110 protein-coding genes, 1 pseudogene, 2 riboswitches and 1 other annotated feature (2 of these 114 only partly in view) are annotated in these 115343 nt (G+C 45.8%); of the genes and pseudogenes, 37 read left to right on the top strand and 74 right to left on the bottom strand.

The genetic code is table 11. The annotated features are described in order from the left end of the window. From CN378_RS19685 to CN378_RS19660, 6 genes are all read right to left on the bottom strand, one after another. Positions 1-494, bottom strand: the 5' portion of a protein-coding gene (locus CN378_RS19685) for a DMT family transporter (protein ID WP_306471890.1). Its footprint begins 430 nt before the window's first position; 494 of the gene's 924 nt are visible here — the first part of the coding sequence; its start codon is at positions 492-494; the stop codon falls past the left edge of the window. Between the two features lie 559 nt (positions 495-1053). Next, entirely contained in the window at positions 1054-2391 is a 1338-nt protein-coding gene (locus tag CN378_RS19680; protein ID WP_098354174.1) for a 6-phospho-beta-glucosidase, read from the bottom strand. A 17-nt stretch (positions 2392-2408) separates the two neighbouring features. Continuing rightward, positions 2409-2699: a hypothetical protein gene (locus tag CN378_RS19675; RefSeq protein WP_098354173.1), complete on the bottom strand. Its 291-nt coding sequence runs from the start codon at positions 2697-2699 to the stop codon at positions 2409-2411. A 317-nt stretch (positions 2700-3016) separates the two neighbouring features. Next, the gene (locus CN378_RS19670; protein WP_098354172.1) at positions 3017-4297 is read right to left on the bottom strand and encodes a PTS sugar transporter subunit IIC; all 1281 of its coding nucleotides are present in this window, start codon (positions 4295-4297) and stop codon (positions 3017-3019) included. 27 nt (positions 4298-4324) lie between these two features. Further along, positions 4325-4630 (bottom strand): PTS sugar transporter subunit IIB, encoded by a 306-nt coding sequence (locus CN378_RS19665; RefSeq protein WP_034762423.1) that lies wholly within the window; start codon positions 4628-4630, stop codon positions 4325-4327. Between the two features lie 2 nt (positions 4631-4632). Further along, positions 4633-5499, bottom strand: coding sequence for a MurR/RpiR family transcriptional regulator (locus CN378_RS19660; protein ID WP_098354171.1), 867 nt, complete (start codon positions 5497-5499; stop codon positions 4633-4635). 160 nt (positions 5500-5659) lie between these two features. On the opposite strand from CN378_RS19660, the gene CN378_RS19655 reads away from it, so the two are divergent. From CN378_RS19655 to CN378_RS19630, 6 genes are all read left to right on the top strand, one after another. Continuing rightward, positions 5660-5998 (top strand): PTS lactose/cellobiose transporter subunit IIA, encoded by a 339-nt coding sequence (locus CN378_RS19655; RefSeq protein WP_098354170.1) that lies wholly within the window; start codon positions 5660-5662, stop codon positions 5996-5998. A gap of 12 nt (positions 5999-6010) precedes the next feature. Then, positions 6011-7099 (top strand): DUF871 domain-containing protein, encoded by a 1089-nt coding sequence (locus tag CN378_RS19650; RefSeq protein WP_098354169.1) that lies wholly within the window; start codon positions 6011-6013, stop codon positions 7097-7099. 17 nt (positions 7100-7116) lie between these two features. Next, on the top strand, positions 7117-8031 hold the full coding sequence (locus tag CN378_RS19645; protein WP_098354168.1) for a BadF/BadG/BcrA/BcrD ATPase family protein: 915 nt from the start codon (positions 7117-7119) through the stop codon (positions 8029-8031). Next, entirely contained in the window at positions 8024-9190 is a 1167-nt protein-coding gene (gene anmK / locus CN378_RS19640; RefSeq protein WP_098354167.1) for an anhydro-N-acetylmuramic acid kinase AnmK, read from the top strand. The genes CN378_RS19645 and anmK overlap by 8 nt, the downstream gene beginning before the upstream one ends. 101 nt (positions 9191-9291) lie before the next feature. Next, complete coding sequence (gene glcD, locus CN378_RS19635) at positions 9292-10704, top strand: glycolate oxidase subunit GlcD (protein WP_098354166.1); 1413 nt, start codon at positions 9292-9294, stop codon at positions 10702-10704. Next, a complete protein-coding gene (locus tag CN378_RS19630; protein WP_098354165.1) occupies positions 10701-12020 on the top strand; it encodes a (Fe-S)-binding protein in 1320 nt (439 codons plus the stop codon). The genes glcD and CN378_RS19630 overlap by 4 nt, the downstream gene beginning before the upstream one ends. A gap of 72 nt (positions 12021-12092) precedes the next feature. Here CN378_RS19630 and CN378_RS22755 read toward each other — a convergent pair whose 3' ends face one another. From CN378_RS22755 to CN378_RS19600, 7 genes are all read right to left on the bottom strand, one after another. After that, positions 12093-12254, bottom strand: a complete 162-nt coding sequence (locus CN378_RS22755) for a hypothetical protein (RefSeq protein WP_179884995.1) — start codon at positions 12252-12254, stop codon at positions 12093-12095. 212 nt (positions 12255-12466) lie between these two features. Beyond that, positions 12467-13384, bottom strand: a complete 918-nt coding sequence (locus CN378_RS19625; RefSeq protein ID WP_098354164.1) for a ketopantoate reductase family protein — start codon at positions 13382-13384, stop codon at positions 12467-12469. 75 nt (positions 13385-13459) lie between these two features. Next, the gene (locus CN378_RS19620) at positions 13460-14068 is read right to left on the bottom strand and encodes a class I SAM-dependent methyltransferase (protein WP_098354163.1); all 609 of its coding nucleotides are present in this window, start codon (positions 14066-14068) and stop codon (positions 13460-13462) included. A gap of 113 nt (positions 14069-14181) precedes the next feature. After that, a complete protein-coding gene (locus tag CN378_RS19615) occupies positions 14182-15573 on the bottom strand; it encodes a nucleoside recognition domain-containing protein (RefSeq protein WP_098354302.1) in 1392 nt (463 codons plus the stop codon). Then, positions 15560-16285, bottom strand: a complete 726-nt coding sequence (locus CN378_RS19610; protein ID WP_098354162.1) for a FeoB small GTPase domain-containing protein — start codon at positions 16283-16285, stop codon at positions 15560-15562. The genes CN378_RS19615 and CN378_RS19610 overlap by 14 nt, the downstream gene beginning before the upstream one ends. Positions 16286-16287: 2 nt before the next feature. After that, entirely contained in the window at positions 16288-16539 is a 252-nt protein-coding gene (locus CN378_RS19605; protein WP_098354161.1) for a FeoA family protein, read from the bottom strand. A 214-nt stretch (positions 16540-16753) separates the two neighbouring features. Next, positions 16754-17293, bottom strand: coding sequence for a GNAT family N-acetyltransferase (locus CN378_RS19600; RefSeq protein WP_257141221.1), 540 nt, complete (start codon positions 17291-17293; stop codon positions 16754-16756). A gap of 270 nt (positions 17294-17563) precedes the next feature. Here CN378_RS19600 and CN378_RS19595 point away from each other — a divergent pair, with 270 nt between their 5' ends. After that, positions 17564-18238, top strand: coding sequence for an NAD(P)H-dependent oxidoreductase (locus tag CN378_RS19595; RefSeq protein ID WP_098354160.1), 675 nt, complete (start codon positions 17564-17566; stop codon positions 18236-18238). 44 nt (positions 18239-18282) lie between these two features. Here CN378_RS19595 and CN378_RS19590 read toward each other — a convergent pair whose 3' ends face one another. The 6 genes from CN378_RS19590 to CN378_RS19560 all read right to left on the bottom strand — a co-directional run bounded on the left by CN378_RS19590 (position 18283) and on the right by CN378_RS19560 (position 23518). Next, on the bottom strand, positions 18283-19530 hold the full coding sequence (locus CN378_RS19590; protein ID WP_098354159.1) for an ATP-binding protein: 1248 nt from the start codon (positions 19528-19530) through the stop codon (positions 18283-18285). Positions 19531-19547: 17 nt separating this feature from the next. Then, positions 19548-20132 carry a helix-turn-helix domain-containing protein gene (locus tag CN378_RS19585; RefSeq protein WP_483295101.1) on the bottom strand — a complete coding sequence of 195 codons (585 nt, stop codon included), beginning with the start codon at positions 20130-20132 and terminating at the stop codon, positions 19548-19550. A gap of 208 nt (positions 20133-20340) precedes the next feature. Continuing rightward, entirely contained in the window at positions 20341-21402 is a 1062-nt protein-coding gene (locus CN378_RS19580) for a C45 family autoproteolytic acyltransferase/hydrolase (protein WP_098354157.1), read from the bottom strand. A gap of 78 nt (positions 21403-21480) precedes the next feature. Continuing rightward, positions 21481-21999, bottom strand: a complete 519-nt coding sequence (locus CN378_RS19575) for a hypothetical protein (protein WP_098354156.1) — start codon at positions 21997-21999, stop codon at positions 21481-21483. Between the two features lie 224 nt (positions 22000-22223). Next, complete coding sequence (clpP, locus tag CN378_RS19565; RefSeq protein WP_098354154.1) at positions 22224-22805, bottom strand: ATP-dependent Clp endopeptidase proteolytic subunit ClpP; 582 nt, start codon at positions 22803-22805, stop codon at positions 22224-22226. 23 nt (positions 22806-22828) lie between these two features. Then, positions 22829-23518, bottom strand: a complete 690-nt coding sequence (locus CN378_RS19560; RefSeq protein ID WP_098354153.1) for a sigma factor-like helix-turn-helix DNA-binding protein — start codon at positions 23516-23518, stop codon at positions 22829-22831. Positions 23519-23707: 189 nt separating this feature from the next. Here CN378_RS19560 and CN378_RS19555 point away from each other — a divergent pair, with 189 nt between their 5' ends. The 4 genes from CN378_RS19555 to CN378_RS19540 all read left to right on the top strand — a co-directional run bounded on the left by CN378_RS19555 (position 23708) and on the right by CN378_RS19540 (position 27514). Beyond that, positions 23708-24379 (top strand): response regulator transcription factor, encoded by a 672-nt coding sequence (locus CN378_RS19555; RefSeq protein WP_098354152.1) that lies wholly within the window; start codon positions 23708-23710, stop codon positions 24377-24379. Beyond that, positions 24380-25750, top strand: coding sequence for a sensor histidine kinase (locus tag CN378_RS19550; protein WP_098354151.1), 1371 nt, complete (start codon positions 24380-24382; stop codon positions 25748-25750). A gap of 71 nt (positions 25751-25821) precedes the next feature. After that, positions 25822-26859, top strand: coding sequence for an ABC transporter permease (locus CN378_RS19545; RefSeq protein WP_179884993.1), 1038 nt, complete (start codon positions 25822-25824; stop codon positions 26857-26859). 1 nt (position 26860) lies between these two features. Beyond that, the gene (locus CN378_RS19540) at positions 26861-27514 is read left to right on the top strand and encodes an ABC transporter ATP-binding protein (RefSeq protein ID WP_098354149.1); all 654 of its coding nucleotides are present in this window, start codon (positions 26861-26863) and stop codon (positions 27512-27514) included. An 88-nt stretch (positions 27515-27602) separates the two neighbouring features. Here the strand turns inward: CN378_RS19540 and CN378_RS19535 are convergent, their stop codons facing one another. Together CN378_RS19535 and CN378_RS19530 are read right to left on the bottom strand one after the other, a co-directional pair. Further along, on the bottom strand, positions 27603-28469 hold the full coding sequence (locus CN378_RS19535) for a DMT family transporter (RefSeq protein WP_098354148.1): 867 nt from the start codon (positions 28467-28469) through the stop codon (positions 27603-27605). A 266-nt stretch (positions 28470-28735) separates the two neighbouring features. Continuing rightward, on the bottom strand, positions 28736-29593 hold the full coding sequence (locus tag CN378_RS19530; RefSeq protein ID WP_098354147.1) for an AraC family transcriptional regulator: 858 nt from the start codon (positions 29591-29593) through the stop codon (positions 28736-28738). 256 nt (positions 29594-29849) lie between these two features. Here CN378_RS19530 and CN378_RS19525 point away from each other — a divergent pair, with 256 nt between their 5' ends. The 4 genes from CN378_RS19525 (at position 29850) to CN378_RS19510 (ending at position 32818) form a co-directional block, all read left to right on the top strand. Next, positions 29850-30275 carry an SRPBCC family protein gene (locus CN378_RS19525; protein ID WP_098354146.1) on the top strand — a complete coding sequence of 142 codons (426 nt, stop codon included), beginning with the start codon at positions 29850-29852 and terminating at the stop codon, positions 30273-30275. Next, the gene (locus CN378_RS19520; RefSeq protein WP_098354145.1) at positions 30276-30599 is read left to right on the top strand and encodes an ArsR/SmtB family transcription factor; all 324 of its coding nucleotides are present in this window, start codon (positions 30276-30278) and stop codon (positions 30597-30599) included. A gap of 145 nt (positions 30600-30744) precedes the next feature. After that, positions 30745-32223 (top strand): flavin monoamine oxidase family protein, encoded by a 1479-nt coding sequence (locus CN378_RS19515; RefSeq protein WP_098354144.1) that lies wholly within the window; start codon positions 30745-30747, stop codon positions 32221-32223. 157 nt (positions 32224-32380) lie between these two features. Next, positions 32381-32818, top strand: a complete 438-nt coding sequence (locus CN378_RS19510) for a hypothetical protein (RefSeq protein WP_098354143.1) — start codon at positions 32381-32383, stop codon at positions 32816-32818. A gap of 77 nt (positions 32819-32895) precedes the next feature. Here the strand turns inward: CN378_RS19510 and CN378_RS19505 are convergent, their stop codons facing one another. Continuing rightward, positions 32896-33831 carry an NADP-dependent oxidoreductase gene (locus CN378_RS19505; RefSeq protein ID WP_098354142.1) on the bottom strand — a complete coding sequence of 312 codons (936 nt, stop codon included), beginning with the start codon at positions 33829-33831 and terminating at the stop codon, positions 32896-32898. 187 nt (positions 33832-34018) lie between these two features. On the opposite strand from CN378_RS19505, the gene CN378_RS19500 reads away from it, so the two are divergent. Continuing rightward, the gene (locus CN378_RS19500; protein WP_098354141.1) at positions 34019-35437 is read left to right on the top strand and encodes an NAD-dependent succinate-semialdehyde dehydrogenase; all 1419 of its coding nucleotides are present in this window, start codon (positions 34019-34021) and stop codon (positions 35435-35437) included. Positions 35438-35487: 50 nt separating this feature from the next. On the opposite strand, the gene CN378_RS19495 is transcribed toward CN378_RS19500, so the two are convergent. Next, positions 35488-36285 carry a Gmad2 immunoglobulin-like domain-containing protein gene (locus tag CN378_RS19495; protein ID WP_098354140.1) on the bottom strand — a complete coding sequence of 266 codons (798 nt, stop codon included), beginning with the start codon at positions 36283-36285 and terminating at the stop codon, positions 35488-35490. A 328-nt stretch (positions 36286-36613) separates the two neighbouring features. Beyond that, positions 36614-36867, top strand: a binding site (T-box leader). A 70-nt stretch (positions 36868-36937) separates the two neighbouring features. Between CN378_RS19495 and brnQ the strand changes: the two genes are divergently transcribed. Continuing rightward, on the top strand, positions 36938-38239 hold the full coding sequence (brnQ, locus tag CN378_RS19490; protein WP_098354139.1) for a branched-chain amino acid transport system II carrier protein: 1302 nt from the start codon (positions 36938-36940) through the stop codon (positions 38237-38239). Positions 38240-38302: 63 nt separating this feature from the next. On the opposite strand, the gene CN378_RS19485 is transcribed toward brnQ, so the two are convergent. Both CN378_RS19485 and CN378_RS19480 read right to left on the bottom strand, forming a co-directional pair. Continuing rightward, positions 38303-38761: a GNAT family N-acetyltransferase gene (locus tag CN378_RS19485; protein ID WP_098354138.1), complete on the bottom strand. Its 459-nt coding sequence runs from the start codon at positions 38759-38761 to the stop codon at positions 38303-38305. Positions 38762-38883: 122 nt separating this feature from the next. Next, positions 38884-39378, bottom strand: a complete 495-nt coding sequence (locus tag CN378_RS19480) for a lactoylglutathione lyase family protein (protein ID WP_098354137.1) — start codon at positions 39376-39378, stop codon at positions 38884-38886. Between the two features lie 131 nt (positions 39379-39509). Between CN378_RS19480 and CN378_RS19475 the strand changes: the two genes are divergently transcribed. Then, on the top strand, positions 39510-39842 hold the full coding sequence (locus CN378_RS19475) for a winged helix-turn-helix transcriptional regulator (protein WP_098354136.1): 333 nt from the start codon (positions 39510-39512) through the stop codon (positions 39840-39842). 74 nt (positions 39843-39916) lie between these two features. Here the strand turns inward: CN378_RS19475 and CN378_RS19470 are convergent, their stop codons facing one another. The 5 genes from CN378_RS19470 to CN378_RS19450 all read right to left on the bottom strand — a co-directional run bounded on the left by CN378_RS19470 (position 39917) and on the right by CN378_RS19450 (position 47034). Next, a complete protein-coding gene (locus CN378_RS19470) occupies positions 39917-40510 on the bottom strand; it encodes a LysE family translocator (RefSeq protein WP_098354135.1) in 594 nt (197 codons plus the stop codon). Positions 40511-40547: 37 nt separating this feature from the next. After that, a complete protein-coding gene (locus CN378_RS19465) occupies positions 40548-41165 on the bottom strand; it encodes a LysE family translocator (RefSeq protein ID WP_098354134.1) in 618 nt (205 codons plus the stop codon). 12 nt (positions 41166-41177) lie between these two features. Further along, positions 41178-41648: an Lrp/AsnC family transcriptional regulator gene (locus tag CN378_RS19460; RefSeq protein ID WP_098354133.1), complete on the bottom strand. Its 471-nt coding sequence runs from the start codon at positions 41646-41648 to the stop codon at positions 41178-41180. 149 nt (positions 41649-41797) lie between these two features. Continuing rightward, positions 41798-46345, bottom strand: coding sequence for an FtsX-like permease family protein (locus CN378_RS19455; RefSeq protein ID WP_098354132.1), 4548 nt, complete (start codon positions 46343-46345; stop codon positions 41798-41800). Continuing rightward, positions 46342-47034 (bottom strand): ABC transporter ATP-binding protein, encoded by a 693-nt coding sequence (locus CN378_RS19450; RefSeq protein WP_098354131.1) that lies wholly within the window; start codon positions 47032-47034, stop codon positions 46342-46344. The genes CN378_RS19455 and CN378_RS19450 overlap by 4 nt, the downstream gene beginning before the upstream one ends. A 208-nt stretch (positions 47035-47242) precedes the next feature. Between CN378_RS19450 and CN378_RS19445 the strand changes: the two genes are divergently transcribed. Further along, positions 47243-47599 (top strand): DUF488 domain-containing protein, encoded by a 357-nt coding sequence (locus tag CN378_RS19445; protein ID WP_098354130.1) that lies wholly within the window; start codon positions 47243-47245, stop codon positions 47597-47599. A gap of 50 nt (positions 47600-47649) precedes the next feature. On the opposite strand, the gene CN378_RS19440 is transcribed toward CN378_RS19445, so the two are convergent. Continuing rightward, entirely contained in the window at positions 47650-48348 is a 699-nt protein-coding gene (locus CN378_RS19440; RefSeq protein ID WP_098354300.1) for a sulfite exporter TauE/SafE family protein, read from the bottom strand. 17 nt (positions 48349-48365) lie between these two features. Beyond that, positions 48366-49403 carry a TDT family transporter gene (locus CN378_RS19435; protein WP_098354129.1) on the bottom strand — a complete coding sequence of 346 codons (1038 nt, stop codon included), beginning with the start codon at positions 49401-49403 and terminating at the stop codon, positions 48366-48368. Positions 49404-49812: 409 nt separating this feature from the next. On the opposite strand from CN378_RS19435, the gene CN378_RS19430 reads away from it, so the two are divergent. After that, positions 49813-50586: a halocin C8 precursor-like protein gene (locus tag CN378_RS19430; RefSeq protein ID WP_098354128.1), complete on the top strand. Its 774-nt coding sequence runs from the start codon at positions 49813-49815 to the stop codon at positions 50584-50586. Positions 50587-50744: 158 nt separating this feature from the next. Here CN378_RS19430 and CN378_RS19425 read toward each other — a convergent pair whose 3' ends face one another. Both CN378_RS19425 and CN378_RS19420 read right to left on the bottom strand, forming a co-directional pair. Next, positions 50745-52445, bottom strand: a complete 1701-nt coding sequence (locus CN378_RS19425) for a transglutaminase domain-containing protein (protein ID WP_098354127.1) — start codon at positions 52443-52445, stop codon at positions 50745-50747. 155 nt (positions 52446-52600) lie between these two features. Then, complete coding sequence (locus CN378_RS19420; RefSeq protein ID WP_098354299.1) at positions 52601-53107, bottom strand: GNAT family N-acetyltransferase; 507 nt, start codon at positions 53105-53107, stop codon at positions 52601-52603. Positions 53108-53293: 186 nt separating this feature from the next. On the opposite strand from CN378_RS19420, the gene CN378_RS19415 reads away from it, so the two are divergent. The 3 genes from CN378_RS19415 (at position 53294) to CN378_RS19405 (ending at position 56477) form a co-directional block, all read left to right on the top strand. Next, positions 53294-53677, top strand: coding sequence for a GntR family transcriptional regulator (locus CN378_RS19415; protein WP_098354126.1), 384 nt, complete (start codon positions 53294-53296; stop codon positions 53675-53677). 3 nt (positions 53678-53680) lie between these two features. Beyond that, positions 53681-54784, top strand: coding sequence for a DUF1648 domain-containing protein (locus CN378_RS19410; RefSeq protein WP_257141214.1), 1104 nt, complete (start codon positions 53681-53683; stop codon positions 54782-54784). 274 nt (positions 54785-55058) lie between these two features. Then, entirely contained in the window at positions 55059-56477 is a 1419-nt protein-coding gene (locus CN378_RS19405; RefSeq protein WP_098354125.1) for an alanine/glycine:cation symporter family protein, read from the top strand. Between the two features lie 38 nt (positions 56478-56515). Here CN378_RS19405 and CN378_RS19400 read toward each other — a convergent pair whose 3' ends face one another. Beyond that, a complete protein-coding gene (locus tag CN378_RS19400; protein WP_179884992.1) occupies positions 56516-57043 on the bottom strand; it encodes a GNAT family N-acetyltransferase in 528 nt (175 codons plus the stop codon). 239 nt (positions 57044-57282) lie between these two features. On the opposite strand from CN378_RS19400, the gene CN378_RS19395 reads away from it, so the two are divergent. Beyond that, positions 57283-58152 carry a DMT family transporter gene (locus CN378_RS19395; RefSeq protein WP_098354123.1) on the top strand — a complete coding sequence of 290 codons (870 nt, stop codon included), beginning with the start codon at positions 57283-57285 and terminating at the stop codon, positions 58150-58152. 96 nt (positions 58153-58248) lie between these two features. Here CN378_RS19395 and CN378_RS19390 read toward each other — a convergent pair whose 3' ends face one another. From CN378_RS19390 to CN378_RS19380, 3 genes are all read right to left on the bottom strand, one after another. Beyond that, the gene (locus tag CN378_RS19390) at positions 58249-59328 is read right to left on the bottom strand and encodes a PLL family lectin (protein ID WP_098354122.1); all 1080 of its coding nucleotides are present in this window, start codon (positions 59326-59328) and stop codon (positions 58249-58251) included. Positions 59329-59438: 110 nt separating this feature from the next. After that, positions 59439-60698 carry a GTPase HflX gene (gene hflX, locus CN378_RS19385; RefSeq protein WP_098354297.1) on the bottom strand — a complete coding sequence of 420 codons (1260 nt, stop codon included), beginning with the start codon at positions 60696-60698 and terminating at the stop codon, positions 59439-59441. A 584-nt stretch (positions 60699-61282) separates the two neighbouring features. After that, entirely contained in the window at positions 61283-62107 is an 825-nt protein-coding gene (locus CN378_RS19380) for an SDR family oxidoreductase (RefSeq protein ID WP_098354121.1), read from the bottom strand. A 212-nt stretch (positions 62108-62319) separates the two neighbouring features. On the opposite strand from CN378_RS19380, the gene CN378_RS19375 reads away from it, so the two are divergent. Further along, positions 62320-63339, top strand: a complete 1020-nt coding sequence (locus CN378_RS19375) for a DUF3231 family protein (protein ID WP_098354120.1) — start codon at positions 62320-62322, stop codon at positions 63337-63339. Positions 63340-63458: 119 nt separating this feature from the next. Here the strand turns inward: CN378_RS19375 and CN378_RS23050 are convergent, their stop codons facing one another. Further along, positions 63459-63593 carry a hypothetical protein gene (locus CN378_RS23050; protein ID WP_257141213.1) on the bottom strand — a complete coding sequence of 45 codons (135 nt, stop codon included), beginning with the start codon at positions 63591-63593 and terminating at the stop codon, positions 63459-63461. A gap of 243 nt (positions 63594-63836) precedes the next feature. On the opposite strand from CN378_RS23050, the gene CN378_RS19370 reads away from it, so the two are divergent. After that, positions 63837-64412: a TetR/AcrR family transcriptional regulator gene (locus CN378_RS19370; RefSeq protein ID WP_098354119.1), complete on the top strand. Its 576-nt coding sequence runs from the start codon at positions 63837-63839 to the stop codon at positions 64410-64412. Positions 64413-64491: 79 nt separating this feature from the next. After that, positions 64492-67659: a bifunctional cytochrome P450/NADPH--P450 reductase gene (locus CN378_RS19365; protein ID WP_098354118.1), complete on the top strand. Its 3168-nt coding sequence runs from the start codon at positions 64492-64494 to the stop codon at positions 67657-67659. Between the two features lie 100 nt (positions 67660-67759). On the opposite strand, the pseudogene CN378_RS19360 reads toward CN378_RS19365, so the two are convergent. From CN378_RS19360 to CN378_RS19330, 7 genes and pseudogenes are all read right to left on the bottom strand, one after another. Continuing rightward, positions 67760-68589, bottom strand: a pseudogene (locus CN378_RS19360) (carbohydrate ABC transporter permease). A gap of 13 nt (positions 68590-68602) precedes the next feature. Beyond that, on the bottom strand, positions 68603-69502 hold the full coding sequence (locus CN378_RS19355; RefSeq protein ID WP_098354117.1) for a carbohydrate ABC transporter permease: 900 nt from the start codon (positions 69500-69502) through the stop codon (positions 68603-68605). 156 nt (positions 69503-69658) lie between these two features. Next, the gene (locus CN378_RS19350) at positions 69659-70906 is read right to left on the bottom strand and encodes an ABC transporter substrate-binding protein (RefSeq protein ID WP_098354116.1); all 1248 of its coding nucleotides are present in this window, start codon (positions 70904-70906) and stop codon (positions 69659-69661) included. Positions 70907-70964: 58 nt separating this feature from the next. Then, positions 70965-73073 (bottom strand): amylo-alpha-1,6-glucosidase, encoded by a 2109-nt coding sequence (locus CN378_RS19345; protein WP_098354115.1) that lies wholly within the window; start codon positions 73071-73073, stop codon positions 70965-70967. 136 nt (positions 73074-73209) lie between these two features. Continuing rightward, the gene (locus CN378_RS19340) at positions 73210-74226 is read right to left on the bottom strand and encodes a LacI family DNA-binding transcriptional regulator (RefSeq protein WP_098354114.1); all 1017 of its coding nucleotides are present in this window, start codon (positions 74224-74226) and stop codon (positions 73210-73212) included. A gap of 259 nt (positions 74227-74485) precedes the next feature. Further along, positions 74486-75931, bottom strand: a complete 1446-nt coding sequence (locus CN378_RS19335; RefSeq protein WP_098354113.1) for a DEAD/DEAH box helicase — start codon at positions 75929-75931, stop codon at positions 74486-74488. A gap of 511 nt (positions 75932-76442) precedes the next feature. Next, a complete protein-coding gene (locus CN378_RS19330; RefSeq protein ID WP_060671790.1) occupies positions 76443-76643 on the bottom strand; it encodes a cold-shock protein in 201 nt (66 codons plus the stop codon). Between the two features lie 246 nt (positions 76644-76889). Between CN378_RS19330 and CN378_RS19325 the strand changes: the two genes are divergently transcribed. Next, positions 76890-77102: a hypothetical protein gene (locus CN378_RS19325; RefSeq protein ID WP_098354112.1), complete on the top strand. Its 213-nt coding sequence runs from the start codon at positions 76890-76892 to the stop codon at positions 77100-77102. An 83-nt stretch (positions 77103-77185) separates the two neighbouring features. Here CN378_RS19325 and CN378_RS19320 read toward each other — a convergent pair whose 3' ends face one another. The 3 genes from CN378_RS19320 to CN378_RS19310 all read right to left on the bottom strand — a co-directional run bounded on the left by CN378_RS19320 (position 77186) and on the right by CN378_RS19310 (position 78622). Further along, the gene (locus CN378_RS19320) at positions 77186-77386 is read right to left on the bottom strand and encodes a cold-shock protein (RefSeq protein WP_060671790.1); all 201 of its coding nucleotides are present in this window, start codon (positions 77384-77386) and stop codon (positions 77186-77188) included. A gap of 227 nt (positions 77387-77613) precedes the next feature. Further along, on the bottom strand, positions 77614-77763 hold the full coding sequence (locus CN378_RS19315) for a DUF3934 family protein (RefSeq protein ID WP_098354111.1): 150 nt from the start codon (positions 77761-77763) through the stop codon (positions 77614-77616). A gap of 94 nt (positions 77764-77857) precedes the next feature. Continuing rightward, on the bottom strand, positions 77858-78622 hold the full coding sequence (locus tag CN378_RS19310) for a MerR family transcriptional regulator (protein ID WP_098354110.1): 765 nt from the start codon (positions 78620-78622) through the stop codon (positions 77858-77860). Positions 78623-78776: 154 nt separating this feature from the next. On the opposite strand from CN378_RS19310, the gene rluF reads away from it, so the two are divergent. Then, complete coding sequence (gene rluF, locus CN378_RS19305; protein WP_098354109.1) at positions 78777-79484, top strand: 23S rRNA pseudouridine(2604) synthase RluF; 708 nt, start codon at positions 78777-78779, stop codon at positions 79482-79484. Positions 79485-79538: 54 nt separating this feature from the next. Here rluF and CN378_RS19300 read toward each other — a convergent pair whose 3' ends face one another. The 3 genes from CN378_RS19300 to desA form a co-directional block, all read right to left on the bottom strand. Next, positions 79539-79910 (bottom strand): DUF2500 domain-containing protein, encoded by a 372-nt coding sequence (locus tag CN378_RS19300; RefSeq protein ID WP_218924833.1) that lies wholly within the window; start codon positions 79908-79910, stop codon positions 79539-79541. Between the two features lie 130 nt (positions 79911-80040). Beyond that, complete coding sequence (locus tag CN378_RS19295; RefSeq protein ID WP_098354107.1) at positions 80041-80514, bottom strand: response regulator; 474 nt, start codon at positions 80512-80514, stop codon at positions 80041-80043. A gap of 76 nt (positions 80515-80590) precedes the next feature. Continuing rightward, positions 80591-81622, bottom strand: coding sequence for a Delta(5) desaturase DesA (gene desA, locus CN378_RS19290; protein WP_098354106.1), 1032 nt, complete (start codon positions 81620-81622; stop codon positions 80591-80593). A gap of 312 nt (positions 81623-81934) precedes the next feature. On the opposite strand from desA, the gene CN378_RS19285 reads away from it, so the two are divergent. Next, positions 81935-82942 carry a DUF3231 family protein gene (locus CN378_RS19285; RefSeq protein ID WP_179884991.1) on the top strand — a complete coding sequence of 336 codons (1008 nt, stop codon included), beginning with the start codon at positions 81935-81937 and terminating at the stop codon, positions 82940-82942. A gap of 59 nt (positions 82943-83001) precedes the next feature. Here the strand turns inward: CN378_RS19285 and CN378_RS19280 are convergent, their stop codons facing one another. The 3 genes from CN378_RS19280 to CN378_RS19270 all read right to left on the bottom strand — a co-directional run bounded on the left by CN378_RS19280 (position 83002) and on the right by CN378_RS19270 (position 85786). Beyond that, positions 83002-83976: a TRM11 family SAM-dependent methyltransferase gene (locus CN378_RS19280; RefSeq protein ID WP_257141212.1), complete on the bottom strand. Its 975-nt coding sequence runs from the start codon at positions 83974-83976 to the stop codon at positions 83002-83004. A 50-nt stretch (positions 83977-84026) separates the two neighbouring features. Then, the gene (locus CN378_RS19275; protein WP_098354104.1) at positions 84027-84812 is read right to left on the bottom strand and encodes an SDR family oxidoreductase; all 786 of its coding nucleotides are present in this window, start codon (positions 84810-84812) and stop codon (positions 84027-84029) included. Between the two features lie 110 nt (positions 84813-84922). Beyond that, entirely contained in the window at positions 84923-85786 is an 864-nt protein-coding gene (locus tag CN378_RS19270; protein WP_098354103.1) for a 5'-methylthioadenosine/S-adenosylhomocysteine nucleosidase, read from the bottom strand. Between the two features lie 134 nt (positions 85787-85920). Further along, a riboswitch (purine riboswitch) is annotated at positions 85921-86024 on the bottom strand. A gap of 170 nt (positions 86025-86194) precedes the next feature. Here CN378_RS19270 and CN378_RS19265 point away from each other — a divergent pair. Next, positions 86195-87100 (top strand): Gfo/Idh/MocA family protein, encoded by a 906-nt coding sequence (locus CN378_RS19265; RefSeq protein WP_257141211.1) that lies wholly within the window; start codon positions 86195-86197, stop codon positions 87098-87100. Between the two features lie 155 nt (positions 87101-87255). Here CN378_RS19265 and mmuM read toward each other — a convergent pair whose 3' ends face one another. Continuing rightward, positions 87256-88206: a homocysteine S-methyltransferase gene (mmuM, locus tag CN378_RS19260; protein ID WP_098354101.1), complete on the bottom strand. Its 951-nt coding sequence runs from the start codon at positions 88204-88206 to the stop codon at positions 87256-87258. Then, the gene (gene mmuP / locus CN378_RS19255; protein WP_098354295.1) at positions 88175-89587 is read right to left on the bottom strand and encodes an S-methylmethionine permease; all 1413 of its coding nucleotides are present in this window, start codon (positions 89585-89587) and stop codon (positions 88175-88177) included. Before mmuP ends, mmuM begins: the two co-directional genes overlap by 32 nt. 92 nt (positions 89588-89679) lie before the next feature. Further along, a riboswitch (SAM riboswitch) is annotated at positions 89680-89786 on the bottom strand. Positions 89787-89924: 138 nt separating this feature from the next. Here mmuP and nei point away from each other — a divergent pair. Continuing rightward, positions 89925-90752 carry an endonuclease VIII gene (nei, locus tag CN378_RS19250; RefSeq protein WP_098354100.1) on the top strand — a complete coding sequence of 276 codons (828 nt, stop codon included), beginning with the start codon at positions 89925-89927 and terminating at the stop codon, positions 90750-90752. 60 nt (positions 90753-90812) lie between these two features. Here nei and CN378_RS19245 read toward each other — a convergent pair whose 3' ends face one another. The 7 genes from CN378_RS19245 to CN378_RS19215 form a co-directional block, all read right to left on the bottom strand. Further along, the gene (locus tag CN378_RS19245; RefSeq protein WP_098354099.1) at positions 90813-93029 is read right to left on the bottom strand and encodes an ABC transporter permease; all 2217 of its coding nucleotides are present in this window, start codon (positions 93027-93029) and stop codon (positions 90813-90815) included. Next, entirely contained in the window at positions 93029-93730 is a 702-nt protein-coding gene (locus tag CN378_RS19240) for an ABC transporter ATP-binding protein (protein ID WP_098354098.1), read from the bottom strand. Before CN378_RS19240 ends, CN378_RS19245 begins: the two co-directional genes overlap by 1 nt. 2 nt (positions 93731-93732) lie before the next feature. Then, the gene (locus CN378_RS19235; protein ID WP_179884990.1) at positions 93733-94362 is read right to left on the bottom strand and encodes a TetR/AcrR family transcriptional regulator; all 630 of its coding nucleotides are present in this window, start codon (positions 94360-94362) and stop codon (positions 93733-93735) included. A 148-nt stretch (positions 94363-94510) separates the two neighbouring features. Then, positions 94511-95083, bottom strand: a complete 573-nt coding sequence (locus CN378_RS19230) for a cysteine hydrolase family protein (protein ID WP_098354096.1) — start codon at positions 95081-95083, stop codon at positions 94511-94513. Positions 95084-95261: 178 nt separating this feature from the next. Then, positions 95262-96296 (bottom strand): zinc-binding dehydrogenase, encoded by a 1035-nt coding sequence (locus CN378_RS19225; protein ID WP_098354095.1) that lies wholly within the window; start codon positions 96294-96296, stop codon positions 95262-95264. Between the two features lie 67 nt (positions 96297-96363). After that, on the bottom strand, positions 96364-97812 hold the full coding sequence (locus CN378_RS19220) for a protein adenylyltransferase SelO (protein WP_098354094.1): 1449 nt from the start codon (positions 97810-97812) through the stop codon (positions 96364-96366). Between the two features lie 107 nt (positions 97813-97919). Then, positions 97920-99314 (bottom strand): amino acid permease, encoded by a 1395-nt coding sequence (locus tag CN378_RS19215; protein WP_098354093.1) that lies wholly within the window; start codon positions 99312-99314, stop codon positions 97920-97922. 161 nt (positions 99315-99475) lie between these two features. On the opposite strand from CN378_RS19215, the gene CN378_RS19210 reads away from it, so the two are divergent. The 3 genes from CN378_RS19210 to CN378_RS19200 are packed head-to-tail and all read left to right on the top strand — an operon-like array spanning position 99476 to position 102002. Continuing rightward, positions 99476-100381, top strand: coding sequence for an ABC transporter permease subunit (locus CN378_RS19210; protein WP_098354092.1), 906 nt, complete (start codon positions 99476-99478; stop codon positions 100379-100381). Next, positions 100378-101403 (top strand): ABC transporter permease subunit, encoded by a 1026-nt coding sequence (locus CN378_RS19205; protein ID WP_179884989.1) that lies wholly within the window; start codon positions 100378-100380, stop codon positions 101401-101403. The genes CN378_RS19210 and CN378_RS19205 overlap by 4 nt, the downstream gene beginning before the upstream one ends. Further along, positions 101400-102002, top strand: coding sequence for a hypothetical protein (locus CN378_RS19200; protein WP_098354090.1), 603 nt, complete (start codon positions 101400-101402; stop codon positions 102000-102002). Before CN378_RS19205 ends, CN378_RS19200 begins: the two co-directional genes overlap by 4 nt. 128 nt (positions 102003-102130) lie before the next feature. Here CN378_RS19200 and rlmD read toward each other — a convergent pair whose 3' ends face one another. The 9 genes from rlmD to CN378_RS19155 form a co-directional block, all read right to left on the bottom strand. After that, complete coding sequence (gene rlmD, locus CN378_RS19195; protein WP_483295104.1) at positions 102131-103495, bottom strand: 23S rRNA (uracil(1939)-C(5))-methyltransferase RlmD; 1365 nt, start codon at positions 103493-103495, stop codon at positions 102131-102133. A 129-nt stretch (positions 103496-103624) separates the two neighbouring features. Beyond that, a complete protein-coding gene (locus tag CN378_RS19190) occupies positions 103625-104521 on the bottom strand; it encodes an N-acetylmuramoyl-L-alanine amidase family protein (RefSeq protein WP_179884988.1) in 897 nt (298 codons plus the stop codon). Positions 104522-104731: 210 nt separating this feature from the next. Beyond that, a complete protein-coding gene (locus tag CN378_RS19185; protein WP_098354087.1) occupies positions 104732-105697 on the bottom strand; it encodes a histidinol phosphate phosphatase domain-containing protein in 966 nt (321 codons plus the stop codon). A 12-nt stretch (positions 105698-105709) separates the two neighbouring features. Next, entirely contained in the window at positions 105710-106489 is a 780-nt protein-coding gene (locus CN378_RS19180) for a DeoR/GlpR family DNA-binding transcription regulator (RefSeq protein ID WP_098354086.1), read from the bottom strand. Next, positions 106486-107490, bottom strand: coding sequence for an ABC transporter ATP-binding protein (locus CN378_RS19175; RefSeq protein WP_098354085.1), 1005 nt, complete (start codon positions 107488-107490; stop codon positions 106486-106488). The genes CN378_RS19180 and CN378_RS19175 overlap by 4 nt, the downstream gene beginning before the upstream one ends. Before the next feature lies 1 nt (position 107491). Next, positions 107492-108271, bottom strand: a complete 780-nt coding sequence (locus CN378_RS19170; protein WP_098354084.1) for an ABC transporter permease — start codon at positions 108269-108271, stop codon at positions 107492-107494. Further along, the gene (locus tag CN378_RS19165) at positions 108268-109113 is read right to left on the bottom strand and encodes an ABC transporter permease (protein WP_098354083.1); all 846 of its coding nucleotides are present in this window, start codon (positions 109111-109113) and stop codon (positions 108268-108270) included. Before CN378_RS19165 ends, CN378_RS19170 begins: the two co-directional genes overlap by 4 nt. Before the next feature lie 76 nt (positions 109114-109189). Next, on the bottom strand, positions 109190-110023 hold the full coding sequence (locus tag CN378_RS19160) for an alkaline phosphatase family protein (protein WP_098354082.1): 834 nt from the start codon (positions 110021-110023) through the stop codon (positions 109190-109192). Continuing rightward, positions 110013-111098, bottom strand: coding sequence for an ABC transporter substrate-binding protein (locus CN378_RS19155; RefSeq protein WP_098354081.1), 1086 nt, complete (start codon positions 111096-111098; stop codon positions 110013-110015). The genes CN378_RS19160 and CN378_RS19155 overlap by 11 nt, the downstream gene beginning before the upstream one ends. Before the next feature lie 490 nt (positions 111099-111588). Between CN378_RS19155 and CN378_RS19150 the strand changes: the two genes are divergently transcribed. After that, positions 111589-113700 carry a lamin tail domain-containing protein gene (locus CN378_RS19150; protein WP_098354080.1) on the top strand — a complete coding sequence of 704 codons (2112 nt, stop codon included), beginning with the start codon at positions 111589-111591 and terminating at the stop codon, positions 113698-113700. 105 nt (positions 113701-113805) lie between these two features. On the opposite strand, the gene htpX is transcribed toward CN378_RS19150, so the two are convergent. Then, complete coding sequence (gene htpX, locus CN378_RS19145) at positions 113806-114687, bottom strand: protease HtpX (RefSeq protein WP_098354079.1); 882 nt, start codon at positions 114685-114687, stop codon at positions 113806-113808. Positions 114688-114845: 158 nt separating this feature from the next. Between htpX and CN378_RS19140 the strand changes: the two genes are divergently transcribed. Next, positions 114846-115343 carry the 5' portion of a DUF1836 domain-containing protein gene (locus tag CN378_RS19140; protein ID WP_098354078.1) on the top strand. The gene runs 210 nt beyond the window's last position, so 498 of the gene's 708 nt are visible here — the first part of the coding sequence; the start codon lies at positions 114846-114848; the stop codon falls past the right edge of the window.

Raw genomic sequence — 115343 nt, 5'->3', positions numbered from 1 at the left:
GTACTGAGAATCATCAGGATATACCCGATATTGACCGCAAATCCGATCGACTTCCCGCTCCCCCCTGCCGTCACCATCAGCACACCCGTAATCGCGATGATCATGCCCAGCGCTTTTGGGAGAGTCATTTTTTCATGGAGAAAAAGCATGGAGAGGATGACGGTGAACACAGGAGAAAATGAGATCATCCACCCTGCCGAGGATGCATCGATGGTCAGGAGGGCCGTGGCCTGGATGACCTGGTGTATGAAAACGCCGAGAACGCCAAGTATGATTAAGTGAGGGATATACGTTAAAGGGATCGTGAGCCTGTATCCTTTTAATAATAGCAGCATGAGCAGAAACAGAGCTCCGATCGCAAACCGCAGCACGAGGAGCGTATATGGATCAAGGGTATCAAGTACCGCTTTCGTCGACACGAAGGAAATCCCCCAAAAGCTGATCGACATCGTGGCATATAGAGAGGCCGCAGCCTTTGTTTTCATCGGAATCATGGACGGGGCACCCTTTCTGGACATGGTTTCTTTCTATCAAGGTATGCTCGTCCACTGGAAAGATGTGCAGAGGTTTTAAATATATCTGGGGATGCCTGCATCTAGGTCAAGAGGGGTCCTACTTATCGGATGGGAGATCACGTTAAGTGAATGAGTTAATACATAGACGGAAAAATTCCGCTTAATGAGGCATTACGACTAAAAAAGGCTGAAATAGACGGAAATATTCCGCCTATCTACTCGAAAAATACAAGAAATGGGTTATTTTTCTAAACTTAAGCGGAAAAACTCCGCTTATATACACAAAAATACCGAGGATTCTAAATATAACCGGAAAAATTCCGCTTATTTTCCTCTTACCGGTTCAACTATATATATTGGAAAAAACGTCTAAGATTACGATAAACACACGTATTCACATAAGGTATTCTCCAAATAAATAAACTCGCCAAACTACTGCAGAGCTACACTTTTTCATATACCAGTATGGATGCTGCCACAACTGCCATTTCGGATTGCTAAAAAGCACCTCAAAACAAGACGGATCAAATCGCCCTTCTCACCTCTCGTTAGGTGCCACCCGCTCACCAAACTGAGGCAGATACTCTTTATGTACCTCAATCATTTCATCCAGAAGCTGTTTCGCCTTCACGTCACTCGTCACCAGTGGATTGATTGTCATGGCAAGCAATGCCTTCTCATACGATCCCGTGACGGATGCTTCTGCAGCCACACGCTCAAAGGATTTAATCTGTTGCACAAGTCCATTCACAGAAACGGGCAGTTCCCCAACGGCGATCGGCTTCGGGCCGGCTTTTGTCACGACACAGTTCACTTCCACGGCAGATTCCCTTGGCAGATCGTTGATTGCCCCATCATTACGTACGTTCAATGTCTGGATATCCCCGCGATCGTTATAAATGGATGAAATCAGATTGCACGCCGCATCACTGTAATAAGCTCCACCCCGCTCTTCAAGCTGCGGAGGTTTAACGGCTAAATTGTCATCTTTATACAATTCAAACAGCTCATTTTCCAATTGCTGAACGACCTCGGCACGAGTCGTACCCGTCTGGAATTCACCTAATTGCTTTTCCAAAATATCACTCGTTTTATAGAAATAACGGTGATAGGGACAAGGAATGACCCCAAGGCTTCTGATGAATTCAGGCTCCCACGGGAGGGGCGCAATATTCCTCATACTGACCTGCCTCCCGGGATCGCTCATAATGTCGAGTACTTCTTCCATCACAGATCCCCCATCCACCAGTACGTCCAATCCATAAACCATATGATTGAGTCCGGCAAAGTCGATGTGCAACCGTTCAACCTCTACACCGAGAAGTTTCGCGAGCGTCATCCTCGTGTTGATGGGAAGATTGCAAACACCGACAACCTTCGGGTGTGATCCATATCTCAGCAATGCCTCCGTCACCATGCCTGCAGGATTGGTAAAATTGATCAGCCAGGCCTCGGGACAAAGCTCCTGCATTTCATCTGAGATCTCTAAAAGAACGGGAATTGTCCTCATACCCTTAAAGAGTCCGCCTGCTCCATTCGTTTCCTGACCGATCATCCCGTACTTGATCGGAAGACGCTCGTCCAGAATCCGGGCTTTCAGCTGACCGACACGCATCTGGGTGGTAACAAAGTCAGCACCTCTCAATGCTTCTTTCCGGTCCAGTGTCAGATGGACCTCCATCGGAACGCCGGCTTTTTCTACCATTCTCTTCGCCAAATTCCCGACGATTTCAAGCTTCTCTCTTCCCTTTTCAATGTCCACAAGCCACAGCTCACTCACCGGAAGCTCGTCATATCGCTTGATCAACCCTTCAACAAACTCTGGGGTATAGCTCGAACCTCCGCCAATCGTGACGATCTTGATTCCGTTTTTCATAAAGAATTGTCCCCCTCTTATCTAGCAACAAAGGCCAAAATAAAACTGATGACGAAACTAACAACCACTGCCAGCAGCATCCGCTTCTTTTTAATAGAAGCATCTTCCACAGGCCCTTCGATTTTTAATAAAATGAACGAAAGTCCGATTGAAGCCGAAATGCCCGTAGCCAAAAACACACTCCATTCCTTGGCGAGCCCTGTACTCATCAATGGCTTTGAAAGTAGTAATAGTCCAATAGATACAGAGATTAATAATACAAACACACTTCTAAAACCGATTCTCTTCGGCACAACAGTTTCTGTCATTTCCCATCACTCCTTACCTATTAAAGAAGTGGGAATCCTGGGACCCCCACTTCTTTTTTCTTAGTATAGTAGATTACCTGGAGGGGCTAGTCCCTCGAGGTCATAAGTCAAACGAACCAAAAAGGCAAGAAGCGCCTTTCCGGTTAGTTCGCCTTATGCTTGTCGCCTCAGGGCTAGCCCCTTCCGCTTTTCTATTTGTCCAGCTCCGGCGGCTAGTCCCTCGAGGTCATAAGCCAATTCATCCAAAAAGGCAAAGGACGCCTTTCCGGATGACTCGTCTTATGCTTGTCGGGCCTGAGCAAGCCGCCTCCGCTTTTCTATGCCGCTTGTTGGTCGCTTTCTTCCATCTTCATCATTTTCTTGTCATACATTTTGAAGAATGGGAAGTAGATGGCGAATGAGATTCCGATGTTGATCAGAACCATGACGATCGCCCTCCAGTCACCACCTGTTGCCAGGTACGCTCCGATCGGTGCCGGAAGTGTCCAAGGAGGCATGATATAGGTTGGTGATACAAGACCTACTGATGTTGCGATATAAGCAAGTGTACCCGTGATCAATGGAATGGTCACGAATGGGATGATCAGGATCGGATTCAATACGATCGGAGCACCAAAGATGATCGGCTCGTTGATATTGAAGATCCCAGGGACGATACTTGTTCTCCCGAGCGCTTTCAGATACTTGGAACGTGAGAAGAAGACCATGGCAAGGACCAATCCAATCGTGGCACCCGATCCACCGATCCAGATGAACCATTGGTAGAATGTTTCCGGTGCGATATGCGGGATCGCCTGCCCGTTTGCAACGGCATCTGCGTTTTTCACAAGGAATACTTCCCATAGTGGACGGGCGACGGTACCTACTACAGATACCCCGTGGATACCGAATGACCAGAAGAATGTAATTAGGAATACAGGAACCAATACGCCGAAAATACTGTCACCGGCAGTAACCAAAGGAGCTACGGCTACACCCACTAAATGATGAAGATCCACTCCCCCTAAAACCGTAACAGATGAAACGAGTAAAATAACAATCGCTACAGGAATAAGTGCTTCAAAGCTTCGTGAAACGGATGCCGGAACCTGTTCTGGCATTTTAATCGTGATGTTCTTCGTTTTACAGAATCTGAGGATTTCGACAGCAAGGATCGAGACGACCATGGCGACGAATAATCCGTGACCACCAAGATTGGTCATTGGAAGGACCCAGCCTTCTCCGTCCATCACTTTCGGTGTGACCGTCAACAGAAGCGCCGCTACAGAAATCTGTGCACCCGATAAAGGATCCAGATTATAGCTTTTCGAGAGATTGTACCCTATCCCGAAGGCTATATAGAGCGACATGATAAACATGGTCAACCGGTACGGAATCAGGATTTCGACAATGTTGTCAGCGGCCCACTGCTTGATGTCACCGAACACACCTGCGTCCGGCAGTGGCGGGAACGCTAAGATCAGAAAGAATGAACCGACGATAATAAATGGCAGTGCGGAAATAACCCCATCCCGGATTGCTTGCAAATGCCTTTGTTCTGAGAGCCTGGCCATCGGACCTGACAAGTTGTTCTCGAGAAAGTTTACAAACTTTTGCATGTTACTACCCCCTTGTTTCCTATTAAATTAGTTTGCTAATTCTTTTACTGTTTTCAGTAAAGTCGGCCCGCCAAGTGGCGTATAGGCCTGCGGCGGAATCGGCCCGCAAGGAACATTGGCTTCATCAGCCGCTTTCTTCACTTGATCAAAACGGTGTCTGATCTGAGGAGCCACCATACAAACATCCCATCCCTTTGAGATCTCCTCGGATACTTCACCAGTACCGATTGCGTGGACTTCCATTTCAATGCCCTCTTTGGTTCCCTCTTTCTTCAATGCATTGACGACGATGGCACTGGACATTCCTCCAGAGCATACGAATAAAACTTTCATTCCTATTCCTCCTCTTCTTTCATTCGTTGTACGACTTCATGTGTATGAATAATTTGCTCGTAAACGCCATGTCCTTTTTTCATGCATAATGCCACGAATAAAGCATCGATCACGACGAGTTGAGCAATTCTTGCCGTCATGGTCCCGATCCGGATATTATGTTCTTCCTCGGAAATGGTCAGTACGATATCGGCGAGCTTTCTTGCCGGAGACTTCCCATGCTGCGTCAAGAGGACGATCGTGGCCCCTTTTTCCTGGGCGACGTTCATCAGCTTCAATATTTCTTTTGTCTGACCTGAAGTGGAGACGACGAAAAGAACGTCTCTTTCGGTTAAATTGGCAGCCATCATCATCTGTACATGGATATCACTTGCCTGGAAGGCCAGATAGTTCAGCCTCAACAGCTTTTGTGTGAAGTCCTCCGCCACTACAGCGGAACCGCCGACTCCATACAGATATACTCTTTCGGCTTCATGAAACGCATTGACCGCCCTGCCAAGTTCATCAATGGAAAACAGCTTTTCCGTGTTCTTGATCGCCTGGTAGGTATTTACCAGAACCTTGTTGAAGACCGTATCGAGATTATCTTCAAAGGACAGGAGCGTATTGATGTCATGACTCTTGGTCTCTTCGATGTTCGTGCTTTTGGCGAGCTCGATTTTCAAGCCGCTGAAGCTGTTGATCCCGATCCGTTTACAGAATCGGATGATGGCCGCTTCACTGCTGCCACATGATTGTGATAGTTGCTTCGTTGTCATTTCCATCACTTTCTCCGGAAACTCCAGCACGTATTGAGCAACCGCTATTTCAGAGGGAGTATAGCTTTCCATCTGACTTTTGATGTGTTTTAATACCTGAAATTCTGTCATGGTCACCTCCAAAAAAATGATTGTCTTGAAAAGGCTTTCAGTTTAATATGATTATATGCGATAATGAAATTAAATTTCAATATTATTTTAAAATATTTAAACTTTTATTTTACTATTTTTGTAGAAAAGAGTTCTAAATAAGGACAGGGAGGAATACACAATGGCTGAAGTACGCAACGTAGAAATGGAGATTTTCGAAATCATCTCGAACGGAGGGAATGCGAAAAGCACGGCTTATGAGGCCCTTGCGAAAGCACATGAAGGGAAGTTTGCTGAAGCGGAGGAAATGGTGAAAACGGCACATGAAGAACTGAATAAAGCCCACAAAACACAAACAAGCCTGATCCAGGCCGAAATCAACGGAGAAGAGTTTGAAAAATCCCTTCTCATGATCCATGCTCAGGACCACTTAATGACCTCGATCAGTGAAATCTCATTAATTGAACAAATGATTCCAATGTTAAAGAGAATCCATACTCTTGAAAGCAAATCGAATTAAGGAGGCATCACGATGAGTAAAAAACTTGGCGTTTCAATCTATCCAAACCATTCTACCACAGAAAAAGATAAGGAATATTTGGCACTGGCCGCTTCCTACGGATTCAAACGTGTTTTCACCTGCCTTTTATCTGTCGATGGAGACAAGGAAGGAATCATCGCAAACTTCAAGGAAACGATCAAATTTGCCCGTGAAAAGAACATGGAAGTCATTGCCGACATCAGCCCCCGCATTTTCAAGGAGCTGAATATCTCCTATGATGACCTATCCTTCTTTGCCGATCTGGGTGCTCACGGCATTCGTCTGGACTTAGGATATACAGGCCATGAGGAATCCATGATGTCATACAATCCTTATGATTTAAAAATCGAACTGAATATGAGCAACGCAACGAAATACATCGATAATATCATGACGTATCAGCCCAATAAGGACCAATTATTAGGCTGCCATAATTTTTATCCGCACCGCTACTCCGGTTTATCTTATCCTTTCTTTATCGAATGCAGTAAAAAGTTTAAAGAGTTCGGGATGAGGACGGCAGCGTTTGTCTCTTCTTCCGATGCGACATTCGGTCCCTGGCCTGTCACGGAAGGCTTGCCTACATTGGAAATGCACCGCTCCCTTCCTATTGACGTGCAGGCGAAGCATCTTTTTGCCACAGGGTTGATCGATGATGTCATCATCAGTAACGCTTATGCTTCAGAAGATGAATTGGAGCTGCTTAGCACACTGAACACATCGAAGCTTACCTTTACAGTTGAAACCCATGAAACGACAACCGATTTAGAAAAAACGATCATCTTTGAAGAACCCCACTTCTACCGCGGGGACGTATCGGATTACATGATCCGTTCCACTCAAAGCCGCGTCAAGTATAGAGGAAGAGAATTTGCGCCTCATAACACGGTGGACATCAAGCGGGGTGATATTATCATTGAAAACGATCTTTATGCCCAATACGCGGGAGAACTTCAGATCGCCCTTCAGGATATGGAGAACTCCGGAAAAACGAATGTCGTCGGCCGGATCCGTGAAGAAGAAATTTTCCTATTGGACTATGTAAAACCCTGGGGCAAATTTGCCTTTCAATCAAAGTAGTCGGGAGGTTTCTTGAGATGACTAGAGTAATAGGGATCGATGCAGGAGGCACGAAGGTTCAGGGACTCGTCATGGATATGGAGAAGAATATCCTTTTCCAAAGCTTATCCGGACACGGGAACCCATCTGTTTCTTATGAGGACGCTTTACGTAACCTCTCATCCGTCGTTCAGCAATGCCTGGATCATACCGCTTCAGAAGGGACCACCCATATCGTGGTCGGAATGGCAGGCGGGGGATCTGGAAACCTGTCGCAAAGAATTCAGTCAGAATTGAGTCGAATGACTTCCCTTCCTATCATCCTCCTAAATGATGCGGCTCTCGCCTACTTCAGCTTGATCGGAAACCGGAATGGCGTGATGACGATTGCGGGCACGGGATCGATTAGTTATGGACGAAACGGGAATCGGGAAGGAACGACCGGGGGCTGGGGACATCTACTTGGGGATGAAGGCAGTGCTTATTCCATTGCCATTGAAGCCTGTAAACAAATCGCCAGGGAAATGGACTCCCCGATGGGTCTCTCCCCCCTCTCCCGCAGCGTGCTGAGGGAAATCAGGGCGAGTGATGCCAAAGGATTGAAGGGGTTCATCTATTCTTCTACTAAAGGAGACATTGCCCAACTTGCGAAAGTGATCCACAAGGAAGCAGAATCGGGTGATGAAGCAGCCCTACACTTATTCAAAACGGCTGGCGAAAAGCTTGCGGCACAGACAGTGGCATTAATGGAGAAACTGCAGATTGAAAAGAATCCGGTCATTGCCTTAAAAGGAAGTGTCCTTGAACATAATCCGGTGGTCCAATCCGTTTTTAAAGAAACCATTTCAATACGCTTTAACGAATCGACTTATATCACCGATTCCATATCCCCCGCCACTGGTGCAGTGGATATCGTAGAAGCGGTCCGGGAAGGAAGGATGACTTATGAGTAAACGCTTAGCAGTCGGATTAATGTCCGGCACGTCGGTTGACGGAGTCGATGCCGCCCTTGTTTCCATTGAAGGGGCTGGGACGGATACAGTGGTGGAGCTTGTTCATTATTCAACTACGCCCTTTTCACAACCTGTGAAAAAGAAAATCTTTGAGGTCATGAGTCCTGATCATTCCTCCACCCCTCTTTTATCCAGCCTGCATTTTGAGCTTGGAGACGTATACGCCGATGCCGTAGAGAAAGTATGTACGGAGGCAGGCATCTCTGTTGATGAGCTTAGCTTTATCGGGTCCCATGGCCAAACAGTCTATCACCAGCCCTTCCATACGGAAGATTCGGTGGCTTCGACTCTTCAAATCGGAGAACCTGCTGTGATTGCATACCGCACCAGCACACAAGTGGTATCCAATTTCCGTTCCATGGATATGGCAGCCGGCGGGGAAGGGGCTCCTCTTGTCCCTTATACAGAATTCCTCCTCTACAGGAAAAAAGCTGGGGGCAGGCTCCTTCAGAATATAGGAGGCATAGGGAATGTGACGGTCCTTCCAATGGATTGCTCCCTGGAAGACGTATTCGCGTTTGATACAGGTCCCGGGAATATGGTGATCGATGGGCTGTGCGAAAAACTATTCGGTTTATCTTTTGATGAGGATGGATCGATTGCCTCAAGGGGAATGGTTCACACGGAAGCCGCACAGGAATGGATGAATTGGGAGCAGGATTTTTTCCAGAAAGCACCCCCTAAGTCCACTGGTCGTGAATTGTTCGGCGAGGTATTCGTGAATCGGATCCTTCAGGAATATGGGAATCTTGGAAAAGAAGATCTGATAGCGACGGCCACTCACTTTACCGCCCTTACGATTTCAGACGCGTATAAAAGATTCATCTTCCCTGACCATCCCATCAACGAGATCATCATCGGCGGCGGGGGAAGTTACAATAGGACCCTTCTCCGAATGATGCGGGACCTTCTCCCGGAAGTGAGTATCCTCATTCAGGAAGATATCGGGTACTCCTCCGATGCCAAGGAAGCGATCGCCTTTGCACTATTGGCCAACGAAACCCTGCACGGCAATCCAGGGAATGTCCCGGGAGCAACAGGCGCTGAAAAAACCGTCATCCTCGGTTCCATCACGCCAAGTCCCACATGCAAAAAATAATAACCCTTTTGGAGGGACGGACCTTGACCTGAGTCGGGTACCGTCTCTCTGCTCTTTTTAAAGAAGATATGAAAAACATGTTAAAAAAGGTGGAAATTAGTATGATCACTCCTGATATCAAGAAACGGTTCGTCAGCATCGTCGGCGAAGAAAATTACCGTGATACTCCTGCTGAAAAACTTGTCTATTCCTATGATGCAACACCCAATTATCAGTCCATGCCCGATGCGGTCATCGTTCCCCGGTCCACCGTGGAAGTATCTGAAATCGTGAAGGTCTGTCATGAGCATCGTATTCCCATCGTCCCGAGGGGGTCCGGAACGAACCTTTGCGCCGGTACGTGCCCGACGGAAGGCGGACTCATCCTTCTTTTCACCCATATGAACAGGATACTCGAATTGGATGAAGAAAATTTAACGATCACCGTCCAGCCAGGGGTGGTGACCCTGAATCTGATTCACGCTGTTGAAGCAAAGGGTCTTTTTTATCCACCTGATCCGAGTTCCATGAAAATCTCCACAATCGGAGGGAATATCAATGAGAACTCCGGTGGACTCAGGGGATTGAAATATGGGGTCACCCGTGATTATGTCCTTGCCCTGGAAGCGGTCCTTCCCAATGGAGATATCATCCGTACCGGGGGAAAACTTGCGAAAGACGTGGCAGGGTACGATCTGACCCGCCTTTTTGTCGGCTCCGAAGGAACTTTATGCGTCATCACCGAAGCAACATTAAAGCTCGTCCCCATGCCCGAGACGAAGCAGACGATGCTTGCCCTTTATCAGGATATTGAGGCAGCGGCACAGAGTGTTTCAAGCATCATCTCCAATCGCATCATTCCGGCCACCCTTGAATTTCTGGACCAGCCAACCCTTGAAGTGGTCGAGGATTTTGCTAAAATCGGGCTTCCAACCGATGTGAAAGCGGTCCTGCTGATCGAACAGGACGGTCCTCCTGAAGTGGTCGCACGTGATATGAAACAGATGGAGGAAGTGTGTTTACAAAATCATGCTGTATCCGTTAAGCTGGCGAAAACCGAAATGGAAGCAGACGCCCTCCGCACCGCCCGCCGTTCTGCCCTGTCAGCCCTTGCCCGGCTCAAGCCGACGACGATTTTGGAAGACGCGACGGTTCCCCGTTCTGAAATTGCCAGGATGGTGAAGGCAATCAATGAGATTGCCGAACGGCACAGGGTGAAGATCTGTACCTTTGGGCATGCAGGGGACGGAAACCTTCATCCGACCGTTGCGACGGATGCCCGTGACCATGATGAAATGGAGCGCGTCGAAGCAGCCTTTGAAGAGATCTTCGCACATGCCATTGAATTAGGCGGGACCATCACGGGGGAACACGGCGTCGGGATGATGAAAGCCCCTTACCTCGAATGGAAACTCGGACCTGAGGGAATCGGCGCCATGAAATTGATCAAGCAATCCTTTGATCCCAATAACATCATGAATCCAAATAAGGTATTCGCAAAAGAATCGAGAAAACGTGTGGTGATTTCAAGATGACAACCGTCCAGGAAAAACAAAAGATACAACAGGGATTCAAAGACCGAATGAATCAAGATGAACTACTGAATTGCATGAGATGTGGATTCTGTCTTCCCTCATGTCCCACCTATATTGAATCGGGGTTCAAGGAGTCCCACTCCCCACGGGGGCGCATCGCCCTGATGAAGGCCGTCGTCGATGGTGTGATCGAACCTGACGAAGAAGTCGAGCGCACGCTGGATCTGTGTCTAGGCTGCAGGGCATGTGAACCGGTCTGCCCATCCGGTGTGAACTATGGTCACTTATTAGAAGAAGCTCGTGATATCATCAATCAAAATAAAAAGCACTCCCTTCCCGTCCGGGTTATCAGAAAGACCGTATTCGAGGGATTATTCCCCCACCCGGACAGAATGAGGATGGTCACGAATCTTCTCGGAATCTATCAGCGTTCGGGGCTTCAGAAGGCCGTCCACACGACGGGCGTGATGAAACTGTTCCCTGAGAGCATGGCCACGATGGAACGCGTCCTCCCACAAGTTCCCAAGCTGAAAGAGATGAAGGATCGTCCCACTTCCCTTTCCTCGATCGGGGAGGTCCGGAAAAAAGTCGCCTTCTTCTCCGGGTGCTTGATGGATACGATGTTCCTGGAAACGAATAAGGCCACGACGAAGCTCCTTCAACTGGCCGGCTGTGACATCGTCATTCCAAAGACGCAAACCTGCTGCGGAGCCCTGCATGGGCACAGCGGTGAAAAGGATGCGGCTAAGGAGCTGGCCAAACGGAACATCCAAGCATTTGAAGACGAGGGAGTCGATTACATCATCACCAATGCAGGGGGATGCGGAGCCTTCCTCGTCGATTATGATCACTTGCTTCAAGATGATGAAGAGTGGAAAGAACGTGCCCTCCGATTCAAAAATAAAATCAAGGACATCTCTTCCCTTCTCGTAGAATTAGAGTTTCATAAAAAGGTATTGAATGTAGCACCTCAACGCATCACCTATCAAGATTCCTGTCACCTGCGAAACGTGCAGCGGACGTTCGTGGAACCAAGAGTCCTCCTGCAATCAGTAGGGGGCGCAGATTACGTCGAGATGAAACAGGCCGACCACTGCTGTGGATCTGCAGGCATCTACAATATCGTCGAATCCGACATGTCCATGAAGATCCTCGATCATAAAATGGAAAACGTCGAAAACACCCTGGCCACCACCATCATCACATCCAACCCGGGCTGCCTCCTCCAAATGAAACTCGGCATTGAACGAGAAGGACGATCCCACAACATGCGGGCCATCCACATCGTCGACTTCCTATTGGAAGCAGTCGAATAAGAGGGACGGACCTCTAAAAACCATCCTTTTGCTTCCGCAAAAAGGATGGTTTTTAGGTCCGTCCCTCCGTTTTTATCGTTTTCTAAACTTGAAGAATGAAAAGTAGACGAGGAAGGATAGGAGTATTCCATAGGCTGCAAGTAGTGAGAGGGCATTGGCGGCGCCCTTTGTGAGCCAGATGGTGGTAGTGGCGATGGCGATGACTACTGCGCTTACTGTGATGAGCTTGTTCATGAGTGTGCCTCCTTTTATCAATGGCATGTAGTGGTATATACGTTTGGATGGGCGAAAGGTTTCTTTTTTTATTTATCAGCTGCTGATTTCCCTCTTTGATTCAGCTGCTGACTTTTCACTGATTTTCAGCAGCTGAACACTTCCTGTTTATCACCCCCTGAACACCTCCATAAAAAAACACCGGACCCTTAAGCATCCGATGTCTCCCACTCTTATTGACTCGCAACCTCATAAATTTTCAGATTCCCATAAATCAGCCGCAAATCAGGTATCTCAACACCCTGACTCTCTGCTGCCTTCAACAAATAACCGTATAAATGATCGGCCTCCACGGACAAATTCTTCTCCATATCACGCTGCAGGGAAGACTTCATGCTGTATCCCATTCCACTGATTTTATCATAAAGGGCTTCTTCTATTTTTCCTTCTAGTGGAGCTCCCAGGTTTCTCATAACCGACGCTGCTTGTGAAAGGACCGCCTTGATTCTATCCGCTCCTTCGCCGTTCTCCCTGATCGGACCGATCGGTGCCCGATAGAGGGAGGTGACACCTGACAGGGTAGTGATAAAAAGATATTTATGCCACATTTCCTGCCGGATGTTGTCTGATAAACGGAAGTTCGCTTTCGTTCCGGAGAAGGCTTCTTCAAGCTTCGTGATTCTCTCTGTCCGTTCCCCGCTTCTCTCTCCAAACACTAGCTCATGGATGGGACTTGTCTGAAGTACTTTTCCATCCCCGTCCAATGTTGACTCGACAAAGCATAGGCCGCCTATCACCTTATCTTCACCGAAAGCTTCAGTCAGTTCACCCACGTGGGACATTCCATTCAACAATGGAAGGATCATTGTATCTTCCCCAACAAAAGGCCTCATGCTATCAATGGCGCCTCTTAGATGATAGGCCTTGGTAGACAAAAGGATGACATCAAAAGGATCTGATTTTTCTTCTGCTTTCAGGGTATTCGGGTGACAGCGAAAATCTCCGTGGACGCTTTCGATTTGCAATCCATGCTCTTTCAGCTGATGTTCCCTTCGTTCCCTGACCAGGAATGTGACGTCCTCACCCTTTTCGGCCAATCTGCCTCCGAAGTACCCCCCGACGGCACCTGCACCTACAACTAATAGTTTCATTCCATTCGCCTCCATTTCTGTTCCTGTTCTCCACTTCATTCTCCGATATGAAAGCGGATTAATCAAAAAATCTGATCAGTACATCAACCCATACACCAAAAATCGCTCATACTCATTCTTCTGGAACTCTCCTGACAGTGAAATCTCTTTTCGCAGCTGGAACAAGGGGTGGTCCTCTAAATAATGCACATAGTCATCCGAGCTGTAATACAAAAGGATTTCGATGTCCCGCGGGAATGATTCAACCGAGAAGAGGATGTTATTGATGACTTTCATAAAGATTTGGACAGAAAATGGGTTGAAAAAGTAAAACCGGTTATCTTTCGGGTGAATATCATAGTCCTCTGCCAGGCAGTGCCGGAAGGAAATCGTGCCCGACCCCATTTTCGCTTTTTCCCGATAGGTCTCGAGGTTTCTCAGGCAATCCCCGAAGAACTCATCATTCATCTCCACTCCGGTGATCGTCACTTGAAAAAGGTGATGAAGGAAGAAGTTCAATCTTCCTTTTCCACATCCGAAATCCACCACCCGATCACTGCCTTTCAATTCATAATGCTGAAATAACTCCCGGAGTGCCGCATAGGGAGTCGGTTCATAGCGGTGGTAATGATAGGATCGGTGAAAACCTATTTGACGTTCACCTGTTTTTATATTCAATAATTGATCATACTCATGTTCTTTCATCCTGATCTCCTTATGAATCCTGCCGTTTATACTCTTCCATCGTACCACTTTTGATCGGACCTTTCAGAAACAAAAAAGCAAATCCCATCAAAACAGGATTTGCTTTATCATTTTTATACCCAGCCCAGGGCCCTGACAACGGTAGCCACCAGGAATGTAACCCCGATTGCAATCGCAGTCGGGATCGCAAAGGACAGGAACGTCCATTTCTTGCTTTTTGTTTCCTTGTAAATGTTCACAAGGGTCGTTCCACAAGGGAAATGAAGCAGTGAAAAGAGCATCATATTCAGTGCGGTCAACCACGTCCAACCATGACTGACGAAAACGGCCTTTAATTCGGTCAGGTCGTCAAGCTCCAACATCGCCCCTTGCGACAGATAAGCCATGATCAAGATGGGAACGACGATTTCGTTGGCTGGAAGCCCGATGATAAAGGCTGCCAGGATGAATCCATCCATGCCGAGTGCCTGCCCGAATGGATCCAGGAATTGAACAAAATGCATAAGGATGCTGGTGTCGCCGATTTGGATATTGGCGATGATCCAGGTAATGATCGAAGCAGGTGCGGCCACGATCACGGCTCTTTTTAATACATACCAGGATTTATCTTTACTCGAGCGCAAAATGGTACTCCATATTTTCGGGCGGCGGTATGGGGGCAGTTCAAGTGTATAATGAGTCGGGACCCCTCTCAGGGCTGTCTTCGATAACACCCATGAAACCGTAATCGTCACAACAATCCCGATCAATACCATGGTCATGACCATTCCTGCGGTCACGAGGGAAGCCATGCCTCCAGCATACCCTGCCGCCATGAATAAGGAAGCCAGTAAGATCAGCGTAGGCCAGCGCCCGTTACAAGGGACGAAGTTATTCGTCAGGATGGCAAGCATCCTTTCTCTCGGTGACTCGATGATTCGGGTCGACATGATGGCCGCTGCGTTACAACCAAATCCCATTGCCATCGTCAAGGACTGTTTTCCGTGACCTCCCGCTTTTTTAAAGAGTCGGTCCATATTGAACGCTACCCTTGGTAAATATCCGTAATTCTCAAGTAGGGCAAAAGCAGGGAAGAAAATCGCCATCGGCGGAAGCATGACGCTGATCACCCAGCCTGTGCCCCTGAAGAAACCGAGCACAAGCACACCGTGGAGCCAGGCCGGTGCATTCATGGCGTTAAAGAGCAGGGTCAGCTGTCCTTCCATCCATGCAAACCCCTGTGCAAGCATGCTTGACGGGACATTTGCCCCAGCGATTGTAAGGTAGAAAACTGCCCCCAGCATGGCAAGCATGATGGGAAATCCCCAGATTGGTGAAGTCAACACTTTATCCAGCTTTTCTGAATGGATTCTTTCTTTGTTTTTATATTGAACGACTTCCTTGCAGATCCCTCTACTCGTGGAATAGATGTTTTCTACAATTTCATCACGAAGATTGGCACTGGACATCCCTTTTGCATGATTGAATAAATGGACCAGGCCCTGATCCCCCTCATGTGGTTGCATTGATTGAGACATTTGTAACCCCTCCTCCCTTTCGTTCTCTCCTGAAGTAATCATTTAATGAGCTCAGTATACTTTCATCCCCATCTAATAAACGTAAGGAAATCCATCGAATCGGAAACTCATCCCCGATCATTTGCCGTACCTTGGGAGCGAGCTCTCCAATCTTCGCTTCGATATCCTGTGAATACGTCATGCGATATGGAGTTGTCGGTATATTTCCTTGCGCCATTTCATGGACGACATCCAGAAGCTCCTTGATCCCCGTTTTATTCCTTGCCGATATTTTTACAACAGGAACCCCAAGTTTTTCACGCAGTGCTTCACTGTCCACTTCAATCCCTTTTTTCTTCGCTTCATCCATTAAATTAAGGGCCACGATCACCCGATCCGTCATTTCCATGACTTGAAGGGCAAGGTTCATATTCCTTTCAAGGGACGTGGCATCGAGTACCACCAGCGTCACATCCGGTTTATCAAAAATGATATAATCCCGGGCCACTTCTTCATCCGCTGAATTGGAATAGAGGGAGTACGTCCCCGGTAAATCGACGATGGTGAAATCCGTATCCTTGTGATGGAACTCTCCTTCTGCATGAATGACCGTTTTTCCCGGCCAGTTACCTGTGTGCTGACGCAGACCCGTCAATAGATTGAACAACGTACTTTTCCCCGTATTCGGATTTCCTGCAAGGGCTATTCTGTAAGAACCCATCGTTACGCACCTCCCACTTTTTTAACATGAATCTTCGAGCTTTCTTCTTTACGCAGGGCTATCGTGGTGTCACTCACCCGAAAGGCCATGGGATCCCCCAGTGGGCTCCTTTGGATGACGGCAACCTCTGATCCCTTCACAAACCCTAAATCTAACAGTCTTCTTCTCATCGTTCCTTCCAATGATAATGATGTGATAAGGACGCGGTCCCCTGGCTTACATTCTGAAAGAAGCATCGTTTTGACTTCGGACATGTTTCATTCCTCCGGTAAATTATATTGTCTTTGTATTAAAAAGTTTCCCTAATGCAAATTATATGTTCATCTTATTCCCTTCACCCCAAAAATGTCAATCAAAGTTTTATATTTTTGTAGATTTTTAAATGAACCTCGTCCATTTACGACATAAAAAAAGAAGCCTCTGGCAGCCAGCCACCCCTTTTAGAATCAAATATATGGAACTCAAGTTTTAACCAAGATATCCCAATAGATCAAGTTCTCCCTCTTCCCAACATTTCTCACCAACCGCTTTAACCATGAGTTCATTGATGACTTCATTTCCGATCCCATATGTCGTTTGATTCTTATCGTTGATCTTTAACCACTTGCATCGATTCTGTACCCTTTGGAACCCGTTTCGTTCATATAAATCAGGTTCATCAGCGAATAACAGAATATAGTCAATGTCCCGATCATGACAAAATCCATCTGCTTTTTTCAATAATTGAGATCCGATCCCCTGGGAACGCATATTGAATGAAACACACACATCAATGAGGCTTAACACATTTATACGCTCTCCATTCAGATTCATCACACGATAATCACATGCAATATGTCCAACCAAATGATCCTCTTTGTATGCCAGAAATCTTACATGAGGCATCTGTTTGAAGTAAATCCTGTCCACAGGATAACCCCCTCCGAAGCACTCGCATAATAACACCTGCAAATGTTGGTGAATCTCTTCGTTTATATCGAACTCCGATACTGTCCTTATTTCAACCATCCCCACTATTCGTTCCTCCCGACTCATCATATGTATAATCCATAAACCTATTTCTTCACAGGCTTTAATATCGTCCGCTGCAAAGGGACGCCACACATTGACACATTCCGCTCCCCTTTAATCAGTTCCTCTTACTTATTTACGAATAGGATAGGTCTTTCGTTTCACTTCCCTCCAAAAAAAGTTCTTCAAGTCACATCACATGATTAACCTTTCACGCTTGTGGTAAGTTAATCATGAAAGAATAAATGGATAAGGAGTGAATGTTTTATGGCAAATAAAGAGCAAATCAAGCAAGACATTTTAGATGCTTACCATTTCAGACATGCAACAAAGGAATTCGATCCGAATAAGAAAGTGTCCGACGACGATTTCAGGTTCATTATGGAAACTGGCCGGCTGTCACCGAGTTCTTTCGGGTTCGAGCCCTGGAGATTCGTGGTCATCGAAAATCCTGAACTGAGAGACAAGATCAAGAACACGGCTTGGGGGGCGTATGGCAAACTCCCTGAAGCGAGTCACTTCGTCGTGATCCTCGCCAGAACCAAGAAAGATACCAAATATGATTCAGAATACTTACAAGATCATTTTAAAAATAAAAAGAACATGCCTGAGGATCATTTGGCAAAGTACTTAGAGCGAATCGAGCAATTCCAAAAGGTCGATTTCGACTTACTTGAAGGTGACCGTCCTCTATACGACTGGGCCGGAAAACAGACTTACCTGGCCCTTGGGAATATGATGACCGCGGCTGCCCAAATCGGAGTCGATTCCTGTCCGATCGAAGGCTTTGATATTGAGAAAATGAATAAGCTGCTCGAGGAGGAAGGACTGCTTGAAGACGGCAGCTTCAGTATTTCCGTCATGGTGGCATTCGGATATCGCGTCAATGAACCCGGACCGAAAACGCGCCGTCCGTACGAAGATATCGTGAAATTTGTGTAATACAGTGAAAAGGAATCCCGCATTTGCCGGGATTCCTTTTTTCATCATCCTGCTTCTGTTTGAAAAGACTTACGAAGCTCGATATTCACTGTAGTACCCTTATACAATTCACTCTCCACTTGAATCTTTCCCTTCATGGAATGAATGATAATATTGGCTGCCATCATCCCGAGACCCGTTCCTTCATCTTTAGTTGTAAAGAAGGGTTCTCCGAAGCGTTGAATTTGCTCCTTGGTCATCCCCTGCCCTGAATCCGAGATGGAAATCAAAACGTTTTCATTTTCCACCATCGTGATGGACAGGTCCCCTCCATGTGGCATGGACTCAATGGCGTTGGTGACGATATTCTCTATACATTTTCGAAAGTTATGGAGTTGGCCTTCTACATAAATATCCTCAATGAGCTGATAGTGAAAGGATATGTGCCGAGTCTTTGACTCCACCTTTTCAATCAGTTCCAAGAGGCAGTGCTTTACATTTATCCGCTCCAATTTATCTGGAGTTGAGTTGGTGAATGTCAGATACTCTTCTATAACGTGAGTAGCCTGATCAATCCCTTTTAAAGATAAGTCAATAAATTCCCTCTGGTTTTTTTCATCTTTTTCTTCCTGTACGAGCTGCAGGAAGCCCTTGGAGGAAGTCAAAGGATTCCGAATTTCATGGGAAAGACTCGCAGCCAGTTGACTCACCAGCTGAAGCTTTTCATGTTGTGAATATGTCTTTCTCATCAAGATCAATTTCCGGATCATTTCTGCAATCCAGACAGAGATCACGGTGGCGGCTAAAGGGATGATCACAAGATAAAGATACTCATCCACTGAGATTTCAGCGTTGTGGATATACCCAAACAAGAGGTTAAATATCGTCATGCTAAAACAGATGGCAACGGTGAAAAGCATCTTCACTTCTTTTTTAGCTCTCAGGAAGCCCCTTGAAAAGGCTGCCAAAATTAAAAAGGTAATAAAATAATTGAGGATCACTAAATGGATGAGTCCGCTTCCAATGACCAGAAAGCGTAAGGCGATAATGATGACCATTAAAATAAATGAAACAAGCGGCCCGAAATATAAACTGGCTAAGAAAAAGGGAATTCTTCTTAAGTCTACATAAACACCATTTGTAAGCTTCTGGCTAAATATGACACATAGAAGGATCGTCATGGTAGATACAATGATGACCATCCTTTTAGAAGGGGGCGTCTTTTTGAGATCATAAAAAAGGGCGAAGAGTAATAGTCCTACGATAATAAATAAAAAATTCAATAACAAGTTGGTTAGTATAGAGTCCTGCACTTAGCCCTCCCCCTCTATCAATTATCGAAAACGATCCTACAGGAATGAATTTCGGCGCTTCGTACATCTTCCCCTATCAACTGCGTCGAGGCAGAACTTCCGCCAATCAGCTCACCCTTATGGTTAAATAATGGATGGCAGGTCACATCGTATTCATAAGCCTGTCCTGATAGAGGGAAGGAAATTCTTTTCCTTATGGATGTACGAGTATTGATCACTTCTTGTTTAACTTTCATTAATTCCCTTGTCCCATCATTATCCTCCAACTCCACGTCATGCAGACCGATCACTGAGACCGGGTCAAAGTCAGGGTGTGGATTAAAAATCCATGTATATCTAAGATCTAAATCAAAATGGGCAATGACCATCGGGGAACCTTGCAGGGCAAAATAAAAGGGACTTTCTTCTAATTCGAAGATGGAAACATGGAAACTCAGTAAGTCTGCCAGATTTTCAGCAAGTTTCTTGCTTGGAACTCTAACGCCACTCTCAATCTTAGAATAATAGGATCTGTCGATGTGAATTAAATATGCGATATCTTCTTGGCTATACCCCTTCATCTTCCTTAACCTTTCAAGCCAAATTCTCTTCTGATGACTCACACGCATCCCTCCTATGATACCTTTCTAGTTCTATTATACTGATTCGGCCTCCAAAAACTATGTGACTATTTTGTCACTATTGCAAAATAACGTAAAACCGACTAAAAGACCCACATTAAAGGAAAAAACAGAAAATATCTTCTAGTAAAATGGAATTTCCCTTCTGGATTTTTTCCATAAAAGAACCTCAGGGTATCCCTGAAGTCCTTCATTTAGTCCTGAACCAATCCGCTCCCTCATCCATATGAACAAACGGAATATCAGTGTCCACTTCACCCGTGATCCTGTCCCTGTCCACATCCATACCATCCAGCCACTCTGCAAAATCAAAGACAATGGGCTCCCGGTCGCCGCCAAGGGCCATCCATGCTTTCATTTCTTTCGGAAAATAAGCAGAGGTATGAATCGTACCAGCCCAGCTCCCATATAAATCGGAGAATATCCCTTTATCCGTATCATTCATCAAACGAAATGCAAGGTTGGCATCAAGTTCCTTATTTTCCTGGAGGATTCCCAACCGCCTCTTCGAATCGACCAGATGATTCCGGTTCTCCTGGGTCATGCTTTCAAAGTGATTGGTGCACGCATTCGATTGCCTCACCTCTACCCCACGCGGCGACGTTTCTACGATAAACGTTTCCCCACTCCTGTCATACACCACATAACTGAATGAATGGCGATGGGGAATTTCTTTCAGCATGTCCACGGCTTCCGCGACATCCCCGCATGATTCAAGAATCAACCGTCCGATCATACAGCAAATGAAGCCATCTCCGGGATTTTTCCGGTGCATAAAATTATATCCTAGGGCGAGACCCTTTTCGTTCATTCCATCCATCCGCCCGGTCACCCTCTGACTCGGACCAATGATACTATATCCCACATCCGTCGGCTGATAGAACGTATAGCGTCCCTCATACGTCTTCGGATGATAATCATAGTTCCGGATCAAATAGTCTTTCCCTGTTACAATCGAGCAGCCGGATTTCATATACTCCACCCGATATCCGCCAAACTCCTTCAGCACCCGTTCCACCGGCCACTCGAGCGCGTCTTGTAATCCAAGAAGTTCATCCCAGATGCCGGGGGCAAACCTCCTGATTGCATCTCTGGTTTCCTCGATGCTGATGGAAAATCTGGGCTTTCGCACCTTCCACTGATTTTCCCGATTCTTCACTGTAATCGAGTTCTTTATCCTTTCTCCCTGCATATAACCAAAATCGTAATGAGAACCACGAAATTGAATCACATCGCTATGTATCGTCTTCATGCTAAAACCTCTTTTTGTCAGAATGTATTCTATTAGGATAATAGAATCGACAGGAAAAAGAAAGGAATCGGAATCCTCCTACACACGTCGATCAACGGGGAGAAAAACCACCATCACCAAGCAAATGACAAAGGCCATCCCCGTTACCAACAACCAAAGAAAAAAACCGATGAAGGCCATGAACCCGTCCTCACCTGGATACTGAGGGACATACGTCACCCATTCATACAGGATGAATAATGAAAGGAACAAATAGAAACTACTCCCCACTACACCCACTTTCAGTCGCTCTCCTTTTCCCCACGCTCTCGAATTGACAAGTGAACTCCACACCAAGACACTCACGATAACCGCACCCATCATGATCACTAAGTGAAGGTATGGAATCATCAGCAGGGTAATGACATACAAAATCAATCCAGTTGTGCCGAACAAAACCAGATTCATCCCAAATAAAAAACACCCGACCAGCCAAGGATTGTGAAACCACTCGTACTTATTTAACGAATGAATCCATTTGATCGAATAGCTTGTCTTATTCTGCATTCTCATAAAAAAGAAAAGACCGATCATACCCAAAAGGATAAACAATGTCACGTGATCATTCTCTCCCTTCCACATTGTTTTCGTGGTTTATTTTACCATATCATCATTGATGGAGGGGGACGATAGACGTATCAGCAGATCATTCAATGTTCTGCGGGCCATCCATCGGCTTTGTTCAACTGCTGAATTCCTCCTGATAATCAGCAGCTGAACGTATTCAAAATACCAGCAAACCGACAAAAAAAGACGGCCATTACGACCGCCCCCTTCACTCATCATTTCTTCTCAATAATCTCATCAATGATCCCGTATTCCTTCGCCTCATACGCACTCATGAAATAATCCCGATCCGTATCGAATGCGACCTTCTCAACGGATTGACCTGTCTTTTCAGCAATGATTTTGTTGATATGCTCTCTTAATTTCAGGATGCGTTTTGCAGAAATCTCGAGGTCTGTCGCCTGTCCGCGTGCTCCGCCTAAAGGCTGATGAATCATGATTTCACTATTGGGCAGTGCAAATCGTTTCCCTTTCGTGCCTGCCAAGAGGAGCATCGCCCCGAATGATGCCGCCATACCCGTACAGATCGTCCGCACATCGGGATTGATGTATTGCATCGTATCAAAGATGGCAAAGCCCGCGGAAGTGGAGCCTCCTGGACTATTGATATACAGGGAAATGTCTTTATCAGGATCATCCGCTGCCAGGAATAATAGTTGGGCGACGACACTATTGGCCATGTGATCATTCACTTCGTCACTCACCATGATGATGCGGTCCTTCAATAATCGTGAGTAAATATCGTAGGAACGTTCCCCTTTACCTGATTGTTCAATGACATAAGGTATTGCATTCATTGTATTCCTTCCTCCCTCATTCGTTATGCAGCCATCGAGAGGATGGTTGAAGGAGAAGCAGATTTCGGTGCCATACGCATTTGGACCGGTCCATAAGTAAGCAGCGTCGGGATATAGGCGATCAGGAGAGTCGGATCCTGGGCTTTCAGGCTACGATATAAGATAGCGTGCAACTCTTTTTGCAGATCTTCATCCCCAAGGGGTTGAAAGCCGCTTTCCTCTTCATCATCGGAGATCCTTTTCACCTTTGCCCTGGACCTGTTCAGCAAGGCTTTCACAGCGGTTTCCGTCAGGTTCAGAACTTCCGCCACTTCAGAGATCTTGTACTGAAAGGCTTCTTTTAATATATAGGTGATTAATTGCTTCGGGGTCATCTTCCTGGAAAGCATCTCGATCATATCAGGGCTGATTTCCTCTTTTGGATGGGTTTCCACCTTCAACTCAGGGACCGCACCAATCGTTTCCCTGCTTTGCTTCCGGACTTTATCGATCCAAAGATGGTAGGCCATTTTATTTAGCAAGGAAGGGCTCCAATCCTGACGGTCCGGGTATTGACTCAGTGCCTTATAAATGGACTCCTGAGCAAGATCCTCCCCGTCCCATTTGTTCTTCGTCAGAAAATAACAGTACCTGTAGAGCTTCGGAATCATCTCTTCCATTCCTTCGTCACTCAGCCTTCGCTCATTCCGGTTTTCGATCGACCTCGTTTGCATTGTCTTCACTCCTTTGCATCCTCTCATGCTTATAACGGATAAGTATGTGAAAAAGATATGGGCTTCAGGATGATTTTATTATTATTATATCCAACAGGGGGGAGATGCGTAATAAATTGGTTTCAACTCTTCCACTTGTGCTAAAGTGGAATCATCAAAATAAATGGTTATTGGAAAAGAGGAGCCGTTATGATTTCGATACTTGTCGTCGATGATGATCACCATCTCAGGAAGCTCGTCCGTGTTCATTTGGAACAGAATGGCTATCTGGTCATAGAAGCACCTGATGGAGACGCAGCATCGGTCGTTCTCGAAAAGCAAACCATCGATCTGGCGATTGTGGACCTGATGATGCCGAACAAAGATGGATTTCAATTAGCAAAGGAAATAAGGGAAGACTACGATATCCCGATTATTATGTTGACGGCCAAGGGCAGCCTCGCGGATAAAGCGAAAGGCTATGAGGCCGGTACCGATGATTATATGGTGAAGCCTTTTGAAAAAGAGGAGCTCCTATTTCGTGTTCAAGCCATCCTGAGACGGTTTGACCGGGCTGGTTCCCAGAAAATCCTCCTCAGTGACATGACCCTCGATAGAAGGTCTTACGAGGTAAAAGTCGGAAGCAGAACCATGATCCTCCCCCTCAAGGAATTTGAACTGCTTTATTATCTGGCGAGTTTCCCCAACAGAACATTTACAAGGGATGAACTCATTCAACATGTTTGGGGAATCGACTTCGAAGGGGATGATCGAACCGTGGATGTACATATTAAAAGGCTGCGTGAACGATTCCGGCGTTCTTCCCATGCCTTTACGATTACCACCATTCGTGGAGTCGGCTATAAATTGGAGGTTACCTGAATGAGAACCCTTTATATCCGGATCGTCGTCGTCACCCTGTTGATCATGATCACGAGCAGTATCATCGCCTTTATCGGTTCAAACCTTTACTATCAGATGATCCTAAAGCCCGCCAACGATGAAAAGAACACTGAAATCGCCAGGGATATTGTCGGATTATACAATGATGCTTCCATGGAAGAATCCGCTTTTTTTGAAAAAACGGCGAAACTAAGCTATCAATTTTACGTGACCGACGGAAAAGGAACAGGAACATTTTATGGCGAGGCGTTTCGGGATCAGAGCCTTTCTCAGGAAGTGGTGCGGAGTGTCCTGAATGGGTCCACTTATCACGGGATGGATGATTACCCTTCCACCACATTTGTCACCGGATTTTTTTCCAATGAATTATCCAATAGTATCGGGGTCCCCATTGAGATTGATGGAAAGCCACACGCCCTGTTTATGAGGCCGAACGTCAAGCAGCAGTTCAATGAAATCCATATTCTCCTATCCGTCCTTCTCCTATTGACGATTGTACTCAGTATGCTGATCGTATTCTTCAGTACACGGTATCTGGTAAAGCCGATCAGGGAGCTTACAGTTGCCACGAAGAAGATAGCCGGTGGAGATTATTCCATCCGACTGAAGGAAAATCGCAGGGACGAAATCGGGACCCTTGCCAGATCGTTTACCAGCATGAGCCGTCAGCTGATGCAGGTGGAAAACATGCGCCAGGAGTTCGTTTCCAATGTGTCTCATGAAATCCAGACACCTCTTTCATCCATGAAAGGCTATGCCAATCTGCTGCGCTCCCCTTCCATCTCAAAAGAAGATCGGGAATACTACACGAAGGTGATTGAATCCGAAAGCACCCGGTTATCCAAGCTGAGCAAACAGCTTTTGACCCTTGCCTCCCTTGACAAGGATAGTGGAGTGCTGGAGTCCGCCCCTGTTGACCTGACCAGGATGCTGCAGGCACTCATCGGACAAACGAGGTGGTTGTGGGAAGGGAAGGGTCTTTCCGTATCCCTGGAAGCGGATGAAGTGATTTATCCCGGGCACGAAGAACTGCTTTACCAGGCTTTCGAGAACCTTTTAACCAACAGTATTAAGTACACCCCTGGGGGAGGGGAAATCAATATGTCCCTTTACAAGGAACAAAAGGGGATGATGTTTATCATCCAGGACACAGGAATCGGCATCCCCAAAGAGCATATAGAAAAGATCTTTGACCGCTTCTACAAAGTGGATGAGTCCCGCAGTCATGAGCGGGACAGCAGCGGCCTCGGCCTATCCATCGTCAAAAAGATCATCACCCTTCACCATGGCAAAATCCACGTGAAGAGTAATCCAAATGAAGGAACCACCTTCACGGTGACGCTTCCTTAATCCGTTGTTCATCTTCCGTTCATACTTCTCATCTATCATGAAGGAGAAATATGAAAGGGAAGGTGATTTTTTTGTTTCTCGCATGGAAAGAAATTCGTTATTCAAAAATGAAATTCATGTTGATCATAGGCATCATCACACTGATCACAAGCCTGGTCTTATCCATATCGGGGCTTGCAAACGGATTATCGGTCGATAACGCCTCGGCTGTCAAGAATATGTCGGCAGACACATACATTGTGCAAAAAAGCGATACCCATCAGCTTGAACGATCAAATTTAACGGAGGAAGACCTTTCTTCTGTTCAAAGAGGCTCTCCCCTCGGGTTAAAGATGGTGGAGATGATTCATGAAGGTGAGGCAGTGAATATCAGCCTATTTGCCTTAGACACAAAAAGTCCATTCATGCCTGCTGCAAAAGACGCGGGCAGCCTTGCTCCTTATGAGGTGATCGCTGATTCCGGTTTGAAGAAAGAAGGAGCCGAAGTCGGTGACTCCTTCACCTACAAAGACAAAACGTGGCGAATCAAGGGATTCACAAAAGAGCGCTTCAGCTACGGCCATACTCCGGCTATGTTCACATCAATAGAAACGTGGAAGGACCTTCACCAAGAAGAGCTTATGTACCAGGCCATTCTTTTAGCTGATGGAGACGGAGTGAAAATACCTCCCGGACTGGATCATGCATCAAAAAAGGATATTCTTTCAAACGTACCCGGCTATTCGGCCGAACAGGGCTCTTTGAATATGATGGTGATCTTTTTACTCATCATATCAGCCATTGTCCTGGCTACCTTCTTTTATGTGATGACATTGCAAAAGCTTCATCAATACGGGGTGCTGAAAGCAATCGGGACGAAAGCAGGCATCCTGCTGCGCGCCCTTTTCGCACAAATCTCCATCCTGTCCATTGTGGGGATCGCAGCAGGGAATGCCCTGACGTATGGTCTGACACTGATCATCCCCGCCGATGTACCTTTTGAATTATCCATTCAAATGATCCTGTTCAACAGTACCTTGATCTTACTCATGGCATGGATCGGTTCACTTCTGTCCTTCAGAAGCATTGTAAAGGTGGACCCATTAGAAGCAATAGGAGGAGTGAAATAAGATGACGTCCATTTTAGAATTAAACGGGGTTACGAAAACATACAAACAGGGAAATGAAGTCCTCACCGTTCTGGACGATATTAACATGAGGGTCCAGAAGGGGGAATTCGGTGCCATACTCGGGCCATCCGGTTCAGGAAAAAGCACCCTTCTCTCCATCATAGGGGCGTTAACCAGTCCCTCAAGTGGGGAAGTCATCATAAACGGTCGAAATGTACATGACATGAACGGGAAGGAACAATCCTCCCTTCGCCTCAAGGAAATCGGCTTTATCTTTCAGCAATCAAACCTTGTTCCGTTTTTAACGGTGGAAGAACAACTCTTACTCGTCGGGAAGTTAACCAAACAGAAGGATGACCTTCAGGAACGGGCAATGGGATTGTTGTCTCACCTGGGCCTCTCAGAACGAAGCTCTCATTATCCTGAACAGCTCTCGGGTGGTGAACAACAGCGCGTGGCCATCGCACGCGCCCTTATGAGTGAACCGAAGCTGATCCTTGCCGATGAACCCACGGCAAGCCTCGACCGGGAAAGAGGAAAGTCCGTTGTGGATTTATTGGTAAAGGAAACGAAGGAGAGGAATATCGCTACTATCATGGTCACTCATGATGAGTCGATGATCGGGGATTGTGATTGGGTTTATCGAATGGGATAGGAAAGGGAAATGATTCAGTTGATTAAAATTGAAATCCCACATTTTTCATAATAAAAGACCTATCCACCTTTCAATGGATAGGTCTTTATTATGCTGCCTGCTCTTTACCCGCTTCATTATTTTTCAAGAACATATATAGTGATGCTCCGAAAATGACTACGTATCCAATGATACTGTATACATCAGGAATCTGACCGAATAAGAAGATGCTGATCAGAGCGGAATATACGACTGTCGAATAGAAAAAAATCGATATCTCCCTTGCAGGTGCAAATTTGTATGCAATCGTGATCCCGAACTGACCGACTGTCGCAAAGACACCGGCGGATAACAGGTAAACCCACTGTTTCGCGCTCATCGGTTCATAAAATCCGATGACGAAGGGAAGCAGCACGACCGTCGTAAAGAATGAAAAGTAAAAGACGACCGTATAAAACTTCTCCCTGCTCCCGAGCACCCGAAGGACCGTATAGGCACCTGCGGCAAATATGGCCGAAAACACTCCGGCAACATATGGAATCACATCAAAGGAAAATGCGGGTTTGATGATGAATAATGTTCCGATAAAAGCAATGATGATGGCCACAACCTGAAAGACCCGCGTCCGCTCTTTCAGGAATAGTGCCGAGAAGATGATGGTCAAAAACGGACTCAGCTTGTTCAACATATCGGCATCCGACAGTACGAGGTGATCAATCGCATAGAAGAACAGCACGATGCCGACTGCTCCTAATCCTGACCTGAGTAATAGAAGCTTCTGATTCTCTTTTTTGCCGAATAGGCGTTCCTTATGATACCGGACAAAACCGAATGCAATGAATGCTGAGACGATGTTCCGGAAAAAGGTTTTCTGAATCGTCGGCACGTCCCCGGACAACTTCACAAAAGCTGCCATCAAGGAGAAACCAAACGCTGATAATAGTAATAGTAAAATTCCTTTATTTCGATTTGACATGACTTCCTCCAATGAGTAAACAAATTAGCAACTTAGATAGTGTAACAAAAAATGGGACGGCAAGGAAAAAAGAATGATTTAAAAATCCAAATAACCCCAAAAGGCATCCTGTTATATTCTAAACCGAATTTTCCGTTACATTCAGGATGGAACTTGTTTTTGGGGTAAATGAGGAGAAGGTTTCCGCTTATGCATAAAAAAATCCCCCTTTTATATTTTGGCCCAAATAAAAAAAACCTCCAATTTCCACTGGAGGCAAACCCATCTTACTTTTTCATTATCGGGACCCACACCTCACAAAGATAATCCTCGTCATTCGGATTTCCAGGTGGGTACAATTCGAACTCCGGGGCATCCCCATGTTCATACCCTGTCGAAGGGAACCATTCGGAGAAAATGCGTTTCCATACACCTTGGATGGCTTCAGGCATCGGACCGACCGATTCAAAGACAGCCCACGTGGATGCGGGAATCTCCTTCACTTCAAATGTACCGTCGTCCCCACTCTTTTTTTCGGCACCGATAAAATAAGTGAACGCTTCATTCGGATGATCAAACTCCATGCAAATCCCCAGCATCACATCATTTCCAGCCGCTCTACAAATGTCTCTGTCTAAATCGGTGGTGTTCACTTCATCCCAGAAGGCCGGAATGTCATTCAGGTTCTGACCGTTGCTGGTTGAGACTCTTTTCCCTTTTCCCAACACGTAAAATGCTTCTTTTTCGACGATTCTATAATTCATTTCAACTTCTCCCTTTAATTGGATTTGGAAGGAGATACGCGGGAATGCTTTTAAGGGGGTACCCGATTTCCTCACCTGGGATGGGGAAACACCGTGGGCCTTTCGAAACGCTTTAGAGAAAGATTCGGGTGTCTCATATCCATACCTTAAAGCGACATCGATGACCTTCGCATTCGTATTGTTCAGTTCCTGAGCGGCAAGAGTCAGCCTTCTCCTCCGGATATAATCAGCTACAGTGCAGCCGGTGACCAGTGAAAACAGCCTTTGAAAATGAAATTTCGAGCTGAGTGACAGCCGGGCAAGCTCCTCCATCTCAATTTCGTCCTCCAGATTGTCTTCTATATACTGAATGCAGTCGTTCATCCTATAAAGCATTTCCATTGTTCATCTTCTCCCCACTCACCTAATGTACCATTGCCGATTGTATGGATTCCGGTCATTCTGTGTGATGATGTGACCGGTCAAATTCCTGTTCAATAATCATAAGCTTCTATGCTAATACTAACGTTTACCAAGAATGTACTTCTACACCCTTTCACCCTTTTCCTTCTTTTATTGACATGAAACCATATGGTGTTATATCATTTAAACGAAACCAATTGGTGTTATATTAACACACAGAAAGCAGGCGACATTCATGAAATCAAATCATTTAGAAGATATTAAACAAACCGCTCTATTCAAGGCCCCCATTCAAAAGGTGTGGGACACGGTTTCCACGTCAGAAGGCATTTCTTCATGGTTCATGCCAAATGATTTCCAACCGGAAGTCGGACACGAATTTCACATTCAGTCTCCTTTTGGTCCATCTCCTTGTAAGGTACTGGAGGTAGACCCTCCCCATAAACTGTCCTTCTCCTGGGATACGGATGGCTGGTTCGTTACCTTTCTTTTAAAAGAGGTCGGGGATCAAACTCAATTCACGCTGATTCATGGTGGATGGAAGCATGATGATGCGGTTGTTTCCAAACCGAACGAAAAAAGCTCTGTTATCCGCGAACGAATGGAGAGCGGCTGGGTCGGCATCGTGGACCAAAGGCTTCGGAAGGTTGTGGAAGGATAAGTGTCTGCCGTCAAGCATGATGTATTCCAGGCAATTGCAGACCCGACCCGCCGGGAAGTACTCCGCCTTCTTTCAGAAAAAGAAATGCCCATCTCTGCCCTGACCTCCCATTTCCCAATGAGCCGGACCGCCATTGCAAAACATCTTGCCATCCTGACAGAAGCCGAGTTGGTTTCAGGTGAAAAAGTCGGCAGGGAAAAGATCTATCGCCTTCAGCCTGAGCCCCTCACAGAACTAAAGGACTGGGTAGCCTATTACGAACAGTTCTGGAGCAATAAACTGACCAAGCTGAAACACGTTCTGGAAGAGAATAATGAAGAATAGCGAAGAGGGACGGACCTATAGATTCACGGTCCGTCCCTGTTTATTTTTTACAAATCAGAATTGAAACTACATCTGCCACGACTATTCTCCTTCTTTCCTATCATATATTTAAATAATGCAGCTTCGACTTAAGGGGGAGAACAATATGCGAAACAGAGCTGATGATCATCATTACGATAATCTTTCTTATCCGGATGATATGGTATCCATCGTTAATAATGGATTGGTTCCCACACAAAAACCAAGGAAAGTGATTATCATCGGTGCAGGTATGGCCGGCTTGGTGGCAGGATCCCTGTTGAAAAAAGCAGGCCATTCCATTACGATCCTTGAAGGGAATGACCGGATTGGCGGAAGGGTATATACGTTACGGCAACCTTTTTCAGAAGGCCAATACCTCGATGTAGGTGCCATGCGATTTCCGGAAACCCATGATTTAGTATTTGAATATATTCGTAAATTCAACTTACCGACCAATGAATTCATCAATAAGAGTGATCTCTATCTCGTAAATGGAGTCCAAACGACAGATTCGAACTACAACAAAAATCCAGGTATCTTCAACTATCCCTTCCCCCCTGAAGAACAGGGCAAAACAGCCATCGAATTATTATCCTCCGCCGTGAAACCCTTCTTAGACTTATACGAAAAAGCAAGCCCTGAGGAACAAGAACGGTTACGATTAAAGTTTGATCATTACTCATTCGATGTTTTCTTGCGGTTCAATCCAATCGGAACCTCCCTTTCCCCCGAAGCCATCCGTATCGTAAAGGTCATCCTTGGTATAGAAGGGTTTCCCGAGCTATCATTCGTTGATATTCTTCTTGATATTGTCCGAACCGTCTTCAATGATAAATTAAAATTCTATGAAATAGATGGTGGGAATGATAAGCTTCCCCACTCCTTCTTGCCAGAGCTTCAACAAAACATCTTCTATTCTCAAAAGGTCCATGGAATCGTTCAGAAGAATGAGGGTGTCGAGGTCGTCACAAGGGATCGCACGACAAATCGTTATCATCGGTTTATGGGTGATTACACCATTGTGACGGTCCCATATTCTGTATTTCAATTTATCGATGTCCATCCCTACGAATCCATCTCTTTTCAAAAATGGAAAGCGATACGGGAACTGAATTATGTTTCGTCAGTGAAAATAGGGTTGGAGTTTAAGTCGAAGTTTTGGGAGACCTTTAAAATTGGAAATATTATAACGGATCTTCCCATCCGGTATACGTACCGTCCCAGTCATAATATTGGGGTCGCAGGTCCCGGAGTCATGCTGGGAAGTTACAGCTGGGGACAGAATGCCAATCTGTGGAACAGTTTGCCTGAAGATGAGCGGATTCGCGAAGCACTCCAGGGACTGTATAAAATATACGGAGATCAGGTGTACAAAGAATTTTCAAAAGGTGCCTCATATAGTTGGGGGGAAAATGAATTCTCTGCCGGATGCTTTACCCTATTCGCCCCGAACCAGGCTACGGACTTCTCCGATTCCCTATACTTACCGGAACACCGCATCCACTTTGCCGGAGAACACACCTCCCCTTTCCACGGCTGGGTGGAAGGGGCAATCGAATCGGCCATCCGTGCAGCCTACGAGGTCAATAACAGAACAGACTGAATCGGGAGGGACGGACCTTGGATTCAAAGGTCCTTCCCTCCTTGCTTCTCCCATCCATCCCCGATACCTGACATATGACGAGAATGAATAGGCATGTTTAGTAATGAACAAATAGGGAACCAAGTGAAATGACAATGATAAGGAGGAGGTAAGTATAATGAAGGCTGATGCAATAGATTCAGGATTAAAGAAGCTTGAAGACGATTACATACGAGCACTAAACCTAAATGAAAGCAACACAATAGAACAGTTCATTGAAACATTTCTCTACGATTCGTGGAATTATAATGAACAAAATATGGAATTGATTAAATCTGTAATGGGCCGTTTTAGCAGAGGTGACATTCATCAGACGACATTTAGCCAGTCATTTGATCGGATGATAACTCATTTACATGAAAAGCTTTCTACAGTGGACCAGGATCGAAACTTCCCTATTGTTCATTCCAAGACAGGGGCTTCCATTCTGGTTTCATTTGTAGATGGATTGATCATTCAATACTTTGCAGGGATTTATAGTGTGGGTGACTTAAGAAAACAAACACCTCAACTTAAGGAATCCATTTTAAACGCTATCAGCATTTCAGACAGGTAGCTTATAACTATATTAATTCCTTAAAACTATGTAGGAGAGGGACGGACCTTTGTTCCAAAGGTCCGTCCCTCCTATCATTATTTCACTTTAATCACGATTTTCCCTTTTGCGTGGTGCGTTTCACTGAGTGCGTGAGCATCTTTTACTCCCTGTTCACTCAGCTGGAAGGTTTCTCCGATCACGGGTTTTAACTTCCCGGTTTCGTACAGGTCGGCAAGCTTTGCTAGCTGTTCTCCCTTTGGATCAAGCCATAGGAATTCCGCTTTTACACCGTACTTTGCTGCTTCTTCTTCCGATGGGGGCTGTGCAATGGATACGAGTTTTCCGTTTTCCTTTAGTACCTTGTAACTGTTTGATTGGACTTCCCCACCCATGGAATCCAGTACTAAGTCAAAGTCATTCAGCACTTCACTGAAATCTTCTTCTTTATAGTTGATGAATTGATCTGCTCCCAATGACTTCACGAACTCTTCATTTTTTCCGCTTGCCGTAGTCGCGACATGCGCTCCGAAGCTTTTCGCAATCTGAATGGCAAAATTCCCGACTCCACCGGATCCCGCGTGGATGAGCACCTTGTCCCCTTCTTTAATGCCACCGAAATCGACCAGGCACTGCCAAGCAGTCAAACCGGCAAGGGGAATGGCCGCAGCTTCTTCAAAGCTCATGCTGTCGGGCATTTTGGCAAGCAGTTCATCGTCCACTGCCACATACTCTGCATATGTACCTTCCCTTGTGGTAGCCGGTCTCGCAAATACTCTATCCCCCACTTCAAATCCTTGAACATTTTTCCCCTTTTCAGCAATCACTCCTGCTGCATCCCATCCCAGGATGATGGGAAATTCAAAGTCGAGCATATCTTTTAAATATCCTGCACGGACCTTCCAATCGATCGGGTTGATGGATGTCGCATGATTTTCCAGTAAAATTTGATTATCCCCGATCACCGGCTGATCGATTTCTTTCTCCTGTAATACCTCTTTGTCTCCGTATTGGTTAATGATGATGGCTTTCATATGGATTCCTCCTTGTATTTAATCATACGGTTTATCTTCCCTCTTACTTAGGGTATTTAAACAATGATAGCCCATCGGCAAATAAATAAAGTATATAACTGGATTCTTCGCTTTCACTATTGTAAATTTAAGACAAACTACATAGGAATAAGCATATGGGAATCTACCTTACAAAAGGAGGAACACTATGCAACACTACAATCTCATCATCAACGGAGAACGAATCGGATCGGATCTTGAAAAGAAAGAGGTAACCAATCCTGCCACATCGGAAGTGATCGCCACTATCCCAAATGGAGGAAAAAAAGAGGCATCAAAAGCGGTAGACGCAGCTTATTATGCCTTCAAGGAATGGTCACAGTATTCGGCATATGAACGAAGTGAACTCATCCGAAAATGGCACGGCCTGATCGACGAAAACAAAGAGGATCTTGCCCGTACCATGACCATCGAGCAGGGAAAACCGTTAAAAGAAGCACTCGGTGAAATCCAATACGCCAACGGCTTCATCTCCTGGTACGCCGAAGAAGGAAAGCGCGTCTACGGAGAACAAATCCCTGCAACGCAGCGGAATAAACGACTATTCGTCCATAAACAGCCCGTCGGCGTCGTAGCCGTCATCACACCATGGAATTTCCCTGCGGCCATGATCACCCGTAAGGTTGCACCCGCACTTGCCACCGGTTGTACCGTCGTCATCAAACCGGCAAACCAAACCCCTTTGACCGCTATAAAGATGGCGCAGCTGGCTGAAGAAGCGGGCATCCCGAGAGGAGTCATCAACGTGGTGACCGGGGATTCGAAATCCATCGGGGAGGCGTGGATGGAAGATACCCGTGTACGAAAGCTGACGTTCACCGGTTCAACAGAAGTCGGGAAGGTCCTGATGAAGGGATCAGCCGACACCGTCAAGAAAATATCCCTGGAGCTTGGAGGTCACGCTCCTGTCATCGTAATGGCTGACTCTGATTTAGACAAAGCCGTCGATGGCGTCATTGCTTCAAAATTCCGGAATGCCGGTCAAACCTGTGTATGCTCCAACCGTGTCTATGTTCATGAATCCATCGTGGATTCGTTCACGGAAAAATTGGTGGAAAAAGTGAAGGATTTAAAAGTCGGAAACGGCCTTGAAGATGGGGTCGATATCGGCCCATTGATTGATGAAAGTGCCATCGAGAAGGTCCGTAAACATGTAGAGGATGCTGTGAACAAAGGGGCACAGGTTGCCTATGGAGGGAATGGAATAGAGGGGTTATATTTTGAACCCACTGTCCTGACAAACGTCCATGATGACATGCTTTGTATGAAAGACGAAACATTCGGTCCAGTCGCTCCGATCACGACATTCAAAACCGAAGAAGAAGCGATTGAACGGGCCAATGATTCCATCTACGGTCTTGCTGCCTATGTCTTTACAGAAAATATCACAAAGGGCATCCGGATCAGTGAGCAATTGGAGTATGGAATCGTCGGGTTGAATGACGGCATGCCGTCCACCCCGCAGGCCCCTTTCGGCGGATTCAAACAAAGCGGCCTCGGCCGTGAAGGCGGGCACCATGGAATTGAAGAATATCTGGAAGTGAAGTATATTTCGTTGGGATTATAGGAGAAAGAAGGTCGTGGATCCACGACCTTCTTTTATTTGAACTTTTCTCCCTAAAAGTTCACTTTTATTTTCACGAGATCCTGAATGCTCCCATCTTTTGCACTTCGGCTGTATACCCAGAGTTCACCGGAGCTCGCAGTCGGGGCACGGTCAAAAGGAATGCCAGTACTAAAGAAACCGTATGCAGGTGCTCCTTCGTTCGTCATGGCGAATCGCTCATTCGTTACGATCACACCATTAGTGTCTCTTAGCTGGTAATTCACGACCGCTTCAAAGACCCTCGCATATCCCTCCAGTCTTTGGCCACTGCTAATCGTTGAACTTGGAAGGGGCTTTGTCACAAAGATATTCCTTGAGGTAGGAATAGGGATAATCAAGTGATAATCGGGCCAGATGACATCACGTTGGAAACCAGGTCTATTTGCATTTGCCTCTTCAATAGCTGACACGGATACTCCGAACCTTCTTGAAATAGCAAATAACGTATCCCCATTTACGATTTTATAAGCAAAGGCGGGGACCATCAACGGCTGGTCAACGTAAATAAGATTAGGGTTGTCGATATTGTTCACTCCTGCGATAAGGTCCACGAAACTATTATAGACATTTGCCATTCCAGTAAGCGTATCCCCACTCGCAACGATATACCTCATAATCGGAGAATTGGTTGAAGTCGGAATGACCAACTCATCACCTGGAAAAATCAAACCTTGATCCGTAACAGGGGGAAACAAATAGTTTGCTCTTTCAATGGCGGCAATGTTACTGCCAAACTGGTTTGCAATCGAAAAAAGAGTGTCTCCCCGCTTAATCGTATAAATAATCCCTCTTGTTGTAATAATCGGCATTCTATCACCTCCTTTCCATACAAAGTATGGTAGAGAGATGCATAAGTGAACGGCATATTTACTAGCTTTCATTTATTTACTAGCTTTAATAGACCATGACTAATACCATTCAAAAAGTTTTATGGCCCCTCGTTTAAGGGGATACCTGACACCTGTTTTCTAAATGACATACATTCTCGAAACCCCTTCTGATACTTGCATAAATTTCCATATCATACATCTATTATCTGTTGAAATGATTAAATAAATCTGGAAAAATAGAATTTACTATTATATTAGGAAAATGGATTGACGGCGTTTTTTCCCTATGCTAGATTGTGAGTAATAATAAAATTCTTTGACGAGAAAGAGTATGATTAGAAACATGTTCAGACAGAGAATCGGTGAAAGCTGGGAGCCGTTGGACAGATCTTTTCAGAAAATCATCTATGAGATGCAAAGCCGAATACAGTAGGCTTTGACGGATTTCCACCGTTATCGAAGGAACGTGTATGAATGTACATAAAGGAAGTGCCGGAATGTTTCTTTACTGGGGAGCATACGGAATATGGGTGGTAACGCGAGTGATGGCTCGTCCCTTGAGAGGGGCGGGTTTTTTTATGTGGAATTGTCAGAATAATCTATAGAGTACTACTTAGCTGGAGGGTTTAGGATGAGAAAAAAAGATGTGCTGATTTCCGGATTTATGCTTTTTTCTTTATTTTTTGGTGCAGGGAATTTAATCTTTCCGCCTTATCTTGGAATGGAATCGGGAGGCTTCTTTGTTGAAGCGATAGCCGGGTTTATTTTGACGGCCGTGTTCCTGCCTTTTTTGACGATCATTTCGGTATCCCTTTCGAATAATGGGTTACGATCGATCGGGGAACGGGTCCACCCCATTTTCGGACTTGTATTTGCCATTGTGATCTATCTCTCGATCGGAGCTCTTTACGGGATCCCGAGGGCTTCGAATGTTGCGTATGAATTGGGGTTTTTGCAGGTCGTCAGTGTTGAGGGACGACTCCCGTTATTGTTATTCTCTCTTGCGTTCTTCGGGTTGACCTATGTACTCAGCATCAATCCGAAAAAAGTCATCGATCTCGTCGGTCAGTTTTTAACTCCTGCGTTACTTATTGTTTTGGCCGTATTATGTGTACAGGCTTTTCTTACCTTTGATTATACCGATGCCGCGGCGACAGAAAAATTCCAGTCCGCCCCGTTTCTGAAAGGTTTCCTGGAAGGTTATTTTACCATGGATGCAGTGGCGGCCCTGGCATTCGGCATCGTCATCATCAATGGATTGAAAGATAAAGGGGCGACGGGTAAAAGCGAGCTGGTCCGGGGAACCATCAGTGCCGGGATGATTGCGGCACTGGGTCTCGTGATGGTGTACCTTTCCCTGGGTTGGATCGGACGGGTCATCCCCCATGAGGAACCACTGAACAATGGTGCCGAAATACTGGTGCTGGCGTCCCGGCAGTTATTTGGATACGGCGGGAATGTATTATTTGGCCTGATCGTGATCATTGCCTGCTTAACGACATGCATCGGACTCATTAATGCATGCGGGCGCTTCTTTCATGAGGCTTTTCCAAGGTTTTCATATAAAGCCTATGTCGTGATTTTCATTTTAATAGGGATGGGCGTGACCAATCTGGGACTGGATGTGATATTAACCGTTGCAACCCCGCTCCTCGTGCTCATTTATCCTGTAGCCATAGTCCTTGTTGCCCTCTCCCTCTTTCAGCACTTCTTCGGAGAAAGCAGGAAGATGTACGTGTATGGAATCAGTGTTGCCGCTTTCTTTTCCTTTTACGAAATGCTCAACACACTTCCTATTCATATGGATGGAATACAGGCAATCCTGAACTTCCTTCCCCTCAGTGAAAACGGCATGGCATGGACCACCCCCACCCTTGTAGCGGTCACAATCGGCTACTCACTGGACCGGGTGCAACGGAAGATTACCTTTTGAGGGACGGACCTCTAAAAAAGCAGCAAGAAAATGGGCACATTCCACATTTTCTTTGCTGCTTTTTTAATCGTTGATCTTCTTTTCATAGACCTTCAAGGAATCCCCGCCAAGCCCAATGGCTTCTGTGGTATGAGTCCAGCCGTATTTTTCATAATAGCCTTCCAGGTCCGTTGTGAGATAAAGGCGGTTGTACCCTTTTTCATGAACCTCCTTTAGAGCATGCTCAAGAAGGATGGAACCAAGTCCGTCCCCTCTATGACCGGGGGCGACATACAGGCATGCAAACCACGGGTACAGATCCTGACGGCTGTTGAGGTCATTTCGAAGCAGCGCGTAAGTACCGATGATCTCATCTTCTTGTAAAGCGATATAAAATCGTGGAAGGTCTTCTTCCGTACGGCAGGAATGGAACATGCAATCATGGTAGAAGGTATAATTATCCTCACTCCCCCATTGCTTCCAAAACACGTTCACGGCTTCCTCAAACCGGTTTGAATCCTTTTGTAATTCAATTATTTTCATTGTGGTTTTCCTCTCTTTGCTCATTAGACGTACCTTTAATGATTCAACAGGGAAGCAGAAAACCCTCTTCAGCCACAAAAAAAAAGACACATCCCTCTGAATGTGCCTTTCTTAGTATTGAGTCAGTAAGCCCCGTCGGAATACGTCAGCTCATAACTGTGTGAGTAGATTTCAAAAATATTCCCGAATGGATCTTCCACATACACCATACGGTAAGGTTTTTCACCGGGATAATACTCCCGGACCGGCATGCGCTGCTTACCACCGTGCTGTTTGATCTTTTCGACCATGCCTTCTACATCGGGATCCTGGATGCAGAAATGGAATAATCCCGTCTTCCAATATTCAAAGTTATTCTCTGGCTTTTCATTATGCGGAAATTCAAATAGCTCGATCCCGATCTTATCACCTGTTGCCATGTGGGCAATTCTGAACTTGTCCCAATCGTTCCCGAATACGTCTCGGCACATCTGGCCGATCGCTGTGTCGTCATTCTCGACATCGGAAGGCTCCATGATGACGTACCAGCCGAACACCTCCTGGTAAAATTTTATCGCTTCTTCAAGGCTCGGGACGGATAATCCTATATGAGAAAATGATCTTGGATATGGTAACATTGAATGATTCCTCCTTCGTTTTGATTAGTTTCATCTAACACGACTTCATTATACGAAGATGAGTGGCTCTATGTAAGAATGCACTTTTTTGTGAGAAACTAACCTTTAGGTAAGAAAGGACTGGTTAAGACATGGATGCACCAATTGATCAACACGGAAAACTGAAGTGTTCAATCGAGTATACATTGCGAAAAATCGGAGGGAAATGGAAGACCGTCATCCTCTGGCACCTCGGGACGGAAGGGACATACAGGTACAATGAATTGAGGAGGCTGCTGCCTGGCGTTGCCCATAAAGTACTGAGCCAGCAGCTGAAAGAACTCGAAGAAGACGGATTCATCAACCGTACCCAATACGACACCATACCCCCGAAAGTCGAATACTCCATGACCGACCTCGGCATGACCCTCATCCCCATCCTTCAGCAAATGCACGAGTGGGGAAATGAACATGGGGAGTTTTAAAAGCGAGAGGGACGGACCTCCAAGCGGGAATCTTATGTAAAGTAGAAATCCCTACTGGAGGTCCGTCCCTCTTTTTAAGCTAGTGATAGAAATGCCAGCAGGATGATGAGGATGCCCGCTGCTTTATTGACTAATGGAAGATGTGGGGTGATGTTCTTTTTGAATAGGTTCACTCCTATACTCAATACAAGCCACCAGGTGACCGCGCCCATAAAGACACCGAGTATGAGCGTAACTGCCATCCGGAGGGAGCTGCTTTCTTCTGAAAACCCTAGTCCTGCAAACATTGCTGCGAAGTTGAGAATGGTGACAGGATTGGTAATCATCAGGAGCAATGTTGATGCAAACATTTGAAATGGATTCTCGCCTTTGATACTGGACGATTCCTGTGGGGGCTTCTTTCTATACGTTTTCATTCCTAAATAAACTAAAAATACCATCCCGATTATTTTTAAATATACTTGCTGTTCCAACATGAATGCGGAAACGACGGTGAATCCGAAAGCAGCAATGCTGGCATAGATGATATTGGCTGTTGCGGCACCAAGTCCCGTCAAAAATCCCGCAGTGGCGCCTTGCGATAATACTCTCTGTATGCAAAGCAACCCAATCGGGCCAACCGGTGCCGAAACAGAAAATCCAAGAATGAAGCTTTTAAGTATTAACATGATGTGGTGAATGATCCTTTCTTCATAGAAATCATGGTTATAACAGATCGATCAAAAAGAGTACACTAAAAATTGTAAGGATGATACCCGCCGCTCGGTTTATCATTCTTAATGGGGAAGATCCGACCCTGCTTCCTATCCACCCAGCCACAAAAGCAAGTCCCCACCACCACAGCGCCGACCCTGAGAACACTCCTGATACAACCGTCAGGACGGTGACGTAATCTTCTGAACCTGCCACACGAAAAACTCCAAAAATGGCAATAAAAGCTAAGATTGTCATTGGGTTCGTGAGAGTTAGTAAAAAAACCGACACAAATCCTTTCATCGAAGAAATGGTATCCGCTTCTCCCATCCCCATTACAGCAGGTGGAGAGGCGAATGTCTTCCACCCTAATAACAAAAGGAACACCCCTCCCCATAATTGAATCCAGAACTGATGATCCAGAAGGAATCCGGAAACCATTGTCAGCCCCATAACGGCAATCAAGCCGAAAAGGGCATCTGCCGCGGCAGCCCCCAAACCCGAAAAGAAACCTGTCCTTCTCCCGTAAGTCAGTGTCCTTTGAATGCAAAGAATTCCAACTGGTCCAACCGGTGCCGCGATAGCCACTCCTATCATAAGACTTTTAAGAAATAATAATGCAGAAGTCATTGTTCCCTCTCCTTAATCTGAAGAAACCGTATCTGATGGCAGTGGCAAAACATTACTTTCTTTAAGTGAATCCATCACAATCGTGGTCTTCGTACGGATTATCCCATGAAGACTTTTTATTTCATGACTGATGATACGATCCAGATCCTTCGTGTTCCTGCTCCGAATTTTTAAGAGATAGTCATCTTCCCCTGCAATATGGTGGCATTCCTGGACTTCAACCAACTCATTGATCAATTGAAGAAAAGGTTCCCGATGCTCCGGACGTTCCAGAGAAACGGCTACAAAGGCTGTCAGTTCAGCTCCCAAGCTGGCAGCGTCCATGATGGCTCCAAAATGCTTGATTACACCCTTTTCTATAAGACGATTCACCCTATCCGCCGTTGCCGGGGCACTTAGTCCGATCGTAGCTGCTAAATCAGACCATTTAACCCTCGAGTCTTGCATAACCGCATCCAAAATCTTTTTATCATAAGAATCCATAACATATAACCTCATTTAATTAAGTTTTTTATATAATAACTTAATTTTCATAAGTTGTGAAGAGAGGAATTCATAAATAGGGACGGACCTCCAACAAATCCCCTAATGAATTACAAGAGAGCCGTTTGGAGGTCCGTCCCTCTCACTTTCTATTCAAGCCATCCTGTCAGGAATTCTTTTTGGCTGCCTTCGTAATATTCTTCGAAGAACTGTGCAAAGGTGCCTGAGTCAACATGTTTGTATTGAAACTCTTTGTAGTAAGCCCCCAGGAAGTTCAATGCTTCCGATCTTCCTCCATTATCCTCGAAGAACTCATTCAACATGAGCGGTCCTTTTCCATATACAGTCGAAATATAATTCTGTTGAAATTCATTCAGCGGGGTATTCAGGAACTTTTCCGGCTTCACTGTATTCAGCACTTGATTCGAAAACGCAAAGGCTTTTCCCTCGTCCTTATATGCATATGCGAGATAGTAGGAGGATAGTAACTCTGCGAGACTTTCATCGAGCCATGCATCCCGATAAGGATTGTTCGCCACTCCCTGATAGAACCATTGGTGGGCGATTTCATGGAATAATGGATGTTCATATCCGTCAGGATCATCCGATATTTCCACGATATTCGAGTATTCCATGTCCCCATTATTTGCAATGAGATCCAATTCACCTGTCGGATTCTCTCCGATGTTATCGTGGTAAAAAAGGAAAGAATCTGCTGCTTTTTTGAGCACATCATCCATAATGGAATCTTGTTCTTTTTTCATAAAAGCCCGGATGGCCACGTTTCGATACATCCCGACTTTCACTTTTTCTGTTTTTTGTTCCCATTCATCCGGGTTCAGGAATGCGAGATAGAAATCCCGGATGCTGCTTCCTTCGATTTCCCCTTTATTCACCGGTTCTTCCGACGCATCTTCCCCGGAGCTTGCCACCAAATATTCCTCTGGAGTTTCAAAGGAAACACGATAATTTCCATAGGTTGTATCATAGGATTCGCCTTTCGGATCGAAAGGCTCTATATCCCAACCATCTTGATACGTCGCGAGCATCGGATACCACTGTGCAAGAAAGAAGTCTTCCCCTTTCTGCGACAAACGCAATCCATCTTCCGGAAGTTTCATGCTGTAGTCGATACTGATTGATTTCGTTTCACCAGGCTGCAGCTTCTCGTCAAGGTCGACAAGGAGCTTATTCCCATTTAGGGAGTACTGAAGATCCTCGCCAGTGGTATTTATGGAGTGAATGCTGGTTTTCGCATGACTTTTCAGGAATTCCGGTTTATTTTTTTCCGTAAATGCATTCGGAATGAAATAAAAGCCAATATCTCGAAACGCTTCTTCTGAATGATTGGTCACCCTGATATCGGTCTCTACACTCCAGTTTTTCTCCTTATCCATTTTTATCTTCATCGTGTAATCCCCTGTTGCACCCGGGGAAACACCGGTTTTCTTCAACGTAAAAGGCTCCCTGCTTTTTCTCAGGTCTTCTCTCGTAAGTTCGGCCACTACATCTTTGGAATGATCAGGAATCCTTCCGCTTATCAGAAAGCGCTCATACTTCTCGGGCACTTCGAACGTTAATAAAGCCGTCACTCTACCTGGAAATTTCAATCTTCCCCCACGGTAATTGAGTGCATCCACAATGTCCGTTTTCAAAGGATAATACTTCTTCTCCTTTTCATCCAATAGGAAATAGGCACCTGGTTTAAATGAGAGATTGCTTGTATTGGGATCACTATATTTGATGTCCCAGCTGACAGGTATCGTGATGAGCTGATGTTTCTTTTTTGCCTTTAATTCCGGTGGCGTTTTACTAGGTGACTCAATCAGGATCGTTTGCTGATCAAGGTCCAGCTTTTCACCAAGCTCTGCCTGCTTTCCTGCAAGTTCTTTCGCTTTTAAAAATGCGAGGGGAGCATCCTCCTGTGGCTCAACCTCCTCTTTCTTATCCGGTGCAAAGACCGACGTCGTTTTCCCTTCCGTTCCTTGTTCTTTCACGGGAGATGCCACTTTGGCGGTTTCCACTTTCTGCACTTCGGGAATTCCCTTCCCCACTAAGGTCATGACACCGAGGATGAGGATGACAGCTGCCCCTGAAAGAATATATTTGAATTGCTTTTCCACTTTCTTATCGTTGCTGTATCCTCCATTCAGTCCCTGATAAGGAGGAGTATTGGCAGCTTTCTCCGCAGGCAGGACGGCTGCGATGATTCCGGTGACGACAGGGATCGAGAGGGCGGCCACATAGATCCACCAGAGGGTGAATGGGAAGCTTCCGTAAACCTTCCAGACTAACGAAAAGGCAAAAAGCAGGCCGACGACACCGGCAAGTGCCCCTGAAAACATCCCTTCCAAAATGACAAGCATCCGGACGGTACCATTTTTCCAGCCAAGGGCTTTAAACACAGATATTTCGGGCTGTCTCTCCGCTACGTTCTGCCAGATGATTTCCGCCGTAGTCAGGATGGCGATCGAGAGGGCGATCCCCATTGCTACATAATGCATCGTACTGACTTCCATGGCCACGTACTCCCCTAACCAGGTCGTATACATGACTCCTTTCAATCGAAAGGTGATGAATAAGTAAAAGACAAGAAGACCCGTCGGCAGACCCATGGAAACGACGGATAAAACGGTCCGTTTCCACCTGGACACCATTGAATTGATGGCCATTCCGACCACTGATTCAGACCTTGCCACCCTTTTGTGTTTCATGGAGATTTCCCCTGTTCGCATCGCTTCGTATGGTCTGATTTTTTTCACAAGATAGGCGGGAATGAGGGCACCCGCGATATAAATGGTCAGTCCGATCAATCCGATGAGGGCCACTCGAATATAGGATGTTTCCAGTTCGCTTGTAACTGAAAACCATGCCAGTATGAGCCAGCTGATAAAAGATACCACCATACCCAGCAATAATGCTTCAAGGAGAAGGAGCCTTGAAAGCTGACTCGGACGCCAGCCCAATGAAAGCAAAACGGCAAACTCCTTTTTCCGGGCGTACATCATGATGAGATTGGAGGAAAACACATACACGATCGCCACCAGGATGACGCTCCCCACTACTCCTGACACCCCAAGCTTTGCTTCTTTAAAAATCGTGATGGAAGAACCGATCTTAATCCACGGCTGTTCGATCCACCCAAAGCCCTTTTCCCCCAGAATGCCCGGGATATGAGTCAAAGCAGGCTGCGGGGTGGACCCTAAAGTGATATCCACGATCAATCCCGTTTTCTCTTCGATTTCTTTTGCCACTTTTTGAAGGGCTGCTTCACTATCTTCATTGAAGGCGTCAACCCCCTTCACGTTGACACGTATGGCTGAGATGGGTTTGTCCCCCAGAACATGAGCCGCCGCATCCAGTGTCGTCAACATCAAAGGAGGCTTCGTCAGGAAACCATAAGGATTGTTTGCAGGTTTCATCGTGACGGGTGGATTGATGGGATCCCCTTTTTCATCTACTACCCAGCTGGCTTTCGAAGGAAAGTACGTTTCGACGGGCAGCTCCGTCAAGGGGTCTTTCGAAATGGTCAGCTTCTGGGCATCAAAGATCCCGATGTAGTCCAGTCGAAGCCGCGGCCAGCTTGAGCTATCCTCTCCGAACGATTCAACCGGCCTGTACGCCTGATCGACTGCCAGAAGAGAATCCTCCGGTAAGCTGTATGGTTCCACTTCATAACTGAATGCCCATCTTTCCCGAAATGGGCTGGTCACCGGCTTGTATTCCACCGGCGACGGCTTGAAGGCCATCCAGCTCATCTCTCCCAAACCTGATTCGAAACTTGGATTCATGACGGAATTGACAATTTTTTTGTGCGCTTCCTCTGTCGTGAAACTTCTTTCTTCCACGACACTTCCTGTTTGCTCCTCTAAATATTTCTCCCCTCCATTCTTTTTCACTTTTTCCATCGTTGCATCCTGATTATCGGGATCGAATGGCATATCGAGCTTTTCCACTGTATAGTGTATTTCCCCATCAACGAATTCACGGTTGCTTAGAATGACCGGTATCGATATATCGTTCAGGTTGCCTTCCAATGGTATATCCATGACCTCGTCATTCTCTGAAAAATACCGGCTCCCTTTACCATCCACCATAGCATTGTCGAGTCCAACAAGCTTCGCTTCCTGTTCGGGATCGATCCCTGCAACGAGGACCTGTGTACCGTAGGATAACTCACCTATTGACTCACCAACCCCATAAGCCCGATCCATCGAATACTGTCCGCCACCCACTGTAAAATAATAGTTCCCGTCGTTAACCTCCGCTTTCGCCCCGGTCTGAACCGTTTCTTTTTGATTCAACCGGTAAATACCCGGCTCTGTTATGTTCAACTCTCCCATTTGAACATCATTGAATACATACCCCATCACAGAGATGGGTGCTGCAATCTTGACATCGTCCATTCCCTTAATGGTTTCATATTGTTCGAGAGTGATGCCTCCGTCGAGTCCACTCAAATAGTTTGGTTCTAATAGATTCATATCTTCCGTGACACTTCTGGAGTCAGGCGGCCTCACTACCATGTGATAGGAAGATTTCCACCTTTTCTGGAGTTCATTCACAATCGTTCCATTGTTGGTTTGGGTCATCCCGACGAGATAACTCAGTCCGACACTTAGAAGCAGGACTCCGATAATCAGCAGGATGAACCGCTGCTTGTTGCGCCACCACGTATTCCATATAAAGCGGATCACAGGGCTCCCACCATCCGATCAGATAGAATCCTGCCATCCTTCATTTCAATGATTCGATCCGCTTTCTCAGCAAGTTCCGAGTCATGAGTGACAAAGATGACCCCACAGCCCTTTTCCTTATTGAGTGATTTTATAATTTGAAAGATGAGCTCCCCTGTTTCCGTATCCAGGTTGCCTGTCGGTTCATCGGCCAACAGCCATTGAGGCTCGTGGACCAACGCCCGCGCTATCGCCACCCTTTGCTGTTGACCACCTGATAATTGCGAGGGAAGGGAGTGTAATTTATCACCAAGCCCTGTTGATTCAAGCAACTCTTTCGCCCGTTGTTTTTTATCATAAGGAACTTTTCTTGAGAAAAGAGGTGCCATCACGTTCTCCAATGCCGTCATGGTAGGGATCAGATGGAATTGTTGAAAGATGAAACCGATGTTCTCGAACCTGAAATCCGCCATTTGCTTCTGATTGAATTCAGTGACATCTCTTGATCCAAATGAAATGTTCCCATCCGTTGGCTGATCCAATGTTCCGATCACACTCAACAGTGTTGATTTCCCCGAACCTGATGAACCTACGACAGAGACGAATTCCCCCTTTTGAAACTCAAGCGACACCCTCAACAAAGCATGCGTCTCTACGCCTTCACCCTTATATACCTTTGAAACCCCATCAACCTTGACCCCATTAGCCATCCGAAATCCCCCTGTTATATTTGTTTGAATTTTTTAACAATTATAACAGAAACACTACAAAAACATTACAAATATTTGAAAATACTAGAGGGACGGACCTTGTGCTTCAGATGGTGAGTCTAGAGAAGAGAATCGATATTTCATAGATTTCTACTCTTTGCTTCTTTCCCCATTCCCATTTATCCTGATAATAGAAGGAGGGTTTACGATGTCTATCATTTTGAAACGAATCTATGAGGAACCTCCCCGATTAGGAGGTCACCGAATCTTAATCGACCGTGTCTGGCCTCGTGGAATATCGAAAGAAGATGCAGACCTTGAAGAGTGGATGAAAGACATTACTCCCAGTCCCTCTTTACGGAAGTGGTTTAACCACGACCCCGAAAAGTTCGAGAAGTTTAAACAAGCCTATAAAGACGAACTCCATCAAAATGAAGAAAAACAAAAAAAACTGCGGGAACTGAAAGAAATGGCAGAAAATGAACGCGTAGTCCTTCTCTACGGAGCAAAAGATGAGAAGCACAACCATGCCGTCGTGCTTAAAGAAGTTCTGGATGATATGTAAGAGGGACGGACCTCTACATCAGCAAAATTCGCTGATTGAAGGTCCGTCCCTCAAAAAATACTTTCGATCAAAAGATAGATGCCGCTAAATAAGAGGAGTAGGTAGGTAAGGATTTGAAAGAGCTTTTGATTGATTTTGCTGAATAATGCTTGTCCTGACAGGAGGCCAACAGCTACTACCGGTAATGCTTGCAGGCTTGATTTCCAAACGGTCAGAGTCGTTCCGGCCACTTTCACCTGTATCCCTAAACTGACGAGATAGATGAATAAATAAAAGGCTAGGGTCGTGCCCCGAAGTTTCTCTTTCTTTGTCCCAGTGCCTGAAAAATACAGAAGCAGAGGCGGCCCTGGCATTCCGATACTCGTAGTCAGCACCCCTGACAGTCCTCCTGCCAGAAAGTCCCGGGGAGTCGACTGCCTGATGCGGAATTTCAAGATAAGTAAAATCGTGAGCAGTATGATGACCAGGCTGATCACTACCTTTAGGAGACTCATATCAATAAGAGTAAAAACCACTATTCCCAGGAATAAGCCGGGCATGCTTCCGATTACAAACCTTTTCACCAGTGAAAAGTCAATATCCCGCCTGATTTTCACAATCAGTGCCAAAGAAATCACAAGGGATAAGATCAAATTAATCTGAATCGCTTCTTTAGGAGGATACAAGAGCAGTAGAAAAGGTGTAGCCATGATGGAAAATCCGAACCCGGTACTGGTCTGCAAGATGGATGCACATAAAATGATCGCCATAAACAAGATGAATGTACTCAAGACACACGCTCCTTACTCTTTCTTTCAAGCAAATATCGATTTGATCCCACCCATAAACCAATCTCGGCTAGTAGAAACAGACACACAATCCACGCCCAAATATGTAAAAACTCCTCATGAAACGGATAAAAGCGATTCAAATAATAAGGATTATCATGCATGGTCATCGTAAAAGCATAGAACATCCCAAAGGTGAAGTTCCGCGACCACTGACTAATATGATAGGTGAAAACCCCCTTTTTCCAACCGAGTTTCTGAATCCGCTTGGCTGCTCTCACCATTTCCAGCCATTCCACACCAATCAGAAGGACAAATACAACCAGCCAAAACATCATCATAATCCTTCCGGACAGCAACTCAGACGAGACGATGGCAAGGCCCGTAATGGATAAAGCACCGTGAATGATACAGTTCGTACTCGGCCAATCGTCCACGAGTGTCCAACGGTTCCCTCTGCCATAACGAACGATCATCAATGTCAGCCCAATCAAATAAAAAAAGGTTCCCAGTGATATCGCCCCAATCAGCAATCCCTCTGGAAGAGAAGGATAAAGCTTCACCCAAAAAATCACCACCGACTGGGTGGCAACGGTAGACAGTAACACGACACCATGAGTGGAGTGGGCTGTCGGCCGTTTCATCAACTCTTTAAACTGGTAGACGCAGCTTGCCATAAAACCGAGCAACATCATCGTATTAAGCAGCATGACAACCTGAACCGCCACGCTCATATCCGGAAAATATTTGACGACCACATTACTCAATACCGATATACCCGCAATCCATGATCCGATGACGAAAGAAGGTACAGGTTTCGATAGTAAAAGACTTCTATATGATCTATTTAACAACTGCTTAATAAGAGATTTATATATAATGGCAGTCAGCACAACCAAGGAAATACTCAATATTTTTGCCGTGATGTGGTTCACCCATTCAAAGGCATCAATAGCAGCATAAAGAAAGATTCCAAGAGCCATAACGATGGCACCTGAAGCTGGATCAATGCTGTTTTTGTTTTCTTCAGTCTTCATGTTTCTACCTTAAAGACCTCCTCTGCCTGTTGGAAGGAGGGAGCCAAATGAAATTCCCGGGCACTCGTATTCTTATTCACAATCCTTCCTCCTACCCTCAAAATATTAACTATATAAGTTTAACATTTCTCAATCAAAAAGAGGGACGGGCCTTCAATAAGCAATAAAACCCTTGGGTTCATTGCTTATTGAAGGTCCGTCTCTCACTTGAAAAATAAATTGTTTTTTACCAAAAAAAAGGTTTTAATTACCTTTATATGGGTACTTTCTAAGAGACTTTTAAGAAAGGGGATGCCCTATGTTTGAATCAACGGTTGAATTAGTCATCGTATTGTTCTTGTTTATTTATTCAATCATCACGACCCTCATGATCATTAAAAATCGCAAAAAATAAGAGGAGGAAAAATTTTTGAGCAAAAAATTCCATAATTTAAGCATGTTGGTAATGATCGCTGTCCTTGTCACATCTTCATTCTTGAGTTTCACTGGAAATGCGGGTGCAGAAGAGCCCTTGTTTACAAAGGGAGAATCCAACGTAGATAATCAGGAATTTAATCACATCCGGAACTCCTTAAAAAAGACGGAAGAATATCAGTTGTACAAGACAACCTCTAAAATCAACTCCATCTCAACCGATCAAATTGTCATTAACACAGTGGAAGGAACAAAAGGAAAAATAGCGTATATCGAATTCATTTTCGGTAAATACACAAGTAAGAGCAATGGTTTAGCATATGTGCAGTTCACCTATGATACAAAAGCTGAAAAAGTCATTTCTCACCAAGATCTTTTTGCCCAAAAGGTTGATGATGAAAATATAAACTTAAAAATGCTTTACCATTTTAACCACAATAATAAGGAGATTTATGATGTAACAATCGACAAAGACGGGCTGCTTTTTGATAAGGATGGTCTGGAAATGAGCCAGGAGGATTTTCTTTCGAATGGACAGCTGAACATTAAGTCATTGACTGCTCCAAATGGACAAGATGAAATCGGGGCGCTCGGTTTCTGTGAGTATGCTGTAGCGGGTCTGTGTGGGACAGGAGGAGGAGTTGCGTGTTACGGTGTAGCGGCGGCACTTGGTCTTACGACTGGTGTTGGGGGACTTGGGTTAGCTGCGGTATGTTCTTTAATTGGAAGCTTAGGTTGTGCAGCGGCTTCCGATCAAATTTGTGGCTAGGCTATCAATATTATAGTTTTAACACTTCGTTAAAAACCATCATGTAGCATCTCCGAAAATAAAAAGAGTGTCAGTTTAGTTTAGCTGCTTCTAAACTAAACTGACACTTATTGCTATTTCATTCGATTATCCTTAAGAGACAACTGGGTCTGCCTTTCCTAATACGATACACCCGTCCGCGTATGAGTCTTCTTAAATTCATTCATATCAGGATCGAAGTAATCTTCATTGAATGCAGGGACGAACTTACCGTCCTTCAAGTAACCGGATCCCCATGTCGGATCCAGGGTCACCCATTCCCCATCAAGATTCGCTTCCACCCACGCATGCCTTCCCGGGAAAATACCGCCTGCCCTGCCTTCCACGAATCTCGCCTCAATATCGCTGGCACGAAGCATGGCAATCGCCAGATACGCATAATCCTGGCACACGCCGGTTTTGGATTCCAGTGTTTTCAAAGCACTGTCATCCCAGTTGAAATCATCGTTTTCATACTTTTTAACATCATACGAAACATTCTTTGCGACAAAATCATAGATGGCTTTTGCCTTGTCCCTGTCACTTGATTTTCCAGAAGTGACGGTTTCTGCCTGCTTCTGGATTTCAGGGGAGTCCGACTGAACACCGCGTGAAGGCAGTAGATCCCGCTTGTCTTCACCTGTGGATTCCACTTCGAACTTTGCAAATCCGAAAAACCTGAAGTAATCACTGTTTTCTTCCTTGATTTCAGGTACACTGAGGGTCACTTCATATGTTCCCGGCCCAAATCGCAGGTAAAACGAATCATCAAAGTTGAAATCTTCAACAGGGATGACATCCAACGCTTCATCCTCCCCTTTTTTGGTCGTGATATAAATATGCGTCGTTTCAGGGCCAAATTCTGCTTTCGGATCGATGCTGCCTTTAATCCTGTATAGGCCATCCGACTCCTCTCCACCAAATTGAGGAGATTCGAGGGTCACTCCCCGCTCCCGATACGTATCCGCATACTCAATCGGGCTCATCACCCGGTCGGACTCGTTATCAATGAGAAGAGTGGTCGCCGTCTGGTAGTAATTTTCACGGTCTCCATCCGGTACCAGCACTTCAAGCTCGTGAATTCCTTTTCCGTAAAACAAGGGAACATCATAGTTAAATTCCCCATCCTTCACGGGGATGACATGACTCCAGTTATCCGAATCCTTCTTCAGTCTGAGCATGATCGTATCTTCATCCGTGAGATTGGCAGCCTCTCCTTTTAAAGAAAAGACTTCATTTCCTTTGACATAGCTGGATTTCGTTTTTAAGGACAGTTCCGCATCCTGACCAAATGGTGTCAGGGTCACATCCCTATTGGCCTCAGGATTCACATTATGGACAGTAAATGACGCCGTATCATAGTAGTAATTTTCACGGTCCTTGCTTGGGAGCTGTACAGAGACGCTATACTCACCTTTCCCGTTGAAAAAGTGGATATCCTGCTTGAACTTGCCGTCTTCAATCGGTGTGTAATATTCGAGCTGCCTTCCTGCAGGTCCTTCTTCACTCGCTCTGACCTTTATCCAGGCAAAGTCCGATTTCAGATCTTGATACTTTTCAATTTTCCCCTTCACGCTCACCTTTCCATTTGCAGCGAATTCTTTATATGCCGGCTCATCGATTGTGACGCCGATTTCTTCACTGTAGGAAGTGAGTTTCAGAGGTTCCTCTTCCCCTATTTCATCATTCATTTTCTTTACTTCTTTTTCATACGGATCTTCTTCTCTTTTATCGGCTTTCGTTTCCCCGCTGCTGGCATTGGAGTCACTGCATGCCGTCACAAACAGGAAACTGCTCAACAAACACAGAACTAACATCAAAAACGAACGTTTCTCCCTCATGTCTTCCTCCTCAAAACTTCTTTGCTATCTACACATACGAACCAGACAGCTATTAGTTTCTGATTCTATTTTACTATTCATTTTAGGGACGGACCTCTACTGGTGAGAACTTCAGTTTAATCGGGTCTGTTTTAAGGTCCGTCCCTCTTCCATTTCTAAATGTGCTTATAATAAATGATGGTCGCCTCTAGTTCCCCGTAAGGCGAGGTGGCATAATCTGGTATCCGTCCTCCCTTTACGTACCCAAGGGAGGTGTACAAATGATTAGAAGGAGCTCCTTCTACCGTATCGAGTATGAGCAAGGTCCGTCCCTCTTCTTTCGCTCTTTTCTCTGCGGTTTGCATGAGTTTTTTGGCGATGCCTTTTTGACGGAATTGGGGGTGGACCATCATTTTGGCGATTTCGGCTCTGTGGGTACCGTTTTGTTTGGTGCAAAGATGAAGCTGCACAGTTCCTGCAATGGCTTCCTCCACCCAGGCTATGTAAAGGATCACATGGGGACGCAGTGCATGACCCCAGAACTCCACTGCAGTAGAACGTTTCATTGGGGATAAAAAACCTATGGACGCCCCGTCGTCCACTACTGTCCTTAATAGGTGAGAAAGCTCAACTATATGCTCATCTATGGTTGTCAGTTCTTTAATTTCCAGATTTTTATTCATTATGGCACCTTCCCTGCGGATTTTTTTATTTCTCACCTGTTCCTCTCCTCCATCATTTCTATAATCAAAGTATAACGGGAAATCATCCAACCCTCTAACTTTTTTTGGGATTTCTGCATTTTTGTTATACACTGAATAGAACAATTCTGTTATACTTAACATATAACAAAACTAGGAGGTGACACTTTGTTTATCCAAATTGAACCTCAATCGGATACACCGATCTATGCACAGGTAAGAAACGGGATCATGGAGGGGATTGTCAGAGGTGAATTGATTCCCGGGGACATTCTTCCTTCTGTCCGGAGCCTTGCTGGGGATCTGGGTGTGAATATGCACACGGTGAATAAAAGCTATCATGAATTGGAAAGCAAAGGGGTGATCCGGATTGTTCCGAAGTCGGGTGCCGTCATTTGTTCACCTTCCGAGGGAACGATTCCACCAGAAAGGTTGAATCAGATTTCAGAAGAATTACGGCCGATCTTAGTCGAATCACTGGTCGCCGGCATGAGTGAAGAAGAAATTGCAAAATTAGTCGCGTCGATCATTTCAAACGTTAAGGGGGAATAAAAAATGGAAATGACTCTTATTTTCGTCACGGTAGGCTTTCTGGCAGCACTTCAAATGACGGTTCCTTTCATTGTGAAACGAACGGTGGTGTTTGGTGTAACCATTCCTGTTGATGAGGTAAAGAATGTCCAGCTTCGTCATTATAAAAAACTTTATGCCATCCTGACATTGTTCGTCTCAATCATCGTGTTGGCCACCTATTTCATCTGGTCATCAATGAACACCCTCACCGAAAATCAACTCATTTTTGCTGGATTGTTTATGCCCTTTGTCATCTTATTAATCTCGATGGCCCTTTATTTTTATTTTCATATGAAAGTGACCCAAATGAAAAAGAAAGAGCAGTGGTTCAAGGATCGTAAACAGGTTCGCGTTTCTGAATTGAACCTCAGAACAAAGGATGAAATGCTCCCATGGGTCGTGTATGTCGTCCCCATGGTCATCACAGTCGGGTTAGTGGTGTTTACTTTATTAAATTATACCAGCCTCCCGGACCAGATCCCTACCCACTGGGGACCGGATGGTAAACCTGATGCTTTCACCGGTAAAACGTATCTTTCCGCTTTGACACTTCCACTCGTGTTACTTGTGATGAATGCCATGTTCCTCGGGATCAATGAACTTACAAGAAATTCCGGCATCAAGCTGAGCGCAGGGAATGTCAAGTCATCCCGCGTCCGTCAGCTGCGCCTTCGAAAGTACACGAGCTGGCTATTGTTATTCATCTCCATCCTGGTGTCCATGCTGTTTACATTCCTGCAGTTCACCACCCTGTACGAAAACAGCGTCAATGACCTGCTGATCATCACGATGCCACTTGCCTTCTCTGCACTCGTCCTGATTGGGACAGTCATACTCGCAGTCAAGGTAGGGAAAAAGGATTCAGATCTGGACGTGGAAGTCATTGATGAAGGCACCAGCGACGTGATCAATGCAGATGATGATCAATACTGGAAAGGCGGACTCTTCTACTTCAACCCTCAAGATCCTTCCATCTTCGTCGAAAAACGCTTCGGAGTGGGCTGGACCTTGAACTTCGCCAGACCACTGGGATACCTTGTCCTGATCGGACCACTCCTCGTCATACTGATCGTGACACTCCTATGATGTAGAGGGACGGACCTCAAAAATCAAGCAAAGACGTGACGCAAACGTCCTGTTGATTTGAGCTCCGTCCCTTTCTTTATGCGATTTCCACGATTTATCCTCCTATCGGACAGTTCCATTATTCACCTGAAACCGAGGTCCGTCCCTACTAAAAAAGGCTCAATCTCTGGAAATTCGGCTTTTGTTATGGACAGATTGTTCGGAATACTATATAAATAGTAGATGGAAACTCACAAAGAAAACGTTTACAACACGAGATGACAAGGAGGATTCTATGTTAGATGTGCTAGACAAGATTAATTCATTCTTATGGGGGACACCAAGTTTAGTACTATTATTCGGGACAGGGCTTTTCCTGACATTCATGTTAAAAGGGCTTCAGTTCCGGAAACTGATGTATGCTTTTAAACTTGCTTTTACGAAAGAGAAACCTTCTGCTTCCTCTGACCAGTCCGAGGGGGATATCAGTAACTTCAAAACGCTGATGACGGCTTTATCAGCAACGATCGGAAACGGAAATATCGCCGGGGTGGCAACCGCCCTGACCATCGGGGGACCCGGGGCCATCTTCTGGATGTGGATCGTCGGTCTTCTCGGTATGGCGACGAAATACGCCGAAGCCCTTCTCGCCATGAAATACCGTGTGAGAAATAAAAACGGGGAGTACTCAGGCGGTCCTATGTATTATGTAGAAAAGGGACTCGGCAGCAAGTGGAAGTGGCTTGGCATCGCGTTTGCCTTATTCGGTGCATTCGCAGCTCTCGGCATCGGAAACAGCGTTCAGTCGAATACGATTGCCGACGTCATGAGCACAAGCTTTCATATTGATAATCTAGTAACAGGAATTGTTCTCGCTGTACTTACGGGATTGATTATCTTCGGAGGAATTCAGCGGATCAGTACCGTCGCTTCCTTCTTTGTCCCGGTTATGGCATTCCTGTACATCGGAGGCTCACTCCTGATCATCGTATTAAATTACGACATGATCATTCCAGCGTTTAAAATGATTTTCTTTTACGCATTCAATCCTGTGGCAGCGGCAGGCGGATTTACCGGGATCATCATCTCTGAAGCGATCCGCAGCGGGGTTTCAAGGGGTATTTTCTCCAATGAGGCAGGTCTTGGTACCGCAGCGCTGATTGCCGGTAATGCGAAAACCGATCACCCTGTCAAACAGGCTCTTGTTGCCATGACTGGGACATTCATCGTCACGATCGTCGTTTGTACAATGACCGGTCTCGTATTGCTGATCACAGGATTCTGGGATCCGACCGGAGGAGCGATATCGGGCGTCGAACATGCACCGAGTCTTGACGGCGGGGCATTGACGAGCGCCGCGTTTGGACATGCACTTGGTGTGGTTGGAGAGTACATCGTATCCTTCTCCGTCATCTTCTTCGGATTCTCGACGATTGTCGGATGGTATATGTACGGGGAAAAATGCTTCGAATATATTACGAATTATCGATTCGCCAACTCCTACAGACTCATTTATATTTTAGCAACGGGCCTCGGTGCCGTTGCAAACCTGGAGCTCGTTTGGGCATTTGCAGATATGTCTAACGCATTGATGATGATTCCGAACCTGATCGCCCTTATTTTACTCTATAAGGTCATCGTCCGTGAAACGAATCATTACTTCAATGAGTACATGCCCATGATGGAAGCTCAACCAAGGAAGAAAGCCAGTTAAAAAGAAACCCGGTGTGATCATCACGCCGGGTTTTATATTTATAGTACGATTTCATATTTACTGTGACGGCCGTGGATATGGATGACTTCTTTTAAGGTATATCGCTCTTGGTAGTAGTGATTCAATCCTTCGTTACGTGCGATGCAATCAAAGCGTATGAATTTATTTCCTGCTTCTTTTGCCTCTTTTTCGACCCAATCCAGTAAGGCGGCGCCTAACCCTTTTCCCCCATGGCTTCTATGTACGACTAAACGATGCAAATACACAACCTCATCCTGGGCCTCTTCTCCCCAAAGGTCCACATCCCATTCACTTGGATCATTCTCAATAGTAAGAGTAGAAACGGGTTGACCCTCTTTTTTAACAAGATAGGTCGCCCCGTTTTCAATGGAACGGAGAATCTCTTCTTTGTTTCCATCTAAATCAGTCAAATAGTAACTCCACTGCTCCGTCCTTTTTGTCTTTAACCAGGCGGCCGCATTCACCAAAAGCTCCAAAACCTTGTGTAGATCCTCCGGTTTTGCCTGTGTGATTTCATAAACTTCTTCATCCAGTATAACTCGCATGGTCTTTTCTCCTTTCCCATTTTTGTATAATAACCCTTCATCCATTATTTGGACAAAAGCGTTGACCATTCCTTCATTTCAAAAAACTAAATCATGTTTAAGTAAGGAATAGAAGAGGAATTACCATTAACTAACATCCTTTTAAGCCAATCTTTTTTGATCAGGAGCGTATGGAGGATCGTTTGGTATTACCTAGGTTACTCAAATATTCGTACTTACTACTTTTTAGGAGGGACACCATGAAATTTGCAGGTATAGGTTTAGTTATTCTAGCCGCTATATGCTGGGGCATTAGCGGGGGGATTGCAGATATTTTAATGGACAAGGGTTGGGATCCTCTTGTGATTTCATTTTACCGAGGGGGAGTCGGACTCATCTGTTTCTTTGTGTGGTTCCTCCTTCGCTTTAGACAAAATAGGGGCATCTCTGTTCGTTTATTCTTATGGGCTGTATTTGCGGGTGTCGGTGTTGCTGGAAATTTCACTTTTTATTTTCTAAGTATCCAGGCTTCAAGCGTTGCTGTTGCCGCCACTTTAATGTACACCGCCCCTGTATTCGTACTTTTAATGTCCTTTTTATTTCGGATAGAACCTTCTACTTGGTTTAAATGGGGCTGTATTACCGGTGTTCTATTTGGAATAATCCTGCTTACAGGTGCCTACAACATTGAATCGATTTCGGGGAGTTTTTTCGGGGTGGCAGCTGGGCTTGCTGCTGGTCTCTCCTATGCTTTGTTTATTTTCGGATTTAAAAATGCCTCTTCTACCGGAAACCCGCAGACCACATTAACCATTGCTTTTTTTTCATTTTGTCTCATCCTTTTTCTCTTTACTGACAAGGGTGAAGCCGCTGCTGTGTTAGCATCCAGTGATATAGGATGGTTTTTACTTTTAGGGATCCTGGGGGCTGGGCTGTCATTCATATTGTATGTGACGGGAATTCGATGGACTACTCCGGCAAATGCTTCGATGGTCGCTATGGTAGAGCCGGTGACAGCTTCATTATTTGGCGTTCTGGTTCTCGGAGATCACCTGACCCCCATTCAGATTATTGGAATGGTGATCATCCTGATGACGGTTTCCGTACTAAGTGTAAAGAAGTCCGATTGAATCTATTCTTATGACTTCAAAAAAAGGAAGGCAGTGTATACTCCCTGCCTTCCTTTTTCCTTCGGTTTATGAATGGTCAAGACAACGTTCCATCGATCACGCAAACCACTTATGCCACATATGATCATTTCTGCCTCTGGCAAAGGCATCCACACGATTCGCTCCCCAGGATACTGCACCCGGCGATGAACGTACGCCTCCCCGTGGTGCGCCCAGGTCCTCCCAATTGCTCCAGCGGGAGCCGTTCCACCATTTGTGCCACATATTGTTGTTGTCTCCACGGACAAAGGTATCGATGCGGTTCGGTGCCCATGAAGATGCTGCCGGGGCGCCTTCAAACCCTCTAGGAGGTGAACCGAGATTCTCCCAATTACTCCATCGTGAACCGTCCCACCACTTATGCCACATCCGGTCGTTATTCCCACGGACGAAGCAATCGATTCGATTTGGTCCCCAGGATACCGCACCCGGTGAATCCCTTAAGCCGCCTCTTGGCGCGCCAAGGTTCTCCCACTGGCTCCAGTTCCTTCCGTCCCACCATTTATGCCAAAGATTGTTGTCATATCCCTGGACGAACACATCCAATCGGTTCGCTGACCATGAAGAAACAGCGGGATCCCCCTTGAAGCCCCGCGGCGGTCCCCCGAGGTCTTCCCATTCACTCCATCCTCTGCCGTCCCACCATTTATGCCATAGCGTGTCACGGTTTCCCCTTACAAAGGTGTCAATCCGGTTCTGACTCCACGATACGGCAGCCGGTGAGCTCCTCAGCCCTCTTCTTGGTGCTCCGAGATCCTCCCAATTACTCCATCGTGAACCGTCCCACCATTTATGATACATCCTATCATCTTCACCTCTGACGAACGTATCCAGACGGTTCGCCTGCCATGAAGCAACAGCGGGTGAACCCTTCATTCCGCGAAGCGGTGCACCAAGATCCTCCCATTCCCTCCAGTTGGCACGGGAATCAAATGGGTCATGGTAAATCGGCTGCTGTGGGTATCCATGATATGGGTCGACGTAATTCAGATTCTGTGGATAATAGGCAGGTTGTGGAAAAAACTGCTGATAAGTATGTGGTAAAAGAGCGTCTTCATGATCGCTTCTTACTTCTGCTCCATACGGATGGCATTCATACGGTATCGGATAAACCGGAAAGCGTTGCTGAAAAAACATACTGTATCCCTCCTCTCCCATTTACAGTATGCAGGTGCCCAGACGAAGGAGTATGTACATATTTTCATAGAAAATGGACCCCCTCCACGTGTGGAGAAGGTCCAGACCTGTTACATCAAATATTCTTTATATCTCTCAGCATCGCTCGTCTTGCATTCAAGCGTCAGCTTCGTACCGCTTTCTTCATACTCGGTTTCTAACACATTGGCATTCTCATTAAAATAGGCAATCAGATGTCCCTTATCAAATGGAATCAGCATTTGACAGCGTTTATAGTCCTTAAAGATATAACTCTTCACGACTTCAAGCAGCTCGTCGATCCCGATTCGATTTTTTGCGGAAAGATAAATTCGGTCCTTCTCGACTCTCGGCACCTCTTCTTCCATCCGTTCTGCTTTGTTAAAAGCATAGATCACAGGGGTATCGCCCGTTCCGAGGTCTTCAAGGGTTTGATCCGTCACCTTCATCAATTTTTCATAATGAGGATCTGAATAATCCACCACGTGGATGATAAGATCCGCTTCCAGGACCTCCTCAAGGGTGGAACGGAACGCCTTAACCAACTGATGGGGCAGTTTGTTCACAAATCCAACCGTATCTGTCAGGAGAAAGGACTTTTTATCAGGTAACGTAATGTTTCTAACCGATGTTTCAAGGGTGGCAAACAGCATATCCTTCTCGAACACCTGTTTATTCTCGTTCGGATGAAACGTTTCTACGAATGCATTCATGGTCGTCGATTTTCCGGCATTCGTGTAACCGACAAGGGATACGACCGGGATCTCACTCTTTTGACGCTGCTTTCGCTGTGTCGTTCGCAGGTCGACTAGTGAATCCAGTTCTTTATTCAAAGCCGTGATTTTCTCTTCGATCCGGCGACGATCGAGCTCAAGCTTCGTTTCACCGGCTCCGCGATTGGCAAGTCCAGCACCGCCTCCTTGACGCCCAAGTGACTCCCTGCGTCCTACAAGTCTAGGAAGCATGTATTGAAGCTGTGCCACTTCGACTTGAAGCTGTGCTTCCCTCGTTTTCGCCCTTTCTGCGAAAATGTCGAGAATCAGCATCGTCCGGTCCATGACGCGGACATCCAGCTTTTCCTCGAGGACCCTGATTTGAGAAGGGGCAAGCTCATCATTTGTGATAAGAACGTCAGCTTCCCACTCTTCGATGAGTGGGAGCAGTTCGTCGATCTTCCCTTTTCCGATATAATGCACGTGATTCGGACGGGGCAGGTTTTGAGTCAGTTCGCCCACGACATCAATGTGCCTGGCCTCTGCCAATCCCTTCAACTCAAGCATCGAATAGTCAAAGTCATTATTTTTATCCTTCGTATTTACGCCTATGGCGATGGCTTTTAATTTTTCTTCCATTCCTTCTTCACTTCCAATCATGTATTTAGGTGCATGAAAAAAACACAGGCCTCTGCCTGTGCTTTTCGTAAATGGATTTGAATACACCGATGGCACATGAAGAAGACCGCATTTTCCCCTGGCCATTTCCAATTGGAAAAGACACCAAAAAAACACCACTCGGTAAATATTCAATTCTATTTTTAGGAGGTGTGTTGTGCACACCTTCCTTCATTCCGTATCAAATGAAGATATCCTTTAAAAATAGTCAGACCGATCCCATTTACCCTGCACACAGGCAGAGCCTTTGAACTTATTCAATTAAGCGTTCAAATTGCGGATGCGTAATCTGATTAAAATCAAAAGGAAAACCTCCATTTCTCATAAGTTAAAACCATTCTACCACACCTGATGGAGGATGGGAAGATATGGTTTGAGGGACGGACCTCCAAATCTTATAATCGGTGGTTCCAAAGTGGACGTTTGGAGGTCCGTCCCTCACCACGCTACCCCACTAAAGAAAAAAATCCCCCATTCTCCACGCTTTCCTTCCGATTCACGGAGGGAAAGCTGGAAAATTGGAGGTCCGTCCCTCTCATAAAATGTTATTCAATATCCTTCTTCCACTCTTCTTCCTCGATCAGCATTTTACCAGGCCATGTGTATGCCATGATGCCTCCGTCTGCTGTGATGTCTTCACCTGTCACGTAGGAGCTGTCGTCTGATGCCAGAAATAGGGCCACTGTCGCCATTTCCTTCGGTCTTCCCAAACGCCCCATCGGCGTGATCCACTTGTTGGCTTCCCTGAATTTCTCTCCCATTTTCTCTTGTTTGCTTCCGACAAGTTCGTCGATCAGGGGAGTCTCGATTGTTCCGGGAGAGAGGGAATTTACGCGAATTCCATTTCTTGCGTAATCAATCGCCATTCCTTTCGTGAAGTTGATTATACCGCCCTTGGCTGCATTATAGCCTGATCGGTCCAGATCTGCCGCTTGCCCGGACATGGACGCAGTATTAATGATCGATCCACCTTTTTCAAGCATAAGCGGGATTAGATACTTGCTGCATAAGAAGGTACCGCGTAAGTCCACTGCCATGATTCGATCGAATAGCTCGACAGGATATTCGTGTACCTTCCCACCCTGTTCATCCACTCCTGCATTGTTAAAGAGGACATCAATCGAACCAAACTTCTTCTTCATCTCATCCGCAAACGACGTGACACTCTCCTCGCTGGAAACATCGAGTTGGAATGCCTCTGCCTTTCCTCCATTCTTTCTAATCTCATCCACGGTCTCATTCATTTCCTCTTCATTTACATCTGCACAAACCACAAATGCTCCTTCTTGGGCAAACACTTTGGCAGTCGCCGCCCCGATCCCAGTTGCTGCTCCTGTAATCACTGCAATCTTATCTTCTAATCTTCCCATAGAGTAAAACCTCCTTGAAATGTCTCATGGAGAATAATTTCCCCTTTTGTGAAATAGTAAACATAGTTTGAAGGAGAGAACTGCACAGACCGTCATTCGCCCTGTAATCGGTGATATTGAATGAGGTGAACCCATCCCGAAACAATATTCATAATCCTTCTCTTGCAAACCCATACTAATATGGACATTCATTTAACATTGGGGGTTTACTCATGTCACATCATCCGAAAGCAGATTTAACATCAGCAGAAATTGCCGCTCTCTGGTCCACGTATCAAAGTGACAGCTTGGCAATTTGCGTATTTGAATATTTCATTGCAAAGAATACAGATCCCGATGCTGAAACCATCCTCCTTTCAGCTCTAAAAACATCTGAACAGCATATTGATTTCATCTCCTCCCTTTTTAAAGAGGAGCGAATCCCTATTCCGGTAGGCTTTTCCAAAGAGAAAGATGTATATAGAGATGCACCCGCCATTTACGGTGATACCTTTTTCTTAATGTATTTAAGGCAGATGGCAAAAGTCGGGATGATTACCTATAGTGGTGCAGTATCCCTCACGGTGCGTACGGATATTCTCGATTTCTTCCAACACGCCCTTCAATTTTCAAGCGAGCTTTATTCCCGATCGACACAGGCTTCCAAAGAAAAAGGGATATTAGTCAGACCACCGTACATTGATTACCCTGAAAAAGTAGAGTTCATTAAGGAGAAATCCTATCTTAGCTCCAGCTTGAATCCCTTTGTACATAGACGGCCTCTGAATGCCATTGAAATTTCACACCTTTTCTTAAACACCGAAACGAACTTACTTGGCAGTATGATTGCTACAAGCTTCGCACAAATGGCGCAGTCTAAAGAGGTGAGAAAGTTCATGACGAGGACCCAGGAAATCGCTCAAAAGCATCTTAATATCTTCAGCGATGCACTCATCAATAACGATATGCAGGCACCGATGTCCTGGGATACAAATGTCAAAGCGTCCACTGAACCGGCATTCTCAGATAAACTGATGATGTTCCACACCACTTTGATCAGCAATGCGGGCATCGGGAACTACGGTACGGCGGCAGCGGCAAGTATGAGAGCAGACCTGGCTTCAAATTATTTCAGGCTGATTCTGGAGGTGGCGGAACTGGGAAAAAGCGGGGCTGATATCATGATAGAAAACGGATGGCTGGAAGAACCCCCACAATCTGCGGATCGAAAGAAGCTGGCAGAAGATAAGTGAAGGGGTCCGTCCCTCACCACATTACCCTACTAAAGAAAAAAACCCCCAATTCACCACGCTTTCTGTTTGGTCAACAAACGGAAAGGTGAAAAATTGGAGGTCCGTCCCTCACTTCAAGACTAGCAGTTTAATCTGGTGCAGACGGCTTCTTTTAAGGAAGTGACGAGATCACTGTTTGGAGCCAGGATTGATACCAACAACCAGGCGACAAGTAATAAAACAACGATCAGAAAGGTTAAAAGACCTAATGGCATAAAAATCCCCCCTTTCTATCAGGAAATCTAGTAAGTGAGCTCTCTTACAAGGTTATTCTATGTAATATTGATAGAGTTGGACCGGCCAATATCATAGAAAACAAAAAAAGGGCAAACCCCCTTCTTAACAAAACCTTCACAAACAATGGGTACTTCGTGTGATTGAGATAACCTCCAGATGGGTATACACTGTACTGGAATGAACATTCATTCCGCATTACCGTTATGAAAGGCTGAATTGGTATGTCTAAGGCATTAAATAAGCGGGAAAGCATCGTGGCGAGCTCCCTGGTCCTATTTGCAGAGCGCGGCTACGATGCCACGACGATTCCCATGATTGCGACATCTGCCGGTGTAGGAGCCGGTACGATCTATCGGTACTTCGAAAATAAAGAAGTGCTTGGGAACACGATTTTTCAAGAATACGTGGGAATCTTTACTGAAACGGTGGAAAAAGCTTTCCCCTATGATCAGTCGATCCGGGATCAGTTCCATCATATTTTTACGTCGATGATCCTGTTTACAAAAGAACAAAGCCAAGCCCTTTACTTTATCAAAACACATAGCAGCGCTCACTTCCTGAACGAAGAAAGTCATGCAAGTTTCCAAGGACTGCTGAATCTATTTAAAAACTTCTTCGACTCAGGTAAAGAAAAGAAGATCATCAAGGATCTGCCTTCTACTGCTTTGATCGCCATCCTTTATGGTGCCTTCCTTGAGCTGCAGCGGCTGGTCCGCATCGGGGAATTAAAGCCTGATGCCTCTATGCTGGCAGAGGTAGAAGAAAGCATGTGGGACGCGGTTCGAATACATGTATGAGAAACGGTTGGTTTCTCTTCTCACAAACGGAATGAACGTTCATTCCGGACAATAATCCAATACACGAGGTGAAAGAAACATGACACAACAATCTCAATATCCACAACCGAAAACCTATGGGCCACTCGGTAGTTTGCCCGTTATTGATAAAGAAAAACCCCTTCAATCATTTATGAAACTTGCCAGGGAACTCGGACCGATTTATCAGTTCCAATTTCCAGGCAGAATAAGCACCTTTGTTTCCAGTGCTTCCCTTGTAGAGGAAATCTGCGATGAAACGCGCTTTGATAAAAAAGTCGGCCCTGCCCTTCAGAAAGTGAGAGCGTTCGGCGGAGACGGCCTTTTCACAAGTGAAACGAAAGAGATCAACTGGAAAAAGGCCCATAATATCCTGCTCCCAAGCTTCAGCCAGCAGGCCATGAAAGGATATCACGCAAAAATGGTGGATCTCGCCACCCAGCTCATCCAAAAATGGGCGCGCCTTAACCCGGCAGATGAAATCGACGTGCCGGAAGATATGACCCGTCTCACACTTGATACCATCGGACTCTGCGGTTTCAATTACCGATTTAACAGCTTCTACCGCGAAACGTCCCATCCGTTTGTGGACAGCATGGTTCGCGCATTGGATGAAGCGATGAATCAATCACAGCGGCTCGGAGTCCAGGACAAACTGATGATCAAATCGAAAAAGCAATTTAAAGAAGACATCCAGTACATGTTCTCCCTTGTGGATGAATTGATTGCCGAACGAAAGAAGAACGGTGATCAAGGGGAAGATGATCTCCTTTCCCATATGTTGAAAGGGACCGACCCGGAAACCGGAGAAGCATTGGATGATGAAAATATCCGTTTTCAGATCATCACCTTTTTAATCGCGGGGCATGAAACGACGAGTGGACTTCTTTCCTTCGCCCTCTACTACCTAATGAACGATCCGGAAAAACTGAAAAAGGCTCAAAAGGAAGTCGATACTGTACTCGGTAATGATATACCGGAATATAAGCAAGTGAAACAACTGAAGTATGTCCGTATGGTATTGAATGAAACCCTGCGACTGTGGCCGACTGCCCCTGCCTTTTCAGTTTATGCGAAAGAGGACACTACTCTCGGAGGAAAATATGACGTCAAACAAGAGGATGTGTTCACCCTGGTCATCCCTGAACTTCACCGGGACACCTCCGTGTGGGGTGATGACGTGGAAGCCTTCATCCCTGAACGTTTCGAGGACCCGTCGTCAATCCCCTATCATGCTTATAAACCGTTTGGAAACGGTCAGCGTGCCTGTATCGGCCAGCAGTTTGCCCTTCATGAAGCAACACTGGTGCTCGGAATGGTCCTGCAGCACTTTGACCTGATCGACCATCAGAACTATCAGCTTGATGTCAAAGAAACACTGACCCTTAAGCCGAACGGATTAACCATGCGTGTCACACCGCGTAAGCCTGCCATGGCTTTCTCAATCGCTTCCAACGAAGAGGCAGCACCTGAGAAAGCGGAAGAGTCCATCGCGATGGACTCTTCCCACGGAACTCCCCTGCTTGTTCTTTATGGTTCAAACATGGGAACAGCCGAAGGGATCGCACGTGACCTCGGGGAAACGGGACGAAAGCAAGGGTTCCATACGGAAGTTGCTCCTTTAGATGAGTACAGTGATGGACTCCCGAAAGAAGGAGCGGTCGTCATTGTCTCTGCTTCCTACAACGGAAATCCACCAGACAATGCAGGTAAATTCGTTTCCATGCTGAAAGAAAGTCAGAGTGGTGAATTCGAAGGTGTCCGTTACGCCGTTTTCGGATGCGGTGACCATAATTGGGCCACCACGTATCAGCGGATCCCGAATTTCATTAATGAAGAGCTTCACGAAAAGGGAGCTCACCGCTTGTCAGAAATCGGTCACGGTGATGCAAGCGATGACTTTGAAGGAGATTATGAGAAATGGGCAGAAGCTCTTTGGCCGAACCTGGCAAAAGAATTAGACATCGAGCTTCATCAAAATGACGGGGCAACCAGCGCCATTACCATGAACTTTGTCAGTGATGTGAGCGACACACCACTTGCCCGCACTCACCATGCTTTTACAGCCATCGTGAATCAGAACGTGGAATTACAACAGTCGGAAAGCGGCAGAAGCACAAGGCATATTGCCCTGACTCTTCCGGAAGGGGTCGAGTATCAGGAAGGTGATCACGTCGGGGTCCTTCCTCAGAATCCAACAAGTCTTGTTGAGCGAGTGCTCAGTCGGTTCCACCTGAATGGCCGGGACTTTGTCAAACTGACAGGAGATGCCGGAAAAGCAACCCACCTCCCTACAGAAAAGCCTGTGAAACTTCAGGAATTACTGGCGAACTATGTAGAGTTCCAAGAGCCTGCGACCCGTTCTCAAATCAGGGCGCTGGCGGCTCATACCGTATGCCCGCCTCACGTAGTGGAGCTTGAAGCACTGCTGGAAGATGGAACGTATAAAGAATCGGTACTGAATAAACGCATCACCATGCTTGATCTGGTGGAAAAATACATGGCATGCGAAATACCTTTTGAAGGATTCCTGGCATTACTCCCTCCTTTAAAGGCACGCTACTACTCGATTTCAAGCTCACCACTATACAAAAATGGGGAAGCAACCATCACAGTCAGCGTCGTCCGTGGAGAGGCATGGAGCGGTAACGGGGAATATAAAGGTATCGCATCGAACTATCTGGCAGAACGTTCGGAAGGAGACAAAGTCGCCTGCTTCATCAACACACCGCAGTCAAACTTCCAGCTGCCTGAAGATGCAAGCACACCGATCGTCATGATCGGACCCGGAACAGGAATTGCACCTTTCAGAGGATTCATCCAGGCCCGCAGCGTACTAAAAGAAAAAGGAAACGCTCTGGGCGAAGCACATCTTTACTTTGGCTGCCGCAATCCGGAACACGACTTCCTCTATCAACATGAACTGGAGAAAGCAGCACAAGAAGGGATTGTCACATTACACACAGCATTCTCAAGATGTCCAGGTCAAGAAAAATTCTATGTCCAGCACCGCCTGGCAGAAAATGCAGAAGAAATCCTGCCATTATTGAAAGAAGGAGGGAAACTCTACATCTGTGGGGACGGAAGCAAAATGGCCCCCGATGTCGAAGAGACTTTAGTAGAAAGCTACATGCGTTTCTATCAAACATCAAAAGAAGAAGCCGATAACTGGCTGCGATCACTGGAAGAAGATGGTCGCTATGCGAAGGATGTTTGGGCTGGGGCATAATGAAAGAGAAAAGCGAATCCTTGATTGGATTCGCTTTTTTTAATGGTGATTGCTGACGGGATAAAGAGAGCTATTTACGAAGATTAAGAGCCCCCTTCCACTATTTCCCTCCTGTAAACGAAATCCCCTTAATAAAGTACCGGTTGAAGAACGCATATAACAGCAGTACTGGGAGTGTAAAGACCATGGATGCCGCCATGATATAGTTCCAGTAGCTGACGTATTGGCCTTTAAACGTATTCAATCCTAATGGCAGTGTATACATTTCTGTATCGGTCATGACAATCAACGGGGTCATGAAGTTGTTCCAGAATCCCATGAACACAAAGATTGCTTGTGCTGCCAAAGCCGGTTTTGCTAACGGCAATACCACTTTGAAGAAGATACCGAATCGGCTCAGGCCGTCAATTTGAGCAGCTTCCTCCAGTTCTTTCGGAAAATTGATAAAGAATTGTCGCATCATGAAGATGAAGGTGGCATTGATCATGGCAGGTACAATCATGCCTTGATACGAGTTTAGCCATCCGATTTCCTTTAAAATTAAATAGTTCGGGATCATTGTAACTTGAGCCGGGATCATCAGGACAGCCAGGATCAGGATGAACAATGCCTTTTTTCCTGGAAAGCTCAATCGAGCAAGGGCATATCCCGACATGGAGTTGAAGATGATATTCAAGGCCGTCCCGACAACGGCGATGAATAAACTATTGAATAACCATCTTGGAAATAACTCCTGCTCGATAAAAATCTGTTTGTAGTTATCCAATGTGAAATCCTTCGGTATGAAATTCATCGCCCGCTTATGATTTCTTCCAATGTTTTAAAAGAAGAGGAGAGTGCCCATAAGAATGGAATCAGAGTGGTGATGGCATAGCCGATCAGGACAATGTATAGAAGACGTTTACTGAACGTCTTTTTCTTTGAATTCATGCTTCCATCCCCCTTAATAGAGTGATTCTTCTTTAGAGAATTTGCGTTGAATCAAGGTCGCCACCAGGATGATAAGAGCGAGCGCGAAGGCAAGTGCGGCTGCATATCCCATGGTGCCCAACGATTTAAATGCATACTGATAGATGAGGAGGACAACCGTCAACGTCGAATTATTCGGACCACCGGATCCACCTGAGAAAATATATGATTGATCAAACAACTGGAAGGTGCCGATCACTCCCATGATCACGACGAAGGAGGTAACCGGCCTGAGAAACGGTACGGTTACATAGAAGAACTTCTGGATGGCGTTCGCACCGTCAAGTTCAGCCGCTTCGTATAACGAGTCTGGAATATCCTGAAGGGCTGCTAGATAAATGACCATGAAAAAAGGAGCCGTAGCCCAAATGTTCATTAACATAATCGCATTCAGAGCAATGTCAGGATCACCCAAGAAATTATACGTAGGCAAACCAACTTTATCTAAAAGGTTATTGATTAACCCCTCTTTGTTATACATCCACATAAAGATGAGGGTAAGCACTGCCGATGATGTTAACGTAGGTAAGAAATAAACGATCCGGAAAAGCTTCTCACCCTTTAATCCTGCGTTCAATGTGGCCGCCAGTACTAAAGCTAAAAAGGTTTGTGTCGGCACCACGATCAGTACATATTTGGCCGTGTTTTTCAATGCGATCAGGGCACGGTTGTCTTCCATGATCCGTGCGAAATTATCGAAAGCAACAAATTCAAAGTTCATATCGCCAAGGAGTTGAACCTTATGAAAGGATAAAAAAATGGCATAAAGAATCGGTCCGATAATAAATACCCCTAATACAAACAGCGTGGGAGACATAAATAAGTATCCTTGTCCTGCGTCCTGTAATCTTTTCTTAGAAGATTGTTTGTTCATTTCTTATCCCTACCTTCCATCTGTCTCTCGAATCTACAGTGATTACCTGTATTCTTTCCACCGGGGTCTTTCTTGCCAAGACCTCAAAAGAAAGAATACAGTCAGTGGTAAAGCTGTACCTGACACAAATCATGAGTGTCAGGTACCTTTAATGTATTATTGAATTTCGCTATTTGCTTGTTTTTCTGCCTCTTTCAGTGCTTCATCCAATGGTCGGTCACCAAGGAAGGCAGCGATGAATTGGTTGTTAAAGTTATTCATGATGATCGGCAGGTTCTTTCCTTCTGCCCACACCGTTGCATATGGAGCTCCGGCTACAAGTGCACCGCGTAATTCATCCTTGTCATACCCTAACTTTTCAGCCACTGATTTACGTGTCGGAAGGGCGAATCCTTTGGACGTCCATGTTTCCATTCCTTCTTTACCCGTGAGGTACGAGATCAGCTCCCATGAAGCTTCCTTCTTTTCAGATGCAGCATTCATCACATATCCCACCGTGTAGGCCATTGTTCCTTTTTCACCATTGATGGTCGGTAATTCAGCCGTTCCGTATTCAACATCCGGGAATGTATCCGCCAGGAATGGGATCGCCCAGTTTCCTTCAATGACCATAGCCGCTTTCCCTTGACCGAACATTTCCCCTCCCCAGTTCGCTCCCACTTCTGAAGCCTGTGCAGAGGTCTTGTCTTTGTTATGCTGGTCGATGATCGGCTGCAGGGCATTGACCACTTTATCCGAAGCAAAATTCGCCTGATCATCCTTCACGACTTCCCCACCGGTTGATTGGGCAATATGGTAAAGACGAGCAAGTTCCGGGGCCACTCCAAATCCGTACACGCCATCCTTTGTCAGTGCTTTAGATACTTCACGAAGTTCATCCCATGTTTTCGGAACTTCTACACCCGCTTCTTCAAACATCTTTTTATTGTAAAATAAAGCTAGCGTCGAATAGTCTTTCGGAAATCCGTATGTCTTTCCATCGACTTTGAACGCTTCAAGCATCGGTTTCTCGAAATCTTCCACATCAAAGTCTTCTGTCACATAATCATCCAGCGGTTCTACTACCCCGGTATCAATCAGGGCAGGTGCTTCAAGGGCATCCAGATAGAAAACATCCGGTCCTTCCCCACCGATTAAGCGGGTTTTCAACACATCCATGTACTGTTCTGAAATGACTTCATGCTTTACATCGATATTCGGATGCTTCTCTTCAAAGTCAGCGATTGTCTGAGTTAAAAGCTTCTGTTCAGAAGGGTTTCCTCCCCAGCCGGCAAGTGTGATTTCGACCTTTTCATCTCCTCCATTTGAACTTGTCTTCTCATCAGATCCACTGCACCCTGCCAAAACCGTTCCCACTAACATCGTCGTAATACCTAGACTCGCCATCCACTTCGTTTTCGCCATTTTCTTACAACCCCTTTTTTTGATTTATGAAAAATAGGAAGCTTGTTCCCAGATGTACCTAAACCGTTTGCTTTTCTCTCACAATGTCGTAACCCGTTGAGTTTTCTAAAATAGTTGTCTCTACTTTGTCACCGTTTCGTATCAAGGAGAGCGAAAGTACTCCCTCACCAATCGCTATATTATGAACCTTTAGGGTATTCATATCAGGGAGTAAACCAGGATTTAATTGAATTTCTTTTTGAAGGCTATTCGGGAACAGCCCCAAAAGAGATTGGATAAACACAAGAGGTGTCCCTGCTGCCCACGCCTGTGGTGAACATGCAACAGGATACTTTACTGCCTTCCCGAATTTAGATTCATATCCACAGAACAATTCAGGCAAGCGGTCGTATTCGAAATGGTATGATGCGTCGATCAATCCACTCATCACTTTATTGGATTCTTCCTTGAAGCCTAATTTGCTTAAGCCGAGTAACGTCATGCTATTATCATGTGGCCAAACGCTTCCATCGTGGTAGCTCATCGGATTGTAGCCTGCTTCGCCTTCCCCCATCGTGCGGATACCGTAGCCGGAAAACATTTTGTCACCCGTGAGAGTTCGACTTACTTTTGCAGCTCGATCACCCGAGATCATTTCTGAATACAAAACATGTCCTGGATTCGATGTGATCGTACCGACCCTTTCTTTCTTTTGATCGAGGGCGATGGCGTAGAATTCCCGGTCGTCCATCCAAAATTCCTGTTCAAATCGTTCTTGCAGGTTCTTCGCTTCCGCCTCTAATCGGGCAGCCTCTTCTTTCTTTTCAAGTGCTTCATAAACGGCAGCCAATCCACGTTTCGCCTGGTACACATATCCCTGGACCTCAACTAAGGCGATCGGCGTGTCAGCATAATCCCCATTGCGATGAACGATGGAGTCCCCGGAATCCTTCCAACCTTGATTAGCAATCCCTTTGGACGATTCCTGGTGGTATTCCACGAATAAATCCCCATCACGATCACCGTATTGGTCGATCCATTGAAGGGCTCTCTTCACATTGTCTTCAAGCTTTCGGAAAGTATCGAAGTCTCCCGTCCATTTCACATACTCTGTCAAAAGAACAAGAAATAACGGTGTGGCATCGATCGTTCCATAATAAGGTGTGAACGGTATTTGATCCGTATTCGCAAGCTCTCCGTAGCGAATTTCATGCATGATCTTCCCGGGCTGCTCGTCCCTCCAAGGATCTACCTTTGTCCCCTGCTCACTCGCCATGGTGAACAGTGTGCCTTTTGCAACCTGAGGCTGGAAGGCGATCATTTGCAGGGCTGCAATCAGACTGTCCCTTCCAAATGGAACCCCGAACCAAGGGAGACCAGCTACAGGAAACTTTCCGTAGCCGGTGTCAGTCAATAACACTCTGAGGTCTGATAAACCCCTATCCACGAGGCGTTGAAGCGGCGTGTAATCCGTTTCCACTTTTGTTAACTGAGCCGACCATTCTTTATAAGAAACCTTTAATTTTTGAAGAGCCTCTTCGACAGGTAAAATGTCATCTCTTGTTTCTACATTTTCCAATGGGATGATCATAAATGTAATCGACTTTTCTTCCTCATGCTGAAGCTCAACCTGGAATGCAATCTCTCCATTTTCTTCCACCGTTTTCGCTTCTGCATCCCACTGAATTCTTGTTGAACGATTGATCTCGTCCGCTCCTTCATAGTGGAAGGTGAGCGAATGATCCCCGACTGTTTGCCCGGTCCTCTTCCCGACATTTCCTGTTTGGAATCCGCGAACAATGAACATATCGTTAAAGTCCACATCGACTTCTATATTCAACTCAAATGATATCGGCTTAGGAAAATAGTTTTTCGTGGTAATTGTTTCATACAACACATCATCATTAATAAAGCGCTTACGCTCGATTTCTACAGATTCCCTCCATAGAATGAGGTTCCCATCCTCTTCCTGGTGTGGATTCGTTGATAGAATCGTAGACATATAGTTTTCCGATCCATCCGAATGTAATAGAATAGGGTTTTCATGATTGATTTTGACATTCAGCTTGCTTAGGTATCTCGTGTCATTCTTGTATAAACCAAGCCCATAACTATGGTCTGAAATGATGTTGCCCTGCTCATCTGTAAGAAGAAATAAGTTGTTTTCTTTAATCACTCTGTAGTTCATATTGGTTCCTCCTACTCTCACATTCAATTTTTCCGAAACGTTTTGGAGATTCGGCAAAAAAAAATCATTTCATTACCAAAACGTTTCGGAACCAGCCTTTAAATAAACGTTGGCTGTTGAACATCTCTACCAACGTTTATTCGTTTATATGATTCGTACTTTCCCTTTTAATCAACGTTGTCTCCAATATCATCCGATGTGATCCGGACTGGTTCATCAATAGATTCAGCAATAACTTCGCTGCTTCATAGCCTAATTGAAATTTATTCTGTTGAACGGTTGTTAGCTTCGGACTTACGTAAGATGCAAGCAGGATATCATCATATCCGACAATCGAAAGGTCTTCCGGCACTCTTTTGTTCAACTCTTTTGCTGCACTCATTGCTCCGATGGCCATTAGATCACTTGCGCAGAATAATGCTGTCATTTCAGGATGTGAGGTCAGCAATGCGGCAGCTGCTTTTTTGCCACTTTCTTCTGTAAACTTCCCATTTACGATATAGTCCTTGTTGAGTTCGACCTTTGCTCCCTGCAAAGCGCTTATGTACCCTTCCAAACGCTGCTGACTAACAAACGCATATTCATGTCCATTAATCATCCCGATGTTTGTATGCCCATATTGGATTAAATGCTGGACTGCTTTTTCAGCTCCCAACACATTATCAGTCGTCACATGACTCACATTTTCCGACTCAAGTGGGATATCGATCAATACGCAGGGAATATCACTTTCCACCACTTCCTGCAAATAAGGATCATCAGTCCTGATCCCCTGGATGATCACCCCATCCACCCTTCTTTCCCTGCAAAGCTGCGTATACGTCTTCTCACGCTGCTTCGAAGAATTGGTGTTGAATAACACAAGATCGTAGTCGGAACCGGAAACAAATTCATTAATGCCCGCAAGCACCTCCACGATGAAATTATCCTTCACACTTTCCTTCGTAAATCCGGAAACGAGTAATCCAATCGTTTTCGACTTCTTCATGACCAGACTCCTGGCAATCGAATTCGGACTGTAATTTAACTCTTTAGCCACTTGGGCAATCTTCTTCCTCGTATCTTCATTGACATCAGAATACCCATTCAACGCCCTAGAAACCGTCGTAACGGACACTCCAGCTACTCTTGCAATATCTTTAATCGTAGTCACTTACACATCTCCCAAAACGTTTCGGATTTCCTTTAACTGAATAATACAACAAGTTGAAAACGATTACAACATTATTTTTCGATAACGTTGGGTGGGACAGGGGGACAGGCACCGTGTCCCACATGTGCTGATTGATTCTTTGACCTATATAATGTTTCTGGGTAGGGACAAGGAGATGCAGGGCTGGCCTACCAAATCATAAAAAAAACAGCGAATCTCAAAAAATTCGCTGCATGTTTCAACCTCTTATAAACATTCTTTATTTCCTTGCTTCATGAACCTTCAGCATTTTACCTTTTACCGTCGTCTTTTTCATAGCCTGTAACACCAGCGGACCCTTACCGTTTAAAATTTCCACGTAGGAAAGGTTTTCCTGGATCGTGATGATACCGATGTCATCAGCCGTCACGCCCTCGATTTTCGCAATCGTCCCGACGAAATCGACTGCCCTGATCTTCTTTTTCTTTCCGCCATTGAAGTAGAGCTTCATGATATCTCTGTTCAACTGCTCGCTCTTGTCCGATTTATAATCGGGCTCCTCATCCAGCTTCCGTTCAAAATCATCTTTCGCATTCGCTACAGTATCCTGCGTAGGCGCAGCCACCTTAGGAATCACAAACCCGATATACTCCTCGATCTCTTCAAGGAATTTCTCTTCATATGGTGTCGAGAACGTGATTGCTTTGCCTGTCAGACCCGCTCGTCCCGTTCTGCCGGTGCGGTGAACATAACTTTCTTTCTCCATGGGAATATCATAATTGATGACGTGGGTGATATTCTCGATGTCGATTCCGCGGGCTGCCACGTCGGTAGCAACCAGGTAGCGGAATTCCCCCCTTTTAAAATCGTCCATCACTTCGAAACGTGCTTCCTGGATCATGCCGCCATGGATCTTATCCACAGGATAACCAGACCGGTCCAGCTCTTCACATAAAGTATCCACATTTTCCTTCGTCCGGCAAAAAATGATGCAGCTATCGGGATTTTCCACGGTCGTCACGTTTTTCAGAAGGGACACCTTATCCTCTTCTCTCACTTCAAGAACCGAATGATCGATTTTATCCGTTGTAATACCCGTTGCCTTGATCTCAATATGAACAGGTTTCTCCATATACTTGTGGCAGAGTGCTTCAACATCCTCTGGTAAGGTAGCAGAGAAGGTCAATGTTACTCGATCTGTTGGTAACTCCTGAATAATCGATTCCACTTGATCGATAAACCCCATGTTAAGCATTTCATCCGCTTCATCGATCACAAGGTATTGAAGCTTGTCCAGGGGAAACGTCCCTTTTTCAATATGTTCGAGAACCCGTCCTGGTGTACCGACGACAACATGATTTTTTTGCTTCAGCTCAAGCTTCTGGCGATGGAAAGGAGATTTCCCATACACGGCCGCCGCTTTGATTCGCTTATACCTCCCGATGTTGGTGATATCTTCTTTTACTTGAACCGCCAATTCGCGGGTCGGCGTCAGGACAAGTGCCTGTGGCTTGTTTTCTTCCCATTCCACCATCTCACAAAGCGGTATCCCGAAAGAAGCCGTCTTCCCGCTTCCCGTTTGGGAACGGACCACCAGATCCCTTTTCTCAAGAGCGAGTGGCAGCACCTTGGATTGCACTTCGGTTGGAGCTTCATAGCCTAAACCGGAAAGCGCCCTGACAATCTCTCCACTGAGCTTATAATCCTTAAATTGTTTCATTGTCATATCAAAACCTCATTTATTTTTTCTTATTTTCATAGAAAAGCGCTGATTCTATTCAATGAAAAATACCCCTCTTAAATTCTTTTTAAATTTATTTAGGTATTCCCCCAATAGTATGTTATGCTTTACCTAACCATTTTTAACTTGTAACATGTTGTCTCCGGGACCGACGAATCTGTCGGTCCCTTTTTATATCTAAAGCGCAGGCGGCTCGTCCAGAGGCGACAAGCATATGGCGAACAGGCCGGAAAGGCGTTCTTTGCCTTTTTGGCCTGTTTGACTTATGACCTCGAGCCTCTAGCCGCCGGAGCTGGAAGATATCTAAAGTGCAGGCGGCTCGTTCAGCCCCGACAAGCATAAGATGAATAGGCTGGGAAGGCGTTTTTTGCCTTCCTGGCCTATTTAGCTTATGACCTCGAGGGGCTAGCCGCCGGAGCTACCAGTCACCTAAAGCACAGGCGGCTCGACCAATAAAAAAAGGACCCTCCTGAGAGAGTCCCTTGATCAAAAGCTATTACGCTTTGTTAACGTTAGTCGCTTGAAGTCCACGTTGACCTTGCTCAGTGTCAAATGTAACTTTTTGACCTTCGTCTAAAGATTTAAATCCTTCGCCTTGGATAGCTGAGAAATGTACGAATACATCTTCTCCACCTTCGATTTCGATGAAACCGAAACCTTTTTCTGCGTTAAACCATTTTACTGTACCTTCTTGCATGTGTGTATCCTCCTGTGTGGACGTTGCATCCACGATTTATTACTATCGTTGCTCAAGTTAGATATCAAAGGCGAAAAGTTTAAAACTTATTCTTTCCTTACAGACCGAACAAAAATAATTCTTCCTAAGACTAACAGATAAACGGATAAAAAGCAAATCGATTCAAATTTTCGCTCCAAACTCTTTCTTTATAAAGGAGAATCCTGTCCCTTTGTCGAAAGTAAGAGATATAAAGGGGATGACCCAATGAATAAAAACACGTTATTTAAAAGCCTGAGTCAAGCGAGTCGAGGGAATTTCTTTTCGATCGAACTTCCTGTCTCTTCGCAGGAAGAAGCAGAAGCCATTGAAACGGCGGCATCTGCATTAGAAAAAGAAGGCAAGATCAAGATCAGGGAATGTACGCCGAAGGAAACGTCGGTCTACATTCAAGGAATCATGAAATACGCGTTAACGTAATGTTGAAAGGTGCCAAGCATGTGGCACCCTTTTTTTTACGACAAAAAAAAGACCCTCAAAAGAGAGTCCTTCTTTAAAAGCTATTACGCTTTGTTTACGTTAGTCGCTTGAAGTCCACGTTGACCTTGCTCAGTGTCAAATGTAACTTTTTGACCTTCGTCTAAAGATTTAAATCCTTCGCCTTGGATAGCTGAGAAATGTACGAATACATCTTCTCCACCTTCGATTTCGATGAAACCGAAACCTTTTTCTGCGTTAAACCATTTTACTGTACCTTCTTGCATGTGTGTTTCCTCCTGTGTGGAATTGAATCCACGATTTATTACTATTATTGCTCAATTAGATATCAAAGGCGAAAAGTTTAAATACTTTCATTCCTTACAGACCGAACAAAAATAATTCTTTCTTAGAATAACAGGAAATCGTAAAAAAAGCAAATGTTATTTTCATTTAGTCATTTCAATGCCATTAAAAAGCCTACTTCCCCGAAAGGAAATAGGCGCCCCGATCACTATTGATCTTCCTGCTTGCTCCCGTGCTTTACACCTTTACTCGTATAAGGTTTGTTGCTCTTCTTTTTATTCGCCCCGGCCTGCCAGCGATTCCAGCCTTTTTTGCCAGTGCCTTGGCCCGTTCCGCTCTTTTTCTTTGGTTTACTCATTTTTTCACTCCGTTATGATCAGGTTCGTTCTTTCACGTTCGTTCCCTTATCATAACACTTATCGGAGGAATAGAGTACTTCTTGTTTATTCCACTTAAGAATTTTGACCCGTGTATACATAGATCGCATCCCGCAAGAATTCCGCCATGCCTTCTTGTTCAGCATCATAATAAGCCTTGAACCGTTCATCGTCCACATACATCTGAGCAAGGCCGGCATGGGCTTCTTTGCTGTAGTGACCCCAGTAGAAGGAGATCCACTTTTTATGCAGGTCGGCTGCTTTCTGACTGATGTCGCTAGCTGGATCTCCCGTTTGGAATGCTTCCGCCAACACAGCTTTCATTTCCTTTTCAAGCCCTGTGACCTTTTCATAGTCTTCCTGAGACATGTTCATGACTTTGGCGTTGGACTCATCCACTCTTTTGTCTCCGTATTTTTCCCGTACTTCTTTCCCGTACGTTTTCTCATTGTCTTCCACCAGTTTCTCTTTGAATCCTTCGAACTTTTCTTTATCTGACATGTTGCATCTCCCTTTCTTTACACCAATGGTTTTATCGACATTCTCAATCAGCTGATCAATCTGTGCGCGTCTTGTGAGTAATTGTTCGCGGTGTTCCTCTAAAGCTTTTGTTGCGTCAAAGGCAGGATCATCCAGAATATCCTTGATTTCATCCAGTCCTACACCCAACTCTTTGTAAAAGAGGATCTGCTGCAGGCGGTCGACTTCCTTCTGCCCGTATATCCGGTATCCTGACGAATTGGTCCTGGCCGGCTTCAGAAGCTCAATTTCATCATAATAACGGATAGTCCTCGTGCTCACCCCAGCGATCTCCCCCAGTTTTTTGACGGTATATTCCATGAAGTCACCTCCTGACAATTCTTACTTTACAGGTTGACGCAGCGTGAATGTAAAGGGATTTTTTCAAAAAACCCCGAATGTGGATTTCCTTGAAAATAACGTGCCAGTCCGATATTCTTAGTATAGTCAATTTGAGTATAAGGTTGTGTTGAATATGCGAATTAATAAATATATAAGTGAAGCCGGGAAGGCATCGAGACGCGGTGCCGATAAATTGATCACTGAAGGCAGGGTCACGATCAACGGGAAGATTGCGAAGATTGGTGATCAAGTGAATCCCGGGGATGATGTTTTGGTCAGCGGAGCCCCCGTCCGTGTCGCCCGTAATAATGTGTACATCGCTCTAAATAAGCCGGTCGGAATTACTAGTACGACAGAAAAAGGCGTTAAAGGGAATATTGTGGACCTCGTCAACCATCCACTGCGCATCTTTAACATCGGACGACTGGACAAGGATTCCGACGGCTTGATTCTTCTGACGAATGACGGGGATATCGTCAATGAAATCCTCCGCGCAGAAAATCAGCATGAGAAGGAATATATCGTCACGGTGGATAGGCCGATTTCAGAGGATTTTTTGAAACAGATGTCAGAAGGTGTCAAGATTCTTGGAACGAAAACCCTTCCTTGTAAAGTGGAGCAGGTGTCGAAGTACGTGTTCCAAATCACGTTGACTCAAGGATTGAACCGTCAGATCCGCCGTATGTGTGAGGCCCTTGGGTATGAAGTATACCGCCTGCAGCGCACTCGCATCATGAATATTCATTTAGGCAATCTTCCTGTGGGACAATGGCGGGATCTTTCTAAAAAAGAGAAGACGCGATTGTTTCAGGATCTGGATTATGAGCCGAAGGAATGGTAATTGTTATAAAGGCCGGCTACTCGATCATCGAGTGGCCGGCCTTTTCGTTTATATTTATGATTCAATCTCGTACGCCTGACGTTCGAATCCCAGATAACGCGTTCCCTGAAAGGTCAACTCCCCTTCGTCCCCTTCAACGAGCATCCCGTAATCCGTTTCCTTCACCTGTAGTTCCATCCTGTCGCCGCTCTCCACTTCGAAAGTGATGAAATAACGGCTATAAGCCCTGGTCTCTCCACCACCCCTTACAGCCGTCCGTTTGCCGAGCACTTTTGCCCGCACAGTCAGGTTGGGCGATTGATTGTTCTGACTCCACTGCGTTATCCCTTTTATCGCAGAAAATAAAATGAATGAAATGATAATCACAAAGATGATTCCGATGAAAATCGGGACCGCTTGAAACATAAAGTCTCCGCCACCATACATTCTCATTTCCCCCTTTGAATCTTTTTCTACATTTTAACATTTTAATACGTATATGAGTGCTGGATTCTGATGATGACAAATAAAAAAGCCAGCCCCCACTGTGATGTTGTGAGGTGCTGACAAATAAATTTCACCCTGTCGGATGCTTCATCTTATCCATGATCATCGTAAAATAATTCTTCTTCACCGGTCCCGGTGCATGGGGGATCTCGTATGAGACAGGCTCTTTCTTCTCCATGAGTTTCGGGGAAAACACCTCGGTCCCCCCCAAGATCAAGCGGATTGAGGAGGTCAATTCTTCACTGGGACTATCCTTCAACAGGTACCCGTTTGCACCGGCTTCCCGCACCCGTTCCAAATATCCCTCTTTCGGGAATGTTGCGAACACCAGCAGCCTGCATCCCTCGACTTTCAGAGGTCCGTCCCTCAATAGATGTTCGATGTTCAGGATGAGGAGGTCGGGCTGAAGGTGGTGGATGAGCTCCAGTGCTTGCCCCCGGTCTTTTGCCCTTCCCACCACTTGCATGTCTTCTTCAAGGTTGAGTAAAGAGCTGATCGTCCCTAACAACAATTCTTCGTCCTCGGCTATCACAATGCGAATCATGCGGGTTCTCTCCTTTTAACACCGTATCAAGTAAAGACTCCCCTTATATGAATGTCATAAGGAGAGTCGGCCGTGTTTATAATTCAGGTTTTGCTTCGGTAGAAATGCGCGCGTTCGATTTTGCCGAAGATTTGATGCCTCTAAAGCTTACAAACGTCTTATTTTCTTCGTCCCATAGTTTAAAGCGAAGGGATTTCAGGCTTGTTGCCAGAGAAATCGTCGGTACATTCTGTAATGGCACCGTGTTTTCGTGAGCTTCTTCCAGCTTATAATTCGGCACCCTTGGACTTAAGTGGTGGACATGATGATATCCGATGTTCCCGGTCAGGAACTGCATGATTTTCGGAAGCTTATAGAATGAGCTCCCCTCAACAGCAGCCAGGACATACTGCCACTCTTTATCTTCTTCAAAATACGAATCTTCAAAGGTATGCTGTACATAGAACAACCAGATCCCGATTGATCCTGAGATCATGAAGATCGAACCTTGAACGAGTAAGAATTCCTGCCATCCAAGCGTGACAGAGAGCAATGCGATGAGTGCGACGATGATCACATTGACTAAATACGTGTTATTGCGCTCTTTCTTACGTGCGTTTTTACGATTAAATCGATTTTTCAAAAGGAACACATAGATCGGTCCCAACACGAACATGACGAACGGATTGCGGTAAAACCGATACGCTAAACGAGTTTTCAAAGGTGCTGCTACATATTCATCGATGGTAAGGGTCCAGATATCACCAGTTCCCCGTTTATCCAAATTTCCGCTTGTCGCATGATGCACGGCATGATCATGTCCCCACTGATCGAACGGGAACAGAGTCAGGACACCCATGGCCGTTCCGACTGCCCGGTTGGCTTTACGGCTTTTAAAGAAAGAGAAATGGGTGCAATCATGAAAGATGATGAAAATCCTGGTCAAGAATCCAGCGGCAATCACAATTGGAACGAGTGCCAGCCAGTACGATATCGAAAGACTCTGATAGGCTAGGAACCATAATAGGAAGAATGGTCCCAGCGTATTGATCATCTGCCATACACTTTCCTTCGTGGTTGACTTTTCATAAGGAGCAACTTCTTTTTTCAACGTTTTTATATTTGTCATGTCATAATTCCCTTCGTTTAAGGCGTTGGATTCATTATAGGATACGAGGAATCATCGTGTTAGTAGTAGGTGTCATATGCTGGGCATGACAAATGTCATAAGGGAGAAATTGTCATGCGTTTTCATTCACTTGAACCCTTGATAACACTGGATTCTTACATATCCCTTTCACCCTTCAATTGGTTTTATTATTTTTGAAGAAATGAAAAATATTCTTATTTTTTCAGAAGAAATCCTTTCACCAGAGAGAATATTTATATCTTTAATGAACAGGATAAATATAGAAAAGAATGGATGGAGCAGGTGATGATCATGAAAAACGAAGATGGACGAAATATTACGCTGACCTCGACCGAACTCGGTGAGCTGTGGAAAAATTATATAGGGGAGACGTTGTTGGATTGCGTTTACACCCATTATTTAACGAATGTTGACGATAGCAGAATCAAAGAATTATTGGAAAAAGCAAAGGGGTACTCGGAAAAACATATTAAAAAACTAACAGACATCTTCCAATCAGTGAACTTCCCCATCCCCCGTGGATTCGGAGAGGAAGATCTGATCAAGGGTGCGCCCGCCATCTTTACCGATAAGTTCTATTTATTTTATTTGAAAGAAACGACGAGGATCAATTTATTCCTTTTCTCGAATGCCCTCAGTGTTTCCTTCCGGGAGGACATCCGAACGTATTTCGATGAGTGCCTGAAGGATACAAGCGATCTCTATCATGACGCTATGGACTGTATGCTCGCCAAAGGGCTTCTCATACGGGCACCTTTCACACCGATACCGACAGAGGTGACCTTTGTGGATTCTAAAGATTTCCTTCATAAGATCATCGGCAAGCAGAGACCCCTGACTTCTACTGAAATAACCGGCTTATATGTGAATCTTGACTCCAATCAATTAGGGAAGTCCTTGATGATGGGCTTCAGCCAGATCGTGAAATCAAAGGACATTAAAGAGTACATGCTGCGCGGCAGGGAGATTTCCCAAAAGAACATTACGATCTTTCAGGACCTCCTGACCAAAGACCATCTTCCCTCCCCGCAACTGTGGGATCCGGAAGTGCTTGAATCGACGGAATCACCTTTTTCCGAAAGGCTCATGCTTTATCATGTGGCCCTAGCTAACGCGGGCAGTTTAGTGAACTATGGGGTGGGCATCACGTCTACCTTCAGACATGACATCACCCTTGATCTTTCAAGGCTGGTGGTAGAAATCGGGGACTTTTCGAACGACGGAGTGAAGCTGCTGATTGAAAAAGGCTGGCTTGAAAAGCCCCCTATGGCTGCGGATCGGGATGAATTGGCGAAGTGAATCTAACAAAAAAAGGCAATGCTTTCAGAACCTATCTGACAGCATTGCCTTTTCATTTTTCACCAGCAGACCAGTACCTGACGGACAAACCTTCCCTTGCTCACTTCACAGCGGTCGACAATCTCGAAGCCCGCTTTCTTCACGTTTGCGTCTACATCTTCCAGCGTCACGATGACGACCTTCTTTGCAAAACGTCTGGCACTCCTGAGCATGGTGAGCTGTTCTTCATCCGTGATGACGGAACAAAGATTATAAGGTAAGTCAATGACCGCGACATCATAGCTGCCTTCTACATCGTTGATATCCTTCAAGGTGACTTCCCCTTCCAGACCGAAATGAGCGATATTCTCCCTTACTCCGTCAAGGATCAACGGATTGCGATCACTGCCCACAATATCGATGCCCATGGACAGGGCTTCTACCAGGACCGTCCCGATTCCGCAGCATGGATCGATCATCTTGATGCCTTCCGTTTCCGGAGCCGCAATGTTCACGACGGCTCTTGCCACACGGGTACTCAGTGCAGTGGAATAGCTGTGGGGCTTTTTCACATGATGCAGCCAGATCGCATCATTTTTCATATAAGCACCGAACACCCAGCGTTCACCGGTGTTGATAACACCGTACCAAATATGGGGATCGACAAGTTCCGCTTCACCTTTAAGATGCAGGCCGATTTCCTTCTCGATCCTCCGCAGTTTCTTAAAGCCGACTCTGTCACCATCAGGGTTTTGTACAAACACGACCTTGAATCCATCCACTGCGTCTAATCGTTCTATGCTATGAAGTAAATCTTCCAATTCGGCACCTTCGCATATGATCTCAAGTCTCTCCCGGATGAAAGGGCTTCTGCTTGGATCGACCTTTACCGTACTTTCGAGAATACTAGATTCAGAAGCCTCTCCGAACAGGATGCGTCTTTCCAACGCACATAGGGACTCTTCGTTCGGCTCCCATGAAAACGTATATAAATAGTGTTTCGTTTCTATTGTAATCAACTCCGTGTGAGGTTTTGCATTTCTCCATTGTAACACAAAAAGGGAGGGACCCCTTCACAGGGTCTCCTCCCTCCTTATTGACGGAATCAGATTTCCATTTCCCAGCGCTCTGCTTGTGTCTGTTTCAACTGTTTCTCCGTTTCTTCCGGGTAGACCGTACGGAATTTATGATTTTCTGCTGGGATGATTTCAATCATCTTTTGGATCATGTCTTCAGGATCGAACTGATCTTCCAGTCCTTTCTGTTGTTCCAGAATATCTTCTTTGCGGGTGAAGTTTTTCTCGTCGTCGAACCACTTCCAAATCTCTTCCCCGCTCCGCTTATTGAATCCGGTTTCGAATGCACCCGGATTGATGGTCGCGACCTTCACACCGAATTCTTCAAGCTCTGATTTCAAGGTTTGGGCAATCCCTTCGACGGCATGCTTGGTTGCCGTATAGGGTCCGACATAAGGTGTGGCGGAAATCCCGGCCATGGAACTCATGAACACGATTTTCCCGCTGCCTTTCTTCACAAGCTTCTGTGCGGCCAACTGAACCGTTTCCAGGGTAGCGAACACATTCACTTCAAAGAGGGCACGAAAACGATCCATCGGCACTTCCCCGAGTGGCCCCCCTTCATTGATGGCCGCATTGGCCACGAAGACATCGAACTCATACTTCGATATTTGCTCGCGGTCCCTCGCATTCGTTATATCAAGCTTAAATACCTCCATATCCAAACCTTGTTCATCCGCTTCTCTCATCAGTTCGGTCTTTTGCGAGGTAAGCTCTGTCGTCGCAATGACACGGTGGCCCTTCTTTGCAAGACCAAGAGACGCTCCCTTGGCGAGACCGCTTCCCGCGCCAGTAATGAAAATTGTTTTACCCATTCTGTTTCCTCCTTGGCAATCTAGTATGGTATGTTCTTCCCTTTAACAGAATAAGTAAAACTTTTTCAATTTAAAAGGGACCGACTACGGGTCGGTCCCTACATGATGAATTACTCCATCTCTCTAATATACTCTTTCACCACTTCATACACATACCCCTGGTTCGCAGCTGCTGTTTCAGGATTGTACGCTCCACCGTTCGTTTTGTTATTTGACAACACACGGATTCCAAGGAAAGGTACATCGTATGCCCCGGCGATTTGTGCCGCAGCTGCCCCTTCCATTTCCTCTACGGATGTACCGTATTTCTCATGGAACCATTGGATGCGGTCCACTTCGTTATTCCACACGTCAGCAGAACCGATTGTGCCTTCGACGACCTTACCTTTTTTATATGTATCCTTTACTGCGTCAGCAGCCGCAAGCAGTGCCTCGTCACCATCGTAATAGCGGATTTTTTCTGCATTCGGGTCTTCCCCGGCACTTCCTTCAGATGCCATAAGGTCCATCGGCTTCCAGGCAGTGGGTTCGATTCCTTCTTCATCTGCCATGTTCCCCGTTTTTAATGAACCAAGATTGACGGTTCTTTCACCTAGTACGATATCAAACACGTTCAATGCCGGATCATGACCGCCTGATGTCCCTTGATTGATGATGGCGACGGGATCATATTTTTCAACGGCGACAGCCGTGGCTGCTGCCGTGTTTTCCATTCCCTTACCCGTCTTGGCAACGATGACCGGGTAGTCGTCCACCGTTCCTTTATAAAAAACGAATGAGCCGGATGTTTCTTCCTTCACATTCTCAAGTTTTCCAGCGAATTTTTCAGCTTCAATGGGCATCGGTCCCTGAATCAGGATCGGCTGCTCTTCCTTTTTATCTTTCGCTTCTGTTTTGTTTGTTGAGCTGCACCCCGTAAATAAGGACAAACCTAGTACAGACACAGCTGCGAGTGATGCGATTTTCTTTTTCATGTGAATCTCTCCCTTTTCTTGGTGATTGGATCCCGCTGATTTTGGTCAAAAGAAAAAGACCTGTAATGGTAGAGTGAATCTACGTTCCAGATCTCAGAAGTCAAAGTAAAGGCATAAACGGCAAAAAACCGTAAAAACCGAATACTTCAACCCGTAGTCCGGTTCTTATAATGGGAACCGGGTAGAAACGCTCAGACCATATTACTGAGGATATACGAGTAACGATATGTAATGTTGGTACGGTGTAACTATAACAAACCCTCTTCTTTTAATCAACCAAAATACGAATTTTATTTTATATATTTAAATTATTGTTCGTGTTTAAAGGAATGACTCTCTTTCAGTATGAAAGCGTTACATTTGAAATCTTATTGCAGAATACTATAATAAAAGAAAAAACAAGAGGTGATGAACGTGAGGATCGGTCTTATCGGATTAGGGGATATTGCGAAGAAAGCCTATCTGCCTGTTCTGTCTGAAAAAGAAGGCATTGAACTGGTGCTTTGCACGAGAAATGCCGAAACGCTTAAAAAACTTGGAGACAAATACCGAATTGAAGAAAGGGTTCAGACGGTAGAAGAACTGATTGATGCCCACGTTGATGCAGCTTTCGTCAGTACGGCTACAGAGGCACATTTTGAGATATCGGAAAAGCTTCTTGAAAATGGCATTCACGTATACATAGACAAACCGGTTTCCTTGCACTTAGAGGAAACGGAACGCATCGTTCAACTGGCGAAAGACAGCGGGAAGATCGCCATGATCGGATTCAACCGGCGCTTCATTCCTAAGGTAAAAGAACTGAAAGAGCATGGGAAACCAAGCTTCCTATTGATGCAGAAAAACCGATTCGCTGCTCCCGACGAGCCGAGAAGATTCGTCGTCGAAGATTTCATCCATGTCGTTGATACCCTTCGTTTCCTGATGGATACAGACGTGCTGGATGTGAAGGTTCAATCCTTTGGAAAAGGAAATCTTCTTCACCATCTCGTTATACAGCTCATCGGTGAAGAATGTACGGCAGTCGGCATCATGAATCGTGACGGCGGCGTGACAGAAGAAATCATTGAATACTCTGCAGACCATCACAAATATGTCGTCAACAGCCTTGTTGAGACGACTCATTACCATAACAAAGAAAAGAGTGTTTCCTCCTTTGGTGACTGGGAGCCGACACTGTATAAACGGGGATTCTACGATCTGGTCGATCACTTCCTCGAATGTGTGGAAAAAGGGCAGGAACCGGCCCCTTCCATTGAGGATTCTTTGATCACCCATGAGATTTGTGAACGGATTGTAGAAATGATCGACTAATTGAACGAAAGGGAGCCTCGCCATAGTGGAATTGGGCACGTAACCCTTCCCCACTGTCTTGCCAAAGAGAGGTTTTCTATTCAATAATAGTAGCCATCATCATAAAAGGCCCAAGTGCTGTAACACTTGGGCCTTTGCATGTAAGCATATGGAGACTACCTCCACTTCTTCGCCAACGCCTCAATATCCCCCGGATGCGTACGGCAGCAACCACCAATGATACGGGCTCCTGATTCGTACAAAACTACTGAATCCTCATCAAATGCACCACACGCTTCCTCCCCATTCCACGTTTTAGTCTCAGCATTGTACGTTTCACCTGAGTCCGGGTACACGATGATTGGCTTGTCAGTGTGTCTGTTTAGTACCCTCATCGCAAGCTTAGCCGCGGGAGTCGGGGTACAATTTACACCAATCGCAGCGATTTGTTCATGATCATTGAACACCCGCGCGCACTCTTCAATCCCCGTTCCATCACTTATCGTCTCTCCATCCTTTAATGAAAAAGACAGCCATGCCCAAGTATCCGGAAATCCTTTTAAAAGCGAAGCGAGTACGTTTGCTTCCTGCAAGGATGGGATGGTTTCGAATGCCAGCATATCCGCCCCCGCCTCCACTAATGCCTTGATTCTCGGAAAATGGAAATCTGCTAAAAGTTGATCACTTACTCCATAGTCCCCCACATATTCAGAACCGTCAGCAAGATATGCCCCGTAAGGTCCTACAGAACCGGCGACGATTGGTTTCAGTCGATCTGAATTCCCCTTCTCTTCCTTCCAGAAGTCATCCAGAGCCTGTTTGGCAAGATAGACTGTTTTCTTGATTAATTCCAGCGCTTCAGGTTTCTCTATTCCACGCTTCAGAAAACCTTCCACCGTTGCCTGGTAGCTGGCTGTAATCACACAATCGGCTCCCGCACGGAAATAATCAGCATGAACCTTCTCAATCGCTTCCGGTTTTTCAAGGAGTACACGGGCTGACCAAAGGGGATCATTTAAATCACAGCCATGGGATTCCAGCTCTGTGGCTAATGCCCCATCCAAAATCATTAGGGATTGCGTTTGTAAAATGGCCTCAATGGGATTCAGCTTCAGTTGATTCGACATGACCTGTACCTCTTTTCTTTACATATTGTGTTAAATAATAGCTTCCATAGCAAACGGCGATAAACGGGATCCCGCAATATAGGGCAATCCTCTGAGTGGGATCAAAGGCAATGCCGATACAGGAAGCGAAACAAAGCAGAAACGACGCAACGGGAACAAGTGGATAAAGCGGAGTGCGATAAGCAAGTTCCTTCACATCGTTCCCTTCCCTTATGTACTGTCTACGAAATAGAAATTGAGCAGCACTAATGCTCATCCATACAATCACGACGGCAAGACCTGAGACCGAAACCAATACGATGTAGACCGTCCCCGGGGCAATGATGCTTGAAAGCAAGGCGAGTCCCCCTCCAAGCATGCTGCATACAATCGCATTAAGAGGTACGCCCCTATCAGTCAATTTGGCAAAAATCGGGGAGATCGTTTGTTTATCAGCCAGAGACCATAGCATTCTGGAAGAAGCATATAGACCTGAGTTTGCCGCTGATAAGATAGCCGTGATGATGACAAAATTCATGAGATCTGCGGCAAATGGAATTCCAATCCGTCCAAGCACTGCGACAAAAGGGCTTTCCAATACTCCCGCTGACTGGCTCGGTAATAATGCAGATAATACGACAATCGTCCCTACATAAAAGAGGATCAATCTTACAAGCGTAGTGCGGATGGCTTTAGGAATCGATTTTGATGGATTCTCTGTTTCTCCCGCTGCTACCCCGATCAGTTCTGTTCCAGAAAATGCAAAATTTACGGCAAGCATGGTCATCAAGATGGCAAATGCCCCGTTCGGAAATAACCCTGAATCTGTGATATTCGTGAAAAGTGGAGCGGGCTCTGAATGACCGAGGGGGATGAACCCTACGATCGCCCCTGCCCCGATCACAATAAATGCGACAATCGCTATCACTTTCACTAAAGAAAACCAAAATTCAGATTCAGCAAAGAATCGCACCGACAATGCATTCAAGAAAAAAATCAACGCAGCAAAGACCGCGCTCCAAATCCATACACTAATGGAAGGGAACCAGCGCTGCATCATCAAGCCGGCCGCCGTAAACTCCGACCCCAATGCCACCGTCCATGTCAGCCAATATAACCAGCCCACCGTGTAACCGGTCCCCGGACCAATGAACTTTGCAGCATAACTATGAAAGGATCCGGTCTCAGGCATATGGACAGATAGCTCGCCTAAACACAGCATCACCAGATACACCACCAGCGCCCCGATCAAATAAGCAAGGATCGTCCCAAACGGTCCAGCCTGATGAATGGTATAACCCGAACTCAAGAAAAGCCCGGTTCCGATCACCCCTCCAAGAGACAGCATCACTAAATGCCGTGTCTTCATCTTTCTTTTGAAACTCTGTCCTGCGTTTTCCATACAAACACCCTTCCTTCTAAGTTGATTCAGGAATGGGTGAACAAACAAAAAACGCACCCTGAACGAGTGCGTCACCGACAAATAAAAGATTGCTCCTATCTATCAGGGTTTGAATCACCCGCTGGAATTAGCACAGTATCTTCACAGACCTGTTGCTGAGGCTTCAAAGGGCCAGTCCCTCCACCTCTCTGGATAAGAAAATATTTTGATTTTTTAAAACTCTATCAATATATCGGAATAATGTCAAGAGCCTTAAAGGGATGAGTAGCCCAACCCATCCAATGGTTACATGAAGGGATAAAAAGGGAACAACTATACTAAAAAAGGAGAAAACGCCATGCCAGAAGGTCCCGAAATCAGAAGAGCAGCCGATAACGTTGAACGTGCTCTTAAAAATAAAAAAGTGGAAGATGTTTATTTTGCCTTCCCTCATTTAGAAGACTACGAAGATCTGCTGAAGGGGTCTATCGTAAGAAGAGTCGATACGAAAGGAAAAGCCATGCTCATCCGCTTTGACAATGGATACACCATCTACTCCCACAATCAACTTTACGGAAAATGGTATATCAGAAACGCCTACAATTATCCTAAAACAAATCGTCAGCTCCGATTGGCACTACATAATGAGAAAAAATCCGCTCTTCTCTATAGTGCGTCGGATATCGAGGTTCTCAGGGACGAAGAGGTGCCATCTCACCCATTCATCTCAAAGGTCGGTCCAGACCTTTTAAGCGAAGAGGTATCCCTAGATGAGCTGATCGGTCGGATGAAGGACAAAAGATTCCGAAACCGAAAATGGTCGATTTTATTACTTGATCAAGGTTTTGTCGCCGGAATCGGTAATTATCTGCGATCTGAAATTATGTTTGTTGCCGGCATATATCCTTCCCTCAGGCCTGTCGACTGTACGGAAGATCAATTAAACAAAGCTGCCCATGTAACCATGGATTTAATAAAGCAATCGTATGAAACGGGAGGGATCACCAACGATCCCGTCCTTGCACAGAAACTGAAAGCCAAAGGGGTGAAGCGATCCCGCTATCGTCACTGGGTCTTTAACCGTGAAGGGGAATCTTGCTTCATCTGTGGTAGCGAAATCGAGAAGACGGTGGCCGCTTCAAGAAGGCTCTACCATTGTCCGGTTTGTCAGGGTATCGAACGATAAATAAAAGGGTATGTGGCAATCTTGATGTCACGTACCCTTTTATCAGTTTGACGTCAAACCTTATTCGGTACTCCGGTTAATCGCTTCTTTCATTGAGATCCCTTTTAATTTCCGATGATTTAGCCATAGTGATGCATAATACGAGATGATGATGATACTAAAACTGATGAGGACACTCATCCAATCCAGCATGACAGGAATCGTGACATTCATTTCTGAAGTGATCGAATTCATAAAGGCTGAAATCGAGAAAATCGTCACAGGAATGCCTATCGCATACCCCAGGATGATAAACCAAATATTATAGCCAATCATCATGTGCATGATCGACTTCTCCCGATAGCCGATGACTTTCATGAGTGAAATTTTGAATGAATTTTCCTCGATTAGTAATGAAATCAGTATATAGATAATGATGACCGCAATGATCGCGGCAACAAAGGCAATCGCCGCCACTCCATAGTTCAACGGCTTGATCATTTCCTTGAAACCGTCAATCGTGTCGGATGATTTTGTCGTCGAGATAATCTGATCTTCCGGCAAGTTGAGTTCTTTGTTTGAATAAACCTCCGTATAACTTCCTGAAGGGAAGTCATTTAATCGGTTGAATTCATCGAGTGGCATATAAATCATATTTCCGAGATAGGATTCAGCGATGTGATCAATGGTGAGAGTAAAGGATTTGTCCGTCAATTCATTTGTCACATGAATTGAATCCCCCTCCTGAATCCCCAATTTATCTGAAAGTGATTTATTCATGATCACTGAATCGAATGTAAGCCTTTCTCCGCTTCCGTCCTGCAAGCGAATGGCTGTATTGTCCGGCTTCAGGCCAGTGATCATGATGCTCTCCTCATCTGTCGTAAATGGTGCCACGGATCCCACCTGTCCCGATTCCGGCTCTATGGTCTGTGGAGCATTGAATAGATAGCTATACTCATAGTCATATACTTGCTGGAAATTATCGGTCACCAGGTACTCCATCGAATTCTTGGTGACGAATCCGAACAACAATAATAATGTCGCAAACATCACGCCTATGATCAAAAACAGTGCCCTTGGAAGGTTTCTCATGATTTCCCTGATCACGAATTTCCGCCGGAATGGCAGCTTATTCATTTTAAATAACCGCTCAAGCCTCTTCACTTTGACCTTCCGTTCCCCACCTTTTATCAAACTCACCGGCGGGATCTTCAAGACACGGTGAACCAAGTAATAGGTGAACGGGATGAACAGCACAAGTGGCAGAAGAATACTCACAAGTAAATAACCTGCATGCAGTGTCACATCCAGTACGGGCAGATTATAATAAGCCGCGAAAGTGGATAGCAAAGGATGCAGGAACACCCAGCCAAGGATCGTACCGACCACGCTTCCTGTGATGGCAAGAATTCCGGCATAAGAAAGATAATGACGGATAATTTCACTTTTCCTGTAGCCGAGGGCATACAATGTACCGATCTGTACATATTCCTTCTTCATTAAGCGCCACAATAATATAAGGATGATCACCATACTAATGAATAAAATACCGATCGGAAGAAATTGTCCCATCTTTTTGACACCGGCAATATCCCCTTTGATGAAGGAAATGCGGTTATTATCTTTTTTATCCGTCCATTTGATGATCTGATTCGTTTGATTGATCCTCTTCTTCAGTTCTTCCGGAGAAGCATCCGGTAGACGGATACTATAGTAAATCCGGTGATTTTTCCACTTTGATAAAACAGATGGTTTCACGACGGCGACACCGAAAGCATCCGGATTTTTCAGGAAACCCGATTCATCCTTTAATGGATAGATGTAATCCGGAATCGCCATATAGCCTGTAACATGGAACGTTTCCCCTCCCAGTTCAACCTCATTTCCAATCGCCACACCATGGGCTTTGGCGAAGCCTTTATCCACTAATATATCGCGGTCCGAAGACAGATTCTTCCCTTTCACCACAGTGGGGAGATTGAGATCATCCGTCTCATCCAACAACCTGAGAGTCGAATCTTTACTATAGGGAAGATCGATTGAAATCCTTTGCTCAATCTCTGCGCCACTCTGCTTTTCAATTTCTTCGATTTCATTCAAAGGCTGTTGTGTCATGAACTGAGCATCTTCTACTTTATTCTGGTTAAAAAATATCTGTAGATTATCAATGAGATTTGCTCCGGCTGCTGTAAATGCGTAAAATACGATGGAACTGATGACAATCAGCAACCACGCAGAAAAAAACTGAGTCTTTTTTTCCATTATGGTCCGAAAAAGCTTTTTCCGAAGAGGCATCACCACTCAACCCCTTCAGCGGAGGTTTGATGTTCATTGACAAAGTCGGATTCAACCTTCCCATCTTTCAGTGTGATGATCCGGTTCGCCATGCTTTTGATTGCTTGGTTATGGGTGATGATAAGGACTGTCGTGTTAAATTCTTTATTCACTTTCTCGATCAACTGCAGAATTTCTTTCGATGTGGCTGAATCCAATGCCCCAGTCGGTTCGTCACATAATAATAGTTTCGGAGCCTTCACGACGGCCCGGGCAATCGAAACCCGTTGCTGCTGACCTCCGCTTAATTCCCGGGGGAAGCGATCCTCCATCCCCGACAATCCAACAGCATGAATCACCTCCGGAATAGACAATGCCTTCAGACTGATATTCGCCGTCAATTCGATATTTTCATAGACCGTTAGATTCGGGATCAGATTATACATTTGAAAGACAAAGCCAACGTCTTCCCTTCTATAATCCACAAGATCTCGATCACTCAATCGGCCGATCTCTTTCTTATTGACCTCAATGCTCCCCGAATCAATTTCATCAATGCCTCCAATGGCATTCAACAACGTGGACTTCCCGGAACCCGATGGACCGAGGATGACGACAATCTCACCCTCCTCCACCTCTACATGAATATCCGTCAGTGCCTGAAAGGTGGTTTGGCCGCTTTGATAGGTTTTATGAACTCCAATGATGCTCAAAATGCTCATGTTCATTCCTTCTTTCCCGATTTCATTTTTCCTTCAAATAAAAATCGTATGTGTCTCGCCAACTGCTCCTTATAAGCTTCGATATCCATTTCTTCGTTGTACATATAGAACATCGTATCGGACATGGCTGCACTATAGATGGCATAAGCCGCTTCTTCCGGATCGACCTTTACGGCAAAGCAATCTGAATGGCTCTCTATCAAATTCAGGACCCACTTCATCATCTCTTCATCAATGCCGAATAACCCCTGTCTCAACCGGATGCTCTCTTCCACTTCTCCCGTCATCACGTGAAACAGCTCGCGCCAAAATGCTTTCGGATAATGCTGAAAAAATGCTGCAAATCCCTGCATGGCCCCAATCACACTTTCTACCAGATCTCCACTCTCTTCTGAGGAAAACGGATCTTGAAGCGCTTCTTTCATCCCCTCCGCTTCCTCAGTGAAAATCCGCAGCAGCAAAGCTCCCTTAGAAGGAAAATAATTGTAGATGGTCCCGGTCCCCACACCTGCATCCTTCGCAATTTCAGCCATGGAAGCCGTTTCAAATCCCTTTTGAGAGAAAATGTTCTTCGCTGATTCCATGATATTCAGCTGGGTTTGCCGTTTCTTATCTTCACGTAATCCTGCCATGATCAATGCTCCTTTGGTTATGAAAAATATGAACGCGTTCATTTATGAATACATTCATATTTTAGCTGGAAGAATATTGATTGTCAAATCGTGCTTGTCTCAGAAATAATAATGCCCACTTCATTTGATGAAGTGGGCTCGTACTTTTTTACATTCCATATTCCTTCCGATACTCATCATGCTTCGGCTGGAACAGTTCCTCACTGGATGGTCTCACATCCGAGAAATGATCTACATTGTAATGACCCCTCAAAGCAAGATTATGATGGGCGATGATTTGCTCGGCCTTCAAGGCTTGGGAGTCCTTGGTGGAATGGCCGTCTGCCACCAGGGTGACATCGAATCCGCTCACCGTCGCATAACGGACAGCCGTATCGATGCAGTACTCTGTCTGACAGCCCGCAATCACGAGATGCCCTACCTCTTTATCTTTTAAGAATGAGAGTAATGGCGTCCCGTAAAACGAGTTGGTGGCAAGCTTATCAAATACCTCTGCATCATCCGGAATCTCAAGGTCCCGATGCACCTGGAACCCTTCGCCGGTACCACCAGCGACGTCTTTATCCCTGATGAAGACGATGTGGGCGTCCGCTTCCTTTGCCTTGGCGACCACTTTGTTGATGGTCTCGATCAGTTTTTCTTTTTGAAAGACCGACTGTTCTTTTTCGTTGCCTTCCACTAATTCCTGCTGCACATCAATGACAAGTAATGCCTGTTTCACATATAAAACCCCTTTACGATTTTAGTCCTCTTTTAAATGCATGTCGTTCGATAATCTTTTTCATCATGAACCGCCCCAAGCCTATATGTGTATAGTTCGGCTTATCCCCCGTTCAATCCTTTAACACAGCAAAAAAAGCTCGGAATCACATTTGACTCCGAGCTTTCTCGCATGTATGTCAAGGAAGCAGGACGATCTTCCCCAGCTTTCCTGAATGTTTAAAATAGGTTTGTGCTTCACGGGCTTGCTCGAGTGGGAACGTCCGGTCAATGACCGGCTTGATTTTTCCTTCCGAGATCGCAGCAAGCATACGTTTGAACTCTTCTCTTGTCCCCAGGACCGATCCATAGAACGTAATATGCTTTAAATAAAGGGTTCTGAAGTCGAGTTGTGTTTTCTGACCACCGGCTGACCCTGATATACAGAATTTGCCGCCTTTTTTCAAGACTTCAAGAGATGTTTCGAATAGTGCATCCCCTACTACATCCAATACGGAATCGACCGGACCTCCATTTACCTCAAGTATTTCACCGGCAAGGTTTGGCGACTTATAGGACAATACGTGGTTGGCACCGAGCTCTTTCATCCTCTCTTCCAAAGCCAAGTCCCCTACTATGGCAATGACCTTTGCTCCGAAAACCTTGGAAGCAATTTGAACATTCAATGATCCCACACCGCCGTTGGCACCTGTGACGACGATCGTTTCCGATGGCTGAGCCTTGATCTGTTCCACCATATGCCATGCGGTCAAACCGCTGACGGAAAACACGGCACTTTCTTCATATGTGGAGAGAGGCATGTCATAACAGAGTTCCGATGGCCAGACGACGTATTCAGCATATCCCCCGTCATATTCAGAACCGATGAACGACATATCGTCTGATATATGTTCGCTTCCTTCCGTAGCGCTTGAAGTGAATGGGAACACGACAACATCTTTACCCAGCATGGTTTCAGAAACATCCGCTCCCACTTCTACCACTTCACCTGTAATATCCGAACCGGGAACCCTTGGAAACTGAACCCCTTCAGGCCGCCACCCAGACTTCTCTTCCGTTCCATATGCGCCTTCTCTCATCCAGATTTCAGTATTGTTAATGGCACATGCCTTTACTTTGACAAGGACTTCCCCCTTTTGAGGGGCGGGGACTGGAATCTCCGCGACTTCGAGCTTATCGACATCTCCATATCCTGTAACTTGAACGGCCTTCATGAGTGTTCCACCTTTCCATTTTCCTGGTTATAGTGTTGCCGAAATTCCTACCCTCAACTCATGATCGTTACGTTCCACAATAGGTTCGGTACGGACGGTTCGACGGACTTGGAAGTGTGCAATACTCTTCCTGACCGGGAGAGTAAGCGTATGGATCTTCCAGAACCGAAAGCAAGCCGTTCATCACACTGAAATCATTTTCTTCCACTGCAGCCTGAAGCGCTTCTTCCACCCTGTGGTTACGCGGGATGACCGACGGATTACTCGTGCGCATCCGCTGCTTGGACGCTTCCATCGTCTCGTCCTGTCTGCTCAGCCTTTCTTTCCAACGTTCCTTCCAAGACATAAATTCAGGTGTGTTGAATACTTCTGACTCTTCACGACCCAATGTCAGGCTCCGGAACGTATTTGTAAAGTCTGACTGATGCTTATTCATGAGATCCAGCAGTTCTTCTGCCAATGCACGATCCCCTTCTTCTTCATTGAATATCCCAAGTTTGGCCCTCATGCCGTCAAGCCAGTGCCCTTCATACAACTTCGGAAATTCGAGGACGGCCTCCTGGGCAAGTTTGAGGGACTCTTCCTGTACAGGATGGAGGACCGGAAGCAGGCTTTCGGCAAAGCGGGCGAGGTTCCAACCAGCGATCGGCGGCTGATTTCCGTATGCATACCTCCCTTGTGCATCGATGGAACTGAAGACCGTTTTCGGGTCATACGCATCCATGAAAGCACAGGGTCCGTAATCAATCGTTTCACCACTGATCGTCATATTATCTGTGTTCATGACACCGTGGATGAAGCCAACCATCTGCCACTTGGCGATAAGGGATGCCTGGCGTTTGATGACTTCCTTCAATAGGAAAAGGTAGCGGTTTGGAGCATCCTTGCCCTCTGGATAATGGCGCTCCAGGGCATAGTCTGCCAGGGCCCGGAGATCATCCACCTCCCCGAATCTTGAAGCAAACTGGAATGTCCCGACGCGGAGATGACTGGCCGCCACCCTTGTCAAGATCGCACCCTTTTGTTCCGTTTCCCGGTAAATGGGATCACCGGTTGTCACTACCGCCAAACTCCTGGTAGTCGGAACCCCAAGTCCATGCATGGCTTCACTGATGATGTGCTCCCGGAGCATGGGACCGAGTCCTGCCCGACCGTCCCCTCCACGGGAATAAGGGGTTCTTCCTCCCCCTTTAAGCTGAATATCGAATCGTTTTCCCTCCGGCGTGATCTGCTCGCCAATCAGGACAGCCCGTCCATCACCCAGCATATTGAAATGTCCGAACTGATGGCCCGCATAGGCTTGGGCAAGGGGCTCGGCTCCTTCAGGGATTTCATTGCCCGATAGGACATCCGCTCCAAGTTTTTCGGCATCGAGCCCAAGGGACTCAGCAACCCTCTCATTTAGAACCATCAGCTTTGGGGCACGTACAGGTTCAGGAACCTGAAGGGTGAAAAATGTTCCAGGAAGGGTTTTATAACTGTTTTCGAGATTCCAACCTGCTTTCTTTTCCATCATCGTCCTCTCCTCCTTTTCAATAAATAAAACAAAAAACCATAGACTCCTTCTATGATTTTTTGGTGAAGTTCCTTTTTATCTCTTCTACATTATACCTTTCTTTGCCCCTAATGTCCTTTATGACCCCTGCGGAAAACACCCCAATAAGACAGATAAATCACAAGGATCAACCCTAATGAAATGAACAATCCAATCCGTTGATTCGCGTGGACCATGGCACCTGAGATCGCCAGGAGAATCAAAGCGATCCCGAGGTAGGAGGTAAAGGGATAACCAAACATCTTAAACTTCCCATTCGATGCATCGTATGACGGATGAAGCTTAATATGGGAAACCAGGATAATGACCCAGTTCAGGATCAGCATAACGCCTGCCGCTGTGGTGATATATTCATACACTTCATTTGGCAGAAGGAAGGAAAAGAGAATCGATATCCCGAGCCCGACCGCTGTGATCATCAAGGATTTCACCGCCACTCCCCGATCATTTTTTTCAGCGAATCCTTTCGGCGCGTCCCCGTCCACAGCAAGAGAAATCATGACATTCGTGATTGAGAAAAGAGCCCCCACCATCGTCGAGAAGGCTGCACTGATGATGATGATGTTGAAAATCGAATCAAGGAACGGGATATGGTAAGCCGAGAGTGCCGTAACAAATGGACTTTCCGTTTCATTGATCTTGGTCCAGGACACCATGCTCATGACAAAAAACAAAGACAGGACATAGACCGTCACAAGGGAGAACAGTGTCCCCTTCCCGGCCTTCGGAACATCTTTTTTATCACGCAATTCATTAGATGCGATACCGAGAACCGCAATCCCCCCGAATGAGAAAAATACAAAGATCAGTGCCGCCCACGTCCCTTTGATCCCCTCGGGCATAAAGGGAGAAATGCCTGCGTCCTTGGCGGATGCGAGTTCACTCGGTGTGATGATATGAAATAAAAGCAGAGCACCGAATACGATGAAAATCAGCAGTGTAGATAATTTAATCACAGCAAAGACCGATTCAATTTTCCCGAAGTTGCTGGCTCCCAACAGATTGATACCAAACCCGAAGGCAGCATATAAGATGGAAAAAATCCATAAAGGGATATGAGGAAACCAAAATTGGGTGAATGTCGATAACGCCACGATTTCACTGGACATGATGAGGATGCCTGATAACCAGTACATCCATCCCGAAACAAATCCGAAAGAATGACCGAATGCTTTCTTCGCGTAAATACGGAACGTCCCTTTTTGAGGATCATTCGTGATCATTTCCGCCAGGGCACTGAATACAAAGTAGGCCGTCACACCGGCGATGACATAATCGATCAGGATGGACGGGCCTGCCGTCTTAATGGATAACCCTGTACCGAGAAAAAAACCTGCGCCGATGACGGACCCGATGCCGATCAGGGAAAGCTGCCACCAGCTTAGCTTCGTTCCTTCCCGCTTCTTACGCTTCTTGTGTTGATGGTGGGCAACCGTCTGGGTCAATAAATGCTCGTCTTTCATTCAACCACCCTTTCGTAAGGTTCACATACTCATAGGATTTTCATTGACTGTGATAACTATGCAAATAGCTACCTACCAGTCAATTAACATTATTGTAAAAATTAAAATTATTTTGAAATTTTTGTAACACAAAGTTATACTAATCCTAAAAGAGGTTGGGGGTGTCTCTACTGAGAAAATTTCATTTCATCGGTCTTCCCATGCAATTTGTTCTCACGTGTATCGGGTTATTCCTTTTCAGCGGAGCAGGTTCGTTACTCGATTACGATGATGAATTAGTGATTATGCTGGGGAAATATCTGCAGACCCTGAAGGAAATAGGCAGTGGATTATTGGATCCCGCCTCCATCATCATCATGATCGGCGATCCCATGGAATCCAAAAGCTACCCGATTTATCCAATGTTCTTCCAACTGTTTGGTTATTCGTTTTCTCTCTTATTGCTTTCCTTCTTCCTGGCTGCCATTGCTTCGTCTCTGTTAAGCTACTTGTTCATGTTACTGCCAAAGAAAATGTATCGCATATGCTTTCGCCTGCTGGATTCCCTGGATTCACTGCCGGATGTCATGATCATCGTATTCATTCAGCTGTTCATTGTCTGGTTTTTCAAGAAAACCGATATTCTGCTGTTCGACATTTATACTCTCGGTGATGAAAAGATCTATCTGCTGCCCATTGTTTGTCTTGCCATCATGCCGATTGCTTTTTTAACAAAGAATTTCTTGTTTCAGCTTCGGGAAGAGGAAGAGCAACCATATGTAGAGTATTCGTATTCCAAGGGATTTTCCAAGGCTTATACCATATGGGTTCATCTGTTCCGAAATGTGTGGGTCCATTTCTATTATCATATCAAGCCGATCTTCCTGCTGATGCTATCGAACCTGTTGATTATCGAAATCCTGTTTAACATCAACGGGTTTATGAATGTGCTTCTGGATATGTCGATCAATACTCCCACTGCGTTCTTTATTGGGATGTTGATGATTTACATACCGTTTTTCATCGTGTTTACATTAGGCGCAGTCATTCTGAAGAAATGGCTGTCCGGAGAGGAGGTCGGTTCATGAGGATGTTGAAATCATTCAGATTTTGGCTGCCCCTCGGTTTTCTGCTTGTCATGCTTTCATCAAGTTTCATCGTGCCTTCCCTCTTTCCGGATATCCTTGAGCCGGGTCCTCCATATTTAAAGGATGATTCCGGAAGGGTGATTGCAGATCCACCTTATTCCATGGAGCAGATGACCCCTCTCGGAAGTGATAAACTTGGGAGGAATTTATTTTATTTACTCCTGGCCGGAGCGAAATATACACTCCTATCGGCTATCGTCATTGCGCTTCTCCGAATGGTCGGCGGTTTCGCATTCGGGATACTGTATGCGTTTCTTCCCGACTGGATAAGACAGATGATCAATGGAATCGGGGATACCTTCAATTTCATCCCCCTTGCCATCATTGCCTACGTTCTTCTCACCCCTCTTCAGCTTGCTTTTGAAGCGGGAGAGATGTATTCGTTTCAATTTTTGATCATTGAAGTCGCGGTGATCGCCATCATTGTCATCCCATCACTGGGCATGTATCTGGGTGAGGAAATGAAGGAATATTTGAAGAATGACTTCATTTCCGTCTCAAGGCAAATAGGGGCAACCAGATTTCATATCATCAAACGGCATCTTCGCCCTCAATTCAGCCGTCATGCCCTGGTCATGTTTTCAGAACAGGTTTCCCAGACTCTTTACCTCCTCATTCAACTGGGGGTGCTTCATATCTGCCTCGGTGGATTGAAAACGGAGGAGTTCGGGATCATGGAGCATATACCGGAATACTTCTCTTTCACGAATGAGTGGGCGGCCACCATGAGCATCAATATACAAATGGTCTTTCTTCATACATGGCTCGTGATGACCCCTCTCGCTTTTTTTGCCGTTTCGATCTTTTGCATCAATGAAATCACCAGGTTCTTGAAGAAAGTTCTGTTGGAAGAAACGATACCTGTGAGTGAGGGACGGACCTCCCCTGATAAGCCGGCATCTTCTTCAACCCTTGAAGACCCATTTTCATTCAGGAGCACTTCAAAGGAGGAATTTCATTGAGAACCCGGATGATTTACATTCTCTCTGCCTGCCTCATTCTTCTGACGGGATGCCGTGTGGAAATGGCGACGGAACTCCCTCAAAAACAGGCGGCGCCGTCGGGAATAAGAATTGAAATAACCGGAACGGTCCTTCTTCAAGAAAAAGAGCTCATCGTTGAAGGTCAATCCAACCTTCCCGAAGATAGTATCCTATTTGCCGGGCTCAAGGATTACGGAGAATTCGAATCCTATGCAAGGGTCATCAACTGGCAGGGAGAAGAATCGGAGGAGTACGTCACGGAAAGCACCGGGGTCGTGGACGAAAAAGGGAATTTCCAGATCAAGGTGAACCGGGTCAATCCGGGCTCTCGCTACAAGCTCGAGGTGCTCTTTAACCCCGCCATCCAAAAATCAAAAATTCAAGAAATCTACGGGTTCTGGGGAGAAGAGATTGCACCCAACATCGGATACCTAGACTTCGAATACAACGAAAACACCGTATCCGGAATGATCCTCGTCGCCCCCATTGTGAGCATCACCGACCCGTACGGAAACGGCGCCAAATGGAACCTCACCAACATTCCGAACAAATCCAGGGCGTTGAAAGAAGAATCTTGAGGGACGGACCTCTAAACGGGACTGAATTCTTTTATCCTGTTGTGCATTAGAGGTCCGTTCCTCAAAAAAAATCCCTGCCCATATTCGTTGGGCAGGGATTTTACTATGGACAGGGAGTATGTCCTTTATTATGCATTCAATGTCAGTGTCGCCACACATTCTACGTGAACGGTATGCGGGAACAGGTCGACAGGTTGAACAGCATCAAGGGTGTATCCGAATGGTTCGAGTTCCTTGATGTCCGTCGCAAATGTATCCGGGTTACACGAAACATACACGATGCGCTCCGGTTTCGCGCGACCGATCCGTCTCATCACTTTACCACCGGCACCGGAACGCGGCGGGTCAAGCATCAACAGCTGTGGATGACCGAAGCTCTCAAGCATCTGATCGATTCCTTTACGTGCATCTTTCGCAAGGAACGTGGTATTGGAAATCCCATTATCATCGGCATTACGCTTCGCGGACTCGATGGAGCTTTCCACGATTTCAATACCGGCGAGCTCTCCCACTCTGCTTGCAAACGGGAGAGAGAACGTCCCGACTCCACAGAAAAGATCGATCATTTTCTCCGTTTCCTTCGGCTGTCCCATTTCAATCGCCAGGTCCACAAGTTTCTGTGCCTGCGTCGGATTCGTCTGGAAGAATGTATCGAACCAAAGGCGGAATTGATAACCGTCCATCTCGTCATAAATGAAATCACGGCCGGAAAGCAGGTGGATGTCCTCTGCCTGGGTACGGTCAGCCCATGCCGTGTTCTCAAGCCATAATAGACTCTTCACATGTGGGAATTTCTCTCCGACACGTTTCATTAAATCTTTAACCGCATCTGAGTGGGCATCAGGTGCTTCCGTAGCGAACACAGCAAGCATCAATTCACCCGTCGCAAACGATTGGCGAACCATCAAATGGCGCAATAACCCTTCATGCTTATCTTTGTCATACCCCTCTAAGTCATGATCCTTTGCCCAATCGGCAACTTCCATTGTCGCTTCGACCATTTCTTCACTTGCGATCAAACACGTTTCAAGAGAGATGATTTTACGGAAGTTCCCCTGTTCATGCAGACCAAGCTCTCCTTCAGGTGAAAACGTAAACTCCATTTTATTGCGGTAACGCCATGGGTTGTCCATTCCGATCGTATCTCGTACGAGTGCAGGATCAAAGCCCTGCCCTATTAAAGCTTCCTTCACATGATCGGTCTTGTGTTTCAGCTGACCTTCATAGTCCCAGTGCTGCCATACACAACCGCCGCAGCGTTCAAAATGCGGGCAGGGCGGGGCGATACGTTCTGGGTTCGCCTCCAGGATTTCATCCGCCAATGCCTTACGTCTTCTGCGGTCCGGCTGATCGACCGTCACTTTCACCTTTTCCCCAATAAGGGTCTGAGGGATCGTGAGTCTCAGCTTCTTCGGATTCCCGAGCTCATTCTCACGCCAGATCACGGCCTGTCCCGATCCTTTCTGATCTAATTCTTCTATTGTAGCAACCATTGTTTCTGGTTTGATATTCGACAATTTCTACGTCCTCCTTCAAAAAGCTCTCTAACTCTATACTTTATTAAAAACGGACGCGGAATGCAACAGGGATATGGCTACGGGGTCGCATCAAAGGAGCCATGGTTACCCCCTTCCCACCACCTTTACATATTTCGGAGATGCTGTCACATAAAACACATATCCCCTGGAGTTTTTGACCTCATACATGTCGGCCCCCTCCACCTTTAATGTCCGTACGATCGTCGGAAAACCGTATCCGTACTTCAGGATTCCTACACGGTAAGTATCATCAAAGGTCGGCCTGCTGTAAAAATCAAGACCTTCCGCCCCTCTGTATATACTCTCGACACGCTTACCGACGACATCCCCACTGCCCGGCACGTCTGATATGGGAGTGGTTCCCCCATTACCCGGGTTCCCAGCAGCCACATAAGGCACTCCGAAGAAATCACATACCCCAAGCGCCTGCTCCCTTCCCGTTTCCCGTTGAAAATCCTCGTTGATCATGAGCAGCGCTTCCCTCTCATTATCCAAAAATCCATTCTCCACAAGGACAGCCGGTCCATTGAACTCCCTCGTCATATGAAGATTCTGTTCAATGATTCCCCGGTACACTTGCTTCGTTCCTTGTTTCAAATACTTCGCGATATGTTCAGCAAGTCTCCTGTCCGCACTATCATTGTAATAAACGTGAATCGAATGCCCTTCAGGATCATTACCTGAACCATCAAACTTCCCGTCGAAGGCGTTAAAGTGATTGGAAATCAATGCATCGGCCCCCAATGAATTCGCTGCATCTGTCCGGGCCTTCAGGGGTGTGTCTGCATCAGTAGGAGCCGTCAACAGCGTCCGAAATCCGCACCTCTCCAATTCCATCTTCAAAAAGATGGTCACTCTCTCATTGAACTTATTTTCCCTGATCCTCCTCCCAATCGACGGGATATAAGGCGTCCGTTTACCAGCTGTCCCAAGACCATGACCATCATCCAACGCAATTAAATAATCTCCAGCATTCCCCATATTTTGCATCCTCCTTTCACCAGTTAGATACTCACAGCTTGGGCAAATGGTCACGGCTAGAGAAAAAGATCTGGAAAAAAGATAAAAAAAGTGCCTGCCACCCACGGCTCATGAACCGGGAGGCAGGCACACAATCTATTTATCTATTAAATCGAAAAGACTGAGCAGTTTTGCAAACCAGAACATATCTGGATTATCTCCAAACCCTTTCTAAAAAGTGGCTACTTGATGAATTCCGAGCTTTTTGATTACTTCAGTATTTTCACTCACATAAAGTCCGATATCATCCGGAAAGTGGGAATCCGATGAAGTGGTAAACCTCACACCGGCTTCAGCCAGCACTTTCAAAAAGCTCGGGCTCGGGCACATTTCTTTAATCGGATAACGGTAAAACAAACCAGCGTTCACTTCTGTGGCTGTATTGGTTTCTACCAGTGCACGCGCGATTTTTTGGTAATGGTGCAGAAGTTTATCCTCATTCGGTCTGAAGTTGAAGACTTTCAGATTATCGAGGTGGGCGACAAAGTCAAATAAGCCGCTGCGGATGGCCTCCTCCACGATTTGGAAGAAGCGTCCGTACAACTCTTCCAGATCATATCGCTCAAATTGATCGATGGCTTCAGGATTATCAAAGCCCCAGCCGTCAACGAAATGGACCGAACCGATGACATAATCCCAATTATGCCTGGATAACAGCTCTTTCAGTCTGTCATGTGAACCCGGGAAGAAGTCTGCCTCCATTCCAAGCTTCAGCTGGATGCCGTGATCCGCCCACTTGGCTTTCTGACTTTCGATGAATCCGACAAAGTCATCCATGTTTTCGGTCATCACCTGCTTCAACCACCGATGCTGCTTTCTTCCCAAGTCGGTTTCGCTGATGTCCATATGATTTTCGAAATAGTCCCTCGTCTCATTGAAACGGTATAAATGATCGACGATTCCGACTTCACTCAGGTTTCTTTCTTTGGCTTTTTGCAAATACAGATCGAGCCACTCGGGTGAATAGGGTCCTTTTTCTAACCTTTCACCCAAAGCATTGTGGCTGGACCTGATCCAGTCGCGGTGATGCACTCCTTCTTGGATCGGATAAAAATGCTGAAGTGCGCGGCTTGTACGTTCTAGCCAGCGAAATGAATAGGGGCCTTCTTCCAGATGTACGTGGTAATCGACAGTCATGAGGTCTCCTCCTTAAGGCGAAATCCATTTTTTAAGTCTACGATGTTTATTTTTTTGCCACTCCCTCGGCATCGGGGCATCACAGACCACATAGTCCAGATCCTCCACGGAACCAATCCGGCAAAAAGAAGTAGAGTTCAATTTGGAGGAATCGACTAGAAGATAAATCTCACTCCCCTGCTTCATGACGGTTTCAGAAACGAGGGATTCTTCCAGATCATAGTCGAAGATGTCTGTCATGGTGACTCCTCCGCAAGACAGGAATACTTTGTCAAATTGAAAATGCCGGAGCATTTGGATGGTCAATGCCCCTGCCACCGATTTCTGTTCAGGATTGCTCATCCCGCCAAGCATCACAAGCTTTCCGTCAAAGATCTTTGCTTCGAGGCTCTTATTGATGATTTCCGCTGCAGCGAGCGAATTGGTGACGATCGTCATACGCTGAAGCCCTGCGAGGGCATGGGCGAGTTGATAGGTGGTGGTCCCCACGTCCAACATGATCGTATCCCCGTCCTGTACATACCGGGAGGCAAGTTTTCCGATCGTCCGTTTTTCCTCCAGCCGGACATTCATCTTTTGCCGGAACAATGGTTCTTGCACGGGTGGGACGTATTTCACCGCTCCTCCATGGACACGGGTGAGACGGTTTTCTTTTTCCAGAAACGCCAGATCTTTTCGAATGGTTTCAGGCGTCACACCCATTTTTTCTGCTAATTGGGTGACGTATATCTTCTCATCCTCTTGAAGGATGTCTTCTATTAATTTGTGCCGGTCCGCTGCAAATGCACTCATGTCAGTGGAATCACGTCCTCTTTTTGGATATATAGCATGACTTCACCATCAGACGTCAGTCCCGTCTCTCTTTGCTGCAGCAAGTCCGCAGAGAATGTCACAGAGCTCGACTCTAACGTATAGCGTACGATGCTTCCTAATACAGCGATGTCTTTCACTACAGCTTTTATGGCAAAAGAATCTCCCGGTTCCGTTCTCTGAAACGCTTCTGGCCGGATGGCATATAGCCTGCTGTCAGGAATGGTTGCCGGACCCAGTAGGGCATCGAGCTCACCTGCCTCGAGGACATTGTAATGACCAATGAACCTAGCGGCAAATTCCGTCGACGGATTCATATAAATATCATGTGGGTGGCCGTTTTGAACCATTTCTCCCTTATTTAAAAGAACGATTCGATCACTCACCACCATGGCTTCTTCCTGGTCATGGGTCACGAGTATCATCGTGATGCCGAGTCGCTGCTGAATCGATCGCAACAGTTGTTGAAGGTTTTTTCGGATCTGGGCATCAAGGGCACTGAGCGGTTCATCCAACAACAGGACTTTCGGCTCGACTACGACACTTCTCGCAAGAGCCACCCTCTGCTGCTGCCCTCCTGATAATTCATGGGGATATGCCTTTTCCTTACCGGTCAGTCCTACCAGTTCAATGATATTCATCACTTTTTCATGTATTTCGCCCTTCTCCATTTTCTTCATCTTCAATCCGAAGGCGACATTTTCATACACATTCATATTGGGAAACAGGGCATACGATTGAAACACCATTCCCACTCCTCTGTCCTTCGGCGAGACGTTGGTCACATCTCTTCCGTCAATCATAATGGAGCCTTCTTCCGGAGTGACAAGACCTGCAATCATCCTGAGGAGCGTACTTTTCCCGCAGCCGCTTGGACCCAGGAACGTCACAAGCTCACCCTTTTCGATCTCCAGGTTCATATCTCGAATGACCGTCTGGCCTTCAAAGGATTTTTGGATTTGATTCAATGCGATATAGCTCATGTTAGAACGACTCCTTTTTACGCTGGGCAAATTTCACAACCAGGCTTGATAGGATGCTGATGAATACGAAATAACAGACGACGATGGCACTGGAGAAGTGACCACTTTTCTTTAATTGCTGATACAAATAGATCTGTACCGTTTCATAACTGCCACCGATCAATAAATTCGCCAGGACGAATTCCCCGAACAGTATCGAGAATGAAAGGAGGGCTGACACCAGGATTCCCGTCATGATATTGGGAACGATGATTTTCCTGAAGGCCGATACCTTAGAGGCCCCCAGCAGTTCAGCCGATTCCATCAGGGATACGGCATGAATATTCCTTAGACTATTACGGGTTCCTTGATACATATAGGGCATGATCCCGATGAAATACGCACCGATCGTCACCAGAACCATGGGAACCCCCACTTTCGAATAGGCCCTTAACAACCCTACTGCCATGATGACTCCCGGCATGGCATAGGTGAGAAGCACAATCGCCTGCAGCCCTTTTTCCAACCGCGGGGCATACACCACTATGGCAAATATCGCCGGTACCATGAAAAGGGCGGAAAGGACGGTCGCCCCTCCAGAGAGCACCAGGGAACGGAGGATGGCTGATGTAAAGGCTCCATCACTGAATAGCTCCGTGTACCATTTAAACGTGATTCCTTCAGGCAGAATCGTTTGATTCCACTTTGTCGATATCGAGTATAGAAACGTCGCTAATAGTGGAACGATTAAATAAGCAGACACAATGACCAGGGGAACGAACGATAAACGACTTTTCTTCATCCGACATCCCTCCTAACCTTTCTAGTGAGCCATTCATTGATGAGCATGGCGACAATCAGCGTGACTCCCAGTAACACGGCAAGGGCGCTCCCAAGTTCCGGCTGGGCAAAGATATCACCTGAGATCAGGGCTCCGATCCTGATTGTGGCCAGGTTATAGGTGCTTCCTGTGAGTGCATAGGCAGAGGCATATGCACCCATGGAATTGGCAAATAAAATGCTCGATGTACCCGCGACGCTCGGTAAAAGGATCGGAATCCCGATGCGCTTCCAAAACATAAGCGGGGACGCGCCGAGAAGATAAGCCGATTCCCGCCACTGCTCCTTGATGCCATGGAACGCCGGGAACAGGAGCATGACCGCCAGGGGCAGTTGAAAATAAATATAAATCAGGATGAGGCCCGTCCAGGAATACAGATTAAAGTGACTCAACAGAGCGACATCCAGTTTTTCTGCCAAAATCGTGAATACTCCGCTGTTCCCCAATAAGACGATAAATGCAAAGGATAACGGAATTCCGGCGAAGTTTGATGTCAGATTTGCCAGTACGAGAATCCGGTCCTGTGTCTTTTGGTGAAAAAATGTTATGGCGTATGCGGCAAAAAGCGCCAGGATGATCGCCACAACGGTAGATGATATCGAAATGATGATGCTATTTTTAAATGATTGATAGTAATAGGGATTCGTGAAGATTTCCAAATAGTTCGCCAGGGAAAAAGACGCTTCCCCACCTTTTGTAAAACTGGCATGAATCATCGATAGCAATGGAACGATTAAGAATAATAGAATAAAGACCACTAAAGGAACCATCGTGAGAAAAATACCGGATTTCCTCTTTTTCATGAGTATTCACTCCTTTTACACCATTGTCCAGGCCATCAGGGTGAAGGGACTATGCGTCCATCCACCCTGAGCAGGACTACAAACCCTCAGTGAGGCCTGGAATCGTTAATTCCTGCATGGCAGGTGACGGTTGAATGTTTAATAGTTTACATACGAATGGTGCGATTTGAAGCTGCGGGACTTCTTCTTCATAGATTCCCGCTTCGAGTTTCGAACTGATGACGAATAACGGAACTTCCCGGTCTTCCTTCGTCGTGCCTCCATGCTGACCATCTTTGTTCATTCCATGATCTGCAGAAATGATGATCTGGTATCCTTCCTCAATCCAGTCGGGAAGAATCGAAGCAAGCATGACGTCCACGGCGATCACACGATTTCTGTATCCGGCGGAATCCGCTGTATATTTGTGTCCATCATCATCTACATTCATGCTGTGAATATAGAGGAAATCAGGATCTTTCTTCGATTTCATATAGTTGGCATCGGCAAATAGATGCGTATCGGGATAGTGATCCTCCCAATAGAAGATCCCGTTCTGAATCGGGCCATTCCCATCAAGCTTGATGCGGTCCGTCATTGGGTTGAATGGAGCGGAATGATAGAGCTCACTCACCCAATGATAGCTTGCCGTTGCATTCTTCAATCCTTGCTTACTCGTTAAGTGAAAGATGCTCTCTTCCTTTGAGCCACGGACAATTTGATTGGACGTGATTCCATTTTGGTAAGGGGGGGTTCCTGTCAACAAGACTTCGTAAAGGGGCCTGGACATGCTCGGCACCTCTGAAATCACCTTGAATCGAGAAGCCTGTCCCTTTTCCACCAAATGATGCAGGTATCCCATATTGTCCACGGCCGTATCAAAACGAAGACCGTCGATCATGATGAAGATCAGCTTATCGTTAGTTGACATGGACCAACACTTCTTCCTGCCATTTTTGCGGAAGGGCTTTTGTTGCCTTTTCCCATGCGTCTGCATCCTCGACCGGTCGTACATTCTTATACATGCTATCCGGCAGAAGCTTTGCTTTCGCATCTTCAGGTAGTTCCACGTCTTCACGGATCGGTCTTGCATATCCACGGGCAAGGTTCGCCTGTCCTTCATCGGAAAGGATGTATTCACGTGTCAGCATCGCTGCGTGTGGATCCTTGGCATTTTTATTGATGACATTCGCATATCCCGACACCACAGATGAATCAGATGGAATCACGACTTCAAAGCGATCCTTATCGATTTGGTCACGGTAGTTCAGTGCATTGAAATCCCATACGATGGCAACATCGGTCTCCCCTTTTTCCAAAGAGGTCAGGGAAGGATCCGTCGTCTGCAGGCGATCCTGCTTCGCGAGCTTCTGGAAGAATTCGATTCCCGGTTCAAGATTCTTCTCGTCCCCACCGTTTGCAAAGGCTGCTGCGAGGACAGCGAATTGAGCCTGATTGGCTTTCATCACGTCACCTACATCCACCTTATAGTCACCCTTTTGGAGGTCACTCCATGAAGAAGGAGGATTCTTCACGTTATTCTTATCGATAATGAAAGCCATGGTTCCGGTATAGCCGACCACCCAGTCTCCATTGTCATCTTTCGCCCAATCGGGAATTTCATCCCAGTGCGTCGGTTTATATGGAAGCGTCAGTTCCTTCTCTTCAGCAAGAGGTCCGAATGCCACACCGACATCCCCTACATCGACATTTCCTGTTTCAAACTTCGCAAGCTCTTCAGCACTCGACATGTCTGTATCTGTATGCTTGATATCATACTTCTCTGTGATATCCTTCCACGTCTGTCCCCAGTTCGCCCATGAGTCCGGCATTCCGACTGAGTTCACTTCCCCTTCTTCTTTTGCCTTCTTCTCTATTTGTTTCAATGATAGATTACTAGTATCGATCTTGCTTCCTTCTGCGTTATCGTTCCCTGAACAGCCCGCCATAAGGAAAGTGGAAGTCACCCCTACAGTTAATACCTTCAACAATGCATTCTTTTTCATGGATGTCTCCTCCTAGTTTTGAATCATTTTTGTTTGCTTTTGTATTACACCCTCATCATAGGAAACCAAAGTAAATAGGAGATTAATCAAATGTAAAACTATTTTGAAATAATGTTAAGGGAAAGTTAAGAGAAGGTTTGAAGCTGTTGGAGAGGAATTCTATGTGCATTTTAAGTGGAAAATGAATAGTTTTTAGTTAAATAGAACCATTTTCACTTGTTGTAAAGGTGGTGTAAACACCAAGCTGCGCCAACGGGAAACCATTATCATTACTGTGCTTGTTCTATGAAACCTGTTTCATCTGCAGAGAGGAACGTTCGGCCAACCGGAGCAACAAATAGAAACTTTCACTACCTGCGACCTACCTATTTCCAGTAAAAGTATGAAATATTTCAATAGTAAGCAAATCATTACATCTCTATTTCACACTCCATTAATGAAACATTGGTAAAGTTTAGAAGAATCTAAAAGAATAGGAGATGTTGTTAAAATGAACCAAAGAAAAACAAAGCTTTTCTCTGTGGCAAGTCTATTGATTCTTGGAGCATCCTCAGTACTCGCTTCACCATTCATCTCTGCAGAAGCAGAAGGTCCGACCGATCCCGCTCCCATCATCATGCCGATCGGGGCCGAAACGGGAAAGAAGATCCTCTTTGATAATACGCATGGCCAGACGGCGGGGGCTGCTGACTGGGTCATTGATGGAGGTTTCTCTGATTTTGCAAATGCCATTGCCGGCGAAGGCCATTATGTGAAAGAATTACGAAAAAACACTCCCATCACGTTAGAAGATTTGAGTACATATGATGTATTTGTCATCGGCGAAGCCAATATCCCTTACAAGGCTTCTGAACAGGCAGCCATGCTTCAATATGTTCAAAATGGAGGAAGTATCTTCTTCATTGCTGATCATTATAATGCAGACCGGAACAAGAATCGCTTTGATGCTTCAGAAATTTTCAATGGATATAGAAGAGGGGCTTGGGCAGACCCTGCTAAAGGAATGAACACCGAAGAAGCTTCTTCAGCTGCCATGCAAAATGTGAATAGTTCCGACTGGCTCTCTTCCAATTTCGGAGTTCGTTTTCGCTATAATGCCATCGGAAACGTAACAGCCAATGATATTGTCTCTCCTTCACAGGCATTCGGCATTACCAATGGTGTCTCCACCGTTGCCATGCATGCAGGGTCCACCCTTGCCGTCACGGATCCGGCGAAGGCAAAAGGGATCGTCTACCTCCCTCAAACGACTGCCAAGTGGTCATATGCTGTGGATCAGGGCATTTATAATGGAGGCGGCAGAGCTGAAGGGCCATTCGTGGCCGTATCAAAAGTGGGACTTGGGAAGGCTGCCTTTATCGGGGACTCTTCGCCAGTAGAGGACTCCACTCCAAAATACGTAAGGGAAGAAACGGGACAAGCAAAGACGACTTATGACGGCTTTACGGAACAAAACGATTCCACACTGCTTGTGAACATGATCAACTGGCTTTCAACCCAGGAAAATTATACGGACCTGACTCAAGTGAGCGGACTTCAATTGGATCAACCAACATCCCTATTATCCATGGAAGATCCGGCGTCTTCTACAGAACCACAAGCAGAACCATGGTCTTCACCGGACCCTGGGTACAAATGGTATGATCCCTCTACATTCAAAGCCGGCTCTTATGGCTATATCGGCGGGTCTACAGGTGGGGGCGGTACAACATCTGAAGAACATGTTTTCCTAAGTGAATATGTTGAAGGATCCGGTTACAACAAGGCTCTTGAGATTTTCAATGGCTCATCATCAGCCATTGATTTGTCAGAGTATTCACTGGAACTTTCGAATCTATCAGGCTCCATTCCTTTATCAGGCACTCTTGCAAGCGGAGAAGTGTTCGTTATTGCAAATCCAAATGCAGACGCGTCTATTCTGACTGTTGCGGATATGCAGAATTCCTCCATTTCGTTCAATGGAGATGACACTGTCACGTTAAAACATCATACAGCTTCGATCGATCAAATCGGAACTGCCGGTGTGACTTACGGACAGGACGTCACACTCGTCCGGGACTCTGCTGTCACAAAAGGTTCAGCTGCGTATTCATCAAATCAATGGACCTCCTATCCGACTGATACCTTTACGAATTTAGGAAGCCATGCCGGAACTGTTTCTTCTGCCCCTCTCGTAAGTGAAGACTTCGAGTCAGGGTCAAAAGGAAGCTATGCGACCGGTGATGTTACGACTTCAAGCGGTACATGGACGTTCACTAATGCCCTATTAGGCAATTTATCGAATGATAAAAAGTCTGGGACGCAATCCGCAAGAATCAAGTCCGCAGGTTCCATTACTATGGACTTTGATGCCACTTCTGCCAAATCGGTCAGCTTCTCCCACGCTAATTTCGGCAGTGACACAGGCGCTCTTTGGAAGCTGCAAATATCCACAGATCAAGGTGCATCCTGGTCAGATATAACGGCTTCTTCTACCAGTGGCAGTACTCTTACTGAAGAAATCATCACGGTCAATTCAAACTCACCAGTCCGCTTCCGTATAAGCGTAACAGGAACCAGCGGTGCAAGATTGAATATTGATGACTTTAAGATTAATCAGTAAAGATCATCGGCTCAACTCCCGAATAGCAGGATCCGTTCTGGAGTTGAGCTTTTTTTAGACAAAAAAAGAGCCTGCCCCTTTCAAAAAGGGCAGGCTCTTTGACTATTATTTCGCTTGCAAACGGCTGATCCGCTCATCCAAGTCAGGGTGAGTCGAGAACATCGCCGATTTACGTCTTCCATTGATTTTCAATGTGGAGATGGCTGTGTCATCTTCCCCCTTCATACGGCTTGAGTAAACTTTCAGCATTTGAAGGGCATGAACCATTTTGTCCTTACCGGCAAGGTCCGCCCCACCCCTGTCAGCGTGGTACTCACGGTGACGGGAATAAGCGAAGACAACCAGACTTCCCAAGATCGAGAAGACGATTTGGAAAACAATCACGGCAATGAAATGCACGATCGGTGCCATTTCTTCCCTTGCAAAACGCGATGCAATCCACGCTGCGATACGCGCCAGGAAGACAACGAATGTATTGACCACACCTTGCAGCAACGTCATCGTGACCATATCCCCGTTTGCAACGTGGGCAACCTCATGGGCAATGACGCCTTCCACTGCATCATCATCCATTTCACGAAGGAGTCCGGTCGAAACAGCCACTAGTGAACGTTTCTTCGAAGGGCCAGTTGCGAATGCATTCACCTCAGGAGAATGATAGATTCCCACTTCCGGCATATGCACAAGACCGGCCGCTCTTGATAGACGGTGAACTTTCTCGACAACTGCACGTTCTTCAGTTGATAAAGCCCCATCCGGATTCAGCACCTGGACACCCATCATCCGCTTGGCCATCCAGCGTGACATCGCTAAAGAGATGAATGACCCGGAAAAACCGATGATCGCACTGAATACGAGTAACGCACCTAAATCCAGCCCGCCTGAAGCAGTGATATAATTCCCTGCCCCTGTGACGGAAAAAATGATACTAATCGTCAGTAGTACTAAAACGTTCGTTAACAGGAAGTAAAATATACGTTTCCCCATCTTGTTTCCTCACTCCTATTTCAAGTTCATATGAACCTGTATCTGAATATATTATAATTCCTTTGGGAGTGAAATACAAGTAAAAGGTGAAATTGACGAGACCCCGGCCAACCAGTAGTATAGAAGAAGATAGTTGCAAAAGAGACGGGGTTATCTCAATGAAAACGTTTAAACTGACACGCAAGAATATGGCAGACCTGCTGCTCTCACTGAACGGCACCACCAGCAGGACCCCCTTCCATGTACTTCAGGATACATGGACGGATTTACATAAAAAGGACGAGTTGCCTCCCATCCTTCAAAAAATACTCAAACCGGCCAAGAGTGAGATCGGCTTTTCCCTTAATGAGATCGTCTCTCTTGGAAACCTGATCGAATTCACCAACTTCCCCCAAAGCACTGTCCAGAACTGGGTGAAGCGTGACGTGAGAGGATTGATCGGCTCCCCCCAGCTTGGCAAAAAATACACCACTGAACAAGCTGCCATGCTGTTTATCGTCGAAGACCTGAAGGCGACGCTCGATTTTGAATCAATCCGTAAGATCCTGACGCTTGTCTTCAATAATATTGAAGACCGCACTGATGACATCGTCAATCCGACAGATCTTTATTTTGCCTATGCCTCAGTCTTTGATCAGATCCATCATCAATCCCTG

The sequence above is a fragment of the Bacillus sp. AFS015802 genome (genome assembly GCF_002561455.1).
Lineage (GTDB): Bacteria > Bacillota > Bacilli > Bacillales > Bacillaceae_B > Rossellomorea.
This window is presented reverse-complemented; position numbering and strand designations above follow the sequence as displayed.

Excerpts from the sequence above, each read along its gene's own strand:
- CN378_RS19680 (WP_098354174.1), bottom strand. The coding sequence starts at position 2,391 with ATGAAAAACGGAATCAAGATCGTCACGATTGGCGGAGGTTCGAGCTAT.
- CN378_RS19675 (WP_098354173.1), bottom strand. The coding sequence starts at position 2,699 with ATGACAGAAACTGTTGTGCCGAAGAGAATCGGTTTTAGAAGTGTGTTT.
- CN378_RS19670 (WP_098354172.1), bottom strand. The coding sequence starts at position 4,297 with ATGCAAAAGTTTGTAAACTTTCTCGAGAACAACTTGTCAGGTCCGATG.
- CN378_RS19665 (WP_034762423.1), bottom strand. The coding sequence starts at position 4,630 with ATGAAAGTTTTATTCGTATGCTCTGGAGGAATGTCCAGTGCCATCGTC.
- CN378_RS19660 (WP_098354171.1), bottom strand. The coding sequence starts at position 5,499 with ATGACAGAATTTCAGGTATTAAAACACATCAAAAGTCAGATGGAAAGC.
- CN378_RS19655 (WP_098354170.1), top strand. The coding sequence starts at position 5,660 with ATGGCTGAAGTACGCAACGTAGAAATGGAGATTTTCGAAATCATCTCG.
- CN378_RS19650 (WP_098354169.1), top strand. The coding sequence starts at position 6,011 with ATGAGTAAAAAACTTGGCGTTTCAATCTATCCAAACCATTCTACCACA.
- CN378_RS19645 (WP_098354168.1), top strand. The coding sequence starts at position 7,117 with ATGACTAGAGTAATAGGGATCGATGCAGGAGGCACGAAGGTTCAGGGA.
- anmK (WP_098354167.1), top strand. The coding sequence starts at position 8,024 with ATGAGTAAACGCTTAGCAGTCGGATTAATGTCCGGCACGTCGGTTGAC.
- glcD (WP_098354166.1), top strand. The coding sequence starts at position 9,292 with ATGATCACTCCTGATATCAAGAAACGGTTCGTCAGCATCGTCGGCGAA.
- CN378_RS19630 (WP_098354165.1), top strand. The coding sequence starts at position 10,701 with ATGACAACCGTCCAGGAAAAACAAAAGATACAACAGGGATTCAAAGAC.
- CN378_RS22755 (WP_179884995.1), bottom strand. The coding sequence starts at position 12,254 with ATGAACAAGCTCATCACAGTAAGCGCAGTAGTCATCGCCATCGCCACT.
- CN378_RS19625 (WP_098354164.1), bottom strand. The coding sequence starts at position 13,384 with ATGAAACTATTAGTTGTAGGTGCAGGTGCCGTCGGGGGGTACTTCGGA.
- CN378_RS19620 (WP_098354163.1), bottom strand. The coding sequence starts at position 14,068 with ATGAAAGAACATGAGTATGATCAATTATTGAATATAAAAACAGGTGAA.
- CN378_RS19615 (WP_098354302.1), bottom strand. The coding sequence starts at position 15,573 with ATGCAACCACATGAGGGGGATCAGGGCCTGGTCCATTTATTCAATCAT.
- CN378_RS19610 (WP_098354162.1), bottom strand. The coding sequence starts at position 16,285 with ATGGGTTCTTACAGAATAGCCCTTGCAGGAAATCCGAATACGGGGAAA.
- CN378_RS19605 (WP_098354161.1), bottom strand. The coding sequence starts at position 16,539 with ATGTCCGAAGTCAAAACGATGCTTCTTTCAGAATGTAAGCCAGGGGAC.
- CN378_RS19600 (WP_257141221.1), bottom strand. The coding sequence starts at position 17,293 with ATGGTTGAAATAAGGACAGTATCGGAGTTCGATATAAACGAAGAGATT.
- CN378_RS19595 (WP_098354160.1), top strand. The coding sequence starts at position 17,564 with ATGGCAAATAAAGAGCAAATCAAGCAAGACATTTTAGATGCTTACCAT.
- CN378_RS19580 (WP_098354157.1), bottom strand. The coding sequence starts at position 21,402 with ATGAAGACGATACATAGCGATGTGATTCAATTTCGTGGTTCTCATTAC.
- clpP (WP_098354154.1), bottom strand. The coding sequence starts at position 22,805 with ATGAATGCAATACCTTATGTCATTGAACAATCAGGTAAAGGGGAACGT.
- CN378_RS19560 (WP_098354153.1), bottom strand. The coding sequence starts at position 23,518 with ATGCAAACGAGGTCGATCGAAAACCGGAATGAGCGAAGGCTGAGTGAC.
- CN378_RS19555 (WP_098354152.1), top strand. The coding sequence starts at position 23,708 with ATGATTTCGATACTTGTCGTCGATGATGATCACCATCTCAGGAAGCTC.
- CN378_RS19550 (WP_098354151.1), top strand. The coding sequence starts at position 24,380 with ATGAGAACCCTTTATATCCGGATCGTCGTCGTCACCCTGTTGATCATG.
- CN378_RS19540 (WP_098354149.1), top strand. The coding sequence starts at position 26,861 with ATGACGTCCATTTTAGAATTAAACGGGGTTACGAAAACATACAAACAG.
- CN378_RS19535 (WP_098354148.1), bottom strand. The coding sequence starts at position 28,469 with ATGTCAAATCGAAATAAAGGAATTTTACTATTACTATTATCAGCGTTT.
- CN378_RS19530 (WP_098354147.1), bottom strand. The coding sequence starts at position 29,593 with ATGGAAATGCTTTATAGGATGAACGACTGCATTCAGTATATAGAAGAC.
- CN378_RS19525 (WP_098354146.1), top strand. The coding sequence starts at position 29,850 with ATGAAATCAAATCATTTAGAAGATATTAAACAAACCGCTCTATTCAAG.
- CN378_RS19515 (WP_098354144.1), top strand. The coding sequence starts at position 30,745 with ATGCGAAACAGAGCTGATGATCATCATTACGATAATCTTTCTTATCCG.
- CN378_RS19510 (WP_098354143.1), top strand. The coding sequence starts at position 32,381 with ATGAAGGCTGATGCAATAGATTCAGGATTAAAGAAGCTTGAAGACGAT.
- CN378_RS19505 (WP_098354142.1), bottom strand. The coding sequence starts at position 33,831 with ATGAAAGCCATCATCATTAACCAATACGGAGACAAAGAGGTATTACAG.
- CN378_RS19500 (WP_098354141.1), top strand. The coding sequence starts at position 34,019 with ATGCAACACTACAATCTCATCATCAACGGAGAACGAATCGGATCGGAT.
- CN378_RS19495 (WP_098354140.1), bottom strand. The coding sequence starts at position 36,285 with ATGCCGATTATTACAACAAGAGGGATTATTTATACGATTAAGCGGGGA.
- brnQ (WP_098354139.1), top strand. The coding sequence starts at position 36,938 with ATGAGAAAAAAAGATGTGCTGATTTCCGGATTTATGCTTTTTTCTTTA.
- CN378_RS19485 (WP_098354138.1), bottom strand. The coding sequence starts at position 38,761 with ATGAAAATAATTGAATTACAAAAGGATTCAAACCGGTTTGAGGAAGCC.
- CN378_RS19480 (WP_098354137.1), bottom strand. The coding sequence starts at position 39,378 with ATGTTACCATATCCAAGATCATTTTCTCATATAGGATTATCCGTCCCG.
- CN378_RS19475 (WP_098354136.1), top strand. The coding sequence starts at position 39,510 with ATGGATGCACCAATTGATCAACACGGAAAACTGAAGTGTTCAATCGAG.
- CN378_RS19470 (WP_098354135.1), bottom strand. The coding sequence starts at position 40,510 with ATGTTAATACTTAAAAGCTTCATTCTTGGATTTTCTGTTTCGGCACCG.
- CN378_RS19465 (WP_098354134.1), bottom strand. The coding sequence starts at position 41,165 with ATGACTTCTGCATTATTATTTCTTAAAAGTCTTATGATAGGAGTGGCT.
- CN378_RS19460 (WP_098354133.1), bottom strand. The coding sequence starts at position 41,648 with ATGGATTCTTATGATAAAAAGATTTTGGATGCGGTTATGCAAGACTCG.
- CN378_RS19450 (WP_098354131.1), bottom strand. The coding sequence starts at position 47,034 with ATGGCTAATGGGGTCAAGGTTGATGGGGTTTCAAAGGTATATAAGGGT.
- CN378_RS19445 (WP_098354130.1), top strand. The coding sequence starts at position 47,243 with ATGTCTATCATTTTGAAACGAATCTATGAGGAACCTCCCCGATTAGGA.
- CN378_RS19440 (WP_098354300.1), bottom strand. The coding sequence starts at position 48,348 with ATGGCGATCATTTTATGTGCATCCATCTTGCAGACCAGTACCGGGTTC.
- CN378_RS19435 (WP_098354129.1), bottom strand. The coding sequence starts at position 49,403 with ATGAAGACTGAAGAAAACAAAAACAGCATTGATCCAGCTTCAGGTGCC.
- CN378_RS19425 (WP_098354127.1), bottom strand. The coding sequence starts at position 52,445 with ATGAGGGAGAAACGTTCGTTTTTGATGTTAGTTCTGTGTTTGTTGAGC.
- CN378_RS19420 (WP_098354299.1), bottom strand. The coding sequence starts at position 53,107 with ATGAATAAAAATCTGGAAATTAAAGAACTGACAACCATAGATGAGCAT.
- CN378_RS19410 (WP_257141214.1), top strand. The coding sequence starts at position 53,681 with ATGGAAATGACTCTTATTTTCGTCACGGTAGGCTTTCTGGCAGCACTT.
- CN378_RS19405 (WP_098354125.1), top strand. The coding sequence starts at position 55,059 with ATGTTAGATGTGCTAGACAAGATTAATTCATTCTTATGGGGGACACCA.
- CN378_RS19400 (WP_179884992.1), bottom strand. The coding sequence starts at position 57,043 with ATGCGAGTTATACTGGATGAAGAAGTTTATGAAATCACACAGGCAAAA.
- CN378_RS19395 (WP_098354123.1), top strand. The coding sequence starts at position 57,283 with ATGAAATTTGCAGGTATAGGTTTAGTTATTCTAGCCGCTATATGCTGG.
- CN378_RS19390 (WP_098354122.1), bottom strand. The coding sequence starts at position 59,328 with ATGTTTTTTCAGCAACGCTTTCCGGTTTATCCGATACCGTATGAATGC.
- hflX (WP_098354297.1), bottom strand. The coding sequence starts at position 60,698 with ATGGAAGAAAAATTAAAAGCCATCGCCATAGGCGTAAATACGAAGGAT.
- CN378_RS19380 (WP_098354121.1), bottom strand. The coding sequence starts at position 62,107 with ATGGGAAGATTAGAAGATAAGATTGCAGTGATTACAGGAGCAGCAACT.
- CN378_RS19375 (WP_098354120.1), top strand. The coding sequence starts at position 62,320 with ATGTCACATCATCCGAAAGCAGATTTAACATCAGCAGAAATTGCCGCT.
- CN378_RS23050 (WP_257141213.1), bottom strand. The coding sequence starts at position 63,593 with ATGCCATTAGGTCTTTTAACCTTTCTGATCGTTGTTTTATTACTTGTC.
- CN378_RS19370 (WP_098354119.1), top strand. The coding sequence starts at position 63,837 with ATGTCTAAGGCATTAAATAAGCGGGAAAGCATCGTGGCGAGCTCCCTG.
- CN378_RS19365 (WP_098354118.1), top strand. The coding sequence starts at position 64,492 with ATGACACAACAATCTCAATATCCACAACCGAAAACCTATGGGCCACTC.
- CN378_RS19355 (WP_098354117.1), bottom strand. The coding sequence starts at position 69,502 with ATGAACAAACAATCTTCTAAGAAAAGATTACAGGACGCAGGACAAGGA.
- CN378_RS19350 (WP_098354116.1), bottom strand. The coding sequence starts at position 70,906 with ATGGCGAAAACGAAGTGGATGGCGAGTCTAGGTATTACGACGATGTTA.
- CN378_RS19345 (WP_098354115.1), bottom strand. The coding sequence starts at position 73,073 with ATGAACTACAGAGTGATTAAAGAAAACAACTTATTTCTTCTTACAGAT.
- CN378_RS19335 (WP_098354113.1), bottom strand. The coding sequence starts at position 75,931 with ATGACAATGAAACAATTTAAGGATTATAAGCTCAGTGGAGAGATTGTC.
- CN378_RS19330 (WP_060671790.1), bottom strand. The coding sequence starts at position 76,643 with ATGCAAGAAGGTACAGTAAAATGGTTTAACGCAGAAAAAGGTTTCGGT.
- CN378_RS19325 (WP_098354112.1), top strand. The coding sequence starts at position 76,890 with ATGAATAAAAACACGTTATTTAAAAGCCTGAGTCAAGCGAGTCGAGGG.
- CN378_RS19320 (WP_060671790.1), bottom strand. The coding sequence starts at position 77,386 with ATGCAAGAAGGTACAGTAAAATGGTTTAACGCAGAAAAAGGTTTCGGT.
- CN378_RS19315 (WP_098354111.1), bottom strand. The coding sequence starts at position 77,763 with ATGAGTAAACCAAAGAAAAAGAGCGGAACGGGCCAAGGCACTGGCAAA.
- CN378_RS19310 (WP_098354110.1), bottom strand. The coding sequence starts at position 78,622 with ATGGAATATACCGTCAAAAAACTGGGGGAGATCGCTGGGGTGAGCACG.
- rluF (WP_098354109.1), top strand. The coding sequence starts at position 78,777 with ATGCGAATTAATAAATATATAAGTGAAGCCGGGAAGGCATCGAGACGC.
- CN378_RS19300 (WP_218924833.1), bottom strand. The coding sequence starts at position 79,910 with ATGTATGGTGGCGGAGACTTTATGTTTCAAGCGGTCCCGATTTTCATC.
- CN378_RS19295 (WP_098354107.1), bottom strand. The coding sequence starts at position 80,514 with ATGATTCGCATTGTGATAGCCGAGGACGAAGAATTGTTGTTAGGGACG.
- desA (WP_098354106.1), bottom strand. The coding sequence starts at position 81,622 with ATGACAAATATAAAAACGTTGAAAAAAGAAGTTGCTCCTTATGAAAAG.
- CN378_RS19285 (WP_179884991.1), top strand. The coding sequence starts at position 81,935 with ATGAAAAACGAAGATGGACGAAATATTACGCTGACCTCGACCGAACTC.
- CN378_RS19275 (WP_098354104.1), bottom strand. The coding sequence starts at position 84,812 with ATGGGTAAAACAATTTTCATTACTGGCGCGGGAAGCGGTCTCGCCAAG.
- CN378_RS19270 (WP_098354103.1), bottom strand. The coding sequence starts at position 85,786 with ATGAAAAAGAAAATCGCATCACTCGCAGCTGTGTCTGTACTAGGTTTG.
- CN378_RS19265 (WP_257141211.1), top strand. The coding sequence starts at position 86,195 with ATGAACGTGAGGATCGGTCTTATCGGATTAGGGGATATTGCGAAGAAA.
- mmuM (WP_098354101.1), bottom strand. The coding sequence starts at position 88,206 with ATGTCGAATCAACTGAAGCTGAATCCCATTGAGGCCATTTTACAAACG.
- mmuP (WP_098354295.1), bottom strand. The coding sequence starts at position 89,587 with ATGGAAAACGCAGGACAGAGTTTCAAAAGAAAGATGAAGACACGGCAT.
- nei (WP_098354100.1), top strand. The coding sequence starts at position 89,925 with ATGCCAGAAGGTCCCGAAATCAGAAGAGCAGCCGATAACGTTGAACGT.
- CN378_RS19245 (WP_098354099.1), bottom strand. The coding sequence starts at position 93,029 with ATGCCTCTTCGGAAAAAGCTTTTTCGGACCATAATGGAAAAAAAGACT.
- CN378_RS19240 (WP_098354098.1), bottom strand. The coding sequence starts at position 93,730 with ATGAGCATTTTGAGCATCATTGGAGTTCATAAAACCTATCAAAGCGGC.
- CN378_RS19235 (WP_179884990.1), bottom strand. The coding sequence starts at position 94,362 with ATGGCAGGATTACGTGAAGATAAGAAACGGCAAACCCAGCTGAATATC.
- CN378_RS19225 (WP_098354095.1), bottom strand. The coding sequence starts at position 96,296 with ATGAAGGCCGTTCAAGTTACAGGATATGGAGATGTCGATAAGCTCGAA.
- CN378_RS19220 (WP_098354094.1), bottom strand. The coding sequence starts at position 97,812 with ATGATGGAAAAGAAAGCAGGTTGGAATCTCGAAAACAGTTATAAAACC.
- CN378_RS19215 (WP_098354093.1), bottom strand. The coding sequence starts at position 99,314 with ATGAAAGACGAGCATTTATTGACCCAGACGGTTGCCCACCATCAACAC.
- CN378_RS19205 (WP_179884989.1), top strand. The coding sequence starts at position 100,378 with ATGAGGATGTTGAAATCATTCAGATTTTGGCTGCCCCTCGGTTTTCTG.
- rlmD (WP_483295104.1), bottom strand. The coding sequence starts at position 103,495 with ATGGTTGCTACAATAGAAGAATTAGATCAGAAAGGATCGGGACAGGCC.
- CN378_RS19190 (WP_179884988.1), bottom strand. The coding sequence starts at position 104,521 with ATGGGGAATGCTGGAGATTATTTAATTGCGTTGGATGATGGTCATGGT.
- CN378_RS19185 (WP_098354087.1), bottom strand. The coding sequence starts at position 105,697 with ATGACTGTCGATTACCACGTACATCTGGAAGAAGGCCCCTATTCATTT.
- CN378_RS19180 (WP_098354086.1), bottom strand. The coding sequence starts at position 106,489 with ATGAGTGCATTTGCAGCGGACCGGCACAAATTAATAGAAGACATCCTT.
- CN378_RS19175 (WP_098354085.1), bottom strand. The coding sequence starts at position 107,490 with ATGAGCTATATCGCATTGAATCAAATCCAAAAATCCTTTGAAGGCCAG.
- CN378_RS19170 (WP_098354084.1), bottom strand. The coding sequence starts at position 108,271 with ATGAAGAAAAGTCGTTTATCGTTCGTTCCCCTGGTCATTGTGTCTGCT.
- CN378_RS19165 (WP_098354083.1), bottom strand. The coding sequence starts at position 109,113 with ATGAAAAAGAGGAAATCCGGTATTTTTCTCACGATGGTTCCTTTAGTG.
- CN378_RS19160 (WP_098354082.1), bottom strand. The coding sequence starts at position 110,023 with ATGTCAACTAACGATAAGCTGATCTTCATCATGATCGACGGTCTTCGT.
- CN378_RS19155 (WP_098354081.1), bottom strand. The coding sequence starts at position 111,098 with ATGAAAAAGAATGCATTGTTGAAGGTATTAACTGTAGGGGTGACTTCC.
- CN378_RS19150 (WP_098354080.1), top strand. The coding sequence starts at position 111,589 with ATGAACCAAAGAAAAACAAAGCTTTTCTCTGTGGCAAGTCTATTGATT.
- htpX (WP_098354079.1), bottom strand. The coding sequence starts at position 114,687 with ATGGGGAAACGTATATTTTACTTCCTGTTAACGAACGTTTTAGTACTA.